The organism is Rhodopila sp., from assembly GCF_965277165.1.
Classification (GTDB): domain Bacteria; phylum Pseudomonadota; class Alphaproteobacteria; order Acetobacterales; family Acetobacteraceae; genus Rhodopila.
In genome coordinates this window covers 2,920,528-3,035,870 of the sequence record NZ_CBDICE010000006.1, presented here as the reverse complement: position 1 = coordinate 3,035,870, position 115,343 = coordinate 2,920,528, and the positions used below count along the sequence as shown (strand labels likewise).

The window sequence follows — 115,343 nt, the reverse complement described above, 5'->3', positions numbered from 1 at the left end:
GCGACAACAGCCCGGCCGCTTCGGTGTTCAGCACCTCGCGCGCAACCTCCAGGTCAGGGCTGAGGCGTTCCGGCTGAATGATGGAATGGTCCAGGATCAAGTCGTCTTCCGTGTGCTTCGCGACATTTCTATGGGCCGGCGCGGCGCGTCGGGTCAACCGCGCGGTCTTATCAAAGCGTTACGTCCAAAAATTGTTCACGCCCGAAAAGGTCGACCGGCACAATCGTCCACCTGGTTCGTGGCAACAATCCGGCATCGTCCCTGACGGCCTCGGTTGCGCTGCCGGTCGGTCCGAACCAGCCAGGGTTTTCCGCCCGCCACGATCAGCCGCCGCTCATCCCAGCGCCGATCGCGCCTACTAGTATAACGCCGCTGTCAGCATAACGTCGCGGTCAGTGCGCGAACAAATCCGGTTCCTCATAGCCCAGCAGGTCCAGCCGGGCTCGGGTCGGCAGGAAACCGAAGCAAGCCTCCGCCAGGGCCAGCCGATCCTCGCGGATCAGGATCAGCTCCAGCTTCGCCCAAAGCGCGTGCAGATGCAGCACGTCGGACGCGGCGTAGCCAAGCTGGTCAGAGCTGAGCTCCATCGCACCCCAATCGGACGACTGCTGCTGCTTCGAAAGCTCGATGCCCAGCAATTCCTTGCACAAATCCTTCAACCCATGGCGGTCGGTGAAGGTGCGGATAAGCTTCGAGGCGATCTTGGTGCATTTCACCGGGCTGACCGCGATCCCCAGGAAGTGCTGCAGCACGGCCACGTCGAAGCGAGCGAAGTGCATTAGCTTGGTGACTGCCTGATCGCTCATCAACCGCTTCAGGTTCGGGCAGTCGAAGCCGCGACCGCCGCGTTCGGCGGGGATCAGTTGCACCATGTGCGCATGACCGTCGCCGCCCGACATCTGCACCAGACATAGCCGGTCCCGATGCGGGTTCAGCCCCATGGTCTCGGTGTCGACCGCCACCACCGGGCCGAGCGTCAGGCCTTCCGGCAGATCGTCGCGATATAGATGAAGCGTGCCGTTCGGCATGAACTGGGTGATGCTCATGAGTAGGTTGGTGCCCAGGAGAAGACTCGAACTTCCACGACCTTGCGGCCACAGGTACCTGAAACCTGCGCGTCTACCAATTCCGCCACCAGGGCAACCGCCGGCCCGCGTCGGACGCGCACGGCGATAGGGCGCGCGATGTAACCCCCGGACGGGGCGGCGTCAACCAGTTCCGCGCGCCAATAGTCTATCCGCTCTCGGCTTGGGCGAAATCACCGCCCCGACCCCCGGTCGACCCCGGCTTGAGACCGGAGCCACCGCGTCGTATCAGACCGCGCGAAAAGGAGGCTGTGCAATGGCGACGCGGCGCGTGGCGACGATTTTCGGCGGTTCGGGGTTCATCGGCCGCTATGTGGTCAAACGCCTGGCTCAGCAAGGCTTTATCGTGCGCGTTCCATCGCGGCAACCGGAAGCCGCGTTGTTCCTCAAGCCGATGGGCGCGGTCGGGCAGATCGTGCCGCTGTTCGCCTCGATCGGCAACGAGGCCACCGTTCACCGCGCGGTCGAGGGCGCCGAGGTGGTGGTCAACCTGGTCGGCGCGCTGACCGAAAGCGGCGCCGCCTCGTTCCAGGCGGTCCACGCCGAAGGGTCGCAGCGCATCGCCCGCCTGGCCGCCGCCGCCGGGGTCGGCCAACTGATCCAGATCTCCGCCATCGGTGCCGATCCGAACAGCCCCAGCCGCTACGCCTCGAGCAAGGGGCGGGCCGAACAGGCGGTGCTGGCGGCGTTCCCGCAAGCCACCGTCCTACGGCCGTCGCTGGTGTTCGGCATCGAGGACAAGTTCTTCAACCGCTTCGCCGAGATCGCCAGGCTCTCGCCTTTCATGCCGGTGATCTCGGGCGACACTAGAATGCAGCCGGTCTACGTCTGTGATGTGGCCGATGCGGTGATGGCGGCGCGAACCTCGTCAGCCTCCCAGGGCAAGGTCTTCGAACTCGGTGGCCCGCGGGTGTGGACGTTCCGCGAAATCCTGGCCTACATCCTCAAGGCGACCCGGCGCGAGCGCAGGCTGGTCGACATTCCGATGGGCATCGCGCGGCTGCAGGCATCCATCCTGCAGCACGTGCCCGGCAAGCCGCTGACACCGGATCAGTTGCTGATGCTTTCAAACGACAACATCGTCTCGCCCGGAGCGCTCGGACTGGCTGATCTCGGGATCACGCCGACCCCGGTGGAACTGGTTGTGCCCGGATTTCTAAGCCGCTTCCAGCCCGGCGGCGGACGCCGCCCGACGATCCCGACGCCGCTGGAACGGTAGCGATCTGCCTGGGCCGGCGCGGGTGCCCGCTGCCAGGCTCGATCATTTGGTTGGCGTTTTAGGATCATAGTCCCTGCCGCTTCGCTTATCCACAGTGTGGAACTGGCGAAAATCAAAACCGCACGGTCCGCCGCCGCCACCCCCGTTGCGATGTCCACCCTCCGCTGTTAACCCCCGATCCGCTCGGCGCCGAGCGTCTGGTTTCATATGCAACGGAATGGAGGACACTCGATGTCCGGTTCGACGAGCACTGGTACGATTATTGGTTCCGGGTCCGATTCTATCACGCTGAACATGGCCGAGGATCAGCAGGCAGGCGTGGACGCACAGTTCAGCGTGAATGTTGACGGACAACAGATAGGGGGCGCCCAGACGGTGACGGCGTCACAGTCTGCGGGACAAACCCAACCTTTTACTTTCGAGGGAAATTGGGGACCCGGCCCACATGTCGTGACGGTATCATTCCCAAACAACTTCTCCTACCCGGGAACTCCCGGCGATCGAAACGTCTATGTGGATGGGGTCACCTACGACGGAAATACGGTTTCGGATAAAACAACCGGGATTTACCAGACGCCGCTGTTCCCGCCGAATTCGACCACCGGCAACAACTGGGGCAACGCGGTGTTCAGCATAAACGACACCACGCCGATCCCGGCCGGAGCGTCGTCCACACCGACGACCACGCCGTCGCCGGTCTCGGTCGGCAGCGGATCCGACACCCTGGTGCTGAACATGGCGGAAGATGCCTATCAGGGCGACGCGCAATTCACCGTCTCGGTGGACGGCAAGCAGATCGGCGGCACCCAGACCACCACCGCCAGTGTCGATCAGGGCCAGTTCCAGGAATTCGACGTTCACGGCAACTTCGGGTCGGGCAGTCATCAGGTTACCGTCGATTTTACCAACGATAAGATCGGCGCGTTTTATCCCGGCACGCAGGACGCGATCGATACCACGGACCGCAATCTCTACGTCATGGGAATGTCATTGAACGGCGGCACGCCTGCTTCCGGCGCGCCCTGGGAACAGGCCACCGGCGGGCCGGAGAATTTCACCGTCACTGCCGGTTCCAATCCTTCTGCTACGGCGTTCAACAGCGGCCTGTTCGCCACCGACGGCGCCGCCGCTACCAGCGACAACGCGGCGATCCCAAGCGGTAGCCTGGCGTCCAGCGGATCGACAACCGGTTCTTCGAGCGGCATGAGCTTCATCGCCGCACCGACAACGACGGCCACCGACACGAGCGGCAGCGGGTCGGCCAGCACCGGGTCGGCCAGCAGTGGATCCGACAGCGCCGGCAGCACCCTGACCGACGCCACGAATCCGCCGAATACCAGCAACGCCGCCGCCTCGTCGACCGATTCCACGCCGTCACTCGCCGGCGCCATGACCGCGGCCACGCAGTCCGCGCAGGACTTCAATGTTCCGGCCGCATCCTCGACGTCCAGCGGCGATACCAGCAACGCCCCCACCGGATCCGGTCAAAACTGGTGGCAAACATTCGACACGACCGGGTCCGCCGAAACCGCGTCCCATCACAGCGCCAACGCCGCATCCACCTGACCGACCAGCATTACCATGGCCCGGGCGGTTTTCCCGCTCGGGCCCGCATCGCCTGTCGCAAGCCCAACAGAATCAGGTCGATAATTTCCGTTTCAAAAACGCATTCATCAGACCCGTCGCCTCATCCGAACCATGCGCCGCGGCAACCGCGCGGACGCCTTGCTGAACCGCGTCGGCGATCGACATTCGTTCCCAATCGCGAATCAGCTCCTTTTGCGCACGGATGGCATCGGGGCCGGCGTTCAGGATGGCGCCAACCCAGTCCTCGACCGCATCGTCGAGCTTGTCCTGCTCCGCGATCCGCTCGACCAGGTGGCAGGCCCTGGCTTCGTCGCAGTCGATGTGGCGGCCGGTGAAGACCAGTTCGCGGGTCTTGCCCCACCCGATCAGTTGCGGCAGCAGGCAGGCTTCCATGCCCGAGGGCAGCCCGAACAGCACCTCGGGCATGCCGAACCGCGCGCTGTCGGCCGCGGCGCGCACATCGCAAGAGGCGGCGATCTCCAACCCGGCACCCAGGCACCAGCCGTTGATCCGCGCGATCACCGGCACTGGGGTGCGCCGGATGGCCTCGCAGACGCGGTGGGTGAGGGCGGGACCTTCGGACGCGTCATGACGGACGAAGCTGGACATCTCCTTCAGGTTAGCGCCCCCAATGAAGGATTTGCCGCCGGCGCCGGTCAGGATGACGACGCGCAGGCCATCGATTCGGGAAACCCGTTCGATCGCCTCGGCCAACTCCCGTTTGCCAGCGTTGCCCAAGGCGTTGCGCTGCTCCTGGTTGTCAACGGTTACCGTTGCAACCATCCGGCCGTCTGTCGCGGTCTTGATCACCGGCGGCGCCGCTGCACCGCATCCTTGATCAGCGGCATGCGGTCGTTGCCAAAATACATGTCGTCGCCACCGACGAAGATGGTGGGCGAGCCGAAGCTGCCGCGATCGATCGCCTCCTGCGTGTTGGCACGAAGAGTGTCCTTCACCGGTTGCTGGTCGATGGCGGCCAGAAGCTTGCCCGCATCGATCGCCAACCGGTCGCAGATCCCGCTCAGCACCGGAACCTGGGAGATGTCCTGGTCGTCGGTCCAGTACGACTTGAACGCCTCGCGGGCGAACCCAACAAGCTTGCCTTCAGCCTCCAGCACGATGCAGGCTCGCATCGCCTTGACGCTGTTCACCGGAAACACCGACGGCCGATAATGGATCTGCAGGCCGAGATAGCGGGCCCAATCCTGCTGGTCCTTCTTGCTGTAGGCTGTCTTCGCCGCCACCGGCTTGTCGCGGGAGTTATAGACGCTCTGATTGACCGCGTTGAACACGCCACCGACCAGGAACGGACGCCACTGGATCGTCACGTCGATTTCCTGCTGCATCCGCAGCAAGGACTCGAACGCAAAATACGTCCAAGGGCTGGAGCAGTCGAAGAAGCATTCAAGTTCCGCCATGGTTTAGTCCTCGTCTGAGTGGTCGCGGCCCGCAAGGTCGCGCAACGTCAAGCTCCGGCAGCCCATTACGTAACAGGAACAGGCCGAGCGCGCTGATTGTACATGATTTTGGCGCGGCGCTGCTGTTCCTCGGGCGATAGGTTCGATGTGTCCCCCGAAAGGTCCGCCCCGACCGCCATGCCGCGCTGAACCGCCGGACGGGCCGCGAGTTCTTCCTGCCAGCGCTTCACGTATTTGAATTCCTCGATGTCCTGGCCTTGGATTTTCCAGTTCACGGTCCACGGGTAGGAAATCATGTCGGCGATGCTGTATTCGCCCCCGCCGAGGTATTTGCTTTCGTATAGACGGTTGTTCAGTACCCCGTACAGCCGGTTGGCTTCGTCGGTGAACCGGCGCACGGCGTAGGACTGGTCACCCTGCTTGTCGCCCAGCCTACGGAAATGTCCGCACTCCCCCAGCTTGGGACCTTGGTTGGCCATCTGCCAGATCAGCCACTCGGTCACCGCGTATTTGCCGCGCAGGTCTTTCGGGTAGAAGCGGCCGACCTTCTCGGCCAGGTACAGCATGATGGCGCCGGATTCGAAGATCGCGATCGGCTCGCCGCCGCCGGCCGGGGCGGTGTCGACCATCACCGGCATGCGATGGTTCGGGTTCATCTTCAGGAAGTCGGGCGTGAACTGGTCGCCGCGGCCGATGTTGACCGGCACGATGTTGTAGGGAATCGCTGCCTCTTCCAGCAGGATGGTGACCTTCTTGCCGTTCGGCGTGGGCCAGTAGTGCAGGTCGATCATGGCGTTGGTTCCTCTCGGTTATGCTTGAGCGCCACGATAGCGCGTGCCGCCGGTTTCGGCCAATGACGGTTGACGCGTCCGGCACGGCCCGGTCTGATGGCGGCTGGTAACCGGCTGGGTCCTGACCGTGGCGTCCTGCTCGACTGACATCGTTTTGCTGCACAGTTCCGATCTTCATGTCGACGACGATCCGCACCAGGGTCCCTATGGACAGGATGGCACGACCGGCCTGCGCCTGGTGCTGAACGCCGCCAAGACGCATCACGCCGACTACGTCCTGCTGGTCGGCGACATCTTCGACAGCAACCGCCAGTCCCCCGCGATCATCGGCCGATGCGTCGCGCTGCTGAACGATCTCGCCAGGCCGGTCATCGTGTTGCCGGGAAATCATGATCCGTTGACGCCGGACTCGGTGTGGCGGCGCGGCGGCCTGAACACGCTGCCAAATGTCCATATCATCGGCGTGACGGATGACCTGACAGTGCGGTTCCCTGGCCATGATCTGGAGATCTGGGGACACCCGCACGTCGATTACAGCAACATGGTGCCGCTGCGCGATCCGCCACCACGCACCGCGCGCTGGCACGTCACCCTGGCACACGGCCACTACGAGGACGACGGCGTTCCCCCGCTGCGGCCGTCCTGGCTGATCAGCAACGCCGAGATCGAGGCGACTCGCGCCGACTATCTGGCACTCGGGCACTGGAACCGCGCCGCCGCCGTTGGCACCGGAACAACCGTGCCAGCGTACTACTCGGGATCGCCGGATCTGGCCAAGACCGTCAACCTGGTTCGGCTGCGCGCCGACGGCACGGTCGCGGTCACCCGCCAGCCGCTCGATTGGGATTAGCGCGGATCCCTGCCGCACCGTCACCCGAGCCTCGGCGCATGACGCTAATCCAAGGGGACCGACCCGGTGTAGCGGATGATATCCAGACCACCGCTGAACCGGTCGTCGGCATAGATCAATCCGTTCTCGTCAACATAGACGTCATTGATCTGGATGCTGTGCGAGGCATTCCCTTTCGGCGGCGCATCGATAATGAATCCGATCTCCTTCGGAGCATGCACATCCTCGATCGAGTATGCTCGGACGCCGCCGTTGAAGAAACTGCCGACGACGGTCTTGCTCAGCTTGCGCGCCGTCGGGTCGGGACGGTTCTGCGCGATATTGTGCGACCCGAACCGGCCGCCCTGTTTGCACAGCGCGTCGAAATCCGCCGGCGGCGGCAACGCGGAAAGCACGAACGGCGCCTTCTCGTTGGAAATATCCCACACCCAGTCCCGCTTCGGCCAATCCTTGCAGTTGGTTTCGACCGCCTCCTCGGTCTGGATCGCCAAGCCACGCGATACGATCGGCAGCACGGTATGAGCGAAACCGACATCCTGCGACTGCCACGAACGGTGCGCCACTAGCTTTGGATGCGCTTTGTCAGAAATGTCCAGGATCACCCAGCCGCCGTCTATCCAGCCGACATAGGCGCGGTCCGGCCGATCGGGTGAAACGATCGGGGTATGCATCCGAATGCCGGAATTGATCGACACCCGCGGCGGCGAGGGCGCCTTATCGCCCACCCGGGTGCCGGGCAGCCACCAGCGCCCAACCTCCTTCGGATGCCTGGGGTCGCCCATATCGACGATCATGAACATCTGGTCGTCAAGCTGATCCTTCGGCACGAAGTCCTTCGCCCCGGTGGAAAGATAGGCGTAGTGGCCGTCGACGAACCACAGATAATGTACGCCGCGTGAATGCGGACCCGAGGTATCCAGGAACCCGATCTTGGCCGGATGCGCCGGGTCGGCGACATCCCACACCTCCATGCCGGCGCCCGGCTGGCCGGGCTTCTCCGTCTGGTGCGCCACCGTCATGGTGGTGCCCGAAAGACCCAGGCTGTTGCAGCGAAGCTGCGGCGCGGGAACCGGGATTTGCGCGATCACTCGCGGGTTCTGGGGCTTGGTCACGTCGATCACGCTGACGCACATCGGCGCCGATTCATGCGCCAGGAACAGCACCCGCCTGCCGTCGGGATATTGCCGCAGGGCCATCCCCTCGCCACCATGGCCCGCACCGTTCAGATCACTGTGGCCGATGATCTCCATATTGCTCGACGACTGCACGGCCGGGATCGGATCGGCCAACGCCGTTGCCGCCGCCAGCGCCAGCGCAACTCCGCAAATCGCGGCTTTCCACATCAAGTTCCCCCCGGTGTTAATCTTTGCCAGGCCTCATCCCGGCTCGCCTGCCGGATCATCCCGATCAGCCAGCAACCAAGCCCGACCACTGCGTCGAACGCAACCCCGGTGTTAACCAAGCAGTAAGTTCTTTCCGCTAACCCTTTGGTTGGCGATGGAAATCCGAGCACCGGCATGAAGGGCCTGATCGACAGCATTCGGAAGCTTGGCATGGTGCGCGTCGCCATGCTCGCCGGCGTCACCCTGGGAATCATGGGTGCGTTCGTCTGGCTGGAGCTCCAGGGGCCAACCCGGGGCCGGATGACGGTCCTGGCCTCCGACCTCGATGCGCAAAGCGCGCAGCAGCTCACCGCGGAACTGACCGGACGCAAGATCCCGTTTCGGCTCGAAGGCGGCCAGATCTTCGTGCCCGACAGCGACCTCGCCACCGCCCGGACACTGCTCGCCGCCAGCGGCGATACCGCTGCCGGGGTCACCGGCTACGAGATCTTCGATCGCGGCAACGATCTCGCGGTCACCGACTTCGACCAGCAGGTGAAGCTGACCCGCGCGCTGGAAGGCGAACTGGCACGCACCATCGTGTCGGTTCACGGCATCCTCCACGCCCGCGTGCACATCGTGCTGCCGCGACGCGAACCGTTCGCGCACGACCGCCAGCACGCCCAGGCCAGCGTCATGCTGACCGTTCCGGGACGCCAGTCCTTGTCGAACGAAGCGGTGCAATCGGTGGTCGACCTGGTCGCCGCCGGCGTGCCGGGATTACGCCCGCAGGACGTCACGGTGGTGGATTCCAACCTGCATCTGCTGGTCCAGGCCGGCGACGGCAATGACCAGCGCTCGAAGACCGCCAATGAGGAGCAGATCCGCCAGCGCACCGAGGCCAGGGTGTCCCAGGCGGTCGAGTTGATGTTGGAACGTACGCTCGGCCCCGGCCACGTGCACGCCGAAGCCACCATCCAGATGAACTTCGACAAGGTGAACGAGACGCAGGAAAAATACGACCCCGACGGGTCGGTGGTCCGCAGCACCCAGAATGTGACGTCGAACAACAAGACCACCGACAAGACCGGCCCGGTGTCGGTGCAGAACAACCTGCCGAATGCCGACGCCGGCGCCCCCGTCACCGGCACCCAGGAAGGCCGTCAGGAAGAGACCACGAATTACGAAATCGGCAAGACGGTACGGGCGATCGTGCACGATCAGCCTCAGGTCGAGCGTATCAGCCTGGCAGTGATGGTGGATGGCATCGACACCGTCGGCGCCGACGGCAAGCACACCTGGAAGCCGCGCGACCAGGCCGATCTGGATCAGATCGACAAGCTGGTGAAAAGCGCGATCGGTTTCGACGCCAAGCGCGGCGACCGTCTGGACGTGGTCAGCATGCCGTTTGTCGCCACCCAGGACGTGGCCGAGGCGACGCCTCCGCCCAAAACCAGCAAGAACAACGCCGACCTGATCACCTTCGTGCAGATGATCGCTTTCGGGGTGGTCGGCTTCGGGATCATCATCCTGACCGCACGGTCGATCTTCGCCGCGCTGAACAAACCCGCCACCGGCCTGGCCCTTGCCGGCCCAGCAGCCGGGGAACTCGCGGCCGTCGGCCCCGCCGGCACCATCCTGCCGCCAGCAGCGGCCGCGCTGGGCATCGGTCACTCCGGGTCGCAGGCCGCGCTGGCTGCCCAAGCCGCGCAGGGTGTCGAGGAGGATGACACCGTGATAATGAGCAACATTCACGGCCAGATGCGGGCCTCCTCGATCCGCAAGGTCACCCAGTTGGTGGACCGCCACCCGGATACCACGCTGAGCATCATCCGAGCCTGGATCGCCACCGATCACGGCTGACGACGACCTGGTGGTTTTCGAATTTCCCACGATCGACGCAATCCACCGTTTCTGGAGCTCACCGGAATACGCCGAGGTCAAGAAACTTCGCGCGGGCCGGGCGGAAGTCGATCTGTGGTCGGTGCCGGTGTCGCAAACCCCGCCGCTGGATAGCCGACTCGCCCTCGCCTCGATCGGCCGATAACCTGCCCGACGCAATCGGTGCAGGACCGGCGGATGCGGCAGATCGAACGGGACGAGTTGGAACCACTGGCCACCGGCGCCTGGATCCTCGGCACCGGCGGCGGCGGGTCGCCGTACCTGTCCTACCTCAACATGCGCAAACTCTACGCCGACGGCATCCGCGTCAGCCTGATGGACCCCGCCGACCTGGCCGATGACGCCCTGATCGCCGTCGTATCCAACATGGGCGCCCCGCTGGTCGGCCAGGAACGGTTGTCCGATCCGGCCTTCGCCGCCAAGCCGGTGCGGATGATGGAGGACTACCTGGGCCGCCGCTTCACCGCCGTCATGTCGGTTGAAATCGGTGGCGGCAACGCCTTCCAGCCACTGCTGGTCGCTGCCATGACCGGCTTGCCGGTGGTCGATGCCGATGCCATGGGCCGCGCCTACCCCGAAGCCCAGATGACCAGCTTCGCCATCGCCGACCTGCCGATGTTCCCGCTGACCCTCGCCGACATCCGCGACAACGAGGTCATCATCGCCCGCGCCGCCAGTTGGAAATGGATGGAGCGGATCAGCCGCAAGGCCTGCACCGAGGTCGGCTCCATCGCCGCCACCTGCAAAGCCCCTCGCACCGGCGACGAGGTCAAGGCCCACGCCATCCTCCATACCACGACCAAGGCGATCGACCTCGGTCGCGAAGTGCGCCGCGCCCGCCACGCCCACGAAGACCCCGTCGCCGCCACCGTCGCCGCCGGCGCCGGCAAACATCTGTTCCGCGGCAAGATCGCCGACGTGCAGCGCCGCGCCACCGAGGGCTTCCTGCGCGGCACCGCCAAAATCGACGGCATCGACGATGACCGCGGCGCCGGCTTCGAGGTCGCGTTCCAGAACGAGTACGCCATCGGCTGGCGCGACGGCCGAGTGATCGTGACGACGCCGGACCTGATCTGCCTGCTCGACAGCGTGTCCGGCGAGGCGATCGGCACCGAGAGCCTGCGCTACGGCCAGCGCGTCAGCGTGATCGCGCTGCCCGCGCCCCCCATCCTGCGGACGCCAAAAGGCATCGCCCATGTCGGCCCCCGCGCGTTCGGCCACGACACCGACTACATCAGCGTCTTCGATGCCGCGGAGCAAAGCCCGTGACGCGCATCGGCATCGACGTCGGCGGCACCAACACCGACGCCGTCCTGATCGACGGCGCCCGTGTGCTGGGCGCGATCAAGACCCCGACCACCGCCGACGTGCTCGACGGCGTGCGCACCGCGCTGGACGAACTGCTGTCGCGCACCGCGGTCGATCCGGCCACGATCGCCGCGGTGGTGATCGGCACCACCCATTTCACCAACGCCGTGATCGAGCGGCGCGCCCTGCAGCCGGTCGGCGCGCTTCGCATCGGCCTGCCCGCCAGCGCCAGCCTGCCCCCCTTCATCGACTGGCCGGAAGACCTTGCCCGCATCGTCCGCGGCCAGGTCCACATGGTCGCCGGCGGCCACGAATATGACGGCCGGCCGATCGTGCCGCTGGACACAGGCGCGATCCGTGACGCCGCCAGGCGCATGGCCGACGCCGGCCTGACCGCGGTCGGCGTCACCAGCATCTTCTCGCCACTGACCGCCGAATGTGAGCAGGAAGCGGAACGAATCCTCACCGAGGAAATGCCCGACGCCGATATCACCCTGTCGCACGACCTCGGCCGCATCGGCCTGCTGGAACGTGAAAACGTTACACTATTGAACGCCTGCCTGCAGAACCTGGCACGCACCACGGTGGCCGCGTTCACTCAGGCCCTACGCGGCAGCGCCATCACCGCGCCGCTGTTCCTGACGCAGAACGACGGCACCATCATGCGGGCCGAAACCGCGGGCCGTTTCCCGGTGTTCAGCTTCGCCTCCGGCCCGACTAACAGCATGCGCGGGGCAGCCTTCCTGTCCGGGCGCCAGAACGGCGTCGTGGTCGATGTCGGCGGCACCACAACCGACATCGGCTACCTGAAGGACGGCTTCCCGCGGGAGGCCAACGCCGCGGTGGAAGTAGGCGGCGTCCGCACCCTGTTCCGCATGCCCGATCTGCTGTCGATTGGTCTCGGCGGCGGCAGCGAAATCACCGCCGACCGCATTGGTCCCCAAAGCGTCGGCTTTCGCCTGTTGCAAAAAGCCCTGGTGTTCGGCGGCGACACCCTGACCGCCACCGACATCGCCTGCGCCGCCGGCCGCATCGAGCTCGGCAACCCAGCCCACGTTGCCAACCTGCCCCGCGCGACCGTCCAGTGCACATTGGCGAAAATCGGCGAAATAATCGCGGACGCGGTCGACCGCATGAAGACCGAGGCCGGCGACATCGGCCTGCTTGCCGTCGGCGGCGGCAGCTTCCTGATCCCCGACCGGCTGGAAGGCTGTGCTGAGGTGATCCGCGTCGAACACCACGCCGTCGCAAACGCGGTGGGCGCAGCGATCGCCCAGGCCAGCGGCGAAGTCGACCAGATCTTTTCCAACCTCACCCGCGACCAGGCAATCGCCGCCGCTCGGCAACAGGCTGAAGCCAGGGCGAAGGCGGCCGGCGCGGCGACCGACAGCCTGAAGCTGGTCGAAATGGAGGACATCCCGCTGTCCTATCTGCCCGGCGATGCGCGCCGCGTGCGGGTCCGCGTGGTCGGCGACATCGCGCCCAACCCGATCGAGCCCACCTGATCGAGCCCACCTGATCGAGCCCACCTGATCGAGCCCACCTGATCGAAGGGTACGGCATTTGCATGACCGCTGAACATAGGCCGCGTGGGAGAAAAATCGATGCAAAAACCGCTACATCTCGGCTGGTTCACCAACTTCACGCCAGGCGACTGGACCAATCCGGTATCGCAAGGCACCGGCAACTGGGACGGCAAGTTCTTCGTCGAGATGGCGCAGGCAATGGAACGCGCCTGCTTCGACTACATCATGCTGGAGGACACCCTCATGGTGTCCGAGGCCTATGGCGGATCGTCCGCCGCGACGCTGAAATACGCCCTGCAGGTGCCCAAGCACGATCCGATGCCGCTGGCCGCGATGATCGGTGCCGCGACGTCGAAACTCGGCGTGGTGGCGACGATGTCCACGCTGGCCTATCCGCCGTTCATGCTGGCGCGCCTGGCCGCGACGCTGGATCACATCTGCGGTGGCCGGTTCGGATGGAACATCGTCACCAGCGGCGAAGACATCGCGGCGCAGAATTTCGGCCTGGACAAACTGCCGCCGCGCGAGACGCGCTATGCGATGGCGGATGAATATGTCGATCTGGTCTGCAAACTCTTCGGTTCGTGGGAGCCTGATGCGGTCGTCAAGGACGCCGCGAGCGGCACTTATGCGGACCATACCAAGGTTCACCCGGTTCATTTCGAAGGTCAGTTCTTCAAGTGCCGTGGGCCGTTGAACACGGTTCGCTGCCCGCAAGGCCAGCCGGTTTTCGTGCAGGCCGGCGGGTCGCCGCGCGGTCGCGCCTTTGCCGCGCGCCACGCCGATTCGATCATCGCGGTCGGCAACGGTGTCGAGGGCATGAAGGCATACCGGGACGACGTCCGCCGTCACGCGATTGCCGCCGGGCGTAACCCGGACGATGTGAAGGTGCTGTTCCTGGTCTATCCAATCCTCGGCGAGACCGACGCCGAGGCAGAGGCGCGTCATCAGCAGATGATCAACTCACCCGGCTTCGTGGAGGCCGCATTGGCGGCGGTCGGCACGGTCACCGACATCGACTTTTCGGGCTTCGATCTCGACCAGCCGTTGCCTCCGCTCACGACAAATGGGGAACAAGGCTCGCTGGATAAGTTCGCCCAATGGGGATCGGGAAAAACCTTGCGCCAGCTCGGGCAAGAACGTTACGATGCTGGTATCCCGCTGATCGGCTCACCCGATACCGTGGCGGCGCGGATGGGGGAAGCAATGGAGGCGATCGGCGGTGACGGCTTCCTGATCAGCACCCCGTTTCAGCGCACCAGCCGACGCTTCATCACCGAAGTCTGCGAAGGCCTCGTGCCGGCTTTGCAACGGCGAGGCCTGGCTCGCAAGGCTTACACCAAGACGATGCTGCGCGACACGCTGCGGGAATTCTGAAAAAGCCACCGACCCACGACGGAGGACAGGCTGATGATACGATCCGCTGAAGCCTATCGCCAGGCACTACGCGACGGCCGCGAGGTCTGGATCGACAACGAACGCGTTAGCGATGTCACCGCGCATCCTGCGTTCAAGCCGATCATCGACGTCAAGGCGCGGATGTATGACATGGCATTCGAGCCCTGCTACCAGGGCGCCCTGACCTACCAGGAGAATGGCGTCCAACACTCGACCTTTCAGCGGCCGCCGCGGGAGACCGCGCACTGGACCGACAAGACCACCGCGCTGGATCTGGTGTTCAACGACATCGGCGGCGTCGTCACCCGGGTCGGCGACGAGACCGTGGGCGAGATGTGGTCGCTGCTCGATGGCCGCGACGTGCTGGCCGAGATCGATCCGCGCTTCGCCGACAACATCGACCGTCATATCCGAGACGTGGTCCAGCACGACGTGTTCCACGTCTCCGCCAATACCGACCCGAAGGGCGACCGGTCGCTGCCGCCGCAAGAGCAGGACCCCGACATGATGGTCCATGTCGTTAAAGAAACGGACTCGGGAATCATCATCCGCGGCGCCAAATACGAAACCGCCGCCGCCTACGCCGATCAGGCCTTCCTGAAACCCACGGTCGGCGCCTGGAGCAACGAAAAACTGTCCGACTACGCGGTGGGCTGCATCGTCAAGATGGGCGCGCCCGGCGTGAAGCACATCTGCCGATCAGGGTTCGCCGCCAGAGGCAGCGTCGCGGATTATCCGCTGGCCAATCGGTTCGATGAAGTCGACGTGCTGATGGTGCTCGATGACGTGCTGATCCCGTGGGAGGATGTGTTCTTCTACCGCCACACCCGCGCCGCCCAGCACGTCCGCGCCACGCTGCATCGCTATTCCGCGTTCCCCTACGTTCTGCGCATCCAATACATGGCCGACATGATGATCGGCGCGGCGATGTGGAACGCCAGACAGACCGGCCTCGACAAGTTGCAGGCGGTACGCGAGAAACTCGCCGACCTCGTCTGTTACCGGGAAGGCATAAACGCCCATCTGACCAGCGCAATCGCCCTGGCGCAGCGCAGCCCGGCCGGCTTGCTGATGCCGCACCAGTCGATGCTCTACGCCGGCCGTGTCTTCGCCTGCTCGAACCTGCCGCAGATGATGCATATCGCCCGCGAATTATGTGGCGGCCAGATCTGCGTCACCCCCAGCGCCGCTGCGTTCCAAGCCGACGGCACCAAGGACTGGCTGGCGAAATTCTACGGTCTGAACGAACAGTGGGAGGCAGAGGACCGGCGTAAACTTCTGGCGTTCGCGCGCGATCTGCTGAATTCCGACTACGCCGGGCATCGCCTGACCTTCGTACAATTCGCCCAGGCGCCGCATTTCAACCACCTCGCCGCGGTCTATAACGCGTTCGACTTCTCCGGCCCGCTGGACTTCGTGCGCAAGGCGGCGTCGCTGTCCGAAAAGGTCACCGGCGCATCGTGATCGATCGGGTTGCCGGGGTCGATTGTCCACAAACTTAATAGTGGCTGACTGTGGGTGTAGTCCCGGTTGATAAGACCCTTTATACGGGATAGCCGAGAAACCGAAAGCCTTCCAGGCCGTTACCGGGATACCCGGTCATGGCTGGCAGATCCGAGGCGGTGATGGCGATCCCCGGCAGCGGCAGCCTCGGGTGCGCCGATGATCGCACCGTCAATAACGCGTGACGAATTTTTGCTGATCGCGATCGTAAAGCCTTGTACCCCGCGCAGGAGACAGTCCTTAAAATGACGATCGCTTCGTCAAAGGTCCTTCCCGCACGAACGTCGACCAGGCCGAACCGGGCGGGTCTTCCGAACCGCGTAAGACAACTGCGAAAATTGCTGCACCTGTTACCCACCCCGCAGTTTCGCCACGGTTTACGGCATGGGGTAGCGGCATCGATTGAGCACCTGACGCTTATGCATGGTGTCGGCCACGTGGCAACGCTGATCGACGTGGGGGCGAATATCGGCCAGTTCTCGCTATTGATGCGCGGTCTATATCCGAAAGCGCTGATCTACGCGTTCGAACCGTTGTCCCGCCCGGCTGGACGGTTCCGCCGACTGTTTGCCGACGACCGCCGCACCACCTTATATAATTGTGCGATCGGCCCCGAGCCGACCTCCGGCATTACCATGTACGTCGGCCACAGCGATGATGGATCGTCATTGCTGCCCAATCGGCAAGCCAGTGAAAACGTTGGCACCGAACAAGTCGAGGTGTGTCGGCTGGATGACATGCTGAGCGTGACTGATCTGGCGCGTCCAGCCATGCTCAAGCTCGACGTGCAGGGCTACGAACTGCTGGCACTGCAATCCTGCAATACGTTACTCAAAGCGATCGATTTTGTGTTTGTCGAGGTGGCATTCGATTCGTTCTATGTCGATCAGGCGTTGGCGGACGACGTTGTGCAATTCTTGCTGGCGCGCGGGTTTTCCTTTGCCGGCGTCGGCGATCCGGTGTTTGATGAGCGGGGTAAATGCATGGGCACTGACTTTTTGTTCCATTGTCGCAAGCAGGTATCATGGCGAGATGACTGACCAAGAGCACGCCGAATATGAATTGCTGAAGCTTGCTGACGCGAATGGAAAGTTTGCCCTTCGATTGCCGGCAAATTCAACGAAGATCAAGTGGATGCGTCGGAGCGACTTCAACTCCGCGAGTGGATCAGACTGATCGACGGGTCGTCGGTCGCGGCCCTGCTGGATGCGCTGAACTACCGACGCTGCTGCCATGGACGCGTTGTGCAATCAGGTCCGGCGCACGTTCCAGAACACGAATTGCCCCGGAATGATGCCAGTGATGTCGTGCCGACAGGCGGTCCGCGAGAAATACTGGCCGGTTGGGATGTACGGCACCAGCTCCAGCGCCTTGCCTTGGATCTCCCTAGCGATTCGTTGTTGCGCGGGCACGTCGGGCGCCTCCAGCCAGGCCTCGATCAACGTCTGAACCGGCGGCAGGTCGGGCCAGCCGAACCAGGCCTTCGCGCCGTTCGATCGCAAGGTCTGGTTGGTGATCGGCGTGGTCATGTCCAGCCCGGACCAGCCGGTAATGAACATGTTCCAGCCGCCTTTGTCCGGCGGTTCCTTGCTGGCGCGCCGCTGCACCAGCGTGCCCCAGTCCATGACTTGATAATCGACGTTGATGCCAAGCTTCTGCAGGACATCCAGCGCCACGGCATCCTCGGCGTTCTGCACGGCTTGGTCGCTGGACGCCATGAAAACGATCCGTTCATTGCGGTATCCGGCGCCCGGCAGAGCCTGCTTCAGGGTCTTGCGATCCCGCTTCGGCCCGTTGATGGCCTGCAGACCCGCGGAGCTGGCCATCGGCGTGCCGGGTGTGAAGATGCCGATGCCATCGCGCCACAGTTTGTGATTGGTGCCGGCCGCGGCGGTCATGAAGTCGGTTTGAGACATCGCCTCCAACACGATACGCCGCACCTCGGGTTTGTCGAACGGCGGATGCAACTGGTTGAATATCGCGGTTCCGATGGTGCCGAGCGGGCCGTTACCCTCGGTCCGCACCGTGTGATCTCGTTCCAGCATCGGCAGCAGGTCGTTTGGCGGGTTTTCCCACCAGTCCACCTCGGCGTTTTCCAGCGCCGCAGCGGCAGTGGCGGGATCCGGCATCACCACCCACTCGACGCGGTCGAAATTGACGATCTTCGGTCCAGCCAGCCAATCCGGCTTGCCGCCTTGCCGCGGCTGGTAATCCTGATTGCGCGCATAGACCACCTTGCTGCCGACGACGCGTTCATTCGCCAGGAACCGGAACGGGCCGCTGCCGATCACTTCCTTTATCGAAACGAACGGATCGGTGGCTGCCAATCGTTCCGGCATCACCATCAACGCCGGCGGCCCGATCTTGGACAGGCAGTTCAGCACCAGGCTGAACGGCCGCGTCAGCCGGATGATGAACCGACGATCGTCCGGAGCGGTCAGCTCGGCGACGCGCGCAAGCAGCGCCTGGCCCATCGGGTCGCGCGCCGCCCACCGCTTGATCGAGGCAACACAGTCCCGCCCGCGTACCGGTTCGCCATCATGAAAACGCAGCCCGTCCCGAAGGGTGAAGGTCCAAACCCGACCATCATCCGAAAGACTGTGGCCGTCCACCATCTGCGGCTGCGGTTGAAGCTTGCTGTCGATGCCATACAACTGATCCCACACCATCGTGGCGTGGTAGCGGGTGATATAGGCGGTGGTCAGCACCGGATCGATCACCGTCAGATCGGCCTGCGGCACGTATCGCAACAGCCGCGCCGCTTGGGTCTGCCCCCAAGCCCGGCGCCCGGTCACTGCCGCGGCCGTAGCCGCTCCGGCAAGGAAACCCCGTCGTTGCATCGCCACTCTCCTTTCTGCCTCAGGCCGCCGTCATGACGTGGATCCGGCGAAGGAACTCGCGCGCCCGTTGGTGTTGCGGATCGCTGAAGAAAAGCTGCGGCGATGCGTCTTCCAGCACCCGCCCGCTATCCATGAACAGAACGCGCGACCCGACCTCACGCGCGAATTGCATTTCATGGGTAACAACCAGCATCGTCATGCCCTGCTCGGCGAGTGATCGGATCACCTCCAGCACTTCGCCGACCAGCTCGGGGTCCAGTGCCGACGTCGGCTCGTCGAACAGCATCAGCACCGGGCGCATCGCCATCGCCCGGGCGATCGCCACCCGCTGCTGCTGACCGCCAGACAACTGCGCCGGTCGTTTCGACATGTGATCGGACAGCCGAACCCTGGCGAGTTGCTCCGCGGCCAGGCCACGCGCATCGGCCGCCGTCATGCCCAGCACGCGCCGCGGCCCGATCGCCACGTTGTCGAGCGCGCTCAGGTGCGCAAACAGATTGAACCGCTGAAACACCATTCCGATGCGCTGGCGCTTGCGGGCGGTGATCGCGGGCGAGTCGGGTACCGCTTTGCCGCCGCGCATTTCCCCCGCCATATCAACGCCATCCAGCACCACCCGGCCCTCGCTCGGGCTCTCGATTCTGTTAATGCATCGCAACAGCGTCGATTTCCCGGCCCCGCTCGGCCCAACCACCATCACGATCTCGCCCGGCGCCATCCGCAGGTCGACCCGGTCGACCACCGGAACATCGCCGAACACCTTCGACAGCCCATGGATCTGCAGCAGCGCGGTCATGCCAGCCGCCTCTCGACGTATTCCGAACCCCACGACAACACCGAAATGATCACCAGGTAGTAAACCGCCAGTGCGGCGTACAACTCGAACGGCACGAACCTTTCGGCGATGATCAACTGCGCCGAACGGGTCAGTTCGGTGACCGAAATCACAGACAGCAGCGACGAACTCTTGACCAGTGTAATCAGTTCGTTGGTCAGCGGCGGCGTGACCCGGCGCAGCGATTGCGGCAACAGGATGAACAGGATCGATTGCCGGTCGGTCATGCCGATCGACAGCGCCGCCTCGGTCTGTCCGGAATCGATCGACTGCAGCCCGGCCCGCATGATTTCCGCGATAAAGCCGGCCGAGTTGAATGCCAGCGCCACCACCCCACTCCAGAAAGACGAAAGCTCGAACCCGATGCGCGGCAATGCAAAGTAGACCAGAAAGATCTGCACCAGCGCCGGCGTTCCCCGCACGAAATAAACATACGCCCGGATCAGCGCCTTCGGCAGCCGCATGTTCGACGCGCTGACCAGCCCCATGATCAGCCCGACCAGGCACGCCAGCGCCATCGCGCAGACCGAAATCTCTAGCGTGACGACCGTGCCCCGCAGCATGTAAGGCACAGCGTACCAGATCACACCCCAATCGAACGCGCCCATGGCGGCGCGCTCTCAGGGCAAGACTTCGGGTACCGTGTTCGGCGTCTGCATCGTGCCGCCGAACCACTTTTCCTGCAGTTTGCCGAGCGTCCCGTCCTGCTTCATCGCCGCCAGTTGGCTGTTGACGAAATCCCGCAAAGCGGTGTCGTCCTTGCGAAACGCCATGCCGAAATACGCGGTGATATCGGAAATACCCGAGATCATCTTGAACTTGCCCGGCGCGTCACGCATCACCACCATCATCGTGGAGCGTGAATTCACCACCGCATCGGTCCGTTTGTTCAATAGATCCTGGTAGGCCTCAGGGTAGTGGTCGTATTGCTTCACGCTGGCATACCCAGGCTTGCCCGCCGCCTTCAGCTTGGCTTCAAATACTTTGATAATGCCTGCCGCCGCGCTGCCAAGCTGCACGCCAATGATCTTGCCGGACAAATCATCGGCGGTTTTGATGCGGTCCTCATCGGCGCGCAGCAGGATCATGTTGCTGGCGTCCGCGTAAGGCATCGAGAACAGCACCTTCTCAGCCCGTTCCTTGGTGATCGTCATGGCGGAGATGATGCAGTCGAACTTCTTGGCGTATAGGGCAGGGATGATGCCGCTCCAGGCGGTGTCGATGAATTGCGCCTTGGCGCCGATTTTCGGCACCATCAGGTCAGCGATGTCGGGGTCGTAGCCGATGATCTTGCCGTCCTTGAAGAACTCGTAAGGCACGTAGGCCGCTTCGGTGCCTATGGTCAGGGTCCCGCGCTTCTTGACCTCGTCCAGCGTATCGGCGCGCGCCACCCGCTGACCGGACACACCGAGAAGGGCTGCGGCGCCGGCGCCGGTCAGGACGGATCGTCTGATCATGAAGCACCCTCGCTTTCTGCTTGGCCCTAGAAGGCAAGCAACGCGCGTGCCAAAGGTGCGAAACGCCGCACCAAACCCTCACAGCGGGCGCTTCACCAACACCCAGTCGAAGAATCGGGCCGCAGAGGCGCGGAACTCTGCTCGATTTCGTGCCACGCCGACTTCCCCCACGGCGCCGGCCCAAGCCGCGACCAGGCGCGAACGCTAACTGCCGATCGCGCCGAACTGGTCGACGATCGTCGGCATCTGACTGCCGCCGACGCCCCAGCCACCGGCGGCAAGTGCCAGGAGATTCAGCTCCCGCTGGCCGACGATCAGGTCCACGTCGCCGCCGCAATTGCGCGGATCATCGCTTGTGCGCGGCCCTGCCCAGTGTATCCGAAAGTCATCGCCATCGCCAAAAAGCTGCGCGTCCACCACCAGACTGCCACCGGAACGGCGCAGCACACCGACGTCCAGGATACAGTCGGCGCGGCCCCGCCGGTGCGCGACCAGGCGGGTGTCGTCGCCCGACGCCATCGCCGCCGACGGCGCGAACGCCACGATGTCCCCAACCCGCGGCGCCGCAAATGCAAGCGCCACCACCGCATTCACCGCCACGGCGACCGCCAGCAGGCAGCCCGTCGCGGCCAACGCCGGCTGCATCGCGCGGATGGCGTTTTGATCGTGCCTGGGCATGCGCCGCTCCTTCTCAACAGCCTGCCCGTAACGCAAATGTCCTGATAAACCGTTAACGCCGCGCGACCCTCAGCTCGTAACCCGCTTTGAGCATGATCGCGCCGGGCGGAACGTGCGTGGTCCGAAGGACGCGCTATTCACGCGAGGCGCGTGAATCATGCAACAATACAAAGAGCTAGTGTGCTGCCCCAGAAGTTCGCCGCACTATGCGGCAGACGGATGGGATCAGCAGGCCCCTGAAAACAAAGAGCGAGTGTCGCGAGGCTGATGTTCGCCCGATATGGCGAACTTCGGACTCGGGACACTAGACGATCTTCAGCCTGCACAGTCATGCCGAAGATCGTCTAGTGCGACACCGCATCAATCCTGGCGAGCGATTCCGCCCGACCCAGCGCGGCCAGCGTCGCGTCGATGCCAGGGCTGACCGTGCTGCCGGTCAGCGCCGCGCGCAGCGGTTGCGCCACTTCGCCAAGCTTCAGTCCGCTGCGTTCGGCGAACCCGCGCAACGCGAGATCCAGCGCGGCCGCCGAGAAATCCGTCTGCTCCAGCGCCACACCCAGCGCACCCAGCATCTGCCGCGCCTCCGGGCTCAGCGCGGCGGCCGCCTTGGGCTGCATCGGCAGCGGCACGGCGCGCGCCAGGAACGCCGCGGCATCCGCAAGCTCCACCAGCGTCTTCGCCCGTTCCTTCAGCGCCGGCATCAGCGCCCGGATCCGCGCCGCCGCTTCGCCGGCCAGGGCCATCTCGGGCTGCCGATCCAGCAGCCGCACCACCACCTCGGTCAGCCGGTCGTCGTCGGCTTGGCGGATGTAGATACCGTTCAGGTTGGTCAGCTTGGCGTAGTCCATGCGCGACGGGCCCCGGTTGACATCGACGATATCGAACAGCCGGATCGCCTCCTCCCGGCTCAATACCTCTAGGTCGCCATGCGACCAGCCTAGCCGCAGCAGATAGTTGCACAGCGCCTCCGGCAGGAACCCCTGTTCGCGAAACTCCAGCGCGAACTGTGCGCCATGCCGCTTCGAAAGTTTCGCCCCGTCGGCGCCATGGATCAGCGGAATATGGGCGAATCGAGGCAGCTCCCAACCCATCGCCCGATACACCTGAATCTGACGGAACGTGTTCGTCAGGTGGTCGTCACCGCGGATCACGTGGCTGATCGCCATGTCATGGTCGTCCACCACCACCGAGTGGTTGTATATCGGCGACCCGTCGCTGCGCAGGATGATCATGTCGTCCAGCTCGACGTTGGCGACCCGAACCGGACCCTGCACCAGGTCGTCCAGCACGGTTTCGCCGTCGCGCTCGCTTTTCAGCCGGATCACCGGATCAACGCCGGCCGGCGCCTCCGAGCGATCACGCTCGCGCCAACGGCCATCGTAGCGCCAGACCCGTTTCTCGGCGCGCGCCTGCTCACGCTCCCGGTTCAGTTCCTCCGGCGTACAATAGCAGTAGTAGGCTCTGCCTGCCGCCAGAAGCTGACGCGCCACCTCCGCATGGCGGGCTGTGCGGGTGGACTGGAACACGGTCTGCCCGTCACGCGCCAGGTCCAGCCAGTCCAGGCTTTCGATGATGCCCTGGGTGGCCGCCTCGGTGCTGCGCTCGCGGTCGGTGTCCTCGATCCGCAGCAGGAATTCGCCGCCGTGATGGCGGCTGTAGAGGTAGTTGAACAGCGCGGTCCGCACCCCGCCGATATGCAGCGGGCCGGTCGGACTGGGGGCGAAGCGGGTGCGCACGGTCATCGGCACGATCTATGAGCGTGCCGGGTGCAACGTTCAAGGCGCGCTGTGACCACAACGGCACACCCGTTCACTCTTTGTAGACGGTTGCCTGCGTAGGCTGCCTCGCATGACCCCGATCGCCGCCGCCCCGATCGCCGCCGCTAAAGCCGCGCTGGACTCCTGGCTCGATGCCGAGCGGGACAGGCTGGCGGTATGGCTGCCGGTGTTCATGGGTGTCGGCGTGCTGACCTACTACGCCCTGCGGTTCGAACCAGCGCCTTGGCTGGGCGCCGCCTTTGCCGCCCCGACCCTGGCCATCGCGGTCGCCTTGCCCGGCTTGCGCTGGGCATTCGGCCCGATCGCCGCGGTCGCCATCGGATTCACCGCCGGCCAGCTCGCCACCGCCCGCGCGCCACCGATCGAGGCCGATCTGCCGACCCATGCCACCATCGTCACCGGCACGATCCAGGCAGTCGAGGCGCTGCCGCTGGGACGCCGGATCACCATCCAGCCGGCCTGGCTGGACGGCGCCGCCGAACCGCTGCGGCGATCGGTGCGGTTGCGGCTGCAAAACAAAGACGACGGCGACCTCGGCACCGGGGACACCGTGCGGATCCGCGCGCTGGTACGCCCGCCCTCACCGCCGTCCTACCCCGGCGCCTGGGATCTGCAGCGCGACGCGTTCTATGCCGGTCTGGGCGCGTCGGGTTATGCCCTGGGCAAGGCTGAGCGCACCGCGCAATCCGTCCCCTCCGGACCGATGCGATTCGTCCAGCGACTGCGCGAGATCATCCGCGCCCGCGTGGTCGCGGTCATTCCCGGCGCCGCCGGGGCGGTTTCGGTCACCTTGCTGACCGGGGCCTCGATGGCAATCCCCGAGGCCGATCATGCGGCGTTTCGCGATTCCGGGCTGGCCCATCTGCTCGCGGTCGCCGGATTGCATATCGGCATCGTCATGGGGTTCGCCCTGGCGCTGTCCCGCTTCGGCCTGGCGCTCAGCGAGCGGGCAAGCCTGTTCTGGCCGACCAAGCAACTGGCGGCCTTGTGCGCCCTGGCGGCTGGCGCGGCCTACATGGTGCTGACCGGCATGCACCTGCCGATCATCCGCAGCTTCGTCATGGCCTGCCTGTTCACCGTCGCGCTGATGGCCAATCGCCGGCCGTTCTCGCTGCGCGGGCTGGGCCTGGCGGCGGCGGTGCTGATGCTGATCTCGCCGCAGCAGGTGCCGAATGTTTCGTTCCAAATGAGCTTTTCCGCCGTCCTGGCGCTGATCGCCGGCTACGAGGCGCTGCGGCCTTGGCTGCGGCGTCTGCACGGGCACGACTGGCGCCGCCGCCTCGGGTCCCATCTGGTCGCCCTGGCGCTGACCAGCGCACTGGCCGGGACCGCCTCGGCGCCCTACGGCGCCTACCATTTTGGCCACGTTCAGGTGTACTTCGTGCTGGCCAACATGATCGCCGTGCCGCTGACCGCGATGTGGGTGATGCCGGCCGGGCTGATCGCGCTGCTGCTGATGCCGCTGCATCTGGAGGCAATCGCCCTGCTGCCGATGGGCTGGGGCGCCCAGGCCATTCTGTGGGTCGCTCGGGCGACCGCGGCGCTGCCAGCGGCGACGATCCAGGTGCCGCACATCCCGGCCTGGGGATTGGGCCTCTTCTCGATCGGGCTGGCCTGGCTGGGGCTTTGGCAAACCCGTCGCCGTCTGGCCGGTGTGGTCGTGATGGCCGCGGGTTTGGCCTCGCCGCTGCTGGACCGCCCGCCCGACCTGCTGATTTCCAGCGACGCACGCCTGATCGCGGTGCGCACGCCGCAAGGCGCCTTCCTGCAGCAGACCCAGGGCGGCTCCAAGTTCACCCGAGATGCCTGGGAACAGTATTGGGGCATCGGGTCGTTTCAACCGATCCCGGGCGCCCCCGCGCCCAAGCCACGATCCCGGCGGTCCAGCCGGTCCCGCACGGCGGACGCCGCCACGACCGCCCCACCGACGCCGACTACGGCGGACGTTGCCACGACCGCCCCACCGACGCCGACTCAGGTCGCCGACGGCGCCATCGTGCAGTGCGAACCCGGCGCCTGCCTGCTGCGCCCCTATCTGGACCGGCCCGGTGTGCTGCTGGCACAAGGTGCCGACCACCCGACATTCTGCGGCCAATCCTCGGTTATTGTGTCCGCTGAACCAGCCAGGGGCCTGTGCCCGCGTCCATGGCCCGGTCTGGTGGACCGCTTCACCGTATGGCGCTACGGCAGCGCCGCGATCTGGCTGAACCACGCCGGCGCCCGCGTCCTGACCGACCGGACCGAGCGGGGCGACCGCCCCTGGGTGCCGCCACCGCCGCAGCCGCGGAAAGCGGCGGCGCCAGTGCTGCCGCCGGCGGTGGTGGATCGGGCCGACCCGCCCGGCGCGAACGGGATTGTGTCGGCGGAGGCGGTCAGTGGCGAGCCGCCGTGAGCGGTGCGGCGAAATGCGTCCGTCGGTGATGGCGAACCGGCGATGATAGCCGGAAGGAGAAGCGGGCCATATTCTTTGAAAGCTTGTGCAGCGTTGGAAAACCGGCGCGAAGAAGGCTATCCTTCATCGGTACTTGAAGACGCGGGACATCGACTATAGCGACCAGTACGTTCGATGCTGTCCGCTTGCGGCTTGCGGCAAAAGAGGCGGAACTTTGACGCCGCGGTTTATGCCATCTCGCAGTGTTCGGTTCTGTCGCTCGTGGCGAGGACAGCGACGTGGACCTTGCGGTCGAGGTGCGGACTTGCCGGGGCCGCCGCACGACGCGCAAAATCCTCACCCTTGCAGGACAGACAGCACGAGGGGATTGGAAGGTCCAGGGACCCCTCGCGCGCTTGGTGTGGGATTTACCAGGGCCGTCCGCAATTGTTCCTTTATATTTAAAATAGCGTGAATTGCTTCACAGCCTAACAGTTATCCACGTGGCAGTTTCCTTTGTGAACGAAAAGGAGACCGCAACATGTCGACTTTACCTACCAAATTAGCGTTCGTCATGGCTTTCGTTGCCTTTTGTGTGCTTGCCGGTGAGGCCCGGGCCGTGACCGTGCTCACCACCACACAGCAGGACGTAAAAGCACAGTGCGTTGGAAAGACCAGCTGCATGACAGGATGCGGCAGTACTCTGTGCGACTACGTTTGCGATGATCCAAAAAAGCAATGCACGGTCGCTGTCTTCATAAAACGCACCCCTGGAACGAAGCCGCTGGGAGGCGCCGACGCGGCCAAGGCAGAAACCGGCGAGTGAACAAGTCAGCTTCGGTTACTTACTGGCCAAGTTCCGGCGACTGCTGCGGTCCCTCCACGCAAGTGAAGCTTGCCGCGTTGGTCTGATCGCCCGTACCGGAATAGTGCCCCGTCATCGGGTAGGGGCAGAGCGTACGCGAAAAGGCGACACCCTGCGCGGGGGTGTCGTTGACGTATTTTGTCGCGACGATCTCCTGCGGCGCGACGTCCTTCTCCACCCACTGCTCGAGTGCGGTCAGGATGTCGTGTTGCGCATCCTCAACGGGGACGGGCAGTTGGGCAGGCTGTCCAAAGACATACGGCCCTGGTCCGCCGGTGCAATGACCCATGCCGGGCACCATAAACAGGCGGTAGTACTTATAGAGGCGTTCGAACCCGGCTTGGGAGACCGGGGTCGCGATCGCATCCGTCCTTTGCTCCAGGGTGTTTCCCGCCCGGCCCATGGCGACGCGGGTATAGTAGTTTGTGCTCGAGCCTGAAGCGATCGTGGTGTCCGCCCAGCCGTGATACTGGATCAACTTGCCCCCGTTCCCCGCGAAGCGTGAGAGGTTCGATTTCACCGCCCCGACTACCCCGTGGTCCTGCTGTTCGGCCAAAGTAAGGTCGGTCGTGTAGTTCAAGGTGAGGTAATCCCAGTTCGGATCGCCGAGGACGAAGTATTGGAAGTAGCTTTGGGCGATCGCAAACCCGCCGGGCGTGCCGGTCGGCGTTATTGAGCCCCACAGCGTCTCGCTGCCCGGCTCGAAGCCGGGAAACAGCGACTCGCCCGTGCGCCCGTCAGTCGGCCCCTTGTAGATGGCAAGCACCGTCTGGATCTGCTGGGCTGTGAGGCAACCCGTGCTTTGGCCGGCGGCGCATTGCAGGACGGATGGATCGAAATGGCAGAGCCGCGGGTTGGCGACGAATCCTGGATCCTGCACCCCGTCCGTGGCACCGCATTGGGCGAGCACGGCCTGGTTGATCACCGCATAGTCCGCTGGCGGAATCGTGCTGGCGGGATTGGCTTCGTTGGCCTGCACCACGTAAATCTGATCAGCGTTCAGACTAACCCAGTCATTGGCTGGATCGCCGGCGAGAATGCCGTTGTAGTCGTACGGGAACATCTGCGCTTCCTTCAGCGCCTGCCGCCCTCCCGACGAGCATCCGGCGAAATACGCATAGTCCTGCGGCTTCCCGTAATACGCCTGGACGACCTGTTTGCCGGTTACGGTCATGAGGTGGGTCGCGCGGTAACCAAAATCCACAAAGCTCTGCGGCCGGCCGACGATAAAGCTGGCATCGGCGGTGGCGCCTATGTGTCCCTGATCAGAGTTGGCGGCGGCGTCCCCGCGCGCCACGGCAGCGGCAAGCTCCGATATGGAGATCGTGCCTTGGAAGCCGCCGTTGCCGGTGCCCTGGAACCTGCCGTCCCAGGCATCAAGAGGTGGTAGCCAGACCTCCATTTGGATCGTCGAGCCGTCGACTGGCGTGAGCGTTATATGCACGCGGCAGAAGTCGACGGGTGCGGTGACGGTCGTTGTTGCGGATGTAACGGTGGTAATGGTGGCACCGGCAGTGACCTGCGTTGCGGCAGTGATGCTGGTGTTGGGGATCGAAAGATTTGTCAGCTCGCTGCAACTACTTTGTGCATGAGCCGACGGGGCAGTAAGGGCAACGGCGGCCGCAATCGCGGACGCGCTGCTGAACAGCGAAATCATGGTGCGTTTCTCCCCATAACGCAGTCTGGACCTTTTGCGCAGTCCTCATGTCAAGTAGCTAATCAAAACTTAACTTAGTCGTCATGTCACGTTGGTGTGACGCTCCTCTCGGTCTGGCTGAAACGCCGAGTTGATGTCCATCCGTGGCGGCCTGATTGCCTTTGAGGCCGGCTTTGGAAGGGGATTTTGAAGTCCATACGCAACACCACGGAAAGGTAATTACTCAAGCCCGCAGACCGTCCACCAAGACGGGTCAATCTCAGACGAGTGGGTTCAGGACACCCTTTCGGCTATAGCGGATATTCAGGCTGACACAGCCGGTCACCTGGGCTTTATGACGTTCTCCGCAAAGCCAGCGATCGTTCGATCGGTCCGATATTCCATCGCAATCATGGGAGAGGCCGCAAGGAGCATCAGTCCGGCTTTCAAGGCTGAGAATTCAGATGTTCCTTGGCGCGCAATGGCGGGCATCCGCAACAAAATCGTCCTCGAGCACTCGCGAACCAATACCCGTCGCGTCTGGGACGTCGTGACTAACGATATCGACGACTTGGAGAAAGCCCTTCGTAAAAGTTATCTAAAGCCTCTCCTATGTTGAGGTAGTCACCGTTCCTCTAACGAAATAGAGTGTTGTGTAACTGCTGGTGTCAGGCCGGTCGCTGAAATGCAGGAATGCTGCGACAAACGCATCCGCCTCATGCTCGCCGCCCATGATCCGCACGATATGAGGACGTGCCGCTGTGAATTGCTCTACCCAGTTCGACCGACGTTCCTGGTCAATCTGGCCCACCACCGTGAACACTCGGTCAGGTTCGAAGTGAACGGCGATATCCTTTAGGCCAGCCTGCAAGAAAAAGGCCACCATTTTGCGCCCAGCAAAGGGGTCGGCCAAGCCCGAGATCACCCGTTCCAAATCACTCTGGAGCCCCGGGTCTTCCGGCCAATGCGTCACGGCGAAACCGTCGAAGTTACAGCATACCACCGAACCACCAGGTTTCGTAACTCGCCGAAATTCGGCAACCGCAAGCGCCGGATCTTTCGTCCATTGTAAAACATATTTGGACCAGACTAGATCGAAGGACGCATCTGGGAACGGCAACTGAAAGACGTCGCCCTGCTCAAAGCTCAAATTGCCTAGCTGTTCCGATTGGGCACGCGTTCGAGCATAAGCCAAGTAGTCTCGGCTCAGGTCGATGCCAACCACCCGGGCACCGGGATGCTTCGCGGCAAGCAAACGCGCCATTGAACCAGATCCGCAGCCGGCATCAAGGATGCTGCTGGGCGGTGCTAGGCCTGCGAAAAACGTAAGGTGTCCTTTGAGGTCCGCTAGTGCCGCCTGACGCTCCAGGCGGTCGCACTCACTGTCACTATGGATTGCGTAGGGCCGAGACTGGTCGCTCACGTCGGTTCACCGAGATGTCGCGTATTGTTGCGTTAGGCTGGAGATAACAGCGCGGTCCCGTCAACCCATCAAATAACTGGCCGAGGCCACAAGAAAGGCGGTGTACCATGCATGACCCTATACTGTCATCTCTTTCGAAAACCCGAAATTCCTGGATTTTCGGACCTTTCCAAAAGCCCATCCAAAACCAACCCCCCACACAAAAAAGGGGGTGGACCCGACGGCCCGCCCCCTTCGCTATGCACAGCAGAAACGATCCGGATCAGAAATCCATATCGCCCATACCGCCCATGCCACCCATTCCGCCACCACCGCCCGGCGGCATCGCCGGACCCTTCTTCTCCGGCTTCTCAGCCACCATCGCCTCGGTCGTCACCAGCAGGCCAGCCACTGACGCGGCATCCTGCAACGCGGTGCGCACCACCTTGGTCGGGTCGATGATGCCGGCCTTCACCAGATCCTTGAACTCGCCGGTCTGCGCGTCGAAGCCGAAATTGTACTCATCCTTCTCCAGCGTCTTGCCGGCGATCACCGCGCCGTCCTCGCCGGCGTTTTCGGCAATCTGGCGCAGCGGAGTCTGGATCGCCTTGCGCACGATCTCGATCCCGAAGCGCTGGTCGTCATTGTCGGCCTTGATCTTGCCCAGCACCAGCGACGCCCGAGCCAGCGCAACCCCGCCACCCGGAACGATGCCTTCCTCAACCGCCGCCCGCGTCGCATGCAGGCTGTCGTCAACCCGGTCCTTGCGCTCCTTCACCTCGACCTCGGTGCTGCCGCCGACGCGGATCACCGCCACGCCGCCGGCCAGCTTCGCCAGCCGCTCCTGCAGCTTCTCACGGTCGTAGTCCGAGGTGGTCTCCTCGATCTGCGCTCGGATCTGCGCGCAACGGCCCTGGATGTCGTTCTTCTTGCCGCCACCCTCGACAATCGTGGTGTTTTCCTTCTCGATCAGGATCTTCTTGGCCTTGCCAAGATCGGCCAGCTTCACGTTTTCCAGCTTGATGCCAAGATCTTCGCTGATCACCGTGCCGCCGGTCAGGATCGCGATGTCCTCCAGCATCGCCTTGCGGCGATCACCGAAGCCCGGCGCCTTCACCGCCGCGACCTTCAACCCGCCGCGCAGCTTGTTCACCACCAGCGTCGCCAGCGCCTCGCCCTCGACGTCCTCAGCGATGATCACCATCGGACGGCCAGACTGCACGATGCTCTCCAGCAGCGGCAGCATCGGCTGCAAGCCCGACAGCTTCTTTTCATGGATCAGGATATACGGCTGATCCATGTCGGCGATCATCTTCTCCGCATTGGTAATAAAGTACGGAGACACATAACCGCGGTCGAACTGCATCCCCTCGACCACATCCAACTCGGTCTGGATGCCCTTGGCCTCCTCGACGGTGATGACGCCCTCGTTGCCGACCTTCTGCATCGCTTCCGAGATCATCTTGCCGATATCGGCCTCGCCGTTGGCCGATATCGTGCCGACCTGCGCGGTCTCCGCCGGCGTGGTGATCTTGCGGGTGCGCTTCTTCAGCTCCTCGACCACCGCGGCGACCGCCTTGTCGATGCCGCGCTTCAGGTCCATCGGGTTCATCCCGGCGGCCACCGCCTTCGACCCCTCGCGCACGATCGACTGCGCCAGCACCGTCGCGGTGGTGGTGCCGTCACCGGCGATGTCGTTGGTCTTCGACGCCACCTCGCGCACCATCTGCGCGCCCATGTTCTCGAACTTGTCGGCAAGTTCGATCTCCTTGGCGACGGTCACGCCGTCCTTGGTGATCCGTGGAGCGCCAAAGCTCTTGTCCAGCACCACGTTGCGACCCTTCGGGCCCAGCGTCACCTTGACCGCGTCGGCCAGGATATCGACGCCACGCAGCATGCGCTGACGGGCCTCGCTGCCGAAGCGAACGTCCTTTGCAGCCATTGTTGATATTCCCTTATTCTATCTGTCTTCGATGTGCGCAGACGCCGGATCAGGCGGCCTTACGCTTGCCGGCGGTCTCGGTGATGATGCCCATGATGTCGGACTCCTTCATGATCAGAAGTTCCTCACCATCCAGCTTCACCTCGGTGCCGGACCACTTGCCGAACAGGATCTTGTCGCCGGCCTTGACGTCGAGAGCCACCAGTTGGCCGGCTTCGTTGCGCGCGCCGGGGCCGACCGCGATGATCTCGCCTTCCATCGGCTTTTCCTTTGCGGTGTCGGGGATGATGATGCCACCGGCGGTCTTTTCCTCGGCGGTCAGACGCCGGACCACGACCCGGTCATGCAGGGGACGGAAACTCATTTTATGACGCTCCTGAGTTCGTTCTCGATCAGTGATTGAACGGATCGCCACAACCGAACCGCGGCCTCCGATTTGGCGCCGCGCTGATTGTTAGCACTCCCAGGTTGGGAGTGCCAGCGATCTAGCCCCAGCCGGCCCGCGAGTCAAGCTCTAGCAGCACTCTCACGTATAGAGTGCTAAGCTGTTGAATTTGCTGTGTTTCCAGTTGCATATTCCGCCGCCGTTGAGACATCATCGGATGATCCGCCCGGCTGCGTCAGGTTCCGACCATCGCCGGCGACAGCGCGCTTGGTAGGAAAGCTGAAAAACATGACCCTTGTTCGGCAGTTGCAAGACTATCGCCTGACCACGGCGGAAATCCTCTACCATTTGCCGGACCACCCGAACCTGCTGCAGACCTTCATCTGGCAGGACCTCGACATCGCGCCGCGCTATCCGGTGCTGCACAAATTCCTCGATTTCTGGCAACGCGAGATCGAGGGCAGCCTGCATTCCGTCCGGGTGGCATCCGCCAGCCTGGTCAAGCCGCCCAGCGTGGCGCACGCCAACGCTCTGCTGCGCCTGCATTAGCGACCACGATCAGGCGCCGCGCCGGGATGGTCGCCCCGGCCACCCGCCCAGGCCGACCATTCGGCCTTCGCCACCGATAAAGTCGCCGCTTGACCAAGCCGGTCTGGACCAGGCATGACAAAACCACCCCAAGCGCTTTTGTAACCGCCCGGTCCACCCTATAGAAGGTGGATGCCCTTCGACGTGCACGATTACCCTCACGCCTCGCGTAACGATCGAGCCGCCACGCGAAACAGCCGCCGTCTGGTCGCCATCTGGTTGTTCACCGTCGCCGGAATGATCATGATCATGATCGTGCTCGGAGGCGTCACCCGACTGACCGGTTCCGGCCTCTCGATCATGGAATGGGCCCCGCTGATGGGGGCGCTGCCGCCGACCAGCAACGCGGAGTGGCACCGCCTGTTCGCACTATACCAGAAAATCCCGCAATATGCCCTGGTCAACCAGGGCTTCGGCCTCGCCGGTTTCAAACAGATCTTCTGGCTCGAGTGGACCCATCGCCTGTGGGGCCGGCTGATCGGCGTCGTGTTCCTGCTGCCAATGCTCTGGCTCTGGATCACCGCGCGGATCGAGCGTCGCCTGATCCCCCGATTTTGCCTGCTGTTCGTGCTCGGCGGACTGCAAGGGGCGGTCGGATGGTTCATGGTAGCATCCGGCTTCCTGCCCGACTCGACCGCGGTCTCGCCCGGCCGCCTGGTGGTCCATCTGGCACTCGCCCTTATCCTTTACGCGACAATTCTCTGGACCGGACTTTCCGCACTGCATCCATGGAGCGATCGCACGGCGGCGCCGCCTTGGCTGAAGCTGCTCGCGTCCACCTCCCTGGGGCTGCTGACCCTGACCATCGTGGCGGGCGGATTTACCGCCGGCTTGCACGCCGGGCTGACCTACAACACCTTCCCGCTGATGGATGGACACCTGGTGCCGCAAGGATACGCGGCACTGCATCCGCTGCTGCGCAACCTGACCCAGAACATCGCTGCGGTACAGTTCGATCACCGCCTGCTGGCCACCCTGACCCTGATCCTGGTCACCACCACGGCAGTTGCCTGCTGGCGCGCCAGGCTGCCGCGAAAGCTCTGCGCCTGCCTGGCGGCCGCGGTGATCGCCCAGTATCTCCTCGGTGTCACCACGCTGCTGTTGGCGGTGCCGGTTCCGGTCGCGGCACTGCACCAGCTTGGCGCCGTCGTGCTGCTGACCGTGCTGCTGATCGTGGTCCACCGACTGCGCCACGCCCCGCGCCGCCACATCGAACTCCCGCAAGCCGCCAACCTGCCTGGCGCCGACCGGCCGCGTGAACGCATGGCAAACCGGAACCGAGCCGCCCGCCCTGGTGGTTGAAACCGGCCCGACATACCATCTCTCATGCATAGGTTTTGAAGGATCGCCCCCATGACCGCCATCGCCGCCACCGACAAGCTGTTCTTCCAGCGTGCCGACGCCGCCCTGGACCAGGCCGCCGCCGCTCAGATCGTCGACCAGGCGTTGCGCGGCAGCGACGACGGCGAACTGTTCCTCGAATACCGCGAAAGCGAATCGATCAGCCTCGATGACGGCAACATCCGCTCGGCCAACTTCGACTCCGGTCTGGGATTCGGCCTGCGCGCGGTCGCCGGCGAGGCCACCGGCTATGCCCATTCCGGCGAAATCTCCGAAGCCGCGCTGCGTCGAGCCGCGGCGACCGTCTCGGCGGTCACCGCCGGCCATTCCGGGATTTCCGCCGACCCGCCGCGGGCAACCAACTCCCGGCTCTATTCGGATGCCAGTCCGTTGCGGCTGATGGACTTCTCGGCCCGCACCTCATTGCTGGGTGAAATCGATGCCTACGCACGCGGCAAGGATCCGCGGGTCAAGCAGGTGATGGCCTCGATCAGCGGTGAGTGGCAGGCGGTGCAGATCATGCGCCCCGATGGCACCCGGGTCGCCGACCTGCGTCCGCTGGTGCGGCTCAACGTCTCCTTGGTGGTGGAGCAGGACGGCCGGCGGGAAACCGGCAGCCACGGCACCGGAGGGCGCTTCGCCTACGACTTCGTCACCCAGGAAAGCACCTGGCGCGGCGCGGTGGACGAGGCGTTGCGCCAGGCGCTGGTCAATCTCGACAGCCGCCCCGCACCGGCCGGGGAGATGCCCGTGGTGCTGGGCCCCGGCTGGCCCGGCATCCTGCTGCACGAGGCCATCGGGCATGGCCTCGAAGGCGACTTCAACCGCAAGAAAACCTCGGCGTTCGCCGACCTGATGGGCAAGCGAATCGCCTCTCCCGGCGTGACCGTGGTCGATGACGGCACCATGCCGGATCGACGCGGCAGCCTCACGGTGGACGACGAGGGCACGCCAACGTCTCGCACGGTACTGATCGAGGACGGCTATCTGGTCGGATACCTGCAGGATCGGTTGAACGCGCGGCTGATGGGCATGCCCGCGACCGGCAACGGCCGGCGCCAGTCCCATGCCTATTCGCCGATGCCGCGCATGACCAACACCATCATGCTCGGCGGGTCGCACGCGCCGGACGAGATGGTCGCCTCGGTCAAGCGTGGCCTCTACGCGGTCAATTTCGGCGGTGGGCAGGTCGATATCACGTCGGGGAAATTCGTCTTCTCGGCCAGCGAGGCCTACATGATCGAGGATGGCAAGGTCACCGCGCCGGTCAAAGGCGCCACGCTGATCGGCAACGGACCAGATTCCCTGACCAAGGTGCAGATGATCGGCAACGACATGGCACTCGATCCGGGAATCGGGACCTGCGGCAAAAGCGGGCAGGGGGTCCCGGTGGGTGTCGGCCAGCCGACACTAAAAATTTCTGGCCTGACGATCGGGGGCACCGCCGCCTGAATTAACGCTCTTCAATCCCGTCATTTCTGCGACTCGGCCGCTATTTCAGCGGCCGATTTCGTTTTCACGCCATAAACCGATATGCCCGCCGGCGAACCCATTTCATTAATGGATTCAACCACTCCTGGGGCACAAATCCAAGAATATAACCGCTCGATCCGGGCGGTCAGCGACGCGACGCTCGTAACCCCCACCAGTTTATATTCGTTATTTACGCCATGCACTGACGATTTGACGTTAAGATAACGTCAAAAAAACGATAATAAATTCTCGTTCTGCGAAAAAGTTTCCATCAACGGATCGCAAACGGCTCGCCCAGCGGTCCAACGGTTCCAGAGACTTTCGCAGAAGGATCACCGCAATGTCCGCTTTCACCTCCTCCTCCACCCTGATTTCCGATACCTCCAAGGTCCGGATCGGCGGCTTTGCACCAACCCTTCCCACCACCGATGCCTCAAAAGTCCGTCTCGGCGGCTTCGCCCCGACCCTGGCCACCACCGATGCCTCGAAGGTTCGTCTCGGCGGCTTCGCCCCGACCCTTCCCACCACCGACGCCTCTAAGGTCCGTCTCGGCGGCTTCGCCCCGACCCTCGCCACCACCGACGCCTCGAAGGTCCGTCTCGGCGGCTTCGCCCCGACCCTGGCCACCACCGACGCCTCGAAGGTCCGTCTCGGCGGTTTCGCCCCGACCCTCGCCACCACCGACGCCTCAAAAGTCCGTCTCGGCGGCTTCGCCCCGGCCCTCGCCACGACCGACGCCTCGAAGGTCCGTGTCGGCGGCTTCGCCCCGACCCTGGCCACGACCGATGCCTCGAAGGTTCGTCTCGGCGGCTTCGCCCCGACCCTGGCCACCACCGATGCCTCGAAGGTCCGCCTCGGCGGCTTCGCCCCGACCCTGGCCACGACCGATGCCTCGAAGGTCCGCCTCGGCGGCTTCGCCCCGACCCTGGCCACCACCGACGCTTCGAAGGTCCGCCTCGGTGGCTTCGCCCCGACCCTGGCCGCGACCGACGCCGCGAAGGTCCGCCTCGGCGGCTTCGCCCCGACCCTCGCCACCACCGACGCTTCGAAGGTTCGTCTCGGCGGCTTGCCCCGACCCTGGCCACCACCGACGCTTCGAAGGTCCGTCTCGGCGGCTTCGCCCCGACCCTGGCCACCACCGACGCTTCGAAGGTCCGTCTCGGCGGCTTCGCCCCGACCCTGGCCACCACCGACGCCGCGAAGGTTCGTCTCGGCGGCTTCGCCCCGGCCCTCGCCACGACCGACGCCTCGAAGGTCCGTCTCGGCGGCTTCGCCCCGGCCCTCGCCACGACCGACGCCTCGAAGGTCCGTCTCGGCGGCTTCGCCCCGGCCCTCGCCACGACCGACGCCTCGAAGGTCCGTCTCGGCGGCTTCGCCCCGACGCTGGCCACCACCGACGCCTCGAAGGTCCGTCTCGGCGGCTTCGCCCCGGCCCTCGCCACGACCGACGCCTCGAAGGTCCGTCTCGGCGGCTTCGCCCCGACGCTGGCCACCACCGACGCCTCGAAGGTCCGTCTCGGCGGCTTCGCCCCGACGCTGGCCACCACCGACGCCTCGAAGGTCCGTCTCGGCGGCTTCGCCCCGACGCTGGCCACCACCGACGCCTCGAAGGTCCGTCTCGGCGGCTTCGCCCCGACGCTGGCCACCACCGACGCCTCGAAGGTCCGTCTCGGCGGCTTCGCCCCGGCCCTCGCCACGACCGACGCCTCGAAGGTCCGTCTCGGCGGCTTCGCCCCGGCCCTCGCCATTCCGCGCTGATCCCAAGCCGCGTCAAGCGACGGGCGACATCCGCCAAATTGGCCTACATTCGAACAGACCGACCCCGCCGGGCCGGTCTGTTCGTCCATTCGCAGACCCGAAGGATGTGCCGTTGTGAACAGCCCGACCCTGCCCAACGCCGCCGCCGACACCGCCGCCGCCGACAACGCCAAGTCTAAGCTGATCACCTTTCATCGGATGATCCCCACGGCCCGCATGCCGCAACGCGCCGACCGCTCGGCCGCCGGCTCGCTTCCCACCCGAGCCTTCCGCTACTGCGAGGCAGCCACCTCCGCCGCCGCCTTCGGCTACTACCTGTTCCCGCCGATCGGCTTCTCGCTGCAGTGGGACGGGCACGACATCATGTGGACATTCGAGGGCGCCGGCGACTGGTTCCCGCTCAATTCGGCGGTCCAATTCCCCGGCTTTCGCGACTATTTCGACACCATCGCCCCAGACGAGATCAGGGAGTTTTCCCCGCCGTTCCTCGGCGCCCTGCAGGAACCCGGCCTGATCCAGCTCTGGATGGGCCTCGTCGTGCGCACCGCCCCCGGCTGGAGTCTGCTGGTCCGCGCCCCGGCAAACCTGCCCCGCAGCGGCGGATGGGAACCGTTCGAGGGAATCGTCGAAACCGACCGCTGGTTCGGCCCGCTGATCACCAACCTGCGGCTGACCAAAACCAATGTCCCGATCGACTTCAAACCGGACTTCCCGCTGCTCCAGGTGCAGCCGATCCCACGTCACGTCTACGAGGATTCGACCCTCAACAACTACGAGATCGTGCCCGAACTCGCGCAACTCTCGCCCGAGGATTGGGACGACTACTACGACACCGTGGTTCGCCCGAACTCCCAGGTCGTGCGTCCCCGCGGCCAATACGCCGCCGCCGCCCGCAAGCGGCGCAACGCCGAGGATAACAAGTCCGCAAGGACCTGATCGCGCCGCGCTTCGTGTCCTCGACATCGGGGCGGCTTTCCGCCATCAATCGATAATGAAAAACTGCTGGATTGCCTTGATTCGGGCCCGCCGGACGCGGGTCACGATGCTCTGCTGCGCGCTCGGCCTGCTTCCCCCCATCGCCAGGGCCGCAACCACCTGTCCCGCCGACCCGGCGATGCAGCCGCTGCGCCTGCCGCACCTTCAGGCCGCGGTCGCGACCCGAACCGAGGGGCTGATCGTCGCCCTCGGCTCCTCCTCCACCGCCGGCGCAATGGCGTCCGACAGCGCACACACCTACCCGGCGGTGCTACAACTCGCGCTCACCAAAGCGCTTCCGACCGCCCATCTCGCCGTCATCAATCGCGGCATCGGCGGGCAGGACGCCCCTGAGGAGCTGGCCCGCCTCGACACCGATGCCATCGCGGTGCATCCGCAACTGGTCATCTGGCAGGTCGGTGCCAACGGCGCCATGCGCTACGCCGATCCGATCGAGTTCCATACCATGGTAAAGGAAGGCGTCACCCGTCTGATCAAGGCCGGGATCGACGTCGTGCTGATGGACAATCAGCGCTCGCCCAAACTGCTGGCGGCCACCGATCACATCATCCTCGAGGACTCGCTGGCGCATGTCGCCCAGGAAACCGGCGTAAACCTGTTCTCGCGCAGCCACCTGATGGATAGCTGGTCGGACGAAGGCGCCAAGCCCGGGGTGTTCACCGCGTCGGACGGCCTGCATCACAACGATCTCGGCTACCTCTGCGTCGGCCAGGCGTTGGCCCGCCAGATCGTCACCGCCATTCGCGCGCCAATGGCGGTGTCCGCCAGCCGCTGAGGCCGCCAATCAAAAACCTCGCTCCCCGCGCGCCCTACCGCAGCCGCGAACCGGGGTCCATTCCCAGCAAAACCCGGCCACCGATCGGATACCATTCCGGCGCGACCGTCACCGTCTGACCAACCACGTGCAGGTCGCGCCAGCATTCCGCCAGCCGGCTATCGCGCTTGAACGACGTACTGCCGCCGTGCCGATACACCAGGTCCATCGCCTCGCGCGCACTGTCGGCGGCATAGGTGGACGCCAGCCGACAGCGCGCCCGCTGCTCCAGCGTGGTCTGCCGCCCGGCCCCGATCGTATTCCACAGTTCGGCGATCATCGCGTTGCGCCAGGTCCGCCCGGCGTTCAGGATGGCATCGGCCCGCCCGACCGCGTCCTGCACCTGCGCACTGTCGCACAATCGTCCGGTCCGCCCACGCGGCGTCTTATCGGCGGCCAACTCGATCAGCGCCTCGATCCCGGCGCGCGCGAGGCCGGTGATCACCGCGCTGTGGTGTGGTCCGACCCAGGCCTGGGTCGGCAAGGCATAGGTCTGCCCCGGCCAACGCTCCCATTGATTGTCCAGCGGCACCCCGGCGTGAACCATCGTCCGCCGCTCCGGCAGGAACACCTCGTCCACCGTCCAGTCGAAGCTGCCGGTGCCGCGCAGCCCGGCCACGTTCCAGCTTCCCTCGACGACCTGCGCCTGCTGCCGTGGAAACACCCCGCGCCAGTGCAGGGCGGCGCCGTCCGGACGCCGCCGCGGTTCACCGGCGTCCAGGATCTGGAAGCTGCCCAGCATCCACGTGCTCTCCTGACACCCACTGCCGAAGCTCCAACGCCCGCTGACCCGGTAGCCCCCCTCGACGGGCACCGCCTGGCCGCCGCCCTGCACGGCGGTCCCGGCAATGACCGTCTCGACACCATCCGCGTAAATCTCGTGCACGCCCTCGTCGGGCAAACCCAGCGTAATCAGTTGGCCGATACTGTTGTTGGCGATGTTCCAGCCGACCGAGCCCACCGCTTCGGCCAGAACTTCGACAACGCGCAGGAATGTCAGCGGATCGACCTGCAGGCCACCCAGCGTCTGCGGGATCACCATGCGATAGAACCCGGCGGCGTGAAGTTGCTCGACCACCTCGGCGGGCATCCGCTGCTCGTGCTCGATCTGCTCACGATGGTCGCGCAACAACGGCCGCAGCGCCAACGCGGCCCGCACCAGCGGATCGGCGTCAACATCGACTGGTAGGCGTGTCGCTTCGGCTATCGTGTCCATCGCTTCCTCCCGCCGTCGTTTGGATACCAAGCCCTGATAAAGCGCCGTCGGCAACGCTATGGAAGGCCTCGCCTATCCCACTTGCTCCATCGCCCCGACGATATCGTCACGACAGCATGATCGCGCCGCGCCGATCGTTCAAGGCGCATCGCGGAAACCGCGCCAGCCGGCATCGAAACAACCGCTCAGCGGCGCTGGAAAAGAACGTCATAGGTTTTTGGTCGCGCCGGCAGGGAATCCACCGGGCGCATCCGCAGCTTCGATGAAAGCGCCGGGAAGTGCGGCAGGAACGCCCGATAGCCGGCGTTCGACATCATCCGGAAAATCCCTTCTGCCGACCCGCCGTTCTGGCGCAGCCATTCGTCGCACATCTCGACAATGAATGTCGTATTGGGACGGCCAATAAGGTTGGGCATGCCCGACAGCGCCATCATCTCCGCGCCCTCGACGTCGAGCTTGATTAGCACGTTGCCGTCGGGCAGATGGCCTTCCAGCACGTCGTCCACACGCCGCAACGGCACCACGGCCGGAGCATCCGCGACATCCGCCACGACATGGTTCGACCCATGGTGCAGGCCATTGGTGAAGCCGATTTCCCCGCTCTGGCTGCCGGCGGCGTAGGGATACAACGTCACGTTGGTGATGCCGTTATGGTCCAGCATATGGTGCAGTCGTTTCACCAGCTTGACATTGGGTTCAAACGAGAACACGTGCCCGCCGCTGCCGACGATGCGCGCCGCGCACAAAGTGACGAAGCCGACATTTGCCCCGACGTCGACGAAGCAACTGCCCGCGTCCAGCATGTCCTCCATCACCGCGTAGATCTCACCGGACCAGAATTCGCCGGTGTGAATCGTGTAGCGCTCCATCCAGTCCGAAGGCGTCAACTTCATTTCGTAGCCGTGTGGCTTGACCCGGGTCCATCGATCCGGCCGAGGCGCGTCCTCGCACCAATACGGATCGCCCAGCAGGTGCTTGTGGACGTGATGGTAAAGCCGAAAATGCCACCACGGCGGCAACTGCCGGGCAACATGAGCCAGGACATAGCCGCTGTTTTCAAGAAGCTTTCGGTTCGGTCTCAAAATGCTGATGCTCCAAGGCATGACAGGTTTGTCGAGGACCGAGATAGCCCAATGCAAACCGGCTCGCTGTGGTCGGCCATCATCATGCGGTTGATCTAATGCGGATCTCGCAGCCCAGTCAGTAAGCAGCCCAGTCAGTAAGCAGCCCAGTCAGTAAGCAGCCCAGTCAGTAAATGGCGACTCGGATTTAGTCGGGCAAGGCAGCCCGATCGACTTGACACGATCGGCGGTGTTTGACCAGACACCACCACCGCGACCGCTTAAGTCTTCGGCAACGGTTCAATGCCCAAGTCAAGTGAAGGTTCCGCCAGACTGGACCGCCGCTGCTTCGAGTGCGGCACCAGTCGTCTATACATTTTTATGAACGGCACGAAGTGCAGCTTCAAGACCGACCTGTACTCCACCGCCTCCTCGGGCTGAATGCCAAAATTCACCACGGCCTTCGGATCGCTGTAGCAGATCGTGCCGGCGCTGCGATCCCAGCAGGAAAACAGAAAGCCGAAATTCTTGTCCCAATGCTGGGTTTCGATGCTGTGGTGCAGGTGATGCTGCCGCGGGCTCATCAGATAACGCTCAAGCGGCCCGAAGCACAGGCCGATATGCGAATGACGCAGCATCGCGAACGACAGCGTGTCGATCAGCATGTAGGCGCCAAAGCCCAGCAGCGTGTTGGTCGAGATCGAGGTCGCGGTCAGGAACGCGGTCGCCCCCAGCAGCGGACCGACCGACAGGCCGGTCACGGCTTGCTGGATCACTTCCTCGATGATGTGGACCCGGTGATTGGTCAGCGGCGTCAGGAACTCGGCCGAGTGATGAACTTTATGAACATCCCATAGAACGCTGAACCGGTGCATCAGGCGATGCGATTCGAACCGCAGAAAGTCCTGCACCAGAACCGCCGCGATCATCAGACCCGCGAACAGCGCCACCGGCATCGCCGATTGTGGCCGCGACCCAAACGCCATCACCAGTAGCCCATACGTCATCACCGCGCACTTGGCCGAGGTGAGCAGCAACAGCGGCGCCGCCGTCAGCGGCCTTATCAATTGCTTCAGCAGGATGAAGCCGACATCCAGGTAGCACGACCGCTGGGTCACCAGTTCCTTGGGAAACAGGTAGCGAGCGAAGTCGGCCAGGCTTCCGCCGCCGCGCTGATGAAACGCGATGACACTGCCAACCGCCGACAGCACGAGGCTGAAGAAAGTCAGCGAGACGACCGCTGTCAGAATGCGCGATAGATCCGGCATCTTCCGAAACCGCCTGATTGGAACACTTGCTTAGGCATCACGAGCAATCGATCCGGGCCGCCAGGCCTGGAAACCTGAAACCAAGGGCCGTACTTCGTCACCGATGCAGACCAGGCAGGATGGGATCGCCACCGCGAAAGCCCAAAGACACCAGAAGTCAGCAACAACATACTTGAAGCCCGATACTGCACTTTCCGCAAGATAAACCAGCAACGCGTTCTCCGCCGCCTCGGCATACACGGCAAGGTTTGAACCATGCGTCCAGAATCTCTTGCGAGCATTCGCCGATGCAACGAACGTTGCCGCCACGGCGAAGACGAACGACGCGCTGCCGATAACACCGACATTGGCCAACATCTGGGTCAGAATGCTGTAGCTGAAGTCTGCCCCCCAGCCAAATCCGAACCAGGGTTGCCGGGCGAACAATTCCATCGCCGGCGCGAACGTCGTCGAGCGTTCGACATACGACCCGCCCGAGAACTTGCCGAACGTCATGTTGTACAGCGCGTCCCACGCCGTTGGCACCGAGGCTAGCCAGATCCCGCCGATCACCGCCACGATCCCGAACATCGTCACCGCGAACAGCGGTCGCCGCCGCGCCAGCAGCAGACCCAGCACACCAAGCCCGAAATACCCCGTGCTCGACGTCGAAAGCGCCACGGTCGCCATGGTCAGGACCACCGGAACGATCCACCGTGCCGTCCGGCGTATCGGATCGAGCGCAATCACCGTGGCCCCGAACGCCGCGAAAATCATCAGCGACGTCGCCATGAAAGAAGGCTCGGTCGCCACCGACGCAATCCGTACAACCCCCTCGGCGGCGCGCTGATCATACATGTCGGCGAAGTGGCTGGTGCTGTTGTTGAACAGAAACGCCGGATAGGTCATGCCCGCGTAGTAGCAAAACCCCTGGAATAGCCCCCAGACCGAGATGAACGTCGCACTGGCCCGCAGCGCGGCGATGCCAGCCTCCAGCCGTTCCAGCGTGCTGAACTCGATCGACAGAACCAGCGTCAGGCAAATACCAAACAATAGATACACCGTCTGGGTAAGCTGGATCGAAACCAGCCCATGTATTGCCCCGTTGAACATCGAGGAAATCACCACCAGCGCAGCGAACAACAGAATCAGAAACCCAACGATAAGGTGATCCCGGCTGACCTGCACCGGCGACAGCAGCCGCCCCGAGAGCACACCCGCCGCCATTAGAAACGACAACAGCACGACATCGGGCGCCATCCCGTAGTCGCCAAAATTGACCACCGCCGTCCCCGAAAACGACGCGAAGAAAACGATGCTCTGCAGCAGACGCAGGTTGGAGACCATGCTGAGCAAGAACCCCAGCCCAACGATCACTCCACCTACCAGCGTCAGTTCCACGTTCGCTTACCTTCGATTCAGCCGTAGCCCATGTAGACGCCCGCGGCCGCGTCATCCTTTTCGACCTTGGTCGCGATCACGCCATGGATCGGCCGCCCGGTCTGCGCCAGCCGGCGCGACAGCTCCTCGATCTCGCGCATGTCGGTCCGTCCGAACTCGGTCACCAGCAGAATGGCGTCGGCGAAATTGGCCGCAACGATCGCGTCCGGCACCAACAGCAGCGGCGGCGTATCGATCAGCATCACATCGTAGCGTTGCCTGGCGGCGCGCAGCGATTCCATCAGGTGACCCGATCGCAGCGCCGATACCGGATCGGTTGCCGTCGGGTAGGGCGTCATCACATGCACCCCGGTCGCCCGGTCCACCTTGACGTTCAGCGGCTGCGACGACCCTGTCGAAACCGTCTCGGCTTCCAGCCCGGCGGTGCCGGAACCAGTGAACATCGCCTCCGCGTGCGGCCGCCGCAGGTCGAGGTCCACCAGCAGCACCTCCAGCCCAAGCGAAGCCATCGCTCGACTGAGACCCGCCGCAATCGTCGTTTTGCCTTCGCCCGATCGCCCGGACGTGACAAGCAGCGAACGGATCTGGCCCTTCCTGACCTCCTTTTCCAGCTCCAGCACCACACCGGCGATGGTGCCGGCCAGACCCTCCTGGCGCGTGTTCGACCCGATCAGGCGGCGCGACCCGCCCACCGGACCACGCAGCCGCGGAATACCACCCAGGAACGGTGCATTCAGCCGATCCGCCAGCTCCGTCGCGCCAAGCCGAAGACCTTGAGCCCGCGCGGTGATCAGCGTGTATCCCCCCGCCGCCACGCTACCCAGCACCAATCCGGCCAGAGTGAACAGGCTCTTGCTCGGAAACGACGGCCGGGTGGGAACATCGGCGTTGGTCAGAATACGCGCATTCGAATTGGCCGGCCGCGCAGCCAGATCGATTAACCTTGTCTCGATCGCGTCGCTGGTGCGCCACAGGCTGGCGACCTTGCCGCGCTCCCGCTCGAGCCCGATCGTGGCGCCGACCTGGGCCTGGCTCTTGTTGCGGACGGCGGTCATCACTTTGTCCAACTGCGCAACGACCTGCTGCGAGGCGATCAGGCTGCTGCGCCGCTGTTCCACGATGCGGTTCGCCTCCTCAGTGATCTGCGACAGCAGCCGGTTGAGCTGTCGCTGCAGGCTGGCGCGCGTCACCTCCGCCCGGGGATCGCGCGTCGGCAGTCGCGCCATCTCCTGTTGCGCGTTGTCGTATTGTTGCCTGAGCAACGGAATCCGTCCGCCGCCCATCGCGTCGGCGAATTCGATCGGATTTCCCTTGCTCGCCGCGCGCTGTTCCAGCGCGCTGTTGTAGTCGGACTGGCGCCGAGCCAGGTCGGCCTGGGCTTCCGCATAGCGCGCGCCAAGCTGGCTCATGTCACGCATCATGCCGGGAACTTCATTGGCCTCGATCGCACCAGGCTTGGCCAGAATACCGCCCAGCCGATCTTCCGCCGCCGCGATCTGCTCCTTGGTGTTCTCCTCGCGTCCGTGCAGCGCCTTCTCGATCAGCGTCGCGGTGTGCGTCTGCTCGGCGATACGGTCCTGGGTATACAGCTTCAGCAGATCATTGATGATATCGGCGCTAAGCTGTGCGTCACCGGTGGTCGCTGACAGCTTGAGAACGCTGCTCCCCTTGGTGGTCGCCACCTTGATCGCCGAGCTCAGGAACTGGACGCGCTTCTCGGCTTCATCGGCTGCCGGATTAGTCGGCTTCGGCGAGATCGTCGTCATCAGCCCGTCATACCAGGCCACCGCCGAAGGCCCGCCGATCGAAGCGATCGCCCGACCGGTGTCGGTGATCGCGCCCATCAGGCTCCATTGGTCCAACAGCCGCGGCGGTATCGTCACCTGCCGGGCCACCCGCTCCAGCAGCCCTCTCGAGGTCAGCACCTCCTGCTCGGTCGTCACCACCGCCTCGTTGACCGCGGCCGCATTGAACGCGGCGTCGTTGTCCGGCGCGGTCAGAGCCTCCGAACGGATCACCAGGCTGCCGTCGGCCCGATAGTGCACCGGCAAGGCAAGACTCAACGCGAATGCCAGCACCGCCCCCAGCAAGCCGCAACCCAGCATCAGCCACTTACGGCTGGCCAAGGCCCCAAGCGTTTCCGGCAAACTCAATGCGGTTGTCGCGTTCATCGGGAAAGCCCTTGTTCAGCAGTGTGACGCAAATCAAAGCCTGGTTTTGCTGATGAGCGGTAAAGTGTCACAAATAACGGCGAAAGATCGTCAAAAGTCGGCGAGTTCGTTCCTGCCACGGGTCCCGCCGCCACCGCCTGACGCAGTGCCGCCGCCAGCGCGGAGGCGTCTCCCGGATCGACAACGACGCCGCCAAGCCGAGGAATTTCCTCGACAAAGTTTCCCAGCCCGGTCGCCACCAGACGACAGCCGAACGCCGCCGCAATCGCCGGAACCGATGACTGTGTGACGTGTCTATACGGCAACGCCACGACACTGGCTCTTTGCATCAACCCCGCCACCTCTTGATCATCGAGATATTTGTTATGCAACTCAACGCGCTCGCCCAGGGCGTCGGCGACTTGCTGGTCGCGAACTTCGATAACGCCCGGACCGGCAATCGCCAGCCGCGTCGTCGCCGGCAGCATCTGCATCGCCTGCAACAAAACGTCGATCCCCTTGTATTGTTGAATCCGGCCAAAGAAAAGCACCAGCTCTTCGCGCTTCACGCCGCATTTTCGGTGCCGCAAAAACTGCCCGGCAAGACTGCCGTGCGGCGTCACCACGAATCTCGCATGACCAGCCATTGTCTTTGCACGTTCAAGATGTCGCGAAGCCAACAGATGCACCGTTCCGGTCAGCGCCAGCACCGGCCGTCTGACAATCGCGTTCAGACGCTCGAAGACATTGCCAGGATGAGGATCAGGATCGTGCAGCGTCACCACGACAGGGGTTCCGGCGAGCCTCGCCGCGACAACCAGGCTAATCGCCCACAGATAGCCTTCGCCGGTAAGGATATGAACCACATCAGGCTTCGCACGCAGCAACGCCGCGACGACTTTCCAGTGCGCGACAGGATTTATGCTGGCAAGGATCCCACCGATCTTGCTCACCCCGCAAGGCGCGCGATACAGGCTTCGCTCGGGAATCCGCCCGGCATAGTTCGTCGGCACCAGCACGCGGCAATCCAGGCGACGGCAGAGCGCGCCGAACATCTCGTCCAACAGTTGTCCCAACGCATAGCGCGCCGAGAACGCCGCGATCAGAACCCGCGGCTCACCGCCGATCGCGGCCGGCACCTGCACCGTTCCGTCGTCCTGCCGTCGCGTCGCGGTCACCGCCGATATCCCCACGGCAACGGCTTGCCGCGAGTGCCCGGCCAGGACAGCGCCAGCAACGTAATGCCGTAGATGCCCGCGCCGGTTGCGATCAGTCCCAGCAGGTTCAGCACGCCGTGGGCCGCCAGCGGACCTGCCTCCAGCCAGCGCAGACACAACAGCATCAGCATGGATGCGCCGAACGGTGGCCCCCAGATCCGCAGCAGTGAGCGGAACGAAACCCCAAGCCGGTTCGCCAGCATCGACACCAGGACTGGAACCGTCAGCAGCGCCCGCGCCGCCCAAACCATCAACGCCGCGTCCAGCCCGATGAAGGCGGCGGAGGCAAAAATCGCCGCATCGACAAAGATCAAGGGCGCCGTCAGATACAACGCCATCCGGCCCATGCTGCGGGCACGCAGCGCCACCGCCACCACATGCAGCAACAGCCAGCCGCTCAGTCCGGCACAGATCCACGGCAGGTAATGACCGGCTGGCGCCCAGCGCGACCCGATCAATGTCGTTATCACCGGGGTCCCGAGTTCGGCCAGACCGATGAAACAGGGAAATGCCAGCACGCCAATGACCAGCAGAACCGTCCGCAATACCTCGCCAAACCGAACCAGATCGTTTTGCTGGCGGCTGATCAAGGAGATCATCGGCCGCGAGGTAACCTCTTCGAACAGTTGCGAAAGAGTCCGCGCCACCCGCATCGCCAGACTCAGGTAGCCAACGGTCTTCAGATCCCCCAGCGTGCCGGCGACAACGAACAGGGACTGGTCGCGCAGCAGATACAATGCACGGATGGCGACCGAATAACCGACATAGGACGCCCGCGCGTTGACGATGGCGGTGTCGATCCGCAGCTTCGGTCTCCAGCCGGACATCGACCGATAGGCCACCGACGTCACCGTCGCGGCACTCAGCACATTCAGCACCAACGCCCAGTAGCCGAACCCGGCCGCCGCCGCCGCGAGACTGATACTGCCGCCAACAAGCTGCGCCACCAGCGCCGTCTGCGCGATCGTACGGAACTTCAGCGACCGGCTCAGCGACGCCTTGTGGATGTTGCCCAACGCGCCGACGAACGAGCTCAAGGCGAGTGCCGGGATGACGTATCGCAACAACGGCTCTTGCAGCAGCCGCGCCAGCAGCGTGCTGACGCCGCAGGCAAGCAGAAGGCACAACCCGGCGATCGCGATGTTGATGGTGTAGCCGGTGTCCCAGTCGGACGCGGTGATGCTGTGCTGCTGCACTAGCGCCTCGCCGATCGGCTCGTCGACGAAGATGGCGAAGATGCCCGAAAGCGCCAGGCCAAGCGAAAACACGCCAAGGTCGGATGGGGCCAGAAAGCGAACCGTGCCGAAGAAGAACAGCAGCGACATGACCTGCCGCAGCATGTTCTCCAACCCGCTCCACGCCAGCACGGAGATCCGAGTGCTAGACGCGGAGGGCGCCAATTCCGCGCCCTGGTCCGCCATCACAGGCCCAACTCGGGATCCCGCCGAACCCTCATCTCGGCAACCGGCTTCGTTTCTGAACCGGAATTTACGGGCCGGCGGTCGGGTCGCTTTCTCGATGCCGCCTGCAACGCCTGGATATAGCGCTCCGCGATCGTCGGCCAGGAAAACATCTCCGCCAATGCAAGCGAGCGCTCGCTCTGCTGCTTCAGTCGGACCGGATCCGCAAGTTGATCGATCGCGGCCAGCGCCTGCTTTGGGCCGGCGGCGGCAACCACGTGGTCGCGAAGAAAATCCGGGGTCTCCCAATCCACCCGGGCGACGATCGGAACCCCGTTGGACGCGGCGGCCAGCAACGTGCCGCGGCGTTCGTGCACGCCACACGGCGGCGACAGATAGGCCACATGGGCGTGGCGCAGCACGTCCGCGGCATGTTGAGCTGAGACATTCAACTGCCACTCGATCCCGGTGTCTTCCGCCAGCTTGAACAGGGACTCGGCGTAGTCGCGCGCGTGCGGCACGATCGCGCCCATGATGACGGCGCGGTAGGGGCGACCCTGTTGCTTGCACAGCCGCGCAAGCTCGATCATCTCCTCAATGCCCTTTTCCGGCCGCAGCATGCCGAAATGGACGATGGTGAAGCGATCCGACGGTTCCCACGCACCGACCGGAATGTTGCTGCCGATCGGGATCGTGCTCAGCCGCCGCTCGGTCCAGGGATGGCGCTTCACCAGCGCCTCCCGATCGAGCCGCCCTGTCACGACAAGACGCCCGCCAATCGTAAAGACACTCATGCCCAGCCGGATCGGCCAGCGCTGTCCGGAATAATCGTGCAACGTGGTCAGGCGCGAGCGCCCCAGCAGCCCCAGATGAAGCAAATGAGGCACCAGCGACCGGCGGAAGCCATGTGTCGGATACTGCAAATGAATGACATCGGCGTCGCTGGCTCGCAGTTCCCACAACAGCGCCGGAACGTCACGCAACCGCCATGGGTGACGGTGCAGCACGGCGACGGCAACGTCTCGATCCTTCAGCGCGTCGATCAACGCGCCGGTGAAGTCACCGACCCCGCAGACCTGGGGCGGAAGCGACCCAGCGATCACCAGCACTTTCATCGCGGCAACCGTTCCGCCACAAGCCGCGACATCAGTTCGACGTAGCGGTCCCCGATCGCCTCCCAACTCACCAGCGCTCCGAGTTCGCGGCTTCTCCGGTGCGCCAGGTCGCGCGCCGCGCTGTCGGACAAGCAGCGTGCGGCCTGCGCGATCAGGTCCGCGCGTGATGTCCCGGGGTCCAGCAAACTGACCATCTCGGCCGGCGTTTCCGCGCCGCGCAGGGTTATGATGGGCACACCGCACACCGCCGCCGCCAGCAGGCTGCCGCGGCGAAAGCTGGCGCCCGAGGGATACGGCAACAGCGCAACCGTGGCGGTATGCAGGAAGTCGGAAACCTGATCGGGCTGCATCTCACCCGCCAGACCGATGCCGCGCTTGCCGGCCTCGGCCTCGATCATGCGGTGGTAGCCGGCGAACTTCGGCACCCGGGATCCGGCAATGACGAACTTCGCATCCGGAAACCGCGGCGCAAGCACATCGACGCAGCCAAGGTATTCTTCCAAGCCCTTCTCCGGCCGGATCTGCCCGAAATAGACCACCAGCGGCGGCTGCCCCGGTTGCCATTCGCGACCCGGAAAATTGGCGCCGATCGGAATGACGCAGGTCCGCCGCCGCAGCCATGGAAACCACGCCAGCAACGCGTCCCGTTCCGTCTCCGCCGTCATGATCACCGCCGCCGCGCGCGCCAGCAGCACGCCCAACGACGCCCGTCGTACCGGATTGGCCGCGACGAACTCGTGCAGCGTCACCACCAACGGCGCCTGCCGCTGCAATGAGGCGAAGGCGTGCGGCCCCAGCGCCGCCCCAAACGCATCCGTCGGGTATTGCATCAGGATCGCGTCGGGCCGTTCACGAGCCACCTGCCGGAGCAGTTCACCAACCTGCGAAAGCCCCCATCGCTTCACATTCACCGGCCGCGCATCGACGCCCTCGCGCCGCAGCACGGCAAGCAGATGTTCATGATAGTCGTCGGTCCCGCTGAACAACGGCTTGATCGACCCGCACAGCGAAACCAGCCGCAGACTCCGCTCCCGGCGGCCTGTTTGCGCGTCCAACATCCGCAATGGCGTGCCGTCGTTCACCGCATCCCCTATTTAGGTCGATAGGCGCGGATATAATCGATGCGCATCACGGCGGGGAAATGGGTGTCGCTATCGGGCGTGCCCGCCCAATCGCCGCCGACCGCGAGGTTGGCGATCATATACATCGGTGGTGCATCGCGGAATGGCCTGCCATCGGTGCGGGTCGTTTCCACACCATCGATCGTGAACACAAGTTCGTCGGGCGTCCATGCCAGCCCATAGCTGTGGCTCGCGGTGGCGTAGTCGAAGCCGTCGCCGCCGACACGAACGTGGATCCCCTTGCCCCGCGATGCCTTGATGTGGGTCGACTGATAGACGTGCGCCGTATCGCCCCCGATCGCCTCCATGACGTCGATCTCGATATGCTCCAACTGCGTCTTCGACACCAACCAGAACGCCGGCCACAGCCCCAACCCGGCGGGCAGCCGCGCCCGCATCTCGAAATACCCATACCGTTGGGCGAAGAACCGATCGGTCGAGATCATGCCCGACAGATACGGGCGGTCCACCATTTCCTGCAGCGCCGGCGGTGTCGGAATCGCGCTGATCTCCAGCGCCCCGTCACGAATAGAAAATGGGTCCACCCCCAACGGCTTGCCACCCGACCCAGCCGGCGCGTCAGCCCGGCCAAGCTTGTCGGTCCCGCCATGAGCCGGAACGAACCCGGGGTCCACGTAAAGCTCAAGTTCCTTGTTGCCTGGAAGCGTCCGCAGACCACCCCATTCCTCATAACGAGTCGAGAACGGACCGCCGTCCACCCGCATCAGCGGACGCCGCCTGTTGCTGAAGTCGGTCGAGAACGTCCGCTGATAACCCGACAGGTCAAACCGGCCGGCCTTGCCCGCGGCCAGCGCGGGCAGGGCGCCTAATGCGGGCAGCGAGCCCAGCACCAAGAGATCGCGCCGGCGCATGGCTTCAAGCTGCCCGCTCTCTGCGTTCGCCCACGACATCGGCAACCAACTGCTGCAATCCGTCCGCGATTTGCGTCTCCGCCCGCCAGCCAAGCACCCGCTCGATGGCCGCGACGCTGGGGGTCAGCGACCTGCGGTCGAATTTGCGGAAGGCCGCCGCGTTTTCCTGCATCGGACGGTTGTCGCCAAGCAGCGCCTGCAGCGTCCGAACCACCGAACGGATCGCAACGCCGGTCCCGGTGCCCGCGTTCAAGGCATGATAGCCCGCCGGCCCCCGAGTGACCGCGGCCCCGAATGCCCGGGCGATATCCTTGACATGGACGAAATCACGCTCCGTGCCGAGATATCCCATGACCAGTGCCGCCGCATCGCGTTTCCGGATCCGCTCCAAGGCGTCCGGAATCAGATGGGGATTGGTTTCGTTCGGCCCATACACGTTCCCCAGCCTGAGAGCCACGCCCGACTCACAGGCGCCGACACGCACGGCATATTCCAGCAGTTGCTCACTCAGCGATTTCGTCAGGCCATAGATGTTGCTGGGGCCCGGGCGATGATCTTCCTGATGGATGCAGTCCTCCACCGGGTAAACGTCGAGGGTCGAGGCAATCACCACCCGCGATACCGCACTCAATTGGACCGCCTCGATCAGGCTATGCGTGCTTTTGGTGTTGATCGCGAACGTCCGTTCGGGGTTTTTCATGCACTCGGGAATGAAATGCACGGCGGCCAAATGAACCACCGCCTCGGCGCCGAACCCCTCGAATAGCCCGGCTAGATCGGTCGCCGCCATCTGCGAAAGGTCGGCCACCTGCAGGCTCACCTGCGATGGAATGTGCTCGCGCCGGCCCCTGGAGAAGTCGTCGATCGCCAACACGTCGTGGCGTCCGCCGACCAGCCAGTCCAGAACATGCTTGCCGATGAAACCGGCACCACCTGTCACCACGATTCGCATGACACTCCTTCAGTCTGTTGAGCACGGCCTGGGTTGCCAGCCGACATCGCTGTCTCGATCAACAGCGCCTCGAACTGCTGAACCAGGATAGACCACTCCAGCCCGCCCGCCGGCCGGTGCGACCGCGCCGACCAGGTGTCCCAGTCGGCAAGCACCGTCTGTGCCGCGTCGGCCAGCGCGCCCGCCGTCGGTTCGGCGCAAAGCCCGCACTGATAATCCTCGACCACGCCAACCGTCCCATTCTGCGGATAGCGCGCGGTGATCACTGGAAGTCCGCTCGCCATCGCCTCCGCCACCACCCGAGGGAAGCCTTCCCGCTGGCTGGTCAGCATCAGCAGCCTGGCCCCGGCCAGCAGGTTATACTTGCGCTCGTCGCTGACCACACCGGCAAGCTCGATCCGCTCGCCGCTGGGCGAGCTGGCGACCCGCCGCCGCACCGCCTCCAAGGCAGGACCATCACCGGCGATCGTCAGCCGATCCTGATAACCGCGGCGGCACATCTCCTCGAAGGCCTCGATCAGCAGCGCCAGGTTCTTGTGTTCGGTGACGCGGCCGATATACAGCATGCCGCCACGCGACCCAGCCGCATCCATCCGGTAGCAGGCGCCGTTGATACCGCTAGGCAGAACCAATACCCGGTCCCGAGCAAACCGGCGGATGTGGCGCGCAACCTGCGCCGAGACGCCGGTGTTGGCCGCCACCAGCCTGGGCAGCACGCTCTGCACCAGCCTGAACAACCTGCTGTGACGAATTTCGCACCAGTCGACGACCGAGCGGTCGCGGTCCCGCCGCGACAGCGCCAGGATGTGCAGCAACGGCCATTGGTTCAGGAAAATCGCATCGAACTCGCCCGCCCGAGTCAGCCGACGCGCCGCCAGCGCATAGCGCAGCATCCCCAATGGCGACCGCGTCAGCAAACCGCCCAGCGGCTTCTGATAGCGCGGCAGTGACGGGCGACGGATCACCACGACACCGCTCGCCAGTTCCTCCTCGGCCGGTGCCTCGGTCGAGTTCCTGATGCACATCACCGTAACCTGGTGACCCTGCATCGCCAGCAGCCTGGCGAGCTCGCCAAACCGCTGTTGCTGACCGCCCATGCTCGGGGGAAACAGTTCAGTCAGGAAGCAGATCTTCACGCTTGCCCATCCTCGAACACGCCGCCGCCGTTGATACCCGCTATCGGCCCGGACATCGCCTCAATACGCATTTTGATGGACAAATCCCTTGATCGCGGTTTGCAGCAGGATCTGGAAATCCAGCCAGACGGACCAGTGTTCGATGTAATACAGATCGTGGATAACCCGTTGTTCGATCTGCTCGACCGTGTCCGTCGCGCCACGCCACCCATTCACCTGCGCCCACCCGGTCATCCCCGGCTTCACTTTGAACCGCGCCATGTATCGCTTGGCTGCCGCCGAGTAGCGCTGACCGGCAGCCATCGCCAGCGGCGAATGCGGCCGCGGTCCAACCAGCCACATGTCGCCCCGCAGCACGTTCAACAGTTGCGGCAATTCATCGAGGCTGGTCTTTCGCAGCAACGCTCCCAATGGAAACACGCGGGAGTCATCTTTCGTGGTCAACACCAGTCGATCGCTCGGCGAAGCAGCCGCGTGCATCGTTCTGAACTTGAACATTATAAAATTGTTGCCGTTGTAGCCTTCCCGCTCTTGGCGGAATAGAATTGGGCCGGGACTAGACAGCCGAATCGCTACCGCGATCCCAGCCAGCACCGGCGAGCACAGGATCACCAGCAAAAACGCCAGTATCCGGTCCTGCACGTCCTTCAGCACCCAGTGCCAACCGTCCAATGGCGGAGCGCTCGCCAGCAGCAACGGCATTCCACCGACCTTGAACTCGCTCGACGCCATCCACTCCGGATCGATCCCGATGCTGGCCGGCCATAACAGCACGCGCGCCGGAAGGCACAGCAAGCCGCGAACCAGGTCCGTAAGTTGGCCCCTCTCGGCCGTCGATGTCGCCACAATGACATCCCTGACGCGCTGCGATTGGATCAGCTTCTGAACCGCGGCGGTGACCTCGGCATTGCGTGCGATGTCCGGGTCGCTCGAGCTCGCGTTGTCCCTGCCACTGAAACCGGCAACGTCACTGAAACCGGCAACGTCACTGAAACCGGTAATGTCAATGAAACCGGCAACATTGGCGCCCCCCGGATCCAGCTGCAGCAACCGCGCGCAATTCTGCGCTTCGGCCCCGGCCCCGACGATCGCCACATTGTGGCTGATCCGTCGCGCCACCAGCAGCACGCCGCCGGCATAACCAGCCCCTAACCGAACCAGCATGATGAATGCCGCCCCGGTCAGCCAATCGACCGAACTGCTCCGCCACAGCCCGGCATGGGAATCGAACATCATCGACCACGACAGCAAAGGAGCAGTCGCCAGCAGCCACGCCGCGGCACCCTTCAGACTGGAACGAAAGACATGCAGCAACCCGGCAAAATCATATGCCCCCAGCGAGCGCAGAACGAAGTGAACCACCAACGCCACGGCGACACCGAATCGCAGCATGTCGAACAGGCTGCTCCGGCCACCGCCCTCGTCGGCCATGATGTCGCTCAACCACTTGGCGGATGATATCGCCGCCGCCAGCGCCTCGGCCACCTGCAGCGCCGCGATCAGCCGCCAGCGCGATACACGCGCCTCTACCGGACCACATGGGAACGTAGCCGCTGGGTCCGCCGGGCCTGCCGCAAGATCGCCGGCGTCAGCGGCCATTCTGCTGGGAACTCAAAACCATTCAGCTTGATCCCACCTGCTGGTTAAATCCAAGTCACGTTAAGTCGACTGAAGCAACCTATAACGCTGCATGCGGGGGTGTGAGTCACGTCTGCGTCAAAAGTGAAATGTCTCGGCTTATGGGGTGCTTGCGACACAGCTCTGAGGCAGTCTTTGGCGATCGGCGCAGGCGCTGTTTACGACCGTGCCTATCGCGACGAAGATCATCGAGTTGGCCGGCGGCCAGAAGCGGCCAGAATAAGAAGGGCGAGCGACATGCTACATTTTCCGTCCGCGGCGGCGGTTCTCCGGACTGTTCGGCTGCACTACGTCCGAAACGGAGTCGCTCAGGCGCTGGCCGCCGCCGGCCTGATGCTAGCAGTTGCCGGCCCCGCGCTGGCCCAAACCGGGGCCGCTGCCTGCGGATCTTATCAATCGCTTTGCCGAGGCCGTCCCATGTCGGGCCTCTGCGCGCAATTGCAGCAGCGCTGCGGAGGCGCCGCCGATGGCGCGGCGTCCATACAGCCGCATGGCGATCCATCCCTGGCCATGCCCCAGCTCGACAGTCCGACCGATATGCCGGATTGCACCAAGGACCAGGAATTGGTGATGGTGCCCACCTGCCAGTGCAAATCCGCGCTCGACACCGCGGGTTCGGGGGACAACGCGTGTGGCCCCTGCACCACCGATGGCGTTCGCATGGAATGCCAAAATGTGCAGTGAAGCGTAGTGGTTTCGACCTATCCAAACGATACCGCAATGTTCGCTATATCCCGTAACACCCGGCGCTAATGTTCCAATAGTATATCGAAGACAAAAGACCGTAACAAACGCTCTATTAGCGCTGACTACAGGCTGATGCGTGTTGCGATAGCGTCTTTCTCTTGCCATCCAAGGTCGACCAGGTGGCTCCGCTCGAACCTTCTTTACTTGCACGCATTCGTAGTTGTCACACAGTCCTACGTCAGTATGCGATAGCAAAGTTAGCCTTAATTTTTCATTATAGTCTTGATATATTTTGAAAATAGAAATATCTTGCCGGCGATCACATTGCCGTGTTCTAGCGGTCTCACCGATCATACTTTCGGGAGACCGATTTGAGCACCGTATCGAAATCGCCGAACGACACCGTCCTGATCGCCGGCTCCGCCAGCGCCATCACCGACGCCGCCGGCAACCAATGGACCATCTCCGCCACCGGGGCCGTGCTGGAAAACGCCAAGGCCGTCGGCTTCACCGCCAACGTCGCCGAGATCGCCTACGTCAACGGCACACTCTGGCACGAGAACACCGCAAAGAGCTGGTACTCATGGACCGGGTCAGCCTGGAGCGCCGGCGCCAACCCGCTGACAAGCGCCACTCCGCTGCCGGCTCCATCCGCCCCCGGCACCGTTCTGCTGGCTGGCTCGGTCAGCAAGATCACTGATGCCGCCGGCAATCAATGGACCATCTCCGCCGCCGGCACCGTGCTGGAAAATGCCAAAGTCGCCGACTTCACCGCCAACGTCGCCGAGATCGCGTACGTCAATGGCACGCTGTGGCAAGAGAATACCTCAAAGAGCTGGTACTCGTGGACCGGCTCAGCCTGGACCGCCGGTACCAATCCGCTGCCGACCGCGACCCCGACGCCGACCCCGCTACCCACCCCATCCGCCAATGACACGTTCGTGCTGGCCGGCTCCACCAGCGCCATCACCGACGCCGCCGGCAATCGCTGGACCATCTCCGCCACCGGCAACGTACTGCGCAATGCCAAGGCCGCCGGCTTTACCGCCGACGTCGCCGAGATCGCCTACGTCAACGCCGCCCTGTGGCACGAGAATACGACCAAGAGTTGGTACTTTTGGAACGGCTCAGCCTGGACCGCCGGCGCCGATCCGCTGCCGACCGCGACCCCGCTGCCAACGCCGGTGCCCACCCCAATACCCACCCCGGCACCAACGCCAACCCCGGTGGCAACCCCATCGGCCAACGACACCTTCGTGCTGGCCGGCTCCGCCACCACCATCACCGACGCCGCCGGCAATCGCTGGACCATCTCCGCCACCGATACCGTGCTGCGCAATGCCAAGGCCGCCGGCTTTACCGCCGACGTCGCCGAGATCGCCTATGTCAACGGCACGCTGTGGCACGAAAATACCACCAAGAGTTGGTACTCGTGGAACGGGTCGGCCTGGACCGCCGGCGCCGATCCGCTGCCGGCCGCGACTCCGCTGCCAACACCGGTGCCCACCCCGGTACCAACGCCAACTCCGGCACCAACGCCAACCCCGGTGGCAACCCCATCGGCCAACGACACCTTCATACTGGCCGGCTCCACCAGCACCATCACCGACGCCGCCGGCAATCACTGGACCATCTCTGGCACCGATACCGTGCTGCGCAACGCCAGCGCCGCCGGATCCACCGCCAACGTCGCCGAGATCGCCTACGTCAACGGCACGATGTGGCACGAAAACACCGGCGGTAGCTGGTACTCCTGGGCCGGATCAGGCTGGAACCCCGGCAGCGACCCGCTGCCCGCCTCCGGCGGCTCTCCCATAGCGTCAAGCGGCATCGGTTCCGCGCTGAACCTCAGCGGCTATCACCTCAGCTTCGACTGGGAGGCAAACAGCTTCCCCAACAGCCCGACGCCCACCGACGGCGCGTTCACGACCACGCTGTCATCGGGGCTGCGCTATCTCGGCAATGGCGACCAGGAATTTTGGAGCGATAGTTCGACCGGCCAGAGCCCGTTTGCCCTCGACAACGGCGTGCTCGACATCAACGCCACCTATGTCGGCGCCGGCAATACCCCAGGCGGTGGCAGTTTGTCCTACGATTCAGGGGTACTCACCACCCAGGGCTGGTTCTCCCAGCAATACGGCTACTTCGAAATGCGCGCCGAGCTGCCCGCCGGACCCGGCATGTGGCCGGCATTCTGGATGCTGGACAACAACTCCAATCAGCCAGGCGGATGGCCGCCCGAGGTCGATGCGCTGGAAGCGTTCGGCGCCCAGAACGCCAACGGCGAAGGCGGCACCAGCCAGGCCCATTGGGACGTCCACAGCCAGAACGCCGCCCAGCAGGCCGGCGCCTGGGCCACCATGGACGGCAACGAGGCCACCTCGTTCCACACCTACGGCGTATTGTGGACGCCCACGACCATGAGCTTCGTCTACGACGGCACCGTCGTGGCACAGGCACCGACGCCCAGCGACTACACCCAGCAAATGTATATGATCGTCAATCTGGCCGTCGGCGGCACCTGGCCGGGCAACGCCACCGGCGAGAACGGCACGATGAAAATCGACTATCTGCGCGCCTTCTCCAGCGATTCCGCGATCCCCGCCGTCGCCATGCAGACGATCTCCTCGCCCGATGGCGGTGGCACATCGCTCTATGGCGCATCCTCGCTGACCAACGCCACATCGACCCCCGCCATGCTGATCCAGCACTGACCCCGGCCGCCGCGATCCCGGGCAAAACGAACCGCCCGGATCGCGCGCCGCAGGAACCGGTTCCACCCCGTCAAGCGGCGCCGGCCGGCTGCCCGCGCATGCACGGGTGCCGCCCCTTGCGCGCTGCCGTGGCATAGCCGCCGAACGCCCGGTTGGGTCGCGAATTCGGCTCCACGATCGAGCAGCGATACGCCTCCCAATCCGCCTCGCCCAGTCCCGAACTCAACTGCATTCGATCCAGCGTATCGTTGCTGTAGCTGTGCCTGGCCACCGGTTGCACCTGCACCAGCGGATAGTCGGCACGCAGCCGGATCGGCGTGTGGCTGCGGGTCAGCCGCATGTTGGTGAACAACGGGCCGAACCAGCGGTCGGTCTCGACGATGCCTTCGAACAGGCAGATCCCACCGGCGGGGGGCATGTTCGCCGGCGCCCGCACCAGCAAATGCCAGTCCGCCGCGGTCTGCGCCATCAGCCCGGTCCAGATCTGCACCGTTCCAGGCTCCGGCAACGCGGTCAGGAACGGAGGCGAGCACCCCTTCAGCGCCTCAGGCGCCACCGCATCGAATTCCGCCGCGTAGTCCGGAAGCTGCGCCGAAGGCGACAGCGGCATCCACTCCGGCGCCCGCTCACAGCGCCAGAACACCTCGGTTCCGTCCCACAGCAGCTCAAGATCGATTGGCGCGAACAACCACCAGCCGAACGACGTCGCGCTGGTCAGCGCCTCACAGTATCGCACCGCCCGCATCGGCAACGTCCCGCACGCTGACCGCTCGGCTCGCATCGGTGCCCGGCCGTGGCCGGTAAGTTGGTGGAAGCGAACGATTGGGTCACTGCTGGACATGTTTCAGGCTACCTTTTATCGCGGTTTCGGCACGCACGCGCGGCAACGGACCGGCAACGATGGCGGGTGCGCGATGGTCAGCACCCCCTCATCGCCGGGCCATGCCGGGTCGGGCCCTCCGGATCGGGCCCTTTGGATCGGGCCTTCCGGATCGGTTCAGACGGCTGAGCTCAGCCCTGCTGAACCGGCAGGCGATAGCCACCGCCCAGACGGATCTTGCCGGCGTCGGTGGTCGCGCCGCCATTGCGTTCGGCGTCAACCCGGCCTTCCGGCAGGCGATAGCCGCCACCCAGACGGATCTTGCCGGCGTCGGCGGTCACCACGGTCTTCACGGTTTCGGTGCGATTCAGCATGGAACTCTCCTTGGTTGAAACGACATGCCAACCGAGACAACGCGATCAGGGCGGCCAGCGAATGCCGGCCGCCCTGATCGAAGTCGTTTCAATGTCAGTTTTGAAACCTGCCCCAGGCCCCGGATCCTGCCCGAAGCCCGCAAGACATAGCTGTCCCGTTGACAAGCCAAAGTTACGGGGATCGCAGTCCTATGTCAAGACAATTTTCTTAAATAACCCGGAACATATGAAAATGCTCCGCAACCCGCCCTAACCTCAAAGCGCATGGCTCCAACCCTGCACCGCCAGGCTCGATGCCGCCACCACGAACCATGTCACCAGGCCCAGCACCAGCGGACGGCTGCCGGCGCCGACAAAGGCGCGCCAATGACCCTGCAGCCCCACCGCGGCCAGCGCCACCACCATCACCACCCGGCCCAGCATCTGCACTTGCATTGCATGTGACCCGATCAGCCCGGCGGTGTTGGCCGCCGCGGCGACCACGAACAGGATGATGAACACCGGCACCGCCGCATAAACCCGCTTGCCCAGGGATTGAGCGCCAGATCGATCGCCGGCGTTCTCCTCCTTGTCCAGGAACGCCAGCGCCAGCCCGAAGCCCAACACCAGCGGGATGATCAGCGTGGTGCGGGTCAGCTTCACGATGGTCGCCGTGGTCCCGGCGGCCTGGCTGAACGCAAACCCCGCCGCCACCACGGCCGAGGTATCGTTCACCGCGGTTCCCGCCCAGACCCCGAAGCCGTTGTCGCTCAGCCCCAACAGATGGCCCAGCGCCGGAAAAGTGAACACCGCCACCATGTTGAAGAAGAACACCACGGTGATCGAGTAGGCGATCTCCTCGGCCTTGGCCCGAATCACCGGCGCCAGCGCGGCGATCGCCGACCCGCCGCAGATCGTCGTGCCGATGCCGATCAGGCAGCGCATCCGCCAGTCGATGCCAAGCGATTTGCCCAGCAGCAGCGCGCAGGCCAGCCCCGCCGTCATCGTCACCGCCAGCAACGGCAGCGACCCCAGCCCGGTGCGCGCGATATCGCCAAGGTTCAGGCTGGCGCCCAGCAGCACGATCCCAACCTTCAGGCACAGCTTGCTGGTGTCGGATATGCCCAGCGACTTCTGCTGCGACAGCGCCGGCCAGGCGTTGGCGATCAGCACCCCGATGGCGATGGCGAACAGCGGCGCCCCGACCAGCGGAGCGTAGCCCCCGGCAATCTCGGCCAGCCCGGCAATAACGATGCAAAGAACCAGTCCCAGCCCGCGGCGAAACCACGGCTGCGTCGCGATTCCCGATTGCACCGCCACCGTCGAGCCTGACATCGCCACATCCAACCTCCATTCCCCGCCGTCCCCCGATATTGGGCCAGGCGCCAACATCTGTCACCAATCGGGCAGCGGGTAAAATTTCTCTCCGCCCCAGCCCAAAGCCGGAGAACACAAACCTCCAGACCCCGAACCCCATGGCAACCCCCCATGGCAACCCCCATGGCAACCCCCACGGCACCGAGGATATTTTATCCGCGGACATATTGCAGTGTGTGAACAGTTGCGTTAAGACACCGCGTACGGCACCCGTCGAGGTTGTGGACCGCCATGATACCAGCCGCTGCCTGAGCAAGGTGTCGTCATCCGTCGGCACGCTCCTCGTAGCCCAGACATGCAGGCAACGTCGCCGGACGCGGCCCGACTGCGCCTGCGCCTGTTCGGCCACATGGCGGCGGACGATTCCGCCGGCCGCAACTGCCTGCCGCGCACCCGCAAGACCCGCGCCCTACTTGCCATTCTGGCCATCGCCAGTCCGAAACCGGTGCTGCGCCAGCAACTCGCCGCGCTGCTCTGGAGCCGACGTCAGCAAGAGCAGGCGCGCGGCTCACTGCGCCAGAGCGTGCACGAATTGCAGGACACGCTGGGCTCCGCCTGGGGCCACGTTCTCATCACCGACCGGCACTATTTGTCGCTGCGCGGCCCGGCGCTGGAGATCGACGCATTGTCGCTGGCCCAGCCGGCAGTGCTCAGCGCCGAACTGCTGGATCGCTTCCAGGACGTACTGCTGGAAGATCTGAACGGTCTCGATCCGGCCTTCGACCGCTGGCTGGAAGACGAACGCGGCCGCTTCCAGCGCATCGGGCGCACCATCGGCGAAGCCCTGCTGGCCAAATGTGAACAGCCCGAGGCGGTGATCGATGCCGCCGAACAACTGCTCAGCATCGACCGCATGCACGAAGGCGCCTGGCGCGCGGTCATGCGCGGCCACGCCGACCGCGGCGACCTGGAAGCCGCCAAGGCCTGCTACGACCGCTGCCGAGGCACCCTCGCCGAACAAGCGAACCGCTCCCCTTCACCCGAAACCGAGCACCTGATCGAGCGAATTCGCGCCCAGCCCGACACCGGCAGGCCGCCGCCCCGGATCAATCTCGGCTCCGGCGCCGCCGAGCAACAGGCCCTGCTGGCGATGCCCCAAGGCGCCCCCCGGGGCAGCGCCCAAGCCAGCCCCCAAGCCAGCTCCCAAGCCAACCACCATGGCAGCCCCCAAGGCGGCTCACGCCGCGACCGCTCGGCGCTGCGGCTGCGCGTCGCGCCGCTGCGCACCATCGGCGCCGAACACGATGACGGATTGGCCCAGGGCCTGGCCGAGGAAGTATCCGCCGGCCTGTCCCGGTTTCGCTGGATCTCCTGCGTCCCCGGCAGCCTTTGGCCGCAACCGTCAGCCTCGCCGGACGCGGCCCCCGGCGCCAGCCTGGATGCCGACCTCCTGCTCGACGGCACCATCCAGTATGGCCTCGGCCGGGTACGCATCATCGTCCGCCTGATCGATATCCGCGCCGATGGCGAAATCGCCTGGGCCGGCCGCTTCGACCGCCCGACCACCGACCCGCTCAGCATGCAGGACGAACTCGGCGCCGCCATCGTGGCCCAGGTCGATCCCGAACTGATGAAGCACGAAGGCCGCCGCGCCGCCCGCGCCCAGCCCGACGACATGACAGCGCAGGATCTGCTGCTGCAGGCGCTGCCGGCCCTCTACCGGCTGGAGCGCGACAGCTATCTCGATGCCCGCCGCCTGCTCGAGGCCTCGCTGCAGGCCGATCCCAGCAGTTCGGTGGCGCACGGATGGCTGGCCTATTGGTGGTTGCTTTATGTCGGCCAGGGCTGGGCCGCCGATCCGGCGCAGGCCTCGGCCGAGGCCAGCCGCCTGGCCGAACGCGCGGTCATGCTCGACCCCGGCGATGCAAGGGCGCTGACCCTGGCCGGCCACGTGCGCGGCTTCCTGGGCCGCCACCCCGAAGAGGCCAGCGCGCTGCACGAACGCGCCATCGCGCTCAACCCCAACCTGGCGGTGGCCTGGTGTTTCTCCGGCCTGTCCCAGCTCTATCTCGGCCAGCCCGAGGAAGCGCTGCGCCGAATCAACCAGGCAATCCGCCTGTCACCGTCCGATCCGCATGTGTTCTTCTTCGACATGTCACTGACCATGCCCTACCTGATGAATGGTGACTGCGCCAATGCGATCGAGGCCGGGCGCCGCGCCGTAGAGCTCAATCCGATGTTCTCCTCAGCCTACAAAGGCTATCTCGCGGCGCTCGGCTGGATGCATCCGACCCGCGAAGCCGGCGGCGTGCTGAACCGCCTGCTGGCGCTCGAGCCCGGCTTCTCGGTCGAGACCGCGATCACCCGTTCGCCGCTCAAACGCCCCGAGGACATCGCCCGTTACGCCGAGGGACTGCGCCGCGCCGGACTCCCCGAAAGCGCCGCCTGAACTTCGATCCCCTCCCGCCGCCCCCCAGTCGAGCATGTCGAGCCCCCAGTCGAGCATGGGTCGGTCGAGCATGAGCCGGGCATGGCCCGCCCCACCGGTCATGCCACAATAACTCCATATTCTCCCCAAAAATGACCTATCCTCTCGTTCAATCAGACGATTCTTGCGCTGTGGACGACCCTCCCAGCGCCATCGTGCCCGCAGGAGACCTCTATATGCCCCGACTTCGAATCGGCGCCCTCGCGCTGCTCGCTCGGCCCTGGCAATGTTCCGCTTCAGCCAGGGGCCGAAGACCGATGACCTCGTCCTGCTGCCGGAAATCATCAGCAAGGAACCGCTCGGCTTCATGGTCCGCAATGGCGACGACAAATGGATCGACTTGGTGCGCTGGACCTTCGTCGCCATGATCACCGCCGAGGAAAAGGGCATCACCAGCGCCAACGTGGATACCTTGCTCAGCAGCAACGACCCCGACATCCGCCGCCGGCTGGGCGTCGAAGGCGACGTGGGCAAGGCATTGGGCCTGGATAACAAATGGGCCTACAACGTGATCAAGCAGGTCGGCGATCTGGGTGAAGTCTGGAACCGCGACATCACCCCGATGGGCGTGCCGCGCGGCATCAACAACATCTGGACCAAGGGCGGCCTGCAATACGCCCCGCCGATCCGCTGAACGCCTTCGCGCCCTGGCCAATGTCCGCCCGGGCCGATGCACGCGGGGGCCGGCGCTGATGCCGCGATGGCTGCCGCAACCGCCCGCCGACGGCCGCTTCGGCAACCTCAGCGATCACGCGCTTACCGCCCTGCTCGTGCTGGAAGCGCTGATCCTGTTCGTCGCCGCGCCGCTAGCCGGAATGGGCATACGGCTGCCGCTGTTCTCCGGGGCCCTTGTCGTCGCCCCGCTGATCATCATGATTGTCATCATCTCGACCAGCACAGGCGCCCGGGTGATGGTCAGCGTGGCCGCCGTACTGGCCGCCGCCGGGCTGGCTTCCCGGATCAATCATCCCTCGCTGGTAACCGTCTGGCTGGGTCACCTGGCGGTCATCGCCGCGGTCGTCGCCATGTCCTTGGTGATCGGCAGGGCTGTGTTCGCGCCCGGACGCATCACCCATCACCGGATCGAGGGCGCTGTCATCCTCTACCTCAATATCGCCGTGGCGTTCACCTCGATCTACCGCATGATCTCCGAACTCGACCCGAACGCGTTCGCCGACGTCGCCGGCCACCAGAGCGAAACCGCGGCGCTCAGCACAATGCTGTATTTCAGCTTCACCACCCTCACCGCCACCGGCTTCGGCGAGATCCTGCCGATCAACCCGCTGGCCCGCAGCATGGCCAACCTCGAATCGGTGCTGGGCCAACTCTACCTCGCAATACTGCTCGCCCGACTGGTCACCATGCATGTCGAGTCGAGGAAATATTAGCCGGACTTGATGATGCTCAAATCGCCTGCTATTGGCTGAATCTCGGACCCGGGAACTGGCAATCGGTTCCGATCATCAGACAACGGCTGCCGGAAACCTTGGGGGAACTCATGCCCAGCATGCGATCGATGCTCGGTGGCACTGCCTGTTCGATCTATATTTGCTTATTCGCAATGAATGCTGCCTTCGCCCAGGCCCCCCCGGCCGAACCGGCGTGGCCGCATGCCATCATGGTAAACGGCAACAGCGTGATGGTGTACCAGCCGCAGGCGATCGAATGGCCCGGCCATGAAACCCTGACCACACGAGAAGCGATCGCCATAACCCCGCCCGGAGCCAAGGCGCCGATCCTCGGCACCACCGAGATTTCGTTCGCCACGCAGACCGACGCCGCGACCGGCAATGTCGTGCTGACCGACCCGAAGCTGTTGGCCTCGCGCTTTCCCACCCTCGATACCGAACACGCCGCGCGCATCGAGGCCCAGATCAAGGCCGCGCTGCCCGACGTCCATGCCAGGCCGGTGCCGCTGGACTCGGTGCTGCTCAGCCTGAAGCAGACGACGGAACCAAAGAACGCCGATCTGAACAACGATCCGCCGGTGATCTTCTACAACGACAAACCCGCCTCGCTGGTCGTGTTCGACGGCGATCCGGTGATGGCGCCGCTCGAAAAGACCGGCCTGTCGTTCGCCGTCAATACCAATTGGAACCTGTTTTCCGACGGCAGGGACTGGTACTTGCTGGACAATGGATCGTGGCTGATGGCGCCGGCCTATAACGGCCCATACCACCCGGTCACCAAGCTGCCAGCGGCATTCCGAGCGATCCCGGCCAATGCCGAATTCGCCGCCGTCCATGCCGCCATCCCGCCAAAACCCGGCCAACCGGGCGCCACGGCAATGATCTATGTCAGCACCAGGCCGGCCGAACTCATCGTCACCAATGGAGCACCACAATTCGCCCCGGTCACCGGCACCACGCTGCAGTCGGTCAGGAACACCCACAGCGTGCTGTTCTTCCAGCCCTCCAGCGGACGCTTCTTCCTGCTGACCTCCGGGCGCTGGTTCGCGTCCCATGGCCTCGCCGGTCCCTGGACCTTCGCCTCCAACGACCTGCCGGCGGATTTCGCGATGATCCCGCCCGAGGACCCGCAGGCCAACGTTCTCGCCTCGGTGCCAGGCACCAGCCAGGCCCAGCTCGCCCTGTTGCAAGCCCAGGTGCCGCGCCAGGCAACGCTGAAGAAAACCGCCGCCAAGCTCACCGTCGTCTATGCCGGACCGCCCAAGTTCAAGCCGATCCCCGGCACCGCCATGACCTACGCGGTGAACACCTCGTTTCAGGTGATCCAAACCGGCGGCAGGTTCTACGTCTGCTATCAAGGTGCGTGGTTCGTCGGTCCGTCGCCCGCCGGCCCCTGGCTACTGGCTGAGAGCGTGCCCCGGGTGATCTATACCATCCCACCGACCAGCCCGATGTACAACGTGACCTATGTGCAAGTGTACGGGGCGACGCCGACCGCGGTCACCTACGGCTACACCGCCGGCTACACCATGGGCTTCGTCACCGCCGGCGTGCTGGTCTACGGCACCGGATACTACTACCCCCCAGTGGTGATCCCGGGCCCGGTGCCAGTGTACTACCCGTACCCCTATTCCTACGTCGGCAACACCGCCTACAACCCGACCACCGGCGCCTGGGCCCGCGGCGGCGCCGTCTACGGACCCAATGGCGGCGTCGCACGAGGCGGCACCGCCTACAATCCGACCACCGGAGCCTATGGTTCCGCCGGCGCGATCTACGGCCCGAACGGCGGCGTCGGCGGATTTTCCGCCTACAACCCAACCACCGGCGGTTATGCCCGCGGCAGCGCGTCGTGGCAGAACGGCAGCGGCTCCGCCAACGCCAGCTACTACAACCCGCGCACCGGAGTCTCCGGCTCGACCAATCAGAACGCCAATCCCTATTCGCGCTGGGGCTCCAGCACGTTCTCCGGCCCGAACCAGACCGTCAACACCGCCAGCGGCAGCAACGCACGCGGTTCGGCGGGCGGCTTCCAGTCCTCGACCGGCGCCCAGGGTGCCGGCTACAGCGGCGTCAATGGCAATCGCGGCGGCGCGGTGAAAACCCAGAGCGGCGATGTCTACGCCGGACGCGACGGCAACGCCTACCAGCACAGCTCCACCGGTTGGTCGCAGTGGAGCAATGGCGGCTGGCAGCCGGTCACCCCGCCAACGTCGTCATCCACTAAACGCCAGCCGCCGACGCAAACCACCGCAACCAACCCCTCGACCACGGCGGCCAACCGAACCCAGCCGACCCAGAGCCAACCCAACACCACCCAACGCAGCACCACCCAACCCAGCACCACCCAACGCAACACCACCCAGCGCAACACCTCGACCCAGACCCCCCGCACTGGCACCACCTCCAGCGCCACCGGCCAATCGCGCAACACCAGCCGCCCGACGATGGAAAGCAGCTCCTACAACCAGTTGGAGCAGGACCGCCAGGCGCGCTCCGCCGGCAGCCAGCGCTTCGGCGGCGCAGCCACGGGCGGACGATTCGGCGGCGGACTCGGCAGCGGCGGCCGCGGCCGGCGCTGACATGATTGCCGACGAAACGGAGGAAATGATGCAACGTCCCACGCAGCGCAAAGCGGTCAAGCTCCTGCTCGGTCTGCTCCTGTCGGCGCTGTCATTGCCGGCGCTGGCGGGACCCGCGTTCGCGCAACAGCCCAGCCAGGCACAGATCGGTGCGGTAAGACAGTCCTGCCGGTCCGACTATCCATCGGTGTGCTCCGGCGTTCCGACCGGCGGCAGCGCGGCGCTGCAATGCCTGCAGGGTCACATGGCAAGCCTGTCGCCGGCCTGCCAGTCCGCGGTCGGCGCCATCGGCGCGCCCGCCCCCGCCGCGCAGTCCCAGCCATCGCACGGCCAAACCGCCCCGCCACCGGCGATGTCGCCGCGCGAGGAGGCCGCGATCATGCGCCGCTCATGCGGCGGCGACTTCCGCGCCTACTGCCAGGGCGTCAGGCTCGGCGGCGGCCGCGCCATGGCCTGCCTCGCCCAGAACCAATCGCGCCTGTCGCCATCCTGCAAGGCGGCGCTGGCCCAGGCACATGGACAGCGTTAACCGCGACGGTTGCACTCAGCGCGCTGATGCGCTGACCGGAGTGATACAGCGTTGGGGAAAGAACAATGCGAAGAATAACGGCGTTTCTACAGTTGGCCATGATCGGGATGCTTGCCGCCTGCTCGCATGCCAATGTGCAGACCACGGAAAGCTATCTCGGTCCGCCGGTGGCACGCCCGGATCGCATCCTGGTGTCGCGGTTCGCGCTCAACTCCGACCAGGTGAGCCTCGATCAGGGCATCGGACCGCGCATCATGCGCGCGGCCGGCAACCAGCCGGCCGGAACCCAGGAACTGCAGGCGATCCAGGATACCCAGGACGCGCTGGCGGAGCGCCTGGTGGAACGCTTGAAAAAGTACGGATTGCCCGCCGAACTCGCAACCACCGAGACCGGCGATCGGCACGGCCTGCTGCTGCAGGGCCAGATCACCAGCATCAATCAAGGCAATCGCACCCGTCGCGTGCTGATCGGCCTGGGCGCTGGTAAAAGCAGCATCGGCGCCGACGCCCAGCTCTACGCCCTATCCGCCAACGCGCCGCCTCGGTTCATGACCGCCTTCCAAGGCAAGGCCGATAGCGGCAACGCCCCCGGCGCCGCCGAAACGATGGGCGCCGGCGCGGTCGGCCAGCGCTTGGCCACCTCGACGGCGCTGACCGGGGCCGCCCACGCCAGCGCCGAAAAGCGCCACGCCACCAATACCGCCGAGGCCACCGCATTGGCCGACAAGATCGCTTTGCGCATCGGCCAGTTCGGCGTCGCCCAAGGCTGGATCCCACAGACCGCGCTGCAATAAGGCCGCCCGGGCTCCGACCCGGCCACCACCCCGAGGGCCGCTAGCTCCACCCCCGCGCCAGCTTGCGCACTACGGTCGACGCGTTGCGCTTGCCCTCGCCGGCATAGTCCTCATGCCAATCCTCGATCTTGGCCGGATCATACAGGTAGTTGACCATCAACGTGGCGCTTTCCTTGGCGCCCTTGTCCGAGGTATCGCCGGCCATATCCAGCCGCTCTACCCGGGCGCCGTTCGACAGATGGAAGTGCGCCACCGGATCCTTCGCCCGCTTGCCGGACGTTTCCACCATCAAAAACCGAGCGGCCAGCCGGGTCAGCACCGGTTCGGCGACCTTGCGCAGCGTCGCATCCCGCCACCAATGCCGCTTGGCAATGATCGCGGCCAGCGCCTGGCACCCGGTCTCGGCCGGTACCGCCGCGGCCAGTCCCTCGGCTTCCTCGTCACTCAGCAGCCGAGGCTCGTTCGCCGCCAGCAGCGGGTCCAGCCAGCGCCGGAAGCCCGGAATCGGGGACAGCGTGGCGAATGTCTTCAGGTTGCGGAACTCGGCCGAAAGCTCCTCCACCACCCGCTTGATCAGGAAATTGCCGAAGCTGATCCCGGCCAGCCCGGACTGGCAGTTGCTGATCGAGTAGAAGATCGCGGTGTCGGCCTGTGACGGGTCCTGCAGCGGCGCCTTTTCGTCCAGCAGGTTCTGCACGCTGCCGGCCAGGCCCTTGACCAGCGCGACCTCGACGAAGATCAGCGGCTCCCCCGGCATCCGCGGATGGAAGAACGCGTAGCACCGACGATCCGAGTCCAGCCGGTTCTTCAGGTCACGCCAAGACCGGATCGCATGCACCGCCTCGTAGTCGACCAGCCTTTCCAGCAACGCCGCCGGGCTGTTCCAGTCGATCCGCTGCAGCTCCAGAAAGCCGATGTCGAACCACGCCGCCAGCAGCCCGCGCAGATCGGCGTCCAGCGCCGCCAGCAGCTTGTCGCCGCCGCGCAGCTTCAGCAGCGACCCGCGCAGATCGACCAAAAACTTGCGCCCGTCGGGAATCGAGGTGAACTGCGTCAACAGTCGCAGCCGAGGCGGTTCCAGCGCGAGCCGCAACGCCGCCTTCGCGGTCGCCCGTTCCGCCACGTCCTTGGCGGCCTGCACCTTGGTATAGGCCGCCGCCACCGCGTCGGGATCGGAATCGAACCCCGCCAGGGTGCGCAGGAACCCAGCCCGACCGGCATCGTCCTGCGTCAGATAGGTCTGCGCCAACTTCGCCGATCGGTTGCGCGCGCTGACCTCGCCGCCGCGCCCCGCCAGGCAGGCCTGCATCTGTGCCTCCAGCGTCTCGTCCACCTCCCCCGAAACGCTGGACGCCATATCGCGCCAGGCCTCGGTGATGCGTCGGATGGCACGATCCAGCAGACCGGTGGAAACAGCTTCGCTCATGCAGGCTCCATTCAGACGGCAACGCCATCATCATAGCCAGTGTGGCGAGAAAGTCGCGTCTCACATTTCATCGCGCGCGAACGCGGCTCACATTTCATCGCGCGCGAGCGCGTCCCGCGTTACATCGCGCGCGAGCGCGTCCCACATTACATCGCGAACGTGCGCTCACGCCTTATCCCCCAGCGCGCGAACCAACGCCGGCAACAAATCCTCGACCACCAGACCCGGCCCGGCCAGCGCCGCCGCGCGGCCATGCAGCCACGCACCCGCCGCCGCCGCCTCCCAAGCCGGCATACCCTGTGCCAGCAGCCCGGCAATCACCCCCGACAGCACGTCTCCCGCCCCCGCCGTGGCCAGCCAGGGCGGAGCCGACAGGTTGATCGCCGCCCGTCCATCGGGCGAGGCGATGATGGTGTCGGCGCCCTTCAGCAGCACCACCGCGCCGGTAAGCGCCGCCGCTGCCCTGGCCGCCGACAGCCGGCCATCGACCGGCGCACCGAACACCCGGGCAAACTCACCGGCATGAGGCGTCAGCACCGCCGCCCCGCGCAACGCCCGGGCATCGCCGGCGAACGCCGAAAACACATCCGCGTCGCCAACCACCACCCGGTTCGCCGCGATCAGCTCGGGAAACACCGACCGTGCTTGCTCCGCCCCGAGCCCCGGACCGCACACCCAAACCTTGCGCCGATCGTCGTCCAGCAACGAGGCGATAGCGTCGGTGCTGACCAGCAACCCCGGCTCACCCGACCGATACGTCTCCGCCGACCCAAGTGCCGCGATCGTCACCATGCCGGCACCGGCCCGCCTGGCCGCCTCGGCCGCCAGCCGTGCCGCCCCGGTCATCGCCGCGCCACCCACCACGCTGACATGGCCGCGGCTATATTTGTGCGCCTCCGCGCCCAAACCCGGCAGCCGCCACAGCGTCGGCAGGTTGGCGAACGTCAGTGGCGCGATCGGGTCGAGCACGCGGTCTTGAATACCGATATCGGCCAACTCGATCCACCCGCAACGCCCGCGTCCCGGCAGCAGCAGGTGACCCGGCTTCAGCCGAAAGAAGCTCACCGTCAGCGCCGCCTCCGGCGCGAAGCCCAACACCGTGCCACTGGCCCCATCAACCCCTGAAGGCACATCGACCGCGACCACAAGCCGCGCCGCCCTCAGCGTTTCGGCAACTACACCATCGACCGGGCGAGCGAGCCCGGCGCCAAACACCGCGTCGATCACCACATCGGCCCGCGCCGCCTCGGCCGGGTCGAACACCGCGGATGGCCGGTGCCACAGCCGCGCCGCTCCGGCCGCATCCGACCCTTCGCGCGGCGCCGCCAGTGCTGCCAGCCGCACCGGCCAGCCCTGCTGACGCAACAGTCGCGCCGCGACATAACCGTCGCCGCCATTGTTGCCCGGCCCGGCTAGCACCAGCACCCGGCACCGCCCGAAATGGCGCATCACCGCTCGCGCCACCGCCCGTCCCGCCGTTTCCATCAGTGCGGCGCCGGAGTGCCCAAGCTCGACCGCACCCTGATCCGCCCGCGCCATCTGAACCGGCGTCAGCAGCGCGGCACGCCCGCGCAGCCGGGTCGCCAACTCCGGGTCAAAGCTGCGCAACGATCCGTCAGCCGAGGACATCGTCGTCATCCCTTGATTGGCGGCCCCCACCCAGCCACGACAACCCCGCCACCACAACCTCGCCACCACAACCTCGCAGCAACGCCTCAGCCGGCGCCCCGGTTTGACCGGCCCCGGCAACCTTGCCGCCGCACCGGCAATCCGGTGTAGCCTTGGCCGCCATGCGCCCCGCCGATCACCTCACCGCTCACTTGCTGGAACTGCTGATCCCGCTCGGCCCGGTCTCGGCCCGGCCGATGTTCGGCGGCGTCGGCCTATTCCTCGAAGGCCGTATGTTCGGCCTGATCGCCCGCGACGAGCTGTTCCTGAAGGTCGGCGACGCCAACCGCCCGATGTATGAAGCCGCCGGAGAAGCCCCGTTCAGCTACCCGACGCGAAACGGAACCCACACCATCACCTCCTACTGGCGCTGCCCGCCCGACCTTCTGGACGAGGCCGAAACCTTCCAGACCTGGGCCCGCCAGGCGGTCGAGGCCGCTCTCGCCGCCGCCCGCCGCAAGCCGACCCGCAAGCGCGGCGCGCGGCGCTCTTGCGGCCGCACCTGAGCCTATTCGTCGAGATTAACCCTCTAGCCTCGTGGATGGCCTGGCTCGAGATCCGGGCAAAAAATTCGGCTCGTATGGCCGGAAATCAAAGGCTCCAGATACGACGCTCCACCAAACTGGACGTTCACATCGGGTCTGAAGACGGCATGGATGACATAGCTATTGGCATGGCATGCGATCTCCCAAATCGATCGCTTAAGGCATAAGGGAATCTATCGGATAGAGCGGTCGCCTCAGGACCGTCCGTGTCTCGGCGTCGACCCCAACGACGGTGCCTAAGAGGTTCAGGTTTGAGTGCACCCAATCTTCGGGAACGAACGTTTTTTGCATTTAGTCCTCCAGGTCAGGATCAATGGCCCCTTGCTCTTCAAGCAGCTTTTGTAACGCCAACCCCTGTGGCGTGGCGCCGCTTCGGCTTAGGAACTCCGGCATGAGCGTGTCGGTCGCCCGGCCACCTGAGGCGGCGTTCGGTTCGTGGCGGACCTGATACAGCCCGGTTTCATCGTCGTGGAGCATCTGCCAGCGGTCGCCGTTGGAGCTGCTGTAGAAAGTCGTGGTGCTGATCATGCGGTCTTTCCAGCAGTAGATCGGTTTTAGGTCGTACAGTATGGGGCCTGGTGCGCTCTAGTATAATGCGGCCCGCGTGCGGTAGACAAAGAATTCCGAAGGGAGGATTTTGTTTGGAGGGACCGGCGAAACCTTGGCCGCAAGAAAATTTTAGGCTACACGCCGTTCGTCAGAAGCCAAAGTATCCGCATCCATTATGAGGTGGAGGGCGATTGTCTTCTTTGAGCCGCAGTCGCAATTGTCCGTTCCGGTGATTGTAGCGCCGGAGCAAAGGATCACGTTCCTTCCGCTGCCAACAGACGGGGCAACCACAGTCGAGGCGCAGACAGCTTTTGCGTTGCCGCCAGCAAGTGGACATTCGGAGTTGCAGGTCCCTCCGCAGCCCGGCGGCCCGATCATCATTTTTCCGAAATCGGAACAAGCGGAGATCAATCCGGCGGATGCAAGACCGCTTGAATCTGTCTCCCCGAGACCCTGAGCGCACTGATGAGCGGGCTTGCGGCAGGAGAGAACGGAGCACGGCAGGTCCATAGGGCGAAGGAAAAAGCCTAGTCTAACGCCTCAAGGCGGGAGGCCGGCTGTGCGGCTTCCCTTCTTGTCCTCGATTGGTGGCCCCAACCACCGCGATTGCAACGACGCTTTGAACGTGATCCGCGTGAGGGAGCGCAACACCTCTTGCAATCGCGCTGGCGTGCATCGGGTCGACCGGGACGAAAGCTAAACTGCGAGCAACAAACTATGACATGCATCGCAAGATACCGGCTCCCGTTCAGGGATCGCGCCGCGAGCATGTCATCCTCGGTTAGTTAACAATCCGCGAACAAGCGATAACACGATCCCGACTCCGATGGGCTGCAGGAAACCATTAGCGCTTGAAACCGCCCCCCTCAAGCCGCCCGCGTCAACCGCTTCACCAACGCCGAAATCCGATGCCGTCGCAGCTCGCTCCGCGCCTTGTCATCCGTCGTCATGTAATTCAGCTGCACGCTATACCGCTGCCCAACGAACCGCCGGTGCCCATGCCAGGTCGTCGGTCCGTTCGGAAACGCCAGCAAAGTGCCATTGACCGGCGGAACCTCCACCGCGAAATCCTCCAGATCATCCGGCCCGCGCAACAGCCGCAAACAACCCTCCTGCCGAGCCCAGGCATCGGTCTGCCGGTTCAGGTACAGCAGCAGCGTCACCCGCTTGGCCAGCGAATCACAATGAATCCGCCCATCCCGCTCCCCAGTCCAGCCGCGCAGCGTCACCATCGTCGGCGACCCAACCAGGTCCAGCCCGAACAGACCCTCGATCGCCGAACGCAGCTCCGCCCCCTCCATCGCCGCCATCAACGCCCGCGCGTTCGGTCCCAGCTTCACCGCGTCGACCGGAAACGACCCGCGCTTGCCCAAAGCCGGCAGGTCGGCCAGCACCGCGTCCAGCGCCGCCGGCGGCACGAACCCCGGCACCACCACATGCGCAAACGGCTCACCCGCCACCGCTGTCGCCGCCAACTTGGGAAAATCCAGCTCGATCATCCGGCGCGGCTTAGCAGCAAAGCCTCGGTCAGGTCGAGCAGGTCATCGGCCCAGTATTCATCGGGTCTGGGCCGCGCCGGGTGCAGCCCTGCATCGGCCCGGCAGGTCAGCACCGGCAGCACCCACCGAACCGGCAGCGACGCTCGGCCATCTGCCGCACCCAGCAGCGCACCGGCGATCGCGGCGTTGGTATCGCTGTCGCCGCCCCGCCCGACGGTCTCGATCAGCGCAGCCTCCACCCCGGTCCCGCCGGCCAGATGAAAAAACGCGTTCTGCAACGCGATCAGCACCCAGCCCATCTGGCGCTGAAAGTCGGCCACGCCATCGCCCCCAGCCGCGCGGCGCAGCGCCACCCCGACCGGCGCCGCATCCGCCCCCGCAGCATCGGCCACGCGCAGCGCCGTCGCCACCATCCCCTCGCGGCCCGCCCCGCCAATCCCCGCCGCGATCGCCGCCGCAAACGCCGCGCACGCCGCCCGGCAAACCGGATGCGGATGCGACAGCGCCGAATCCGCGTCCGCCACCCGCGCCGCCTCGTCCGCATCACCCGCCCACACCCCGATCGGAGCAATCCGCATCAGCGACCCATTGCTCTGGCTGTCGCGACTGGCACTGGCGCGCGCAGCACCCGCCTGGTCGCTCGCCTCCGCCGCCGCGCCAAACGCCAGCGCGGTGGTCTGCCCGATATCGAACGGCCCACTGCGATACCAGTGCGCATAGGCCGCCGCCGCCGCCTCCGGATCGTAACCCCCCGCCCGCACCAGCGACCGCCCCAGCGCCAGCGCCAGCTCGGAATCATCGGTCGGCTGCCCGGCCAGCGTCTTCCACACCGGGCTGTCGGCCAGCTCGCGCACCCCATCCGGATGCGCCGCCCGGATCGTCTCCTCGGTCTCGAACTCCACCTGAGACCCCAGACTGTCGCCGATCACCAACCCCAGCATGCAACCCAGCGCGCGATCCAATCGCTGCCCCTCGGCCACCCGAGGCCACCCCAGCGTCACTTTCGGCGCCCGTCTGGCCTCGCTGCTGCCGCGCCATTGCCGAGACCGCAGTGTCGCCACCGCCCCAGCCGCGCCGCCAAAACACGCAAACGGCCGGCACGCGCCATCCGCGCCATAGCGCACCGCCACCCCGTCCTCGGCCAGTAGCACCCCCCCGGCCGCGCCCAGCAGCGCGTGCCCGGCGGCAATGTCGTGCGCATTCACCGGACGCAGCGTCACCGTGCCGATCGCATCCCCGACCGCCACCCGGGCCAGCCGATAGGCGATCGAGGGCAGCGGCATGAACCGCCCCGGCGCGCACGCGGTGCCGCTCCACACCGGCCGCTGCCCGGCGCCATGGTTCAGCAACACCACCTCGCCCGCCGCCAGCCCCCGCCCGCTCAGGTCGTTGCCGACCGGCGCGCCGTTGCGGCTGATCCCGCCACCCTCCGCCCAGGCAATCATGTCGGCGCCGCGATCGGGGCTGCTCGGCGCATACACCACCCCCAGCACCGGCAAGCCCTCGCGCAGCAATCCGACCGAGATCGCACTGCCTCGCCGCCCCTCCAGGAACGCCCGCGTACCGTCATGCGGATCGACCACCCAGCAATACCCGTTCGCCGCCGCCGCCAGCACGCCCGATTCCTCGCCGACGAACCGGGCCGGCAGCAGCGCGGTCAGCCGCGCGCGCAGGAACAGCTCGATCTCGGTGTCGATCGGCGCGGTGTCGCTGTCGCTGAACCGCGGCCCGTCAGGCCGGCTGAACTCGGCGACCAGCCAGCCCCCGGCGGTCTCCACCAGCGCAATCACCATCGGCAGCAGCGCGGCCGGAGTCCGGGGCAGGGGGGGCGTGCTCATCATAAGCTCAAAGTGTCTAGGCGTTCGTGGCCGGACAAGCTATCTCGGTCGCGCCCGCCATGGATAACGCCACGCCCAATTTGCCCCCCGACGGACCGCTGCCGGTCTATCGACGCATGATTGCCGACGGCAGGCTGGAACCCGACCCGGCCCAGGCCACCGCCGTCGATCGCCTGCAGGACCTGTGGGATCGTCTGGGCGGTTACGACCCCAGCCCAGCCGCTTCGGCCGGCACCGGGCTGCTGTCGCGCCTGATGCGCCGCCGCCACGCCGAGGAATACGTGCCCACCGGCCTCTACCTCGTGGGCGAGGTCGGACGCGGCAAATCCATGTTGATGGACCTGTTCTTCGATACCGCGGACGTCGCCCGCAAGCAGCGCATCCACTTCCACCGCTTCATGCAGGACGTCCACAGCCGCATGCATGCCTGGAAGAAGGCGCAGCCGCGGGGTTCCGATCCGATCCCGCCGCTGGCCGATCATATCGCCGCCGAGGCCGCGCTGCTCTGCTTCGACGAATTTCAGGTCAACGACATCGCTGATGCGATGATCCTGGGCCGGCTGTTCCAGGCCCTGTTCGACCGCGGCGTGGTGGTGGTGACCACGTCCAACACCGCGCCCGACGATCTGTTCAAGGGCCAGCCCGGACGCGACGCCTTCCTGCCCTTCATCGGCCTGATCAAGCAGCGACTGGAACTGCTGCTAATGGGTGGCGGTCGTGACTATCGGCGCGAGAGAATGCGTGGTCTGCGCACCTGGCTGGTGCCGGCCGACGCGACCGCCCGCCGCGAACTCGACAACGCCTTCAACCGGCTGACCGGCGGCGCTGCGATCCGCCCGGAGACCCTAACGGTCATGGGCCGCAACCTGCTGGTCGCCCAGGCCGCCGACGGCGTCGCCCGGTTCGATTTCGACGCCCTGTGCAACACCGCGCTGGGCGCCGGCGATTACCTGGCCATCGCAACGCGATTCCACACCTTGATCCTCGATGAGGTGCCGCTGCTGTCGCCCGACAACTACGACCAGGCCCGCCGTTTCATCGTGCTGGTGGACACCATCTACGATCTGCGGATGAAGCTGATCGCCTCGGCCGACGCACCCCCCGACAAACTCTACCAGCAAGGCAAGAACGCCAAAATGTTCGAACGCACCGCCTCGCGCCTCGACGAAATGCAAAGCGAGGATTGGATCACCCAGGCGCATTCCCGCGGATCCACGCCGCCAGCCTGAAACAACCAGCTACGCCCGTCCCCCCAGACCCGGCGCCCAACAGCCCCGGCGCCCAACAGACCCGGCGCCCAACACACCCGGCGCCCAACAGACCCGGCGCCCAAGCTTGGCAAAACCTTACCGCCCGGCAATACTGTCCGTCTTCCAGCCTGAACGCAGCAACCCGATCACCGCTGCTGCCAAGGGACACAAAACGACCAAACGACAGGCCAACCGTCGAGCGGGGGTAAACCATGATTGGACTGGTGCGCCTCTCCCTGCGCCGGCCCTACACGTCCGCGATCGCTGCCATGCTGGTCCTCCTGCTCGGCGCCCTCTCGGTCACCCGCATGATCGTCGACATCTTCCCGGTGATCGACATCCCCGTCGTCCTGGTGGTGTGGAACTACCCCGGCCTCAGCACCGAGGACATGGAACGCCGCGTCGTTTTCATCAGCGAACGCGCCTATTCCACCACCGTCAACGGCATCTCCCGCATCGAATCACAGTCCATCCCCGGCACCGGCCTGCTCAAGGTCTACTTCCAGCCCGGCACCTCGATCGGCGGCGCCATCGCCCAGATCTCCTCGGTCAACAACTCCATCCTCCGCATCGCCCCGCCCGGCATGCAACCGCCGGCAGTCATCCAGTTCAACGCCTCTAACGTTCCGGTTGTGCAACTGACGATGTCGTCGAAAACGCTGACCGAGCAGCAGATCTATGATTACAGTTTGAACTTCATCCGGGTGAAACTGTTCACCATTCCCGGTCTTTCCACTCCCGGACCGTTCGGCGGCAAGCAGCGCCAGATCGACGTCGACGTCGATCCCGCCCGGCTCGCCGCCAAGGGCCTCTCGCTCACCAACGTGGTCAACGCGCTGCAAACCTCCAACGTCATCATCCCCGCCGGCACCGCCCGCATCGGCGATCGCGAATACAACGTCCAACTGAACTCCAGTCCCTCCGCGGTCGACCGTTTCAACGCACTGCCGATCGGCGTGTTCAACGGCGTGCCGGTCACCATCGGCGATATCGGCCATGCCAGCGACAGCTTCGCCACCCAGAGCAACATCGTCCACGTCAACGGCAAACGAGCGGTCTATCTGGCGATCCTCAAGCACGCCGATGCCTCCACCCTCGCAGTGGTCGACGCCACCCGCGCCGCGCTGCCCGAGATCGAGGCCGCCGCGCCCAAAGGACTCGTACTGAAGCTCGATTTCGACCAGTCGGTGTTCGTTCGCGCCGCGGTCGAAAACGTCGTCCGAGAAGCGATCATCTCCTCGATCCTGGTCTCCGTGCTGATCCTGGTGTTCCTCGGAAGCTGGCGCAACACCGTCATCGTCTCGGCGTCGATCCCGCTATCGGTGTTCGCCGGCATCATCGGATTGTTCCTTACAGGAAACAGTATCAACCTGATGACGCTCGGCGGCCTCGCCCTGGCGATCGGCCTGCTGGTCGACAACGCCACCGTCGTCATCGAAAATATCCATCGCAACCTGACCATCGGCAAGCAGCTCACCGTGGCGATCCTCGACGGCGCCGCCGAAGTGATCCAGCCGCTCACCGTCGCCACCCTGGCGATCTGCATCGTGTTCTTCCCAGTCGTCATGCTGTTCGGCGTGGCCCGCTATCTGTTCATCCCACTCGCCGCCACCGTCGTGTTCTGCATGCTCGCCTCCTACGCCCTCAGCTTCACCGTCGTGCCCAGCTTCGCACGTCTGCTGCTCACCACCCACGACGAACACCACGCCCAGGCAAAAGGCTTCTTCGCCCTGTTCGACCGCGGGTTCGAGCGTTTCCGCGCCGGCTACGGCTGGATGCTGCAGGGCACCCTGCGCCACCGCGGCTTCGTCCTGATCGTCTTCGTCGCCCTGCTGGCGGTCACCGGCGTCGTCGCCACCACAATCGGACTGGACTTCTTCCCCAGCGCCGATGTCGGCCTGATCAAGCTGCACTACCGCGCCCCGCCCGGAACCCGCATCGAGGACACCGAAAAGCTGGTGCTGAAGGTCGAGGACGCCGTCCGCCGCATCATTCCGCCAAAAGAACTCGACACCATCAACGACACCATCGGCGTGCCGTCCTCGTTCAACCTGGCGTTCGTGCCCAGCGACAACGTCGGCGACATGGACGCCGAAATACTGATTTCGCTGAAACCCGGTCATCACCCGACCAATAACTACATCCGCTCCATCCGGGCCGATCTGCCGCCGCAGTTCCCCGGCAGCGTGTTCTATTTCCAGACCGCCGATATCGTCAGCCAGGTGCTCAACTTCGGCTTGTCGGCGCCGATCGACGTGCAGATCCAGGACGTCAATTTCAATCGTTCCTATGGCCTAGCACAGCAACTCGTGCAGCGTATGAAGGCGATCCCCGGCGTCGTCGACGCCCATATCGTCCAGGTGCTGAACTATCCGGCCCTGCAAATCAATGTCGATCGCCTGCGAGCCGCCGAATTGAAAGTCTCCCAGCGCGACGTCGCCAGCAACATGCTCACCTCGCTGTCGTCCTCCGTGCTGGTGTCGCCGAACTTCTTCCTCAATCCGCAGAATAACGTGAACTACTCGGTCGCGGTGCGGACCCCGATCAGCCACATCAACTCGGTCAACGACCTGCTCAGCACGCCGGTCGCCACCCCTCCCACGGTGCTCGCCTCAGCCGATCCCGCGCTACTGCCGGCCGCCCCGGTGATCCGCCTGGCCGACGTCGCCACCATCGATCCGCGCTCCAGCCTCGAATCGGTCAACCATTACACCGTGCAGCGCGAACTCGACATCGCCGCCAACGTCGACGGCCGCGACCTCGGCGGCGCCGCCGACGACATCCAGACCGCGATCAACCAGATCAGCAAGGGACTGCCGATCACCACCCATATCGACATCCGCGGCCAGAACCAGGTGATGCGCGCCTCGTTCCGCAGCCTGGGCCTCGGCATGATCCTGGCCGTGATCCTGGTCTACGCCCTGCTGGTGGTGCTGTTCCAATCCTGGGTCGATCCGTTCATCATCATGATGGCGGTGCCCGGCGGCCTGCTCGGCATCATCTGGATGCTCGCCCTCAGCGGCACCACGATCAACGTCGAATCGCTGATGGGATCGATCATGACCATCGGCATCTCGGTCTCCAACTCCATCCTGGTCGTCAGCTTCGCCAACGACCTGCGCGCCCGCGCCGACATCACCGTCAATCAGGCCGCGGTCGGCGCCTGCACCATCCGCCTGCGCCCGGTGCTGATGACCGCCCTGGCGATGATCATCGGCATGCTGCCCATGGCCTTGGGCCTCGGCGACGCCGGCGAGCAGAACGCCCCGCTCGGGCGCGCCGTCATCGGCGGCCTGATCGTAGCCACCATCGCAACGTTATTCATCGTGCCGATCTTCTATACCTTGCTCCGGCGTAAGCCCCCCACCCTGCATACCCTCGACGTCCGCTTCGCCGCCGAGGCTGCCGGCGCCGCCCACACCGCAGAACCCCCGCCCGGAGAAACTTCTCCCGGAAAACCCTCGCCCGGAGAAACCACACATGGCTAGACGTGGTCGTTTCGCCTCCCTGCTGCTCTATTTGTCCGGCATCGTGGTGATCGCCGTCGCTGCGCTCGGTTTCTGGCGCATGTGGTACGACAACGGCGAGGCACTGGCCGCGTCGCGCCAAACCCTGGCAAGCAATATCGCCCGCGGCCCCGTGGTGCAGGTCGTGCAGGTGACCCAGGGACCAGACCAGAGATCGATCCGCCTGCTCGGCGACACCAGGCCCTACCAGAGCGCCACACTGTACAGCAAAGTCAGCGGCTACCTGACCTCGATCACGGTCGACCGCGGCGACCGGGTCAAGGCCGGCGAGCTGCTTGCCACCGTCGCCTCGGTCGAGACCGACCAGCAATACCAGTCCGCGCTACAGGATATGGAAAACAAGAAGCGCAACTGGACACGCGCGCAGGACCTGGTCGCCCACGGCTGGACATCGCATCAGGCTGCCGATCAGGCGGAAACCGACTACACCATGGCAGCGGCCACGCTGGCGCAGAACGCAACGATGAAGTCGTACGAACAGATCCGCGCCCCGTTCGACGGCGTGGTCACGGCGCGCTTCGTCGATGTCGGCGCCCTGGTGCAGAACTCCACCACCAACAAGACCAGCAACCAGCCGGTGCTGACCGTCGCCGATGAAGCGCGGCTGCGCGTCGATGTCTTCGTCGACCAGCGCGACGTCCCCTACATCCATGTCGGCGACCGCGCCGAGGTCACCGACGGCGCCAACGCCGAACGCAAGGTCCAGGCAACGATCGCACGTACCTCCGACGAACTCGATCCCCGCACCCGCACCCTGTTCGTCGAGCTCGACGTCGACAACGCCGACCATTTCCTGCTCCCCGGCAGCTTCGCCTACGTCACCCTGCACGTTCCGGTGCAAAGCTATCCCCAGATTCCTGTCGCCGGACTGATCGTGCGCGGCAGCCGAACCATGATCGCCGATCTCGGCCCTGATCAGACCGTGCATCTGCGCCAGGTGCAGGTCGCGCGCACCGACGGCATCAGCGCCGAACTGGCCCACGGCGCCACCGTCGGCCAGAACGTCGCCATCAATCTGCCCGACGAAGTCGGCGATGGCGGCCGCATCCAGCCGGTCAACGCAGCCCGCTAGCCCAGCCGGTCGCGAGCCCGGCCTGTCGCTGGCCCAGCCTGTCGCTGGCCCAGCCGGTCGCAAGCCAAGCCGGTCGCAAGCCCAGCCTGTCGCTGGCCCAGCCTTGCCGCTCCCGGCGCGATGGGTTAGCAACGGCCACCTTCCGGGCCGCCATTTCCCGCCCCGCCAGAACCCGGCCACTCCCAACCCCCTGGCCAACCCCGGCCCCGGCCCAAAGGTCCCGGCAAGGCCCGTTTCATCCACCCGGCGCGCCGCGCGCCTTCCGAAGGGACTCCGCCCATGGCTCGCAACAAGATCGCCCTGATCGGCGCCGGCAACATCGGCGGCACGCTGGCCCATCTGATCGGCCTGAAACAACTCGGCGACGTCGTGCTGTTCGACGTGTTCGGCGGGGTCGCCGCCGGCAAGGCGCTCGATATCATGCAGTCCGGCCCGGTCGACGGCTTCGACGCGCTGATGACCGGCGGCTCAGACTACGCCGCCATCAAGCACGCCGACGTGGTGATCGTCACCGCCGGCTTCCCGCGCACACCGGGGATGTCGCGCGACGACCTGATCGGCAAGAACGCCGGCGTCATCGCCCAGGTCGCCGAGGGCATCAAGACCAACTGCCCGAACGCCTTCGTCATCTGCATCACCAACCCGCTCGACGCCATGGTCTGGGTGATGCAGAAGAAGTCTGGCCTGCCGGCCAACAAGGTCGTCGGCATGGCCGGCATCCTCGACAGCTCCCGCTTCCAGTTGTTCCTGGCCCAGGAATTCGGCGTCTCGGTGCAGGACGTCACCGCCTTCGTGTTGGGCGGCCACGGCGACACCATGGTGCCGCTCACCCGCTACTCCACCGTCGCTGGCATCCCGGTGCCCGACCTGATCAAGATGGGCTGGACCACCCAGGCCAAGATCGACGCCATCGTCGAGCGCACCGCCAACGGCGGCGGCGAAATCGTCAAGCTGCTGGAACGCGGCAGCGCCTTCTACGCCCCCGCCGCCTCCGCCATCGCCATGGCCGAGGCCTACCTGCTGGACAAGAAGCGCGTGCTGCCGTGTGCCGCCCACCTCGACGGTCAATACGGCATCAAGGACCTCTACGTCGGCGTCCCGGTGGTGATCGGCGCCGGCGGCGTCGAGCGCATCGTCGAGATCGAACTCAACGCCAGCGAAAAAGCCGCCTTCGACAAGTCCTGCGCCGCGGTCAAGGAACTGATCGAAGCATCGCGCAAGCTGACCGGCTAGACCCTGCGTTGAACGCAGCGCCCCCAACGTGCAAGCAAACAATCGCGCTGTGCGGAACGTTCGTCGTCCGAAGGACGCGCTGTTCGCGCCGCGTGAGTCGTCCGAAGGACGCGCTGTTCGCGCCGCGTGAATCGTCCGAAAGACGCGCTGTTCACGCGAGCCGCGTGAATCGCTCGACAAAACAAAAGCTAGACCAACCGCAATGTGCACGGCCAGACTAAATCCGCTTCCAGGGAACCGGCGATGAACATCCACGAATACCAGGCCAAGGAACTGCTCAAGCGCTACGGCGTCGGCGTGCTCGACGGCCACATCGCCTGGACGCCCGAGGAAGCCGAGGCCGCCGCCGCCAAGCTCTCCGGCCCGGTCTACGTGGTCAAGTCGCAGATCCACGCCGGCGGCCGCGGTGCCGGCCGTTTCGCCGACGATCCAACCGGCCAGGGCGGCGTCCGCCTGGCCCGCTCGGCAGCTGAAGTCCACGCCGCCGCGGAAGCGATGATCGGCCACACTCTGGTTACCAAGCAGACCGGCGACGCCGGCCGTTCGGTGCGCCGGGTCTATGTCGAAGCCGGCTGCGATATCGCCCGCGAACTCTATCTCTCGCTGCTGGTCGACCGGCTCAGCGGCCGCGTCACCATCATCGCCTGCACCGAAGGCGGCATGGAGATCGAGGACGTCAGCCTCGCCCACCCGGAAAAGATCCTGCGCGTCGGCATCGATCCGGCGACCGGCATCGCCGGTTTCCACGCCCGCCGTCTCGCCGCCGGACTCGGTCTCGCCGGCAAGCAGGCCGTCGCCTTCGGCAAGTTCCTCAACGCCGTCCACGCCGCCTTCATCGCGCTCGACTGCGCCGTCATCGAGATCAACCCGCTGGTCGTCACCGCCGGCGGCGACATCATCGCGCTCGACGCCAAGGTCAGCTTCGACGACAACGCCCTGTTCCGCCACCCGGAACTGGAAAAGCTGCGCGACGAGGCCGAGGAGGACCCGAAGGAACTCGAAGCCGCCCGGTTCGAACTCAACTACGTCGCCCTCGACGGCAACATCGGCTGCATGGTCAACGGCGCCGGCCTGGCGATGGCGACAATGGACATCATCAAGCTGTTCGGCATGTCACCAGCGAACTTCCTCGATGTCGGCGGCGGCGCCACCAAGGAACGCGTCACCGCCGCGTTCAAGATCATCCTCTCCGACCCCAACGTCGAGGGCATCCTGATCAACATCTTCGGCGGCATCATGCGCTGCGACGTGATCGCCGACGGCGTCGTCTCCGCCGCCCGCGAGGTGCAACTCTCGGTCCCCCTGGTGGTCCGCCTCGCCGGCACCAACGTCGATCTCGGCAAGCAGATCATGGCCAAATCGAACCTGCCGATCGTCGCCGCCGACAATCTTGCTGATGCCGCCGAGAAGATCGTCAAAGCCGTGCGGGAGGCCGCCTAGATGTCGGTTCTGGTCAACCGCGACACCAAGGTGATCTGCCAGGGCTTCACCGGCGCCCAGGGCACCTATCACTCGGAACAGGCGATCGCCTACGGCACCAAGATGGTCGGCGGCGTCACCCCGGGCAAAGGCGGCAGCACCCACCTCAACCTGCCGGTGTTCGATACCGTCTGGCAGTGCCGCGAAAAAACCGGCGCCGACGCCTCGGTGATCTACGTCCCGCCACCCTTCGCCGCCGACGCCATCCTGGAGGCGATCGACGCCGAATTCCCTCTGATCATCTGCATCACCGAGGGTATCCCGGTGCTCGACATGGTGCGCGTCAAACGCGCTCTCAGCGGGTCGAAATCCCGCCTGATCGGGCCTAACTGCCCCGGCGTCATCACTCCCGACGAGTGCAAGATCGGCATCATGCCCGGCCACATCCACAAGCGCGGCAGCGTCGGCATCGTCTCACGCTCCGGCACCCTCACCTACGAGGCGGTGGCGCAAACCACCGCCGCCGGCCTCGGCCAGACCAGTTGCGTCGGCATCGGCGGCGACCCGGTCAAGGGCACCGACTTCATCGAGGTGCTGGAGATGTTCCTGGCCGACTCCGAAACAAAACAGATCGTCATGATCGGCGAGATCGGCGGCCAAAGCGAAACCGACGCCGCCGAATTCCTCGCCCGGAATAAGGTGAAAAAACCCACCGTCGGCTTCATCGCCGGCGCCGCCGCCCCGCCCGGCCGCCGCATGGGCCACGCCGGCGCGGTGATCAGCGGCGGCAAGGACACCGCCGCCGCCAAGATGGAAGCCATGCGCGCCGCCGGCATCCATGTCGCCGACAGCCCCGCCGCCCTAGGCAGCACGATGGTGGAGGTGCTCAAGCGGTAAATCTCGCGCGTCCCGCCCGTCCTTGCCAAAGGCTTGGCTGCTACCGACGATATGCCAATCATTGACATAGAGCACGACCATGGCGACCAACGTCCACTTGACGCCCGAACTGGAACGCTTCGCCCATGAATGCGAGGAGCGCGGCCGCTATAACAACGTCAGCGAAGTGGTCCGGGCCTCCCTGCGCTTGCTTCAGGACGCCGAAGATCGTCGCCACGCGGTGGCCCAGATGCTGGACCAAGCCATGCAGGAGGCAGACCGTGACGGCACCGTCTCGCTGGAAAACGCGATGGTTGAAGTCGATGCCATCATCGCAGCCAGTGAGAAGTGACGGCCGCACCGCTCTCGCCGGCGGCCCGAAGGAATCTCTTGCAAGCGGTGACGTGGATCGCCACGGATAATCCAAGCGCGGCACGCGCGCTGCGACAAAGCGTCGCCAAGATCGCGACCACCATCGCCGAACATCCGCACGCCGTCAGCCAACGTCTGGATATCGTGCCTCAACCCTTCCGAATTATCGCGCTGACAGGCTTTCCCTATATCGTTGTCTACTAGGCGAATCGAAGACCGCCTGTCATGGCCAGGATATTGCATGGCGCGCGCGACCTGCCGGAAATCTTGCGCGACCTCTGAGGCGATCGAAATTGGTTGCGGTGAGTCTCCGCCAGAGAATCTCCTACATCCAAATCGACTGGTAAACTGCGTCACGGATGCGTTTGATCTTAGCTGCACCGATATATTCGATGCGGTCCAAATCTTGGTCCGGAGTGTTTGCGAGTTGGTCAACGGTGGCGATGCCGGCCCCCTGCAAACGTTCGATCATGTCCCTCGTAAGGCCATATGGATACGCAACCGATTTGCCGAGTACCGCCACTGGGCGTTCGAGGATTGCCAGCCCATGCTCGGGGGGAGGAGGGGCAGCTTAACTCCGTGGAAGATCTGTCCTGAGACATCAAACTCGGTGGGCTCCGGCACTCCGGCTATCCATTCCTCGATCATCTCGATGGTCAGCCGTTTTGATGGAACCGAGTCGAGCAGATTGCACAGATTTATGGCGAAGACGGGGCCTCTGCCGCCCGATTTCATCGCGCGAGACGCCTCTCGACGCGCCAGAAAGCCCAGATATTCGAGTATCTCAAAGATCTTACCATAGTGGCTGACGAACTGGCGGTGAACCAGGACGCGATCCTGCGCGATGTTCCGGGGTCGTTCCTTCACTGATCTTGTGGCGTGTTCCACGATCGCTTCCATTACCTCGCGAGCCGGCTCGACGAGAGGTTCGTAGACGCCGAGCTTCGGCGCCACCTCCTCCATCAGTGGCCAGTAATAGTCGGTGGCCATTTCCAAGAAGCACCTGGTGACTTCGGGGATGCCGATCCGCTCATTCCCGTCGAAGCGGTTACAAGTGAGTATAAAGCCTCAGGAGACGTTTAAGGAATACCTTGTTGAGCTCGCAATCGAAGAGTTTTGTCGTCACATTACGATAACAAATGAATATGCCGACGCAGAGAATGCCGCATCCTCGCCAGCCCTTAAGGTCGTCGCTCTCGACACAGCCGCACCCCTTACCCATTCTGATGATCACCAAACGCTCACCTCAACCTCCGCCACTCCCCTTCAGACAAACACCAGACGAAGTGCAAAGGACACCCACCCCATGAGGTTCGGCTTGATCTACGAACTCCAACTCCCCCGCCCATGGGACGCCGAGTCCGAACACCGCATGGTCCACCAAGCCCTGGCCGAGGTCGAAGTCGCCGACCGCCTCGGCTTCGACTACGTCTGGGCCAACGAACACCACTTCCTCGAAGAATACTCCCACAACTCCGCCCCCGAGGTCTTCCTCGCCGCCGCCGCCGGCCGCACCAGCCAGATCCATGTCGGCCACGCCGTCGTGCTCTCCCCGCCCGGCTACAACCCGCCCGCCCACGTCGCCGAACGCATCGCCATGCTCGACCTCGTCTCCTCCGGCCGCGCCGAATGGGGCACCGGATCATCCGCCTCCCGCGCCGAACTGGAAGGCTTCAACATTGACCCGGCGCTGAAAAAACTGATGTGGGCCGAGGCCACCGAACAGACCGCCAACATGATGGCGATGTCACCCTATCCCGGCTTCAAGGGCCAATTCTTCTCGATGCCTACTCGTAATGTCATCCCCAAGCCGCTGCAGAAACCGCACCCTCCGATCTGGCTCGCCTGCTCCAACAAGGAAACCATCCACGTCGCCGCCCGCAACGGCGTCGGCGCCCTAGCCTTCGCCTTCGTCGACCCCGTCGAGGCCGCGAAATGGGCCGGCGAATACTACGCCATCATCAAGTCCGATGAATGCGTCCCGATCGGCCACACGGTGAACGCCAACATCGCAATGGCCACCGGTTTCTCGGTGCACCACGACGAAGCCGAGGCCATCCGTCGCGGCGGTGAAGGCTTCCAGTTCTTCGGCTTCGCGCTCGGCCACCACTACGTCTACGGCGAGCACACCCCCGGCGTCACCAACGTCTGGGACCGCTTCCAGCGCGGCCGCGACGCCATGCCGCCCGCCGTCGGCAACGGCATCGGCACCCCCGACCAACTCATCGACCGGCTGCGGCAGTACCAGGACTCCGGCGTCGATCAGGTGATCTTCGTCCAGCAAGCCGGACGCAACACCCACAATGACATCATCGCCTCGCTCGAACTGTTCGCCGCCGAGGTCATGCCGGCCATGAAAGCCGACCAGGCCGCCCGCGACGCGCGCAAGCAGGCTGAACTCGCGCCCTACATCGAAGCCGCGCTGAAGCGCAAAAACTGGATGCGCCCGCTGACCCCGGACGCAATCCCCTCGATCGCCGCTTACGGCCGCTCCGTGGTCGCCACCGACGGCACGCCGAACGCCATCGCCGGCCGCCGCGGCGGCGGCATCAATATCCCCAGCGAGGACCCATCCGAAAAACTGCGCGCCACCGGCAACGATTAGGTCGACCAACATTCATCCCGACACGACACTAAAAATATTCGCCCCGATCGCCCGCACCTCGTTGAGCAAAACCCCTACCTGCTCGGCCGATACGTTGACCGAAAAGTCGCCATGAACCAGGGCATTGCGCAAGGTCGTCATGTCACGAAGGCAGTCGGCTACATCGTTTTCGATGTAACCTTCCTCTGCTAGCGCTTGGATCGTAAGCGTTACGGCAAGGCCACGTGCCTTGTGATGCCTACGCCGAGCTGATCGCCCGGGTCTGGTTCAACATTTTCCAGTTCCAAGGCAGCAACTGGTCCAATTCATTTCGCTTGGTTTGTCCGGACAACATACGCATGAGGACGTTGGTCAACCAGGCAAGAGGTTCGACATCATTGAGTTTAGCCGTCTGGATCAGCGTGGCGACGATCGACCAGTGACGTCCGCCGCTGTCGGCTCCGGCGAACAATGCGTTTTTGCGCCCGAGGGCGATGGGGCGCATGGCACGCTCGACAATGTTGGTGTCCAGTTCGAGACGCCCATCGTCGAGGAACCGGAGCAATCCCTCCCAATGGTTGAAGGTGTAGCGGATCGCCTGCGCCAGCTTTGAGCGGCCGGACAGCCGACCGAGTTGCTCGCGCAACCAAACCTGCAAGGCCTCGACCAATGGGCGGCTGCGCTGCTGACGTTCACGCTGGCGGTCCTCTGCGGATCGACCGCTGATGTCGCTCTCGATCGCATAAAGCGCGCCGATCCGTTGCAACGCCTCGTGCGCGATCGGCGACTTTGTGGCGACGTGGACGTCGTAGAATTTCCGCCGCGCGTGAGCCCAACAAAAGGCCAGGTGGGGCCGCTGATTGGTCACGGCCTGCACCTGATTGAACCCGGCATAGCCGTCCACCTGGAGCAAACCTTGGAAGCCCTTCAGGTGGGTTGCCGGATGTTCGCCCTTGCGATCCTCGCTGTAGGCATAGGCCGCGGCAGGATACCCGGGTCCGGACCATGGGCGATTGTCCGTCGCATAGCACCACAGCCGCCCGGTTTTGGTGCGTCCCCGGCCCGGGTCCAGCACCGGCAAGGTGGTATCGTCGGCAACGACCTTCGGCGATGACAGCACCGTGTTCAGGATCAGCGCATGCAGCGGCTCCAGCCACCAGCAGGCACGGCCCACCCAATTGCATAATGTAGAACGATCCAGGGTGACGCCCGCGCGGGCGAAGATCTGCGCCTGGCGATACAGCGGCAGGTGGTCGGCATATTTGCTGACCAGCACATGCGCCAACAGCGCCTCGGTGGCCATGCCGCCGTCGATTGGCCGCTCCGGCGCGGGCGCTTGCACCACGGCCTGCTCGCAGACCCGGCAACCATAGCGCGGACGGCGGATGACCTGGACGCGGAACTGGGCAGGCACGTGATCCAGCATCTCGGACCGGTCCTCGGCGATGAGATGCAGTGGCGCACCGCAACAGGGACAGGTCTTGTCGGCGACATCGATCACGACCTCGACCCGAGGCAGATCAGCAGGCAACGAACCGCGGTTACGCTTTGGCGGCGCGGCACGCGGTGCGGGTTGGACCGCTTCGATCTTGGCCGTCTGCTCGGCGAGGGACTGCTCGAGGTCTTCGATCCCTTGATCCAGCGCCTCGTCGCTGAGCTGTTCGGATCGGCGGCCGAAGCGATGACGCAGCAAACCGGCGATCAACATCTGCAACCGCGTGATCTCTGCCTGAGCTTCGCGCAGCAGGTGCTGCAACGTCGTGGGATCCTCGGGGAGTGGCGTGGGGACGATGGACACCGGCGAACGGTGAAGCTGTGCCTCGTGCCGCACCAATTGAATCCTGCGTGAGCAGCGCCATCAACCTGCCAGTTCCGGTCGCCGGACGCGCGGCGGCATCCGCCAGTCGATGCCTTCCAGTAACATCGACACCTGAGCCGCAGTCAGCGACACTCGGCCCGTATTGGTAGTTGGCCAGAGAAAGTGGCCCTTCTCCAATCGCTTGCTGAACAGGCACATCCCTTGCCCATCGAACCAAAGGATCTTGATCAGGCCACCCCGTTTGCCACGAAAGGCAAATAACGCGCCGCTAAACGGATCCTCCTCCAGCACCTGCTGGGCCAGCATCGCCAGGCCATCCATGCCCTTGCGCATATCGGTGTGGCCACACGCCAGCCAGACCCGCACCCCCGATGGCAGCGTGATCATCCACGCAGCGCCGCCAGCACGCGGCGTAAAGCGCGCGGATCGATCTGCGTATCCACGCGCACCGCCGTGCCATCGGGTAGCACAATCTCGATCAGGCTGACCGGTCGCAGCGGAGGTTCGGGTCGCATGGCTGGATCCGTTGACGCCGCAATTCGCTGTGGCGGGGCGATTTGGACGCGGGCGAACTGGGCACCGGCACCGGCAGAGTTGGGCTGCGCAGCCAGCAACGCCTTGCGCCATGTCGAAATCAGGCCGCTGCTGATGCCATACTCGCGGGCGACATCCATGGACGACACGCCTGGCTCAAAGCTCTTCGCCGCAATCGCCTGTTTTTGCTCGGTGGACCACCGACGGCGCGGCTCGCCGCGGGTGATCAGCTCAACCCTGGAACCGCGGGAACTCGTACGAGCGCTCGTACGAGAACCTTTTGATTCGGCTGGGGGCTCGGTTGGCGGTGCGTCGATTTCCATAGACCCGACGCAGCATATTTGCGGCAACCGGCGCTAGGTGGGGGCGCCGCAACGCTTACCTTGGATCGTCCGTATCGGCGAGAGGCCTTCCGAAATCCTGGCCTCGCCGTTGGTGTCTGCGAGCCGAGCAAGCGATTCCAAGGCCGCCCACCCGGTAACAAAAGCCGCGGCCAGATGCCCAGCCGAGGCCAAGCCGTCAATTTCGGATAATGCGGCCCGTAGTTGCTCGGCGGTCGGCCTCGCAATGGACGGCGCCTCATCGATCGGCGGGTTTAGGTAGATCGCACGGAATTCCCAGCCTCGCTCCCTGGAAACCCTCCTGGCAATTGTCGCAAGTTGCTGTTTGGAGGAAGCCTGCGCCCGAGGCCTCACCTCGATGATAATTCCGCCGTCGGGCCCTACGGCCATGGCGTCGGGCTGAAAATCCCCTAGGAACGCTGGCACCATTTCGCGTGGCGGATTGACGTAGAATTTAAGTCCGCGTGCTTCGGAAACTTGCCGCAGGTTTCTAAGGACCCCGCTCTCCCGGAGTTGCGGTTCTGATGTCATGGCACCTGCCTCCAGCCAAGGTCGTCATCAATCCTGATGTAAATGGCAGGAGGATCAGTTTCGGCGGCACGCTCCAGCGTCGGCGTAAGATCGGCGTAAGAGAGGTCAACACTACCTCGACACCCGGCTCGAATTTCTGCACGACAATCCGCTCCAATACCCGATCATCGGGATATAGTATGGTCTTAATACCATCTATGATCAGCTTGACGATGTTGTCCACGTCGCCCTCCATCTTGATCGGCGGAAAATAGAAGATCGTCGCCGCCAGCGGCCGATGGTCGATGTAGAAGAATTCCCTCAGCGTCCTCGCATGCGCACCGGCGATCGTGCCAACCTTCTGCTTCCACAACTCCTTTCCCTTCGCGTTCGCGGATTGGTGCGAGCGAGGCGTATCCCTGATCACGAACTCGATCGGGAACGGCAGGCTGATATCCGGATCCGCGGCGAGATCACTCAATGCGGGCAATCCTGGCTTTCCAACTGGAAGTCATAGCATGGGTCCGAACGCCGCGGTCGGGCCTTTTGTCCCGCGCACTGCGCGAAAGAAATTATTCTTGCAACCCAAGGAAAATTCCCCTACACACCTACCCAAGCAAACCCCGAACCCAAGGCCACCCAATGCCGCTCCCAATAAACCTCCCAATCTCTCTCCCCACCGCCCTGGTCGAAACCATTCTCTCCCGCATCGCCCCGCTCTTCCTGATCGGCGCCGCCAACAACCCCGAAGCCGCCCGTCACGCCGCCGCCCACATGCTCGACGCCTACCACCCCGAAACCACCGAGGAACTCCGCCTCGCCGCCAACATCGTTGCGTTCGGCTTCCAATCGCTCGAAGCCCTCGCCCAGGCCGCCACCCCCGACATGTCGCTCACCCGCATCCTGCGTTTGCGCGGCAGCGCCGTCACCCTCAGCCGCGAATCCGCCAAGGCCGAACGTCGCCTCGCCGAATTGCAAACCGCCCGCCGCAACGCCCCCGCCCACCCCGCCGCCACCCAGCCCGCCGCTATCCAACCCGCCGAACCCCAGCCCGAAACCCCCGAACCCACCCCCGCACCCCGGATCGAGAAAGCCATCGCCCTGATCCAGGACACCGCCCAGATCGCCGCCACCGCCCAGGCCAACAACCAGACCTGGGACCGCGCCCACGAAGACCGCCAGCGCGAGGCCCGCATCGCCGCCAGCCAGCAACGCGCCGAAGCCCGCATCGCCGCCCTCGCCAACGACGCGACCCCGGCCGTCCCCCACAGCCCGGCCTGAGCCATCCCAACGATTGCCCGCCCAGCCCACACCGGCTACCCATGCAGGACATGGACAACATCCTGCACGACCGCCTGACCCAGTGGCGCCGCCACTTGCACGCCAACCCCGAACTCACCCTGCACGAACACCAAACCGCCGCGTTCGTCCAATCCCGCCTCGCCGAACTCGGCATCCCGTTCACCGCCGACATCGGCGGCCACGGCATCGTCGCCAGCCTCACCCAGGGCCAGTCCAATCGCTCGGTCGGCCTGCGCGCCGACATGGACGCCCTGCCGATCCAGGAAACCAGCGGCGTCCCCTACGCTTCCACCAACCCAGGCGTCATGCACGCCTGCGGCCATGACGGCCACACCACCTCACTGCTCGGTGCCGCCGCCCTGCTGAAAGCCGACCCGAACTGGTCCGGCACAATCCACTGCGTGTTCCAGCCCGCCGAGGAAGGCGGCGGAGGCGCCAAAAGCATGATCGCCGACGGCCTGTTCGAACGCTTCCCGATGGAGCGCATCTTCGGCTACCACAACTGGCCCGGCCTGCAGGCCGGAACCGTCGCCGTCCACGACGGCCCGGTCATGGCCGCCGGCAACCGCCTGATGTTCACCATCACCGGCCACGGCGGCCACGCCGCGCTGCCGCATCTGACCCGCGACCCGATGGTCGCCTCGGCCCATCTGCTGCTGGCGCTGCAATCCATCGTCGCCCGTTCGGTCGACCCGCTGGACAGCGCGGTGGTCACCATTGCCACCATGCAGGCCGGATCGGCGGCCAACCAGATCGCCGGACAGGCCACCATGCGCGGCACCATGCGCGCCCTGCGCAACGACGTCCGAGACCAGGTCGAGCAGACCATCCGCCGCATCGCCGACGGCGTCGCGCGCAGCTTCGATGTCAGGATCGACGTCGAAATCCCCCCCGGCATCCCCCTCACCGCGAACCACCCGGCCGAACGCGACCTCGCCGCCCAGGCGGTCACCGCCGCCGCCCTGCCGCTGCGCCGCGACCTCGCCCCGGCAATGACCGGCGAGGATTTCGCCTGGTACTTGCAGCAACGCCCCGGCGCCTTCGTCTGGATCGGCAACGGCCCAGCCGACCATGGCCGAGAACTGCACAACGCCAATTACGATTTCAACGACGCCATCCTGCCCGCCGCCGCCGGCTATCTCGCCGCGGTCGCCAAGCACGCTTTGGCATAGCCCGCTTGTCTAACCCGAAGCTCAACCCAGCTACAAAATAGGTATCATAGGGACACCGACATGGCCGACATCCCCGCTGACTTTCTCGACCTGCTGACCGAAAAGAAGGCGTTCGCCCACATCGCAACCCTGCAGCCCGACGGTTCACCCCAAGTCACCCCGGTCTGGTTCGACTACACCAATGGCGTGATCCGGGTGAACACCGCGAAGGGCCGCGTCAAGGCGCGCAATCTGACCCAAGGATCAAAGGTGGCACTGTCGATCATGGATCCCGACAACGCCTATCGCTACATCCAGCTTCGCGGCGCGGTCACCAAGGAAACCACCGACGGCGCAGTCGCCCATATCGACAGCCTGGCAAAGAAGTATCTCGGCAAGGACAAGTATCCCTGGCACAGCGACAAGGAAACCCGGGTGATCTACGAGATCACCCCCGCCAGCGCCCAAGCCATGGGCTGATCATCGTGGGCTAACCCCGATGGACTGACAATCACGGGTTGACACCCATCGCGCCGGACGCACCGCCCGGCGCGCATATGATCTGTTCCGGCAAACAACGGCTGGTCACCGCCCGGCGTCCAACCGTCCAGCATGAAAACTGGGTCTGATCGAACGATCGGCCCAGCCACTAATGCGCGCAGCTATTAAAATATGGTGCCGGAACGATCATCCCATCGCGTGGGCACCACAAACACTTAAATTTGCATAGCCTGTCCCGGACATCTCCTGAATAGTGAACGTCAGATTACAAAAAAACAAAAATTCCCCCCGGGCCAGGGATCGACCATGCCATGCCTTCAAACCGGTCTCGTTGCATCAACCGCCGGCCTCGTCGCGGCGCGTCTCTCGCGACGCCGTCCGAACGCGTCGCATGCGACGCGACATCTACTCAAGACATGATGCCGGCGCCCCGAAAATCCATCCGGCACTGATCCGCGCGGGCCAAAACGGCCACGCGCGTCGCATGAACTGACTTCTCCATCAGCAGGAAGCGGACGGAACAACATGATCAATCTGACAGTCAATGGACAAGCGCATAGCTGGGACGGCGATCCGTCGCTGCCACTGCTGTGGTATCTGCGCGACGAGGCCGGCCTGACCGGAACCAAGTTCGGCTGTGGCCGAGCGCTGTGCGGCGCCTGCACGGTCCACATCGAGGGCCAGGCCGCGCGCTCCTGCATCACCGCGATGTCGGACGTGGCAAACCAGAAGATCACCACCATCGAAGGCCTCGATGCCAACGGCGACCATCCGGTGCAGAAAGCCTGGCGCGAGGCCAACGTGCCGCAGTGCGGCTACTGTCAATCCGGGCAGATCATGCAGGCATCGGCGTTGTTGCAGCAGAACCCCCATCCCTCGCACGACGAGATCCGCGAGACCATGTCGGGCAACATCTGTCGCTGCGGCTGCTACCAACGCATCGAATCGGCCATCCGCCTGGCAGCGACGGGGACCTGAGAGATGCATATCACCCCCCAGATCGAGAATGTCTCCCGCCGAGCAATTCTGCGCGGCCTGGGACTCGGTGCCGGACTGGTGCTCGCGGTACCGGTGCTGTCGCGTCGCGCCATGGCCGCCTACGCCACCGGCGCGGGCGCGATGCCGCACGGCACCGTCAACGACCCGCGCGTCTTCGTCTCGATCGCCCCCGACGGCATCGTCACCATCATCGCCTCGCGCGCCGAAATGGGCACCGGCGTTCGCACCAGCCTGCCGATGGTCGTCGCCGACGAAATGCAGGCCGACTGGTCGCGCGTCCACGTCCGCCAGGCCCCCGGCGACGAGAAGAAATACGGCAACCAGGACACCGACGGCTCACGCAGCACGCGCCACTTCCTGATCCCCATGCGCCAGGTCGGCGCCGCCGCGCGGATGATGCTGGAAGCCGCCGCCGCGAAGCGCTGGAACGTCGCCATCACCGAGGTGAAGGCGGTCAACCACGAAGTCGTTCACACCGGCACCGGCCAGAAGCTCGGCTTCGGCGACCTTGCCACCGAGGCCGCCCAACAGCCGGTGGTCGAGGCCTCCAAGCTGCACCTCATGGATCCAAAGGACTTCCGCTACATCGGCAAAGGCAAGATCAGCATCGTCGATCTGCACGACATCACCGTCGGCAAGGCGATGTATGGCATCGACACCCGCCTGCCAGGCATGAAATACGCCGTCCTCGCCCGCCCGCCGGTGGTCGGCGGCAAGCTGGTCTCATTCGACGCCACCGAGGCGATGAAGGTCTCCGGGGTGGAGAAGGTGATCCAGGTGCAAGGCTGGCCCTGGCCCTCCAAGTTCCAGCCTCTGGGCGGCGTCGCCGTCATCGCCCGCAACACCGGCGCCGCGATCAAGGGCCGCGACGCGCTGAAAGTCGTCTGGGAGGACGGCGCCAACGCCAAATACGATTCGGCAAGCTTCCGCACCGAACTGGAAGATGCGGCGCGCAAGCCCGGTGAGGTGGTGCGCAACAACGGCGATGCCGATGCGGCGCTGAAATCGGCCGCCAAGGTCGTGGTCGGCGAATACTACCTGCCCCACCTCGCCCATGTCAGCATGGAGACCCCGGTCGCCACCGCCCGCGTCGCCGACGGCAAGGCCGAGATCTGGGCCCCCGTCCAAAGCGCCGGCGGAACCCGCCAGGATGTCGCCAAGACCCTCGGCATCTCCCCGGAAAACGTCACCGTCAACGTCACCCTGCTGGGCGGCGCGTTCGGCCGCAAGTCGAAATGCGACTTCGTGCTGGAGGCGGCGCTGATCTCCAAGGCGATCGGCGCGCCGGTCAAGGTGCAGTGGACCCGCGAAGACGACGTCCGCCACGACTTCTACCACACCGTCTCGGCGGAACGGATCGAAGCCGGACTGGACAAGGATGGCAAGGTCATCGCCTGGCGGCACCGCAGCGTGGCACCGACCATCAAGTCAACGTTCCAGGCCGGCGCCAACCACGAGGCCCCGTTCGAGCAGGGCATGGGACTGGTCGACCTGCCGTTCGACATCCCCAACATCCGCTGCGAGAATCCCGAAGCCGCCGCCTATACCCGGATCGGCTGGTTCCGTTCGGTTTCCAACATTCCGCACGCCTTCGCGGTGCAGACCATGGTCTCCGAGATCGCCCATCAGACCGGACGCGATCCGAAGGACATGCTGCTCGAACTGATCGGCCCGGCCCGCCTCGTCAATATCGGGTCCGGAATGAAAGACCTGTGGGACTACGGCGAGCCATTGGGCAGCTACCCGATCGATGCCGGCCGGCTGCGTGGCGTGGTGGAACTGGTCGCCCAGAACGGCGAATGGGGCCGCACCCTGCCCAAGGGCCACGGTCTCGGCATCGCGGCGCACCGCAGCTTCGTCAGCTACGTCGCCACCATCGTCGAGGTCGCGGTGGACGACAAAGGCAAGCTGACGATCCCGCGGGTCGATACCGCGATCGATTGCGGCACCTTCGTCAATCCGGAACGCATCCGCTCGCAGATCGAAGGCGCCGCCATCATGGGTCTCAGCCTCGCCAAGTGGGGTGAACTCACCTTCAAGAACGGCCGCGCGGTGCAGGGCAATTTCGACGACTTCAAGGTGGCGCGAGTCGATGAGGCGCCAGTGGTGACCAACGTCCACATCATGCCGGCCGGTCCCGACGTGCCGCCCAGCGGCGTGGGTGAGCCGGGGGTGCCGCCGTTCGCCCCGGCGCTGTGTAATGCGATCTTCGCCGCCACCGGCAAGCGCATCCGCAGCCTGCCGATCGGCACCCAGCTTGGCAACGCCTAGGCGATGAAGGAACGGTCAATGCGAACAACGCCAGTCGCCTTCGCCGCCGCCATCGTTTCGATATCGCTATGCGGCGCGGTATCCGCCGCCGATCAGGGCACCGCCAAGCCGATTACCACCGGCAGCACCCAACCGCATCTCGGCAACGGACCGGCGGACGAGAAGTCGCTGCCGTCATCCGCCTCGGACGCCACCCGGACGGCTAAGACCGGCGCGACCGATCAGAGCCAGACCGTCAAATCGATGAACAACAACGCCAAGGCGAAAGTCGATACCGAAGGCAAATAGCATCGTCAAACGTTCCAGGAGAAACAATATGGCAAAAACCATGCGTATGGCGGTCATAGCCCTTGCCCTTGCCGGCCCGGCGGTCGCGTTGGCGGCCGATCCGCCGCCACCTGTGGCCGGTCCGGTAACGCCGGATCAACTGCTGAAGGCGGACCAGGATCCGGGCGACTGGCTGACCCACCACAAGGACTATTCGGCGCACCGTTTCTCTTCGCTCGATCAGATCAACAAGAGCAACGTCAAGAACCTGCACGTCGCCTGGACACTGCAGCTGGGCGGTGTCGAGGGCGGCGGCATCTGGTCGCATGGCGGCCTGGAAGGCACGCCGATCGTCAGGGACGGCATGATGTACGTCACCGATGGCTGGGGGTCGGTCTACAAGATCGACACAAGCGGCGGACAGGGCAAGCTGCTGTGGAAGATGGATCCGAAAACCGACCATGACTGGGCCGGCGCGGTGGCCTGCTGCGGCGTCGACAATCGCGGTGTGGCGCTGGCCGGCAATCTGGTGCTGTCGCACTCGCTGGATGGCCGCCTGATCGCCACCGACGCCGACACCGGCAAGGTGGCCTGGCAGCGCCAGGTGGCCGACCCCGACAAAAGCGAGGTGATCACCGGTGCCCCGCTGGTGGTGAAGAACCTGGTCATCACCGGCGTCGCCGGCGCCGAGTACGGCATCCGCGGCTGGATCGCCGCGACCGACCTGACCACCCACAAGGAGGTCTGGCGCACCTACACCATTCCGGCAAAAGGCGAGCCCGGCAGCAACACCTGGAAGGACAGCTATGACGCGGCCGCCACCGGCGGCGGCTCGACCTGGGTGACGGGCACTTACGACCCAAGAACCAACACGCTGTTCTGGGGTGTCGGCAATCCCGGGCCGGACTGGGATTCACAGTATCGGCCCGGCGACAACCTCTACACCGACTGCACCCTGGCCCTGGATGTCGATACCGGCAAGATCAAGTGGCATTTCCAGCACACCCCGAACGACCCGTTCGACTATGACAGCGTGGCCGAGAACGTGCTGGTCGATGCGCCGGTGCACGGGCATCAGACGCATCTCGACCTCGAGGCCGACCGCAACGGCTTCGCCTATGCGGTGGATCGCGACAACGGGTCGTTCCTCTGGGGCCTGCCGTTCGTCAAGAAGGTGACCTGGACCAAGGGCCTGGATCCGGAAACCGGCAAGCCGGCCGAGTACGATCCAAAGCTGGCGGTGCAGAAATACAATCCCGCCGTGACGCCGAGTAAGGACCACCTGGTAACGGTCACCTGCCCGGGCAACATGGGCGGCAAGAACTGGCCGCCGACGGCCTATAATCCGGCGCTGAAGGAATGGTACATTCCGGTGATCGAAAGCTGCAACCGGATCACCGAAAAACCGATCACCCCCACCCCCGGCAAGCCGATCGCCAAGCGGGAGATGTTCACCGGTGGTGGCCCCGACGAATCCCAGCGCATCACCGGCAGCGTGACCGCGATCGATGTCACCACCGGCAAGGAGGTCGGCAAGTTCGAGACGCCGTATCCGATGCTGGGTGGTCTGCTGGCGACCCCGGACCTGGTGTTCTACGGCCAGCCCGACGGCAAGGTGGCGGCGCTCGACGCCAAGACCCTGCAGCCGTTGTGGAGCTTCGACACCGGCGCCGGTGTGAATGCCCCGCCAATGACCTTCACTTCCGGCGGCAAGCAGTACATCGCCATCCTGGTCGGCCAGGGCGGTGCCTGGGACAAGTGGTTTATCGATGCGACTCCGGAATTGAAAAGGATACAGCCCGGCTCCATGCTGTACGTCTTCTCGCTGAGCTGATGATCTGCCCGGGGTGGGGCGCAGCACCCGCTCCGGGATCCCGTCTGCAAGAAAGTTTCACCTGTGATCAAACGGCTTCGATACCATGCCACCGCGATGCTGGCGGCCGGTGGTTTGCTGCTGGTGCTCGGATCTGGTTTTGCCCGGGCACAGCCGGCCTCGTCCGACGAGGGCCTGCGGGTCTTCAAATCGGCCAATTGCATGGGTTGCCACAAATGGTCCGGCAGTGGCGGTGGTGGCTATGGTGGAGCGGCGGCGAACCTGCGGCACACCTCGCTGACCCTCGACCAGATCGAGAAAACCGTTCGCTGCGGGCGGCTGGTGTCAGGGATGCCGCATTTCGATGCCAACGCCTATTCCGACGGCGGCTGCTACGGGTTGAAGAAATTCCAGGTGCCGGCTGGACAGATGCCTCCCGAACCGGATCATCCGTTGCGACAAGCGGATATCGACGCGGTGGCGAAATATGTAGTGACAAATATCAAGGGCAAGGGCGACCCGACGCTCGCCCAGTGCCAGGCGTTCTTCGGCACCGGCACCCGCGTGTGCGACGTCTATGGCCAATCGGGCGGCAAGCCCGGCAGCGGCGACGCTCAGCCGGCGGCATCGGTTCAGCGCGCCTCATCGGGGGCGCCCGCGACTTCGCCGTCACATCTGCCCGCGCCACACCTCAGCGTCGACGCGGCGCCGGACGCCAACGCCGCGGGGAGCAAATAGGATGCTGAAAACCTTGCTCCCGCTGGCTGCCGCGTTGCTGCTGCCAGCGGTCGCGGTCGCCGCCTTGCCGCGGAACGATCTTCGCGAGTTCCGCATCGGCATGCCGGTATCGGCGTTGCCGCCGACTGGCTACGGCGGGTTCACATGCGCTAACGATCCGTCCAAGAAACTATCTGGCTGGAGTGACTTCAAGGCCTGCCCGGCATCAGCCGACGGCAGCCACGCGGTCAGCTTTCGCTACGATGACCCCGCATCGGGCGGGGAAGGCGGCAAGACCCGTGTCGCCGGTCAACCGGTCAATCTCGCTCTGCTGATCGATAACGATGCCCAGGTCATCGGACTCAAGATCGACACCGACCCGCATACCGGGTTGTATCTACACAAGAAGGCCTACCTGTTCGGGATCGAGGCGCGGGCCCGCTTCGGTGAGGACGGATGGACCTGTCGCAAGGCAGACCCCACCCCCACCGAACAGCCGATCGGTGGGGTGTTCATCAAGGAACACTGCGAGAAGCGCACGGACACGCGCCATTTTGTGCTCGACCGCCAACTGTTCCGCGATCCGGCCAAGGATCTGCGCGACTTCACCGACGCCACGCAGTTGACCATCCTGCGCGCCCACTGAACCCGGGCCGAGGGGGCCGAGACCGAAGGGAATACCGAGTGGCGGCATGTTCCAAATGGTGTGCAATCAGTCCACGGCGGCGACAGCTACTACGCCTGGCGGCGGCGGCCAGCCTGTTGCCGGTCGGCGCGCGGGCCGAAAGCGATGACCCCAAACGCTTGATGCGTCCTCAGATCGGCGATCTGCTGGTTCGCGCCGAGGGCGACAAACCGGGCACGCTGATCGCGGCGGCCGACCTGAAGCCAGGCGATGCGCAGGTGATCGCCTGGGCGATCGACCCGAAGACCAAACTTCCTCGCGACGGATCGCGCCTCAATCAGGTGTTGCTGCTGCGGTTCGATCCGGCGACGCTGAGCCCGCTCACCAAGACCCGTGCGGCGGACGGGATTGTTGCCTACTCGGCGATTTGCACCCACGCGCAATGCACCGTCACCGGCTGGCTGAAGGATCGGCAGGTGCTGCACTGTCCGTGCCACGAATCTCTGTACGATCCACGGCACGATGCCAAGGTTGTGGGCGGACCGGCGCCGCGGCCGCTGGCGGCGCTGCCGCTGAAGATCGCCGACGGCAAGCCGGAGGTGGCGCATCTCTTCATCGGCAAGGTGGGAATGACCCAGCCGACGATGTGAGACCAAGCATACTGGGTGAAACGTCAATTAGAAGGAAAGACCAAAATGGTCGGCAGCAAGAAGATCCTGGAAGTGACATTGGCGGCGGCGTTGGTGGGGGGATTTGGCACGCTCGCCGCGACCGCCGGAGAGGTAAAGGACTACAGCCCCGTTACCCAGCAACGGCTGGATCATCCCGAGGCCGGTAACTGGCTGTTGTATCGGCACTCCTATAACGGCCAGGGTTTCAGTCCGCTGAAACAGGTCGACGCGCAAAACGTGAAACAGCTCAGGCCGGTCTGGACCTTCTCCACCGGGGTCAAGGAAGGCCATGAGTCGCCGCCGATGGTGAATAACGGCGTCATGTTCGTGACCACTCCCTACGGCCAGGTTCTGGCGCTGAACGCCAAGACCGGCGATCTGATCTGGCGCTACCACCACGCCCTGCCGGAGGACCTGACGCAGTTGCACCCGACCAACCGCGGCGTCGCTCTTTGGGGCGATAATTTGTTCCTGGCGACGACCGACGACCACCTGATCGCGCTCGATGCCAAGACCGGCAAGGAGGTCTGGAACACCAAGGTGCAGGACTACCAGAAGGGCCAGTACATGACGCTGGAGCCGCTGGTGGTGAATGGGAAGGTGATGGTCGGCGGATCGGGCGGGGAGTTCGGCGTGCGCGGCTACGTCGCCGCCTTCGACGCCGATTCCGGCAAGGAATTGTGGCGCACCTACACCATTCCCGAACCCGGCCAGCCCGGCAGCGACACCTGGTCGGGTGATGCCTGGAAGACCGGCGGCGGCCCGGTCTGGATCACCGGCACCTACGACCCGAAGCGCAACATCGCCTATTGGGGCACCGGCAATGCGGCGCCATGGCCAGGCGACCAGCATCCAGGCGATAATCTATACACCAGCTCGGTCATCGCGCTGAACCCCGATACCGGCAAGATGGTTGGATTTCATCAGTACCACCCGAACGATTCCTGGGACTGGGACGAAATCGATTCGCCAATACTGATCAGCAACATGAAGGATCATGGGCAGACCTTCGATGGCCTGGTGCATCCCGGTCGCGATGGTTACTTGTGGGTATTGAAACAGACCAGCCACGGGATCGACTTCGTCTCCGGCGAGCCGTTCGTCGGCCAGAACGCGTTCAAGGGTCTGGATGAAACCGGCCGTCCGATCGTCGATCCGGCGCACAAGCCGGCAACCAACAAGGACGTATCGTTCTGCCCGTCGCTGTGGGGCGGCAAGGACTGGCCGTCCGCGTCGTATAATCCGGATACGAAACTGCTATACATTCCAGCTAACAACAACATGTGCGAGTCGATCGAGGGCAAGAAACAGACACTGGTCGTCGGCCAGCTTTGGACTGGCGCCGATACCGACAACGCCAAGTTGCTGCCAAGCGCCAACCATATCGGGGAACTGCAGGCCTGGAATCTGGAGACCGGCAAGCAGGCCTGGATGCATCCGTTCGCGAAATCGCAACTGTTCGGCTCGACCCTGACGACGGCGGGCGACCTGGTGTTCGTCGGCGGCACCAATGACCGGATGTTCCGCGCCTTCGATGCCAAGACCGGCAAGCTGCTGTGGGAGCAGAAGACCAACTCCGGCATCATGGGCATGCCGGTCGCCTACGAGGTCGACGGCCAGGAATACATCGCCATCCAGTCCGGCTGGGGCGTCGATGCACAGCGCATCCAGAACATGCTGGCGAAGACCTCGATGAAAGTGAACCCCGACGTGCCGCAAGGCGGCGTGGTATGGGTGTTCGCGCTGCAGAACGCCCCGACGGAGTAGTCCTCGGCCCCGCTGTCTGACGCCGATTGTCTGATCCCCCTGGCCGTTCGCGGGCAGGGGAATCGGCGTTTCGCGTAGTCTTGCGGGCAAGGCGCTTCGAGGCTTGCTGCCAGCAGCGATGACCCGCCGGGGTCGCGATCAGCCGGGCGATGGCGTTCGGGGTTCTCGGCCAGCGAAGCGATGACGTGTGCGGCGAGGCGCCGGCGAGACTGGTCACGCCGGAGCGACGGTCGCCTCGATCCGAGCGATCAGGTCCGCGGAGAGGGGGCCGGAAGCAGCGGCGGCGACGCAGCCGGCGAGTTCCGTTCGGTTCTTCACCCCCAGCACCAGCGTATCGACCGGCAGCCCCAGTGCATAGCGATGCGCCACGATCGCGGGGTCTTCGCCGATCTCGGCGCACAGCGCCCTGAAACCGGCGGCGCGGGCATAATCCACCACCTCGGGATGGTCCGCCGGCATTGAGCGATCGATCGCCGCGGTCAGCGCCCCGGCCTGCACCGCGCGTATGCCCATCACCCCCACCCCTGCGGTCCGCGCCGCCGCCATCACCGTGCGCGGCTTGGCCGGTCCCCGGTAGAACTTCAACCCGCCCGGCGAGTCCAGCAGGTTGGCGATGCACTGCACCGCGGCCGGCCTCGGGTGCTCGGCCAGCGCCTCGATGATGGCATCGGGATGGCCGATCCCGGTCAGGCCCCAGGCGCCGATCAGGCCTTCTTGCTTAAGCTTCTCCAACACCGGCCGCACCCGGCCACGGAACAGTGACAGCGAGGTCAGCCGGCTGACATCGGACGCCTGCCACATTTCATGGCCGTCTGTCACCAGGTTGGAGTGCAGGAAGAAGATATCCAGCCGGTCCCGCTGCAGCAGCCGCAAACTGCTCTCGATGGACTGCCGCAGCACGCGCTCCACTGCCTCCGGTGCCGGATTGCCCATGTTGCACTTGCTGGTCAGATGGACCCCGGGCGGCAACCGCCCGGCGAATGCCTCACCCACCACCCGTTCCGCCTTGCCGTCGCCGTAGCGGGGCGCGAGGTCGAGCAGATTGATCCCGGCCGCGACCGCGGCATGCACCGTGGCGACGCATTCCTCGAACGTCGTCTGGCCCCACAGCATGCCGAGGCCGCCACCGCCCAGGGTGAGTGTCGAGACCGGGAACAAGGAACCGAACGGGTGCAGTTTCATCGCTGGCCTTTCGCGTTGATCGCCGATCACTCGCAGGTTGGCGGCGCTCGGTCCAGGCCACCGGCGCCGATTTTCACGCGAATGACCCGGCGCGTCTTCACGCGAATACCCGGCGCGTCTTCACGCGACTAATCCGCCGCATTTTCACGCGACAATCGGCCGCCTTGGCCGCATTGTCGCGCCATGCGCCGTTTCTTGCCGCTGCTTGTGCTTGCCGTCCTGGCCGTGGCCGGGTTCGTGTTGCTGCGTGGGTTCGGCTGGCACAGCCTGGCGCGGCATCAGGGCCAACTGCTGGGTTGGGCCGGCGCGCATCCGGTGCTATCGGCGGCGCTGTTCGTCGCCACCTATATCGCCACCGCCGCGCTGTCGTTGCCGCAGGGCGCCTTGCTCACCGTTGCAGGCGGCTGGCTGTTTGGCACCCTGCTGGGCTGCGGCTTGACCGTGATCGGCGCCACCGCGGGGGCTTCGATTCTTCTGGTGGTGGTGCGCTCCGCCTTCGCCGAGACCTTGAACCGTCACCGCGGCCGCATCCCGCCCCGGTTGCAAACACGGCTGGCCCGTGACGGCTTCAGCTATCTTCTGGCGCTGCGGCTGGTGCCGCTGTTTCCGTTCTGGGTGGTCAACCTGGCCGCCGCGGTGGCCGGCACCCGCCTTCGGGTGTTCGCGCCGGCGACGTTGCTGGGCATCGTTCCGGCCAGCCTGGTGCTGAGTTCGATCGGTGCCGGCGTCGGCGGCATCTTGGCGCAAGGTGGCACGCCCGACCTTTCGGTGTTATTCTCGGCGCGGATCCTGTGGCCGCTGCTGGGGCTGGCGCTGCTGTCGCTGGCACCGGTACTGTGGCGCCGGCGACCGGGCGCGGATGGCTGATTTCGATCTGGCGGTGATCGGCGCCGGGGCGGCCGGGCTGTCGGTCGCGGCCGGCGCGGCGCAACTGGGTGCCGCGGTGGTGCTGATCGAGCGCGGCCGTATGGGGGGCGACTGCCTGAACACCGGCTGCGTTCCGAGCAAGGCGCTGCTGGCGGCATCGCGCGCGGTTCGGGGGGTGTCGGATGCGGCGCGGTTCGGCGTGATCGCGGATCCCCCGGTGATCGATTGGGATCGGTTGCGGGCGCATCTTGGCGGGGTGATCGCCAGCCTGGCCCCGATCGACTCCGAGGCTCGGTTTCGTGCGCTGGGAGCGACCGTACTTCGGGGCGAGGCCAGATTCGTCGATCCGGCGACCATTTCGGTCGATGGCCGCGCCATCACCGCGCGCCGCTTTGTCGTCGCCGCCGGCGGTCAGGCGGCAGTGCCGGCGATCGCGGGACTGCAGGGCGTGCCATACTGGACCAACGAGACGGTGTTCGACCTGGCGGAGCGACCGGCGCATCTGCTGATCCTGGGCGGCGGCCCGATCGGACTGGAGATGGCGGATGCATTCTCGGGCCTCGGTTGCCGGGTCAGCGTTGTGGAGGCCGGCCGGATCGCGGCCAGGGAGGACCCCGAACTGGCCGCCGGCCTGCGGCGTGAACTGGTCATCCGGGGTGTGGCGTTGCACGAGGGCGCCGCGCTGACCGCCGTCGCCCCCGGCCCGGTTCTGCTGCTGGCGGACGGCAGCCGGATCAGCGGGTCGCATCTGCTGGTGGCGGTTGGACGGACGCCCAATCTGGCGGCGCTTGATCTTGGGGCGGGCGGTGTCAGGGCTGGTTCGGCTGGGATCGCCACCGACCGCGGTTTGCGCAGCCTGACCAACAAGCGGGTGTTCGCGGTCGGGGATATTGCCGATCCGATGGGGCTGGGACCGCGGGCGTTCACTCATGTCGGGTCGTATCATGCCGGCATCGTGATCCGCCGCCTGCTGTTTCGGCTGCCGGCGCGGGTCGATTACGCGGCACTGCCCAGGGTGACCTACACCGATCCGGAACTGGCGCAGGTCGGGCCGACCGAGGCCGAGGCGGTCGCCGCCGGCCTGGATGTGCGGGTGCTGCGCTGGCCGTTGGCCGACAACGACCGGGCGGTGGCCGAACGCGACATCGCGGGCCTGGTCAAGCTTGTGGTCAGCGGCAAGCGCGTGGTCGGTGCCGGGATTCTTGGTCCGCATGCCGGCGAGATGATCAGCCAGTGGACGCTGGCGATCGCCCAGCGGACCCCCCTGTCGGCGCTGGCCGGGTTGATCGTTCCGTATCCGACGCGGTCTGAGGCCGCCAAGCGCGCGGTGGGCAGCCTGTTCGCGGCGAGGTTGTTGTCTGTGCGGACCAAAACCCTGGTTCGGTGGTTATCCCGCTTGCCGTGGTGAAGCGGCTGCCCGGGCCGCGATGCTGGCTTTATGGCATGGCTGGGGTTGGTGGTCCGCCGCGCCGCCGGCTTCGGCGCCGGCTGCGGTCATGCGCAGCGTCATGTGGTAGGCGTCGGGCGGCTGTAGCCGGAACGATTGCGGACGGTCGGCCTCGCCGCGGGCTTCGATTGCCACGGCTTCGGCGTCCAGTTCGACGGCCAGTTCGAGCAGCATTCGTGAAATGCGCAGATCGTCTCCAAATTGAGCCATTTCGCGTGCACGTGCGGCTCGTTGTCTGAAATGGGCAGCGTCCACGATGACCTCCTGTTGCCACGACAGAATAGGGACGATTTTGAATCAAAATGGATCACGAGACAGCGAGCGGATGATATTTGGATAGATCGCATCTGCGTGTTTCTTGAAAGGCGCATGGCGGTTAATCGTTTTGACAGAAGAAACTGCATCTTGCAGCCTTACGGCAGGTACGAGGACAGAATCTCGTGAGCAGGATTTCTCACCCTCGTTGATTGCGAGATATGGCGATAGGCTCAACCAAAAGTAGACGAAGGCGGGGTATTATCTATTGCCAGGGTCTCACGGAGTTTCGAGATCGTGACGCAGGGCACGCGGGTCGGAACCTTCCTGCTGTGGCTGGTTCTGGCTGTCTCGATCCCCCTGCTGTTGCTGTCCGCTTGCGTGGTGTGGCGGGAGCAGACAGTGCAGCGTCGGCAGCAGCAGACGGTATTGGTCGATCTGGCACGGGAGGCCTCCCAGGTGGTTGACCAGCGGCTTGAACGGCTGACCGACGGGCTGTTGGAACTGGCCGGATCGACGGCGCTGGAGCGGGGCGATCTGGCGGCATTTGGCCATGAGGCCGGCCTGACCTCGGTTCGGTTGGGCGAGGTTCCGATCAGTCTGGTGACGCTGAATGGGCGGGTGCTGATGCGGGTCGGCGACGTCCGACCCGAGCCGGGCGCGGCCGAGGCGTCGGTGCGGCAGATCGCGCAGACGGCGATCCGCACCGGCCTGCCGGTGATCACCAACTTTCTGCCGGCGGATCAACCCGCGCGGCGGGAGATCGAGGTTGCCGTCCCGGTGCCCGGGGTCGGCGAGCCGACGGCTGAGCGAGTCCTGGTCGGCGAGATCGGCAGCAAGTGGCTGGTTCGGCTGGCGGAAAGCTTGCCGGCCGGGCCGGCGGGGCTGGTGACGACGATCCTGGACCGCGATGGCGTCGCCGTGGTCAGCCACGGCGGGCACGTTGTCGGCCAACCGTCACTTCCCGGCTGGCGGCAGGCGATCCAGGACCGCCGTTCCGGCGTGCTGACGGATCAGGCCACGCTGGCAGGTGTGCCGGCTGTTCAGGCGTTCAGCATCGCCCGGCTAAGCGGCTACGGCGTTGTCGCCTCGCAGCCGCGCGACGCGTTCATCGCGGCGTTCGGACACGACCTGATCCAGATACTGCTGATCGGCGCCGCGCTGCTGGCTTTCGGACTGATCGCCGCCTGGTATCTGGGGCGTCGGCTGGTCGGCGCATTGCGCGGGCTGCAGGATCGCGGTCCGGCCGGCGCGCCGAGCGGACTGCGTGAAGTGGACCAACTGGCGGCCAAGCTGCGCCTCGCGTGGGAGGCTAGCGACGCCAGCGAAACCACTCTGCGCGCCAATGAGGGCCAGTTGCGCGACCTTTTGGGCATGCTGGACCTGGCGGCGATCGTGGTGCGCGAAATGGACGGCACGATCCGCTTCTGGTCGCTCGGCTGCACACGAATGTATGGCTGGTCGCGCGCCGAGGCGCTCGGTCGATGCTGCCATGAATTGCTGAGCACTCAGTTTCCGGTCGCGGTGGAGCAGGTCCAGCAGGCGCTGCTGACGCGGGGCGAGTGGGGCGGTGATCTGGTGCACCGGCGGCGCGACGGGTCGCTGATTGTGGTGTCGGCGCACACCGTGCTGCGGCGCGATTTCGAGGCGCATGCGCCGATGGTGATGGAAAGCCTGATCGACGTTACCGCGCTGCGTGAGGCGCAGGACGGCTTGCGGCAGCTTGACCAGGACCTGGATCAGCGGGTGCGATCCGAGGTCAATGCCAGGGAGGCTGCGCTGCGGCGGGCGGAGCATGCGCATCGGATCCAGGCGCTTGGCGCGCTGGCGGGTGGCATTGCGCATGATTTCAACAACGTGCTGCAGGTGGTTGCGGGCGGGGCTGCGCTGCTGACGCGGCGTCCGCACGATGCCGACGCGGTCGGCCGGCTGGGCCAGGTGATCAGCGAAGCGGCGGTGCGTGGGGCCTCGATCACCCGGCGGATGCTGGCGTTGGCGCGGCGCGACGTGCTGCAGGCCGAACCGATCGAGCCGAGCGTGCTGTTGACCGCGACGCGCGGGGTGTTTTCCGACAGTCTAGGGGCGCGGATCGATGTGCAACTGGAGATCGTGCCTGGATTGCCGCGGCTGCTGGCGGACAAGGCGCGGTTGGAAACTGCGTTGCTGAACCTGGGGACCAATGCGCGCGATGCGATGCCGGACGGCGGCACGCTGCGGCTGACGGCGTCACTGGAGGCGGTGATGCCGGCCGACGCGGCGCGCCACGCTGGCGGACTGCGGTCCGGTATCTATGTGCGGCTGTCGGTCGAGGACAATGGCGCGGGCATGAGTCCGGCGACATTGGCCAGGGTCGGGGAGCCGTTTTTCACCACCAAGGATGTCGGCGAGGGCACCGGTTTGGGGCTGGCGATGGTCAGGGGCTTCGCTGAGCACTCGGGTGGCGGGTTCGCCATCGAGAGTGTGATCGGGGCGGGGACCACGGCGACGTTGTGGCTGCCGGTGGTGCCGGGCGATGGCTGGACGACGGCGGCTCCAGCGGCGGCCGGGCCGGGCTCGCGGCGCAGCGGACAGATCCTGCTGGTGGACGACGACCGGCTGGTGCTGGATGCGTTGACTGAGCAACTGGAGGGCTTGGGTCACCGGGTTCTGGCCGCGTCCGGCGGCAGTCATGCGCTGGCGATCCTGCAGGCGCGAGAGGCGGTGGACCTGCTGATAACCGATCTGTCGATGCCGGGGATGAATGGGCTGGCGCTGATCGAGCAGGCCAGGGAATTGCGGCCGAGCCTGCCGGTGATCCTGTTGACCGGCAATGCGCGCGAGATCGCGGCGATCGAGAACGCCGGCGACCCGCGATGCGCCGAGTTGGTGATGCGAAAACCGGCGACCAGCGCGATGCTGGGGGCCAGGGTCTTGGCGCTGTTGCAGCACGCGTGAGGCCGCGCTGGCCGGTGGGGGGGTCTACCGGTGGGGGGTCAGGCGGCGGCGGAGGCGGCGCGTTTGACCCGGGCTTTCTCGATCCGGCGCTTCAGGGTCTTGCCCTCTGCGGTCAGGCCGCGGTCCGGCGTGCCCAGCAGGAAGGCGTCGATGCCGCCGTTGTGCTCTACGGTGCGGATGGCGCGTGTCGATAGTCGCAGGCGCACTTCGTGGCCGAGGATGTCGGACAGCAGCGAGGTTATCTGCAGGTTGGGCAGGAAACGGCGGCGGCTCTTGTTGTTGGCGTGGCTGACGTTGTTGCCACTGAGAACGCCCTTTCCGGTGATTTCACAGCGACGAGACATGGCACTTCATTCCTCGGGGCACTTCATTCCTCGGTATGGATCGGAAGGCGCGGTTTATGGCGAGAGTGGCGGCCGGCGTCAAGCAAGTCCCGGCGTCAAGCAAGTTGGGGTGTCAAGCAAGATGGGGACGGTGCGGGTCAGGGCTGTTGGTCGTCGTGCGGTTCGCGCAGTTCTCCGGAGCGGACACTGGCGATGGCGTTGTTCAGCACGCCGATGATGGCGTCGTCGGACATCGTGCGCGTCAGCAGGGCCATCGACCCGCCGAGCAGGGCGGAGGCGATGGCGAGCGGGCTGATGTTCTGACCGGTCATGTATTCCACCGCCTTGTCGACCACGGCGCCGGCATGGCTGAGGGTTTCGGGGGGTTCGTTGTGGTCTTCGGGCATGGGGGAAATCCTGGTTTGGGGTCGGATGGGCGGGCGATGCCGGGGTTGGCTCAGGTGGCGGGTTCGAGATCGTGTTCGGCGGCTTGCAGTGTCCACATCCTGGCATATAGGCCGGCCTTGGCCAGCAGAGCGAGGTGGGTGCCGCGTTCGGCGATCTCGCCATCCCGCAGCACGATGATTTCGTCGGCATCGACGATGGTGGACAGGCGGTGGGCGATGACCAGCGTGGTGCGGCGGTTGGCGACCGCGCGCAATGCTGCCTGGATGTCCTGCTCGGTGCGGCTGTCGAGCGCGCTTGTCGCTTCGTCGAGGATCAGGATTCGGGGGTCCTTGAGGATGGTGCGGGCGATGGCGACGCGCTGTTTTTCGCCGCCGGAGAGTTTCAGGCCGCGCTCCCCGACGCGGGTGTCGTAGCCGTCGGGCAGTTGGGCGACGAAATCATGCACCTGGGCGGTCCTGGCGGCTTGCTCGATCTGGTTCTGCGATGCGCCGGGGCAGCCGTAGCCGATGTTGTAGCGGATGGTGTCGTTGAACAGCACGGTATCCTGCGGCACCACGCCGATGGTGGCGCGCAGGCTATCCTGGGTGACCGAACGGATGTCCTGGCCGTCGATCAGGATGCGGCCGTCGGTGACGTCGTAGAAACGGAACAGCAGGCGGCTGATGGTCGACTTGCCGGCGCCGGTCGGGCCGACGATGGCGAGCTTGCCGCCGGCCGGGACGATGAAGTCGATACCTTTAAGTATTGTCCTGTTCGACTGGTAGCCGAAACGGACGCCCTGGAACAGGACATCGCCGGCGGCGCCATCGGACAAATGCGCGGCCAGCGCCGTGGCGCCCGGCTGGTCGGTGATTTCGCGCGGCACCCGCAGCAGGGCGAACATCTGCTCCATATCGACCAGGCCCTGCTTAATGGTCATGTAGACCACGCCGAGGAAGTTCAACGGCTGGTAAAGCTGGATCAGGTAAGTGTTGACGACGACGAACTTGCCGACGGTCATGCTGCCGTCGCGCATGCCCGATGCCGCCAGCAGCATGATCAGGGTCAGGCCGGTGGCGGTGATCATGGCTTGCCCGAGGTTCATTGCATTGAGCGATACCTGGACGCGGACGGCGGCGCGTTCGTAGCGGGCGAGGGCGTGGTCGTAGCGTTGCGATTCGTGTTCCTCGTTGCCGAAGTACTTGACCGTTTCATAGTTGATCAGGCTATCGAGCGACTTGGTGGAGGCATCGTTGTCGGTGTCGTTCATGGTGCGGCGATAGCGGCTGCGGCGGCCGGCGAGGATGGCGGTGAAGCCGACATAGACCAGGACCGCGGTGAACGTTACGACTGCGTAGCGCCAGTCGAACATGTGCCAGATGATAACGGTGACCAGCACCAGTTCCAGCACCGTGGGGACGACGTTGAACACGGCGAGGCGCAGTACCGACTGCATGCCCAGGACGCCGCGGTCGATCACGCGTGAGAGGCCGCCGGTCTGGCGGTCGAGATGGAAGCGCAGGCTGACGGCGTGCAGGTGGCGGAAGGTGCGCAGTGCCAGCAGCCGGACGGCGCGCTGCTGCACTGGGGCGAACAGCGCGTCGCGCATTTCGCCAAACCCGGCGGAGCCGACGCGGATTGCGCCGTAGGCCAGGATCAGCGCCAGCGGGACTACGAAGGCGGTGGCGGCGGCGTCCTTCGGTGCCAGGGCGTCGATGATGCGGCCGTAGATTACCGGGACATAGACGGTGGCGAGCTTGGAGGCCAGCATGAACAGCAGCGCGGTGGCGACGCGGATGCGCGCGCCGGGGTTTCCGGTGGGCCACAGATAGGGCAGCAGGGAGACGATGGTCTGCAAGGTCGATCGCGGTGGCGGCGGGGCCGGCCGATCGGCGTGGCCGGATGGGTGGCTACTTCGTGTCATGGCGGGCATGTGGCATGGTACGGTGTTGTTTGAAAGGCGAACCGCTTGGGGCAGGACGATGAGCTTGCGGGATTCGAGCGTCATGTGCGCGGCTGCAACAATGCCTCGATTCCGGGCGGGCGGATGCGGTTTCTGATCGGTGGGGAGCCGGTCGGCTGGGCGGCGCCCAGGATCGTGGGCGCGCTGGAAGCGATGGATGGGGTGGGGCGGACGCCTGAGGGGATCACTCTGGCCGCCGGGGCGGCGCTGGCGGGCATTTCAAGGGCTCTGGCCGAGCGTGGGCTGTATCGCTGGCGCGGCGAGGAGTTCGATGTGCGGGCCATGCCGGAGGGGCCGGTGTTGGCGCGGATCGACCGCGGCGCGATTCCGTCGTTCGGGGTCCAGGCGGTGGGGGTGCATGTCAATGGCCTGGTGCGGCGGGCGGACGGGTTGCACATGTGGATCGCGATCAGGGCCAGTGACAAGCTGCTGGACCCCGGCAAGCTGGACCATATCGTGGCCGGCGGGGTGCCGGCCGGGCTGGATCCGGCGGCGACATTGCTGAAGGAGGCCGAAGAGGAGGCAGCGATTCCGCCCGAGCTTGCGGGCACCGCGGAGCCGGCCGGGGTGATCGAGTATGCGATGGAGCGGCCGGAAGGGTTACGTCGCGATCGGGTGCATTGCTACGACCTGATGCTGCCTGACGATTTCACGCCGCTGGCGGCCGATGGCGAGGTGGAGGCGTTCGAGTTGTGGCCGTTGAGCCGGGCGATTGGGGTGGTACGCGACACTAACGACTTCAAGTTCAACGTGAACCTGGTGCTGATCGATCTGTTCCTGCGGCAGGGGCTGATCGGCGGACCGGGGGCGGGTCGGCTGCGGGCTGGCCTGCGGCAAGGGTAGCGGCTGTCGGGGCATACGGAGTTGGTTCGGCGCGGGGTTGCGAAATTTTGCTCCGAGCGGCGAGGGCGCACGCGGATTGGCTGCATGGCCCCGGAAAGTGCCCGGCGTGGCCTGTCGGCTGGCGGGGCACGTTCGCTGGTGGCAGGTGTTGGCTGGCGGGGTCCGCCGCTCAACCCTCCGGCGGAGCGGCGGTGATCGGGATGCCGCGCGGTTCGGGCTGCTCGCCCATGCCCGGAGGGCGCTGCTCCGGACGCGGCTCCGAAAGTCGATCGGGGTCCTCGGTGTCGGGCTGAGAGTCCTCGTTCTGGTGAAAGCCTTCGTTTTGCTGATAGTTGCGACGTTGGTTGCCCTGCGGCGGCTGTTGCTGGCCGTTGGCCTGGCCCTGGTTGGGCTGGCCTTGGTTGGATTGGCCCTGGCTTTGGGCCTGGTTCATCGCGTTCAGAATGCGGAAGTAATGTTCCGCATGTTGGAAGAAGGCTTCAGCGGTCACTCTGTCGCCGCTACTGGTGGCGTCGCGTCCGAGTTGCAGATACTTCTCGAACAGTTGCTGGGCGGTGCCGCGAACGCGGATTTCGGGCCCGTTACTGTCGAACACGTGGTTTCGATTGAGCGGAATTCCACCGCCGGAATGATGGCGGATAGCACCGCCCGATCCACCGCCGCCACCACCGCCTGGACGATGGTTGCGGCCACGCATGCGCTTCATGTT

Annotated in this window: 103 protein-coding genes and 1 tRNA gene (1 of these 104 running past the window's edge); 51 read left to right on the top strand and 53 right to left on the bottom strand. The window is 65.1% G+C overall.

The features are described from left to right. The 3 genes from ACQY4Y_RS26065 to ACQY4Y_RS26055 form a co-directional block, all read right to left on the bottom strand. A protein-coding gene (locus ACQY4Y_RS26065) for a KpsF/GutQ family sugar-phosphate isomerase (protein ID WP_428493466.1) crosses the window boundary here: on the bottom strand, positions 1–100 show its 5' end (the start). The gene continues 899 nt to the left of window position 1, outside the view; only the first 100 of its 999 coding nucleotides appear in the window; it begins with the start codon at positions 98–100; its stop codon lies off the left edge, out of view. A gap of 292 nt (positions 101–392) precedes the next feature. Continuing rightward, positions 393–1,046 (bottom strand): ribonuclease D, encoded by a 654-nt coding sequence (locus tag ACQY4Y_RS26060; protein ID WP_428493465.1) that lies wholly within the window; start codon positions 1,044–1,046, stop codon positions 393–395. An 8-nt stretch (positions 1,047–1,054) separates the two neighbouring features. Next, positions 1,055–1,141, bottom strand: a tRNA-Leu gene (locus ACQY4Y_RS26055). 200 nt (positions 1,142–1,341) lie between these two features. Between ACQY4Y_RS26055 and ACQY4Y_RS26050 the strand changes: the two genes are divergently transcribed. Together ACQY4Y_RS26050 and ACQY4Y_RS26045 are read left to right on the top strand one after the other, a co-directional pair. Continuing rightward, a complete protein-coding gene (locus ACQY4Y_RS26050; protein WP_428493464.1) occupies positions 1,342–2,304 on the top strand; it encodes a complex I NDUFA9 subunit family protein in 963 nt (320 codons plus the stop codon). A gap of 207 nt (positions 2,305–2,511) precedes the next feature. Next, positions 2,512–3,870 (top strand): carbohydrate-binding domain-containing protein, encoded by a 1,359-nt coding sequence (locus tag ACQY4Y_RS26045; RefSeq protein ID WP_428493463.1) that lies wholly within the window; start codon positions 2,512–2,514, stop codon positions 3,868–3,870. 72 nt (positions 3,871–3,942) lie between these two features. On the opposite strand, the gene ACQY4Y_RS26040 is transcribed toward ACQY4Y_RS26045, so the two are convergent. The 3 genes from ACQY4Y_RS26040 to ACQY4Y_RS26030 all read right to left on the bottom strand — a co-directional run bounded on the left by ACQY4Y_RS26040 (position 3,943) and on the right by ACQY4Y_RS26030 (position 6,100). Continuing rightward, positions 3,943–4,701 carry an enoyl-CoA hydratase-related protein gene (locus ACQY4Y_RS26040; protein WP_428493462.1) on the bottom strand — a complete coding sequence of 253 codons (759 nt, stop codon included), beginning with the start codon at positions 4,699–4,701 and terminating at the stop codon, positions 3,943–3,945. Further along, positions 4,698–5,309, bottom strand: a complete 612-nt coding sequence (locus ACQY4Y_RS26035) for a 2-hydroxychromene-2-carboxylate isomerase (protein WP_428493461.1) — start codon at positions 5,307–5,309, stop codon at positions 4,698–4,700. Before ACQY4Y_RS26035 ends, ACQY4Y_RS26040 begins: the two co-directional genes overlap by 4 nt. A gap of 65 nt (positions 5,310–5,374) precedes the next feature. Beyond that, positions 5,375–6,100, bottom strand: coding sequence for a glutathione S-transferase N-terminal domain-containing protein (locus ACQY4Y_RS26030; RefSeq protein ID WP_428493460.1), 726 nt, complete (start codon positions 6,098–6,100; stop codon positions 5,375–5,377). A gap of 154 nt (positions 6,101–6,254) precedes the next feature. On the opposite strand from ACQY4Y_RS26030, the gene ACQY4Y_RS26025 reads away from it, so the two are divergent. Then, positions 6,255–6,950 (top strand): metallophosphoesterase family protein, encoded by a 696-nt coding sequence (locus ACQY4Y_RS26025; protein ID WP_428493459.1) that lies wholly within the window; start codon positions 6,255–6,257, stop codon positions 6,948–6,950. 44 nt (positions 6,951–6,994) lie between these two features. Here ACQY4Y_RS26025 and ACQY4Y_RS26020 read toward each other — a convergent pair whose 3' ends face one another. Further along, entirely contained in the window at positions 6,995–8,293 is a 1,299-nt protein-coding gene (locus ACQY4Y_RS26020) for an LVIVD repeat-containing protein (protein WP_428493458.1), read from the bottom strand. A gap of 174 nt (positions 8,294–8,467) precedes the next feature. Between ACQY4Y_RS26020 and fliF the strand changes: the two genes are divergently transcribed. The 7 genes from fliF (at position 8,468) to ACQY4Y_RS25985 (ending at position 16,949) form a co-directional block, all read left to right on the top strand. After that, positions 8,468–10,135 (top strand): flagellar basal-body MS-ring/collar protein FliF, encoded by a 1,668-nt coding sequence (gene fliF, locus ACQY4Y_RS26015; protein ID WP_428493457.1) that lies wholly within the window; start codon positions 8,468–8,470, stop codon positions 10,133–10,135. 10 nt (positions 10,136–10,145) lie between these two features. Continuing rightward, the gene (locus tag ACQY4Y_RS26010; protein WP_428493456.1) at positions 10,146–10,319 is read left to right on the top strand and encodes a DUF1330 domain-containing protein; all 174 of its coding nucleotides are present in this window, start codon (positions 10,146–10,148) and stop codon (positions 10,317–10,319) included. Positions 10,320–10,351: 32 nt separating this feature from the next. Then, positions 10,352–11,443 (top strand): DUF917 domain-containing protein, encoded by a 1,092-nt coding sequence (locus tag ACQY4Y_RS26005; RefSeq protein WP_428493455.1) that lies wholly within the window; start codon positions 10,352–10,354, stop codon positions 11,441–11,443. Next, a complete protein-coding gene (locus tag ACQY4Y_RS26000; RefSeq protein WP_428493454.1) occupies positions 11,440–12,987 on the top strand; it encodes a hydantoinase/oxoprolinase N-terminal domain-containing protein in 1,548 nt (515 codons plus the stop codon). Before ACQY4Y_RS26005 ends, ACQY4Y_RS26000 begins: the two co-directional genes overlap by 4 nt. A gap of 99 nt (positions 12,988–13,086) precedes the next feature. After that, positions 13,087–14,385, top strand: a complete 1,299-nt coding sequence (locus ACQY4Y_RS25995; protein WP_428493453.1) for an NtaA/DmoA family FMN-dependent monooxygenase — start codon at positions 13,087–13,089, stop codon at positions 14,383–14,385. A gap of 33 nt (positions 14,386–14,418) precedes the next feature. Further along, entirely contained in the window at positions 14,419–15,870 is a 1,452-nt protein-coding gene (locus ACQY4Y_RS25990) for a 4-hydroxyphenylacetate 3-hydroxylase family protein (RefSeq protein ID WP_428493452.1), read from the top strand. Positions 15,871–16,154: 284 nt separating this feature from the next. Further along, on the top strand, positions 16,155–16,949 hold the full coding sequence (locus ACQY4Y_RS25985; RefSeq protein ID WP_428493451.1) for an FkbM family methyltransferase: 795 nt from the start codon (positions 16,155–16,157) through the stop codon (positions 16,947–16,949). Between the two features lie 210 nt (positions 16,950–17,159). Here the strand turns inward: ACQY4Y_RS25985 and ACQY4Y_RS25980 are convergent, their stop codons facing one another. The 6 genes from ACQY4Y_RS25980 to gltX all read right to left on the bottom strand — a co-directional run bounded on the left by ACQY4Y_RS25980 (position 17,160) and on the right by gltX (position 23,461). Next, positions 17,160–18,749: an ABC transporter substrate-binding protein gene (locus tag ACQY4Y_RS25980; RefSeq protein ID WP_428493450.1), complete on the bottom strand. Its 1,590-nt coding sequence runs from the start codon at positions 18,747–18,749 to the stop codon at positions 17,160–17,162. A 19-nt stretch (positions 18,750–18,768) separates the two neighbouring features. Next, positions 18,769–19,545, bottom strand: a complete 777-nt coding sequence (locus ACQY4Y_RS25975) for an amino acid ABC transporter ATP-binding protein (protein WP_428493449.1) — start codon at positions 19,543–19,545, stop codon at positions 18,769–18,771. After that, on the bottom strand, positions 19,542–20,192 hold the full coding sequence (locus ACQY4Y_RS25970) for an amino acid ABC transporter permease (protein WP_428493448.1): 651 nt from the start codon (positions 20,190–20,192) through the stop codon (positions 19,542–19,544). The genes ACQY4Y_RS25975 and ACQY4Y_RS25970 overlap by 4 nt, the downstream gene beginning before the upstream one ends. Positions 20,193–20,204: 12 nt before the next feature. After that, positions 20,205–21,041, bottom strand: a complete 837-nt coding sequence (locus ACQY4Y_RS25965) for a transporter substrate-binding domain-containing protein (protein WP_428493447.1) — start codon at positions 21,039–21,041, stop codon at positions 20,205–20,207. A 204-nt stretch (positions 21,042–21,245) separates the two neighbouring features. Beyond that, positions 21,246–21,719 (bottom strand): hypothetical protein, encoded by a 474-nt coding sequence (locus ACQY4Y_RS25960; protein ID WP_428493446.1) that lies wholly within the window; start codon positions 21,717–21,719, stop codon positions 21,246–21,248. A gap of 344 nt (positions 21,720–22,063) precedes the next feature. Further along, positions 22,064–23,461: a glutamate--tRNA ligase gene (gene gltX, locus ACQY4Y_RS25955; RefSeq protein WP_428493445.1), complete on the bottom strand. Its 1,398-nt coding sequence runs from the start codon at positions 23,459–23,461 to the stop codon at positions 22,064–22,066. A gap of 106 nt (positions 23,462–23,567) precedes the next feature. On the opposite strand from gltX, the gene ACQY4Y_RS25950 reads away from it, so the two are divergent. Both ACQY4Y_RS25950 and ACQY4Y_RS25945 read left to right on the top strand, forming a co-directional pair. Beyond that, positions 23,568–25,889: a ComEC/Rec2 family competence protein gene (locus ACQY4Y_RS25950; protein ID WP_428493444.1), complete on the top strand. Its 2,322-nt coding sequence runs from the start codon at positions 23,568–23,570 to the stop codon at positions 25,887–25,889. Between the two features lie 520 nt (positions 25,890–26,409). Continuing rightward, entirely contained in the window at positions 26,410–26,694 is a 285-nt protein-coding gene (locus ACQY4Y_RS25945; RefSeq protein WP_428493443.1) for a hypothetical protein, read from the top strand. A 19-nt stretch (positions 26,695–26,713) separates the two neighbouring features. Here ACQY4Y_RS25945 and ACQY4Y_RS25940 read toward each other — a convergent pair whose 3' ends face one another. After that, positions 26,714–28,390 carry a tannase/feruloyl esterase family alpha/beta hydrolase gene (locus ACQY4Y_RS25940; protein WP_428493442.1) on the bottom strand — a complete coding sequence of 559 codons (1,677 nt, stop codon included), beginning with the start codon at positions 28,388–28,390 and terminating at the stop codon, positions 26,714–26,716. A gap of 256 nt (positions 28,391–28,646) precedes the next feature. Here ACQY4Y_RS25940 and ACQY4Y_RS25935 point away from each other — a divergent pair, with 256 nt between their 5' ends. Beyond that, the gene (locus ACQY4Y_RS25935) at positions 28,647–28,988 is read left to right on the top strand and encodes a HepT-like ribonuclease domain-containing protein (protein ID WP_428493718.1); all 342 of its coding nucleotides are present in this window, start codon (positions 28,647–28,649) and stop codon (positions 28,986–28,988) included. On the opposite strand, the gene ACQY4Y_RS25930 is transcribed toward ACQY4Y_RS25935, so the two are convergent. From ACQY4Y_RS25930 to groES, 3 genes are all read right to left on the bottom strand, one after another. Continuing rightward, positions 28,980–29,792, bottom strand: a complete 813-nt coding sequence (locus tag ACQY4Y_RS25930; RefSeq protein ID WP_428493441.1) for a methyltransferase domain-containing protein — start codon at positions 29,790–29,792, stop codon at positions 28,980–28,982. The two genes, ACQY4Y_RS25935 and ACQY4Y_RS25930, sit on opposite strands and share 9 nt — an antisense overlap. Before the next feature lie 262 nt (positions 29,793–30,054). Then, a complete protein-coding gene (gene groL / locus ACQY4Y_RS25925; protein ID WP_428493440.1) occupies positions 30,055–31,713 on the bottom strand; it encodes a chaperonin GroEL in 1,659 nt (552 codons plus the stop codon). 49 nt (positions 31,714–31,762) lie between these two features. Further along, the gene (groES, locus tag ACQY4Y_RS25920; RefSeq protein WP_428493439.1) at positions 31,763–32,077 is read right to left on the bottom strand and encodes a co-chaperone GroES; all 315 of its coding nucleotides are present in this window, start codon (positions 32,075–32,077) and stop codon (positions 31,763–31,765) included. 309 nt (positions 32,078–32,386) lie between these two features. On the opposite strand from groES, the gene ACQY4Y_RS25915 reads away from it, so the two are divergent. The 3 genes from ACQY4Y_RS25915 (at position 32,387) to tldD (ending at position 35,479) form a co-directional block, all read left to right on the top strand. Further along, a complete protein-coding gene (locus ACQY4Y_RS25915; protein WP_428493438.1) occupies positions 32,387–32,647 on the top strand; it encodes an usg protein in 261 nt (86 codons plus the stop codon). Between the two features lie 276 nt (positions 32,648–32,923). Then, entirely contained in the window at positions 32,924–33,988 is a 1,065-nt protein-coding gene (locus ACQY4Y_RS25910) for a COX15/CtaA family protein (RefSeq protein WP_428493717.1), read from the top strand. Between the two features lie 51 nt (positions 33,989–34,039). Beyond that, on the top strand, positions 34,040–35,479 hold the full coding sequence (gene tldD, locus ACQY4Y_RS25905) for a metalloprotease TldD (protein WP_428493437.1): 1,440 nt from the start codon (positions 34,040–34,042) through the stop codon (positions 35,477–35,479). A gap of 237 nt (positions 35,480–35,716) precedes the next feature. On the opposite strand, the gene ACQY4Y_RS25900 is transcribed toward tldD, so the two are convergent. Further along, positions 35,717–37,264, bottom strand: a complete 1,548-nt coding sequence (locus tag ACQY4Y_RS25900; RefSeq protein WP_428493436.1) for a hypothetical protein — start codon at positions 37,262–37,264, stop codon at positions 35,717–35,719. A 108-nt stretch (positions 37,265–37,372) separates the two neighbouring features. Between ACQY4Y_RS25900 and ACQY4Y_RS25895 the strand changes: the two genes are divergently transcribed. Together ACQY4Y_RS25895 and ACQY4Y_RS25890 are read left to right on the top strand one after the other, a co-directional pair. Beyond that, positions 37,373–38,194, top strand: a complete 822-nt coding sequence (locus tag ACQY4Y_RS25895; RefSeq protein WP_428493435.1) for a DUF6065 family protein — start codon at positions 37,373–37,375, stop codon at positions 38,192–38,194. A 106-nt stretch (positions 38,195–38,300) separates the two neighbouring features. Further along, positions 38,301–39,029 (top strand): SGNH/GDSL hydrolase family protein, encoded by a 729-nt coding sequence (locus ACQY4Y_RS25890; RefSeq protein ID WP_428493434.1) that lies wholly within the window; start codon positions 38,301–38,303, stop codon positions 39,027–39,029. 34 nt (positions 39,030–39,063) lie between these two features. Here the strand turns inward: ACQY4Y_RS25890 and ACQY4Y_RS25885 are convergent, their stop codons facing one another. From ACQY4Y_RS25885 to ACQY4Y_RS25825, 13 genes are all read right to left on the bottom strand, one after another. Next, complete coding sequence (locus ACQY4Y_RS25885) at positions 39,064–40,284, bottom strand: acyl-CoA dehydrogenase family protein (RefSeq protein ID WP_428493433.1); 1,221 nt, start codon at positions 40,282–40,284, stop codon at positions 39,064–39,066. 185 nt (positions 40,285–40,469) lie between these two features. Continuing rightward, a complete protein-coding gene (locus ACQY4Y_RS25880) occupies positions 40,470–41,366 on the bottom strand; it encodes an FkbM family methyltransferase (RefSeq protein WP_428493432.1) in 897 nt (298 codons plus the stop codon). Between the two features lie 260 nt (positions 41,367–41,626). Further along, entirely contained in the window at positions 41,627–42,613 is a 987-nt protein-coding gene (locus ACQY4Y_RS25875; RefSeq protein ID WP_428493431.1) for a sterol desaturase family protein, read from the bottom strand. Positions 42,614–42,643: 30 nt separating this feature from the next. Further along, positions 42,644–43,993, bottom strand: coding sequence for a hypothetical protein (locus tag ACQY4Y_RS25870; RefSeq protein ID WP_428493430.1), 1,350 nt, complete (start codon positions 43,991–43,993; stop codon positions 42,644–42,646). A 17-nt stretch (positions 43,994–44,010) separates the two neighbouring features. Next, positions 44,011–46,164 (bottom strand): GumC family protein, encoded by a 2,154-nt coding sequence (locus ACQY4Y_RS25865; RefSeq protein ID WP_428493429.1) that lies wholly within the window; start codon positions 46,162–46,164, stop codon positions 44,011–44,013. After that, positions 46,161–47,321, bottom strand: coding sequence for a glycosyltransferase (locus tag ACQY4Y_RS25860; RefSeq protein ID WP_428493428.1), 1,161 nt, complete (start codon positions 47,319–47,321; stop codon positions 46,161–46,163). The genes ACQY4Y_RS25865 and ACQY4Y_RS25860 overlap by 4 nt, the downstream gene beginning before the upstream one ends. Continuing rightward, complete coding sequence (locus tag ACQY4Y_RS25855; protein WP_428493427.1) at positions 47,318–48,781, bottom strand: oligosaccharide flippase family protein; 1,464 nt, start codon at positions 48,779–48,781, stop codon at positions 47,318–47,320. The genes ACQY4Y_RS25860 and ACQY4Y_RS25855 overlap by 4 nt, the downstream gene beginning before the upstream one ends. After that, positions 48,781–49,875, bottom strand: coding sequence for a glycosyltransferase family 4 protein (locus ACQY4Y_RS25850; RefSeq protein ID WP_428493426.1), 1,095 nt, complete (start codon positions 49,873–49,875; stop codon positions 48,781–48,783). The genes ACQY4Y_RS25855 and ACQY4Y_RS25850 overlap by 1 nt, the downstream gene beginning before the upstream one ends. Then, positions 49,872–50,957 carry a glycosyltransferase gene (locus ACQY4Y_RS25845; RefSeq protein WP_428493425.1) on the bottom strand — a complete coding sequence of 362 codons (1,086 nt, stop codon included), beginning with the start codon at positions 50,955–50,957 and terminating at the stop codon, positions 49,872–49,874. Before ACQY4Y_RS25845 ends, ACQY4Y_RS25850 begins: the two co-directional genes overlap by 4 nt. A gap of 8 nt (positions 50,958–50,965) precedes the next feature. Continuing rightward, on the bottom strand, positions 50,966–51,907 hold the full coding sequence (locus ACQY4Y_RS25840; protein ID WP_428493424.1) for a glycoside hydrolase family 16 protein: 942 nt from the start codon (positions 51,905–51,907) through the stop codon (positions 50,966–50,968). Then, entirely contained in the window at positions 51,873–52,820 is a 948-nt protein-coding gene (locus ACQY4Y_RS25835; RefSeq protein WP_428493423.1) for an NAD-dependent epimerase/dehydratase family protein, read from the bottom strand. The genes ACQY4Y_RS25840 and ACQY4Y_RS25835 overlap by 35 nt, the downstream gene beginning before the upstream one ends. Beyond that, positions 52,805–53,956, bottom strand: a complete 1,152-nt coding sequence (locus ACQY4Y_RS25830) for a glycosyltransferase family 4 protein (protein WP_428493422.1) — start codon at positions 53,954–53,956, stop codon at positions 52,805–52,807. The genes ACQY4Y_RS25835 and ACQY4Y_RS25830 overlap by 16 nt, the downstream gene beginning before the upstream one ends. A gap of 60 nt (positions 53,957–54,016) precedes the next feature. After that, positions 54,017–55,555 (bottom strand): exopolysaccharide biosynthesis polyprenyl glycosylphosphotransferase, encoded by a 1,539-nt coding sequence (locus ACQY4Y_RS25825; RefSeq protein WP_428493421.1) that lies wholly within the window; start codon positions 55,553–55,555, stop codon positions 54,017–54,019. 174 nt (positions 55,556–55,729) lie between these two features. Here ACQY4Y_RS25825 and ACQY4Y_RS25820 point away from each other — a divergent pair, with 174 nt between their 5' ends. Then, the gene (locus ACQY4Y_RS25820; RefSeq protein ID WP_428493420.1) at positions 55,730–56,278 is read left to right on the top strand and encodes a hypothetical protein; all 549 of its coding nucleotides are present in this window, start codon (positions 55,730–55,732) and stop codon (positions 56,276–56,278) included. Positions 56,279–56,652: 374 nt separating this feature from the next. Further along, entirely contained in the window at positions 56,653–58,995 is a 2,343-nt protein-coding gene (locus ACQY4Y_RS25815; protein WP_428493419.1) for a family 16 glycosylhydrolase, read from the top strand. Positions 58,996–59,065: 70 nt separating this feature from the next. Here ACQY4Y_RS25815 and ACQY4Y_RS25810 read toward each other — a convergent pair whose 3' ends face one another. The 3 genes from ACQY4Y_RS25810 to ACQY4Y_RS25800 all read right to left on the bottom strand — a co-directional run bounded on the left by ACQY4Y_RS25810 (position 59,066) and on the right by ACQY4Y_RS25800 (position 61,503). Continuing rightward, the gene (locus tag ACQY4Y_RS25810) at positions 59,066–59,740 is read right to left on the bottom strand and encodes a DUF6065 family protein (RefSeq protein WP_428493418.1); all 675 of its coding nucleotides are present in this window, start codon (positions 59,738–59,740) and stop codon (positions 59,066–59,068) included. Between the two features lie 266 nt (positions 59,741–60,006). Continuing rightward, complete coding sequence (locus ACQY4Y_RS25805; RefSeq protein ID WP_428493417.1) at positions 60,007–60,189, bottom strand: hypothetical protein; 183 nt, start codon at positions 60,187–60,189, stop codon at positions 60,007–60,009. Positions 60,190–60,444: 255 nt separating this feature from the next. Next, entirely contained in the window at positions 60,445–61,503 is a 1,059-nt protein-coding gene (locus ACQY4Y_RS25800; RefSeq protein WP_428493416.1) for a YeiH family protein, read from the bottom strand. A gap of 337 nt (positions 61,504–61,840) precedes the next feature. Here ACQY4Y_RS25800 and ACQY4Y_RS25795 point away from each other — a divergent pair, with 337 nt between their 5' ends. From ACQY4Y_RS25795 to ACQY4Y_RS25770, 6 genes are all read left to right on the top strand, one after another. After that, positions 61,841–63,934, top strand: a complete 2,094-nt coding sequence (locus ACQY4Y_RS25795) for a BTAD domain-containing putative transcriptional regulator (RefSeq protein WP_428493415.1) — start codon at positions 61,841–61,843, stop codon at positions 63,932–63,934. A 265-nt stretch (positions 63,935–64,199) separates the two neighbouring features. Then, positions 64,200–64,607, top strand: coding sequence for a hypothetical protein (locus ACQY4Y_RS25790; RefSeq protein ID WP_428493414.1), 408 nt, complete (start codon positions 64,200–64,202; stop codon positions 64,605–64,607). A 58-nt stretch (positions 64,608–64,665) separates the two neighbouring features. After that, positions 64,666–65,361: an ion channel gene (locus ACQY4Y_RS25785; protein WP_428493413.1), complete on the top strand. Its 696-nt coding sequence runs from the start codon at positions 64,666–64,668 to the stop codon at positions 65,359–65,361. 110 nt (positions 65,362–65,471) lie between these two features. Continuing rightward, the gene (locus ACQY4Y_RS25780; protein WP_428493412.1) at positions 65,472–67,964 is read left to right on the top strand and encodes a hypothetical protein; all 2,493 of its coding nucleotides are present in this window, start codon (positions 65,472–65,474) and stop codon (positions 67,962–67,964) included. Between the two features lie 28 nt (positions 67,965–67,992). Next, a complete protein-coding gene (locus tag ACQY4Y_RS25775; RefSeq protein ID WP_428493411.1) occupies positions 67,993–68,493 on the top strand; it encodes a hypothetical protein in 501 nt (166 codons plus the stop codon). Between the two features lie 65 nt (positions 68,494–68,558). Next, the gene (locus ACQY4Y_RS25770) at positions 68,559–69,287 is read left to right on the top strand and encodes a DUF4410 domain-containing protein (RefSeq protein WP_428493410.1); all 729 of its coding nucleotides are present in this window, start codon (positions 68,559–68,561) and stop codon (positions 69,285–69,287) included. 40 nt (positions 69,288–69,327) lie between these two features. On the opposite strand, the gene ACQY4Y_RS25765 is transcribed toward ACQY4Y_RS25770, so the two are convergent. Further along, positions 69,328–70,713, bottom strand: a complete 1,386-nt coding sequence (locus tag ACQY4Y_RS25765) for a malonyl-CoA decarboxylase (RefSeq protein ID WP_428493409.1) — start codon at positions 70,711–70,713, stop codon at positions 69,328–69,330. Between the two features lie 165 nt (positions 70,714–70,878). Next, positions 70,879–72,342, bottom strand: a complete 1,464-nt coding sequence (locus ACQY4Y_RS25760; RefSeq protein ID WP_428493408.1) for an NAD(P)H-hydrate dehydratase — start codon at positions 72,340–72,342, stop codon at positions 70,879–70,881. A gap of 161 nt (positions 72,343–72,503) precedes the next feature. Here ACQY4Y_RS25760 and ACQY4Y_RS25755 point away from each other — a divergent pair, with 161 nt between their 5' ends. Continuing rightward, the gene (locus ACQY4Y_RS25755) at positions 72,504–72,887 is read left to right on the top strand and encodes a TfoX/Sxy family protein (RefSeq protein ID WP_428493716.1); all 384 of its coding nucleotides are present in this window, start codon (positions 72,504–72,506) and stop codon (positions 72,885–72,887) included. A gap of 330 nt (positions 72,888–73,217) precedes the next feature. On the opposite strand, the gene ACQY4Y_RS25750 is transcribed toward ACQY4Y_RS25755, so the two are convergent. The 3 genes from ACQY4Y_RS25750 to ACQY4Y_RS25740 all read right to left on the bottom strand — a co-directional run bounded on the left by ACQY4Y_RS25750 (position 73,218) and on the right by ACQY4Y_RS25740 (position 76,812). After that, on the bottom strand, positions 73,218–73,454 hold the full coding sequence (locus ACQY4Y_RS25750; RefSeq protein WP_428493407.1) for a hypothetical protein: 237 nt from the start codon (positions 73,452–73,454) through the stop codon (positions 73,218–73,220). An 887-nt stretch (positions 73,455–74,341) separates the two neighbouring features. Further along, positions 74,342–74,974, bottom strand: coding sequence for a 2OG-Fe(II) oxygenase (locus ACQY4Y_RS25745; protein ID WP_428493406.1), 633 nt, complete (start codon positions 74,972–74,974; stop codon positions 74,342–74,344). Continuing rightward, entirely contained in the window at positions 74,971–76,812 is a 1,842-nt protein-coding gene (locus ACQY4Y_RS25740; protein ID WP_428493405.1) for an inositol monophosphatase family protein, read from the bottom strand. The genes ACQY4Y_RS25745 and ACQY4Y_RS25740 overlap by 4 nt, the downstream gene beginning before the upstream one ends. A 59-nt stretch (positions 76,813–76,871) precedes the next feature. Between ACQY4Y_RS25740 and zapE the strand changes: the two genes are divergently transcribed. The 8 genes from zapE (at position 76,872) to ACQY4Y_RS25700 (ending at position 86,765) form a co-directional block, all read left to right on the top strand. Then, complete coding sequence (gene zapE, locus ACQY4Y_RS25735) at positions 76,872–78,041, top strand: cell division protein ZapE (protein WP_428493404.1); 1,170 nt, start codon at positions 76,872–76,874, stop codon at positions 78,039–78,041. A 233-nt stretch (positions 78,042–78,274) separates the two neighbouring features. Beyond that, complete coding sequence (locus ACQY4Y_RS25730) at positions 78,275–81,550, top strand: efflux RND transporter permease subunit (protein ID WP_428493403.1); 3,276 nt, start codon at positions 78,275–78,277, stop codon at positions 81,548–81,550. Next, positions 81,543–82,661, top strand: a complete 1,119-nt coding sequence (locus ACQY4Y_RS25725; RefSeq protein WP_428493402.1) for an efflux RND transporter periplasmic adaptor subunit — start codon at positions 81,543–81,545, stop codon at positions 82,659–82,661. Before ACQY4Y_RS25730 ends, ACQY4Y_RS25725 begins: the two co-directional genes overlap by 8 nt. A gap of 279 nt (positions 82,662–82,940) precedes the next feature. Next, a complete protein-coding gene (gene mdh / locus ACQY4Y_RS25720) occupies positions 82,941–83,894 on the top strand; it encodes a malate dehydrogenase (protein WP_428493401.1) in 954 nt (317 codons plus the stop codon). Between the two features lie 243 nt (positions 83,895–84,137). After that, positions 84,138–85,334, top strand: coding sequence for an ADP-forming succinate--CoA ligase subunit beta (gene sucC / locus ACQY4Y_RS25715; protein ID WP_428493400.1), 1,197 nt, complete (start codon positions 84,138–84,140; stop codon positions 85,332–85,334). Further along, entirely contained in the window at positions 85,335–86,210 is an 876-nt protein-coding gene (gene sucD, locus ACQY4Y_RS25710; protein WP_428493399.1) for a succinate--CoA ligase subunit alpha, read from the top strand. 79 nt (positions 86,211–86,289) lie between these two features. Further along, the gene (locus ACQY4Y_RS25705; RefSeq protein ID WP_428493398.1) at positions 86,290–86,541 is read left to right on the top strand and encodes a type II toxin-antitoxin system ParD family antitoxin; all 252 of its coding nucleotides are present in this window, start codon (positions 86,290–86,292) and stop codon (positions 86,539–86,541) included. Further along, positions 86,538–86,765 carry a type II toxin-antitoxin system RelE/ParE family toxin gene (locus tag ACQY4Y_RS25700; protein WP_428493397.1) on the top strand — a complete coding sequence of 76 codons (228 nt, stop codon included), beginning with the start codon at positions 86,538–86,540 and terminating at the stop codon, positions 86,763–86,765. Before ACQY4Y_RS25705 ends, ACQY4Y_RS25700 begins: the two co-directional genes overlap by 4 nt. A gap of 121 nt (positions 86,766–86,886) precedes the next feature. Here ACQY4Y_RS25700 and ACQY4Y_RS25695 read toward each other — a convergent pair whose 3' ends face one another. Together ACQY4Y_RS25695 and ACQY4Y_RS25690 are read right to left on the bottom strand one after the other, a co-directional pair. Continuing rightward, positions 86,887–87,033: a hypothetical protein gene (locus ACQY4Y_RS25695; protein WP_428493396.1), complete on the bottom strand. Its 147-nt coding sequence runs from the start codon at positions 87,031–87,033 to the stop codon at positions 86,887–86,889. Then, positions 87,030–87,551 (bottom strand): hypothetical protein, encoded by a 522-nt coding sequence (locus tag ACQY4Y_RS25690; protein WP_428493395.1) that lies wholly within the window; start codon positions 87,549–87,551, stop codon positions 87,030–87,032. Before ACQY4Y_RS25690 ends, ACQY4Y_RS25695 begins: the two co-directional genes overlap by 4 nt. A 316-nt stretch (positions 87,552–87,867) precedes the next feature. On the opposite strand from ACQY4Y_RS25690, the gene ACQY4Y_RS25685 reads away from it, so the two are divergent. Next, entirely contained in the window at positions 87,868–89,166 is a 1,299-nt protein-coding gene (locus ACQY4Y_RS25685; protein WP_428493394.1) for an LLM class flavin-dependent oxidoreductase, read from the top strand. A gap of 12 nt (positions 89,167–89,178) precedes the next feature. Here the strand turns inward: ACQY4Y_RS25685 and ACQY4Y_RS25680 are convergent, their stop codons facing one another. Genes ACQY4Y_RS25680 through ACQY4Y_RS25655 form a run of 6 tightly spaced genes read right to left on the bottom strand, consistent with a single transcriptional unit; the run spans position 89,179 to position 92,830 of the window. Continuing rightward, positions 89,179–89,367, bottom strand: a complete 189-nt coding sequence (locus ACQY4Y_RS25680; protein ID WP_428493715.1) for a HepT-like ribonuclease domain-containing protein — start codon at positions 89,365–89,367, stop codon at positions 89,179–89,181. Between the two features lie 37 nt (positions 89,368–89,404). Further along, entirely contained in the window at positions 89,405–90,943 is a 1,539-nt protein-coding gene (gene tnpC / locus ACQY4Y_RS25675; protein WP_428493642.1) for an IS66 family transposase, read from the bottom strand. A 60-nt stretch (positions 90,944–91,003) separates the two neighbouring features. Beyond that, positions 91,004–91,351 carry an IS66 family insertion sequence element accessory protein TnpB gene (gene tnpB / locus ACQY4Y_RS25670; protein WP_428491237.1) on the bottom strand — a complete coding sequence of 116 codons (348 nt, stop codon included), beginning with the start codon at positions 91,349–91,351 and terminating at the stop codon, positions 91,004–91,006. Next, a complete protein-coding gene (tnpA, locus tag ACQY4Y_RS25665) occupies positions 91,348–91,821 on the bottom strand; it encodes an IS66-like element accessory protein TnpA (RefSeq protein ID WP_428491236.1) in 474 nt (157 codons plus the stop codon). The genes tnpB and tnpA overlap by 4 nt, the downstream gene beginning before the upstream one ends. Before the next feature lie 33 nt (positions 91,822–91,854). Beyond that, positions 91,855–92,370: a hypothetical protein gene (locus ACQY4Y_RS25660; RefSeq protein ID WP_428493393.1), complete on the bottom strand. Its 516-nt coding sequence runs from the start codon at positions 92,368–92,370 to the stop codon at positions 91,855–91,857. After that, the gene (locus tag ACQY4Y_RS25655; protein ID WP_428493392.1) at positions 92,330–92,830 is read right to left on the bottom strand and encodes a RusA family crossover junction endodeoxyribonuclease; all 501 of its coding nucleotides are present in this window, start codon (positions 92,828–92,830) and stop codon (positions 92,330–92,332) included. The genes ACQY4Y_RS25660 and ACQY4Y_RS25655 overlap by 41 nt, the downstream gene beginning before the upstream one ends. Before the next feature lie 161 nt (positions 92,831–92,991). Here ACQY4Y_RS25655 and ACQY4Y_RS25650 point away from each other — a divergent pair, with 161 nt between their 5' ends. The 11 genes from ACQY4Y_RS25650 to ACQY4Y_RS25600 all read left to right on the top strand — a co-directional run bounded on the left by ACQY4Y_RS25650 (position 92,992) and on the right by ACQY4Y_RS25600 (position 104,433). Further along, on the top strand, positions 92,992–93,630 hold the full coding sequence (locus ACQY4Y_RS25650) for a hypothetical protein (protein WP_428493391.1): 639 nt from the start codon (positions 92,992–92,994) through the stop codon (positions 93,628–93,630). A 41-nt stretch (positions 93,631–93,671) separates the two neighbouring features. Continuing rightward, a complete protein-coding gene (locus tag ACQY4Y_RS25645) occupies positions 93,672–94,823 on the top strand; it encodes an amidohydrolase (RefSeq protein ID WP_428493390.1) in 1,152 nt (383 codons plus the stop codon). A 60-nt stretch (positions 94,824–94,883) separates the two neighbouring features. Beyond that, positions 94,884–95,282 (top strand): PPOX class F420-dependent oxidoreductase, encoded by a 399-nt coding sequence (locus tag ACQY4Y_RS25640; protein ID WP_428493389.1) that lies wholly within the window; start codon positions 94,884–94,886, stop codon positions 95,280–95,282. Positions 95,283–95,828: 546 nt separating this feature from the next. After that, complete coding sequence (locus tag ACQY4Y_RS25635; protein WP_428493388.1) at positions 95,829–96,281, top strand: (2Fe-2S)-binding protein; 453 nt, start codon at positions 95,829–95,831, stop codon at positions 96,279–96,281. 3 nt (positions 96,282–96,284) lie between these two features. Then, positions 96,285–98,573 carry a molybdopterin cofactor-binding domain-containing protein gene (locus tag ACQY4Y_RS25630; RefSeq protein WP_428493387.1) on the top strand — a complete coding sequence of 763 codons (2,289 nt, stop codon included), beginning with the start codon at positions 96,285–96,287 and terminating at the stop codon, positions 98,571–98,573. Positions 98,574–98,591: 18 nt separating this feature from the next. After that, complete coding sequence (locus ACQY4Y_RS25625) at positions 98,592–98,861, top strand: hypothetical protein (protein WP_428493386.1); 270 nt, start codon at positions 98,592–98,594, stop codon at positions 98,859–98,861. Between the two features lie 28 nt (positions 98,862–98,889). After that, positions 98,890–100,674: a PQQ-dependent dehydrogenase, methanol/ethanol family gene (locus ACQY4Y_RS25620; RefSeq protein ID WP_428493385.1), complete on the top strand. Its 1,785-nt coding sequence runs from the start codon at positions 98,890–98,892 to the stop codon at positions 100,672–100,674. A 63-nt stretch (positions 100,675–100,737) separates the two neighbouring features. Beyond that, the gene (locus ACQY4Y_RS25615; protein ID WP_428493384.1) at positions 100,738–101,391 is read left to right on the top strand and encodes a c-type cytochrome; all 654 of its coding nucleotides are present in this window, start codon (positions 100,738–100,740) and stop codon (positions 101,389–101,391) included. Position 101,392: 1 nt separating this feature from the next. Then, positions 101,393–102,016, top strand: coding sequence for a hypothetical protein (locus ACQY4Y_RS25610; RefSeq protein ID WP_428493383.1), 624 nt, complete (start codon positions 101,393–101,395; stop codon positions 102,014–102,016). Positions 102,017–102,177: 161 nt separating this feature from the next. Continuing rightward, complete coding sequence (locus ACQY4Y_RS25605) at positions 102,178–102,645, top strand: ubiquinol-cytochrome c reductase iron-sulfur subunit (protein ID WP_428493382.1); 468 nt, start codon at positions 102,178–102,180, stop codon at positions 102,643–102,645. A 45-nt stretch (positions 102,646–102,690) separates the two neighbouring features. Then, positions 102,691–104,433: a methanol/ethanol family PQQ-dependent dehydrogenase gene (locus tag ACQY4Y_RS25600; RefSeq protein WP_428493381.1), complete on the top strand. Its 1,743-nt coding sequence runs from the start codon at positions 102,691–102,693 to the stop codon at positions 104,431–104,433. Between the two features lie 213 nt (positions 104,434–104,646). Here the strand turns inward: ACQY4Y_RS25600 and ACQY4Y_RS25595 are convergent, their stop codons facing one another. Beyond that, positions 104,647–105,615, bottom strand: a complete 969-nt coding sequence (locus ACQY4Y_RS25595) for an aldo/keto reductase (RefSeq protein ID WP_428493380.1) — start codon at positions 105,613–105,615, stop codon at positions 104,647–104,649. Positions 105,616–105,798: 183 nt separating this feature from the next. Here ACQY4Y_RS25595 and ACQY4Y_RS25590 point away from each other — a divergent pair, with 183 nt between their 5' ends. Both ACQY4Y_RS25590 and ACQY4Y_RS25585 read left to right on the top strand, forming a co-directional pair. Beyond that, complete coding sequence (locus tag ACQY4Y_RS25590; protein ID WP_428493379.1) at positions 105,799–106,482, top strand: TVP38/TMEM64 family protein; 684 nt, start codon at positions 105,799–105,801, stop codon at positions 106,480–106,482. Further along, positions 106,475–107,890 (top strand): dihydrolipoyl dehydrogenase family protein, encoded by a 1,416-nt coding sequence (locus ACQY4Y_RS25585; protein WP_428493378.1) that lies wholly within the window; start codon positions 106,475–106,477, stop codon positions 107,888–107,890. Before ACQY4Y_RS25590 ends, ACQY4Y_RS25585 begins: the two co-directional genes overlap by 8 nt. Here ACQY4Y_RS25585 and ACQY4Y_RS25580 read toward each other — a convergent pair. Next, on the bottom strand, positions 107,870–108,184 hold the full coding sequence (locus tag ACQY4Y_RS25580; protein WP_428493377.1) for a hypothetical protein: 315 nt from the start codon (positions 108,182–108,184) through the stop codon (positions 107,870–107,872). The genes ACQY4Y_RS25585 and ACQY4Y_RS25580 overlap by 21 nt on opposite strands. Positions 108,185–108,481: 297 nt before the next feature. On the opposite strand from ACQY4Y_RS25580, the gene ACQY4Y_RS25575 reads away from it, so the two are divergent. After that, entirely contained in the window at positions 108,482–111,118 is a 2,637-nt protein-coding gene (locus ACQY4Y_RS25575) for an ATP-binding protein (protein WP_428493376.1), read from the top strand. Between the two features lie 38 nt (positions 111,119–111,156). Here ACQY4Y_RS25575 and rpmB read toward each other — a convergent pair whose 3' ends face one another. The 3 genes from rpmB to ACQY4Y_RS25560 all read right to left on the bottom strand — a co-directional run bounded on the left by rpmB (position 111,157) and on the right by ACQY4Y_RS25560 (position 113,752). Then, positions 111,157–111,462, bottom strand: coding sequence for a 50S ribosomal protein L28 (gene rpmB, locus ACQY4Y_RS25570; RefSeq protein ID WP_428493375.1), 306 nt, complete (start codon positions 111,460–111,462; stop codon positions 111,157–111,159). 137 nt (positions 111,463–111,599) lie between these two features. Beyond that, complete coding sequence (locus tag ACQY4Y_RS25565; protein ID WP_428493374.1) at positions 111,600–111,848, bottom strand: hypothetical protein; 249 nt, start codon at positions 111,846–111,848, stop codon at positions 111,600–111,602. A gap of 50 nt (positions 111,849–111,898) precedes the next feature. After that, positions 111,899–113,752 carry an ABCB family ABC transporter ATP-binding protein/permease gene (locus tag ACQY4Y_RS25560; protein ID WP_428493373.1) on the bottom strand — a complete coding sequence of 618 codons (1,854 nt, stop codon included), beginning with the start codon at positions 113,750–113,752 and terminating at the stop codon, positions 111,899–111,901. Positions 113,753–113,797: 45 nt separating this feature from the next. Between ACQY4Y_RS25560 and ACQY4Y_RS25555 the strand changes: the two genes are divergently transcribed. Continuing rightward, complete coding sequence (locus ACQY4Y_RS25555; protein ID WP_428493372.1) at positions 113,798–114,634, top strand: DUF4743 domain-containing protein; 837 nt, start codon at positions 113,798–113,800, stop codon at positions 114,632–114,634. A 169-nt stretch (positions 114,635–114,803) separates the two neighbouring features. On the opposite strand, the gene ACQY4Y_RS25550 is transcribed toward ACQY4Y_RS25555, so the two are convergent. Next, positions 114,804–115,340, bottom strand: a complete 537-nt coding sequence (locus ACQY4Y_RS25550; protein WP_428493371.1) for a DUF4167 domain-containing protein — start codon at positions 115,338–115,340, stop codon at positions 114,804–114,806. Positions 115,341–115,343: the final 3 nt, after the last annotated feature.

Coding starts and splice junctions, on each gene's coding strand:
- ACQY4Y_RS25975 (WP_428493449.1), bottom strand. CDS start 19,545: ATGACCGCGCTGCTGCAGATCCATGGGCTGTCGAAGGTGTTCGGCGAT.
- ACQY4Y_RS25595 (WP_428493380.1), bottom strand. CDS start 105,615: ATGAAACTGCACCCGTTCGGTTCCTTGTTCCCGGTCTCGACACTCACC.
- ACQY4Y_RS25790 (WP_428493414.1), top strand. CDS start 64,200: ATGTTCCGCTTCAGCCAGGGGCCGAAGACCGATGACCTCGTCCTGCTG.
- ACQY4Y_RS25985 (WP_428493451.1), top strand. CDS start 16,155: ATGACGATCGCTTCGTCAAAGGTCCTTCCCGCACGAACGTCGACCAGG.
- ACQY4Y_RS25640 (WP_428493389.1), top strand. CDS start 94,884: ATGGCCGACATCCCCGCTGACTTTCTCGACCTGCTGACCGAAAAGAAG.
- ACQY4Y_RS25970 (WP_428493448.1), bottom strand. CDS start 20,192: ATGGGCGCGTTCGATTGGGGTGTGATCTGGTACGCTGTGCCTTACATG.
- ACQY4Y_RS25750 (WP_428493407.1), bottom strand. CDS start 73,454: ATGATCAGCACCACGACTTTCTACAGCAGCTCCAACGGCGACCGCTGG.
- zapE (WP_428493404.1), top strand. CDS start 76,872: ATGGATAACGCCACGCCCAATTTGCCCCCCGACGGACCGCTGCCGGTC.
- mdh (WP_428493401.1), top strand. CDS start 82,941: ATGGCTCGCAACAAGATCGCCCTGATCGGCGCCGGCAACATCGGCGGC.
- ACQY4Y_RS25940 (WP_428493442.1), bottom strand. CDS start 28,390: ATGATTTCGCTGTTCAGCAGCGCGTCCGCGATTGCGGCCGCCGTTGCC.
- tldD (WP_428493437.1), top strand. CDS start 34,040: ATGACCGCCATCGCCGCCACCGACAAGCTGTTCTTCCAGCGTGCCGAC.
- ACQY4Y_RS26005 (WP_428493455.1), top strand. CDS start 10,352: ATGCGGCAGATCGAACGGGACGAGTTGGAACCACTGGCCACCGGCGCC.
- ACQY4Y_RS25690 (WP_428493395.1), bottom strand. CDS start 87,551: ATGGCCACCGACTATTACTGGCCACTGATGGAGGAGGTGGCGCCGAAG.
- ACQY4Y_RS26045 (WP_428493463.1), top strand. CDS start 2,512: ATGCAACGGAATGGAGGACACTCGATGTCCGGTTCGACGAGCACTGGT.
- ACQY4Y_RS25990 (WP_428493452.1), top strand. CDS start 14,419: ATGATACGATCCGCTGAAGCCTATCGCCAGGCACTACGCGACGGCCGC.
- ACQY4Y_RS25915 (WP_428493438.1), top strand. CDS start 32,387: ATGACCCTTGTTCGGCAGTTGCAAGACTATCGCCTGACCACGGCGGAA.
- ACQY4Y_RS25625 (WP_428493386.1), top strand. CDS start 98,592: ATGCGAACAACGCCAGTCGCCTTCGCCGCCGCCATCGTTTCGATATCG.
- ACQY4Y_RS25745 (WP_428493406.1), bottom strand. CDS start 74,974: ATGATCGAGCTGGATTTTCCCAAGTTGGCGGCGACAGCGGTGGCGGGT.
- ACQY4Y_RS25875 (WP_428493431.1), bottom strand. CDS start 42,613: ATGCCGGATCTATCGCGCATTCTGACAGCGGTCGTCTCGCTGACTTTC.
- ACQY4Y_RS25695 (WP_428493396.1), bottom strand. CDS start 87,033: ATGATCGAACGTTTGCAGGGGGCCGGCATCGCCACCGTTGACCAACTC.
- ACQY4Y_RS25760 (WP_428493408.1), bottom strand. CDS start 72,342: ATGTCCTCGGCTGACGGATCGTTGCGCAGCTTTGACCCGGAGTTGGCG.
- ACQY4Y_RS25560 (WP_428493373.1), bottom strand. CDS start 113,752: ATGACACGAAGTAGCCACCCATCCGGCCACGCCGATCGGCCGGCCCCG.
- groL (WP_428493440.1), bottom strand. CDS start 31,713: ATGGCTGCAAAGGACGTTCGCTTCGGCAGCGAGGCCCGTCAGCGCATG.
- ACQY4Y_RS25770 (WP_428493410.1), top strand. CDS start 68,559: ATGCGAAGAATAACGGCGTTTCTACAGTTGGCCATGATCGGGATGCTT.
- ACQY4Y_RS25585 (WP_428493378.1), top strand. CDS start 106,475: ATGGCTGATTTCGATCTGGCGGTGATCGGCGCCGGGGCGGCCGGGCTG.
- ACQY4Y_RS25620 (WP_428493385.1), top strand. CDS start 98,890: ATGGCAAAAACCATGCGTATGGCGGTCATAGCCCTTGCCCTTGCCGGC.
- ACQY4Y_RS25995 (WP_428493453.1), top strand. CDS start 13,087: ATGCAAAAACCGCTACATCTCGGCTGGTTCACCAACTTCACGCCAGGC.
- ACQY4Y_RS25775 (WP_428493411.1), top strand. CDS start 67,993: ATGCAACGTCCCACGCAGCGCAAAGCGGTCAAGCTCCTGCTCGGTCTG.
- ACQY4Y_RS25800 (WP_428493416.1), bottom strand. CDS start 61,503: ATGTCAGGCTCGACGGTGGCGGTGCAATCGGGAATCGCGACGCAGCCG.
- ACQY4Y_RS25645 (WP_428493390.1), top strand. CDS start 93,672: ATGCAGGACATGGACAACATCCTGCACGACCGCCTGACCCAGTGGCGC.
- ACQY4Y_RS25835 (WP_428493423.1), bottom strand. CDS start 52,820: ATGCGAATCGTGGTGACAGGTGGTGCCGGTTTCATCGGCAAGCATGTT.
- ACQY4Y_RS26060 (WP_428493465.1), bottom strand. CDS start 1,046: ATGAGCATCACCCAGTTCATGCCGAACGGCACGCTTCATCTATATCGC.
- ACQY4Y_RS25805 (WP_428493417.1), bottom strand. CDS start 60,189: ATGCTGAATCGCACCGAAACCGTGAAGACCGTGGTGACCGCCGACGCC.
- ACQY4Y_RS25960 (WP_428493446.1), bottom strand. CDS start 21,719: ATGCCCAGGCACGATCAAAACGCCATCCGCGCGATGCAGCCGGCGTTG.
- ACQY4Y_RS26035 (WP_428493461.1), bottom strand. CDS start 5,309: ATGGCGGAACTTGAATGCTTCTTCGACTGCTCCAGCCCTTGGACGTAT.
- rpmB (WP_428493375.1), bottom strand. CDS start 111,462: ATGTCTCGTCGCTGTGAAATCACCGGAAAGGGCGTTCTCAGTGGCAAC.
- ACQY4Y_RS25635 (WP_428493388.1), top strand. CDS start 95,829: ATGATCAATCTGACAGTCAATGGACAAGCGCATAGCTGGGACGGCGAT.
- ACQY4Y_RS25725 (WP_428493402.1), top strand. CDS start 81,543: ATGGCTAGACGTGGTCGTTTCGCCTCCCTGCTGCTCTATTTGTCCGGC.
- ACQY4Y_RS25730 (WP_428493403.1), top strand. CDS start 78,275: ATGATTGGACTGGTGCGCCTCTCCCTGCGCCGGCCCTACACGTCCGCG.
- tnpA (WP_428491236.1), bottom strand. CDS start 91,821: ATGGAAATCGACGCACCGCCAACCGAGCCCCCAGCCGAATCAAAAGGT.
- tnpB (WP_428491237.1), bottom strand. CDS start 91,351: ATGATCACGCTGCCATCGGGGGTGCGGGTCTGGCTGGCGTGTGGCCAC.
- ACQY4Y_RS25980 (WP_428493450.1), bottom strand. CDS start 18,749: ATGCAACGACGGGGTTTCCTTGCCGGAGCGGCTACGGCCGCGGCAGTG.
- fliF (WP_428493457.1), top strand. CDS start 8,468: ATGAAGGGCCTGATCGACAGCATTCGGAAGCTTGGCATGGTGCGCGTC.
- ACQY4Y_RS25885 (WP_428493433.1), bottom strand. CDS start 40,284: ATGGACACGATAGCCGAAGCGACACGCCTACCAGTCGATGTTGACGCC.
- ACQY4Y_RS25910 (WP_428493717.1), top strand. CDS start 32,924: ATGATCATGATCATGATCGTGCTCGGAGGCGTCACCCGACTGACCGGT.
- ACQY4Y_RS25550 (WP_428493371.1), bottom strand. CDS start 115,340: ATGAAGCGCATGCGTGGCCGCAACCATCGTCCAGGCGGTGGTGGCGGC.
- ACQY4Y_RS26020 (WP_428493458.1), bottom strand. CDS start 8,293: ATGTGGAAAGCCGCGATTTGCGGAGTTGCGCTGGCGCTGGCGGCGGCA.
- ACQY4Y_RS25795 (WP_428493415.1), top strand. CDS start 61,841: ATGCAGGCAACGTCGCCGGACGCGGCCCGACTGCGCCTGCGCCTGTTC.
- sucD (WP_428493399.1), top strand. CDS start 85,335: ATGTCGGTTCTGGTCAACCGCGACACCAAGGTGATCTGCCAGGGCTTC.
- ACQY4Y_RS25565 (WP_428493374.1), bottom strand. CDS start 111,848: ATGCCCGAAGACCACAACGAACCCCCCGAAACCCTCAGCCATGCCGGC.
- ACQY4Y_RS25650 (WP_428493391.1), top strand. CDS start 92,992: ATGCCGCTCCCAATAAACCTCCCAATCTCTCTCCCCACCGCCCTGGTC.
- ACQY4Y_RS25810 (WP_428493418.1), bottom strand. CDS start 59,740: ATGCGGGCGGTGCGATACTGTGAGGCGCTGACCAGCGCGACGTCGTTC.
- ACQY4Y_RS25950 (WP_428493444.1), top strand. CDS start 23,568: ATGACCCCGATCGCCGCCGCCCCGATCGCCGCCGCTAAAGCCGCGCTG.
- ACQY4Y_RS25660 (WP_428493393.1), bottom strand. CDS start 92,370: ATGACATCAGAACCGCAACTCCGGGAGAGCGGGGTCCTTAGAAACCTG.
- ACQY4Y_RS25890 (WP_428493434.1), top strand. CDS start 38,301: ATGCTCTGCTGCGCGCTCGGCCTGCTTCCCCCCATCGCCAGGGCCGCA.
- ACQY4Y_RS25850 (WP_428493426.1), bottom strand. CDS start 49,875: ATGAAAGTGCTGGTGATCGCTGGGTCGCTTCCGCCCCAGGTCTGCGGG.
- ACQY4Y_RS25965 (WP_428493447.1), bottom strand. CDS start 21,041: ATGATCAGACGATCCGTCCTGACCGGCGCCGGCGCCGCAGCCCTTCTC.
- ACQY4Y_RS25630 (WP_428493387.1), top strand. CDS start 96,285: ATGCATATCACCCCCCAGATCGAGAATGTCTCCCGCCGAGCAATTCTG.
- ACQY4Y_RS25705 (WP_428493398.1), top strand. CDS start 86,290: ATGGCGACCAACGTCCACTTGACGCCCGAACTGGAACGCTTCGCCCAT.
- ACQY4Y_RS25590 (WP_428493379.1), top strand. CDS start 105,799: ATGCGCCGTTTCTTGCCGCTGCTTGTGCTTGCCGTCCTGGCCGTGGCC.
- ACQY4Y_RS25945 (WP_428493443.1), top strand. CDS start 26,410: ATGTCGACTTTACCTACCAAATTAGCGTTCGTCATGGCTTTCGTTGCC.
- ACQY4Y_RS25600 (WP_428493381.1), top strand. CDS start 102,691: ATGGTCGGCAGCAAGAAGATCCTGGAAGTGACATTGGCGGCGGCGTTG.
- ACQY4Y_RS25865 (WP_428493429.1), bottom strand. CDS start 46,164: ATGAACGCGACAACCGCATTGAGTTTGCCGGAAACGCTTGGGGCCTTG.
- ACQY4Y_RS25825 (WP_428493421.1), bottom strand. CDS start 55,555: ATGGCCGCTGACGCCGGCGATCTTGCGGCAGGCCCGGCGGACCCAGCG.
- gltX (WP_428493445.1), bottom strand. CDS start 23,461: ATGACCGTGCGCACCCGCTTCGCCCCCAGTCCGACCGGCCCGCTGCAT.
- ACQY4Y_RS25740 (WP_428493405.1), bottom strand. CDS start 76,812: ATGAGCACGCCCCCCCTGCCCCGGACTCCGGCCGCGCTGCTGCCGATG.
- groES (WP_428493439.1), bottom strand. CDS start 32,077: ATGAGTTTCCGTCCCCTGCATGACCGGGTCGTGGTCCGGCGTCTGACC.
- ACQY4Y_RS25755 (WP_428493716.1), top strand. CDS start 72,504: ATGCGCCCCGCCGATCACCTCACCGCTCACTTGCTGGAACTGCTGATC.
- ACQY4Y_RS25605 (WP_428493382.1), top strand. CDS start 102,178: ATGCGTCCTCAGATCGGCGATCTGCTGGTTCGCGCCGAGGGCGACAAA.
- ACQY4Y_RS25610 (WP_428493383.1), top strand. CDS start 101,393: ATGCTGAAAACCTTGCTCCCGCTGGCTGCCGCGTTGCTGCTGCCAGCG.
- ACQY4Y_RS25855 (WP_428493427.1), bottom strand. CDS start 48,781: ATGGCGGACCAGGGCGCGGAATTGGCGCCCTCCGCGTCTAGCACTCGG.
- ACQY4Y_RS25685 (WP_428493394.1), top strand. CDS start 87,868: ATGAGGTTCGGCTTGATCTACGAACTCCAACTCCCCCGCCCATGGGAC.
- ACQY4Y_RS25780 (WP_428493412.1), top strand. CDS start 65,472: ATGCCCAGCATGCGATCGATGCTCGGTGGCACTGCCTGTTCGATCTAT.
- ACQY4Y_RS25840 (WP_428493424.1), bottom strand. CDS start 51,907: ATGTCGTGGGCGAACGCAGAGAGCGGGCAGCTTGAAGCCATGCGCCGG.
- sucC (WP_428493400.1), top strand. CDS start 84,138: ATGAACATCCACGAATACCAGGCCAAGGAACTGCTCAAGCGCTACGGC.
- ACQY4Y_RS26030 (WP_428493460.1), bottom strand. CDS start 6,100: ATGATCGACCTGCACTACTGGCCCACGCCGAACGGCAAGAAGGTCACC.
- ACQY4Y_RS25785 (WP_428493413.1), top strand. CDS start 64,666: ATGCCGCGATGGCTGCCGCAACCGCCCGCCGACGGCCGCTTCGGCAAC.
- ACQY4Y_RS26050 (WP_428493464.1), top strand. CDS start 1,342: ATGGCGACGCGGCGCGTGGCGACGATTTTCGGCGGTTCGGGGTTCATC.
- ACQY4Y_RS25765 (WP_428493409.1), bottom strand. CDS start 70,713: ATGAGCGAAGCTGTTTCCACCGGTCTGCTGGATCGTGCCATCCGACGC.